Source organism: Enterobacter hormaechei ATCC 49162, assembly GCF_001875655.1.
Lineage (GTDB): Bacteria > Pseudomonadota > Gammaproteobacteria > Enterobacterales > Enterobacteriaceae > Enterobacter > Enterobacter hormaechei.
Genome location: NZ_MKEQ01000002.1, coordinates 568,794 through 684,136 on the forward strand (window position 1 = coordinate 568,794; position 115,343 = coordinate 684,136).

The window sequence follows — 115,343 nt, forward strand, 5'->3', positions numbered from 1 at the left end:
CACGAACTGGCGGAAGCGCTGCGTAAAATGCACGCCGCAACCAGCGACTCGCTGGAAGACGATGGCTTTCTTTTTCAGCTTTATCTGCCTGAAGGCGACGATGTCAGCGTCTTCGATCGCGCCGATGCGCTCGCGGGTTGGGTAAACCACTATCTGCTTGGCCTGGGCGTAACCCAGCCTAAACTGGATAAAGTGACCGGCGAAGCGGGTGAAGCGATCGACGATCTGCGTAACATCGCTCAGCTCGGCTACGACGAAGACGAAGATCAGGAAGAGCTGGAGATGTCTCTCGAAGAGATCATCGAGTACGTGCGCGTGGCGGCGCTGCTGTGCCACGACAACTTTACGCGCTCGCAGCCGACCGCGCCGGAAGTTCGCAAGCCAACATTACATTAAGAAAAATAACGCACAGGAGGGTGTCATGGTTATCTCCAGTCAAGAATATTCTCGCCGCCGTCAGGCTCTGTTGGCAAAAATGCAGCCGGGAAGCGCTGCCCTGATTTTTGCCGCGCCGGAAGTAACGCGCAGCGCCGACAGCGAATATCCCTATCGCCAGAACAGCGATTTCTGGTACTTCACCGGGTTTAACGAGCCGGAAGCAGTACTGGTGCTGATTAAAAGCAATGACACCCACAACCACAGCGTGATTTTCAACCGCGTGCGCGATCTGACGGCTGAAATCTGGTTTGGTCGCCGCTTAGGGCAAGAGGCCGCACCGGAAAAGCTGGGCGTGGACCGCGCGCTGGCCTTTAGCGAAATTAACCAGCAGCTTTATCAACTGCTGAACGGTCTGGACGTGCTCTACCACGCGCAGGGCGAATACGCGTATGCGGATGAGATTGTTTTCACCGCGCTGGATAAGCTGCGTAAAGGTTCGCGCCAGAATCTTTCTGCGCCCGCAACGCTCACGGACTGGCGTCCGGTGGTGCATGAGATGCGCCTGTTCAAGTCTGAAGAAGAACTCAACGTGCTGCGCCGCGCGGGCGAAATCAGCGCCCTGGCGCATACCCGCGCAATGGAAAAGTGCCGTCCCGGCATGTTCGAGTACCAGCTTGAAGGGGAAATCCATCACGAATTTAACCGTCACGGCGCGCGCTTCCCGTCCTACAACACGATTGTTGGTGGCGGGGAAAACGGCTGCATCCTGCACTACACCGAAAACGAATGTGAACTGCGCGATGGCGATCTGGTGCTGATTGACGCTGGCTGTGAGTATCAGGGTTACGCGGGTGACATCACCCGTACCTTCCCGGTGAACGGCAAATTCACGCCTGCTCAGCGAGAAATCTATGACATCGTGCTTGCGTCTCTGGAGACCGCGCTGACGCTGTTCCGCCCGGGCACCTCCATTCAGGAGGTTACGGGCGAGGTGGTGCGCATCATGATTACCGGGCTGGTGAAGCTCGGCATTCTGAAAGGCGATGTGGACACGCTGATTGCTGAAAACGCCCATCGTCCGTACTTTATGCACGGCCTGAGCCACTGGCTGGGGCTGGATGTGCATGACGTGGGCGCATACGGCCCGGAACGCTCGCGCGTGCTGGAGCCGGGCATGGTGCTCACCGTCGAGCCGGGGCTGTACATCGCGCCGGATGCCGACGTGCCGGAGCAGTACCGCGGGATCGGCATTCGTATCGAAGATGACATCGTCATCACCGAAACCGGTAACGAAAATCTGACCGCGACCGTGGTGAAAAAAGCCGACGACATCGAGGCGCTGATGGCGGCGGCACGCGTATGAGCGTGATCATCGTTGGCGGAGGCATGACCGGCGCTACTCTGGCGCTGGCTATTTCGCAGTTAACCCAGGGCCAGCTTCCGGTGCATCTGGTTGAGGCGATCGCGCCACTGACGACCGATCATCCCGGTTTCGACGCCCGCGCCATCGCGCTGGCGCAGGGAACCTGTCAGCAGCTTGCGCGCATTGGGATCTGGCAGGCGATAGCGGATTGCGCGACGGCGATCGACACCGTTCACGTCAGCGATCGCGGGCACGCCGGGTTTGTGACACTGGATGCCCACGACTACCGGATTAGGGCGCTGGGGCAGGTTGTTGAGCTGCATGACGTGGGGCTGCGGCTGTTCCGTCTGTTGCAGGATGCGCCTGGCGTCACGCTGCACTGTCCGGCGCGCGTCGCCAGCTTTAGCCGCCGTGATGAGGCCGTCAGCGTGACGCTGGATAACGGCACCACGCTGGAGGGGCAACTGCTGGTGGCGGCGGATGGTTCTCGCTCCACGATCGCCACGCAGTGCGGCGTCGAATGGCGTTCTGAATCCTATGGGCAGGTGGCGGTCATCGCTAACGTTTCCACGGCTGGCGCGCATAACGGCAGGGCATTTGAACGCTTCACGGAGCACGGCCCGCTGGCCATGCTGCCGATGTCGAACGGGCGCTGCTCGCTGGTGTGGTGCCATGCGCAGGATCGGGCTGATGAGGTTCTCTCCTGGTCCGACGAACGTTTTTGCTCCGGGCTGCAAAAGGCCTTCGGCTGGCGACTTGGGCGTATCACCCACGCCGGAAAACGCGTGGCCTATCCGCTCGCGCTGACCACCGCATCGCAGACAGTCTCCCACCGCGTCGCTCTGGTTGGCAATGCCGCGCAGACGCTGCATCCCATCGCCGGACAAGGTTTCAACCTTGGCCTGCGCGACGTGATGAGCCTGGCTGAGCTACTGGCGCAGACGTGGCGCGAGCAGCAGGATTGTGGTGCATACTCAGTGCTGAGTCATTACCAGAAACGACGCCAGGCGGACAAAGCGGCGACCATTGGCGTCACCGACGGTTTAGTCCACCTGTTTGCCAATCGCTGGGCACCGCTAGTTGCGGGTCGCAACCTCGGGCTGATGGCGATGGAACTGTTCATTCCGGCACGTGACGTGCTGGCGCAGCGGACCCTGGGTTGGGTCGCGCGTTAAGGAGTTATCACCGTGCAAAATGTTGATGTCGCCATTGTAGGCGGCGGAATGGTAGGACTGGCGCTGGCCTGTGGTTTACAGGGCAGTGGCCTGCGCGTGGCCGTGCTTGAGCAAAACGCGCCGCAGCCTGTGGCGCAGGATGCACCCCCAGCGCTGCGCGTCTCGGCGATCAACGCGGCCAGCGAAAAGTTACTGACGCACCTCGGCGTCTGGTCTGAGATCGTGGCGCAGCGTGCCAGTTGCTATCACGGGATGGAAGTGTGGGACAAAGACAGCTTTGGTCACATCGCGTTTGACGATGAAAGCATGGGCTACAGCCACCTCGGACACATCGTTGAAAACGCGGTGATCCACCACGCCCTGTGGCGCAAAGCGCAGCAGGGCAGCGACATCACGCTGATTGCCCCCGCGAAGCTTCAGCAGGTGGCGTGGGGCGAAAACGACGCGTTTATCACCCTTGAAAGCGGCGACATGCTGACCGCGCGTCTGGTGGTGGGCGCCGACGGCGCCAATTCCTGGCTGCGTAACAAAGCGGATATTCCGCTGACCTTCTGGGATTACCGCCATCACGCGTTGGTGGCCACAATCCGCACCGAAGAGCCGCACGGCGGCGTGGCGCGCCAGATTTTCCATAATGACGGCATTCTGGCCTTCCTGCCGCTTGCCGATCCGCATCTTTGCTCCATCGTCTGGTCCTTAGAGCCGGAGAAAGCGCAGCAGATGCAGGAGGCGACGCCGAATGCCTTCAGTCAGGCACTATGCGTGGCGTTTGATAACCGTCTGGGACTGTGCTCGCTTGAAAGCGAACGCCAGACGTTTCCGTTAACCGGTCGCTACGCGCGTCAGTTTGCGGCGCACCGTCTGGCGCTGGTGGGCGATGCGGCGCATACCATTCATCCGCTGGCCGGGCAGGGGGTGAACCTCGGCTTTATGGACGCGGCGGAGCTGGTTGAAGAGCTGCGTCGTCTGCATCGGGAAGGCAAAGACATTGGACAGCATCTGTATCTGCGTCGTTACGAGCGCAGCCGCAAACACAGCGCGGCGATGATGCTGGCGAGTATGCAGGGCTTCCGTGAGCTGTTTGCCGGAGCAAATCCGGCGAAAAAACTGCTGCGCGATATCGGCCTCAAGCTGGCCGATACCCTTCCCGGCGTAAAACCGCAGCTTCTCCGTCAGGCAATGGGCCTTAACGATCTTCCCGACTGGTTACGTTAATCTCGATCCCCGTCACACTTTATTTTCCCGGCCTCCGCGCCGGGGAAATTTCCTCGTTTGAAATAATCTAATTTCACGTCATTTTTCGCATTAGAAAATCTAATCTTACTGTTTTTATGTTACGGAAATTCGGCCCGTTTTTCCGCACGAAATATCACCATCTGCTAAATTATGTTAGATCATTGTTAATTTTATGCGGGTCTAATCGCATTTTCCCAGTGAATAATTCTGTAGGCTTTTCAGCGTTTTTTAGTCATAAGCTAATGTGATGACCCGTTTGACCTTATGGTTAACCGCCGGTTTCGGTGGTAAGTTCAGGTAAAAGAGAACGTTTGCGTCGGCCCCCGAACGCGAGGCCGACACCGGGTTTCACGGTGAATTTTTCAACGAGGAAAAGATGGCTCAACAGACTCCTTTGTACGAACAGCACGTGTTATGCGGCGCCCGCATGGTGGACTTCCACGGCTGGATGATGCCACTGCACTACGGCTCGCAGATTGATGAGCACCACGCGGTGCGCACCGATGCCGGTATGTTCGACGTGTCTCACATGACGATTGTCGACCTGCGTGGAAGCCGCACCCGGGAGTTTTTGCGTTATCTGCTGGCAAATGACGTCGCCAAACTCAAGACGCCGGGCAAAGCGCTCTACACCGGCATGCTCAATGCCTCGGGTGGCGTAATTGACGACCTCATCGTCTACTACTTCACCGAAGATTTCTTCCGCCTCGTTGTAAACTCCGCCACCCGCGAAAAAGACCTCTCCTGGATTTCCCAACACGCTGAACCTTACGCCATCGACATTACCGTCCGTGACGATCTGTCGCTGATTGCGGTGCAGGGGCCAAACGCCCAGGCGAAAGCCGCCTCTCTGTTCAGCGACGAGCAGCGCAACGCCACCGAAGGCATGAAGCCGTTCTTCGGCGTGCAGGCGGGCGATCTGTTTATTGCCACCACCGGCTACACCGGTGAAGCGGGCTATGAAATTGCCATGCCGAATGAGAAAGCGGCCGATTTCTGGCGTGCGCTGGTGGAAGCGGGCGTGAAGCCTGCGGGCCTGGGCGCGCGCGATACGCTGCGCCTGGAAGCGGGCATGAACCTGTACGGTCAGGAGATGGACGAAGGTGTCTCTCCGCTGGCCGCCAATATGGGCTGGACCATCGCGTGGGAACCGGCTGACCGTGACTTCATTGGTCGTGAAGCGCTGGAAATGCAGCGTGAGAAGGGCACTGAACAGCTGGTTGGTCTGGTGATGAAAGAAAAAGGCGTTCTGCGCGGCGAGCTGCCGGTGCGCTTCACCGATGCCGATGGCAATCATCGCGAAGGCGTGATCACCAGCGGAACCTTCTCCCCGACGCTCGGCTACAGTATTGCCCTGGCACGCGTGCCAGCGGGCATTGGCGAAACGGCGGTGGTGCAGATCCGCAACCGCGAAATGCCGGTCAACGTGACCAAACCGATTTTTGTTCGCGCCGGTAAGCCGGTCGCCTAACTATTTTTATCAGGAGAACTTCAATGAGCAATGTGCCAGCAGAACTGAAATACAGCAAAGAACACGAGTGGCTGCGCAAAGAGGCGGACGGCACTTACACCGTTGGGATCACCGAGCACGCGCAGGAGCTGCTGGGCGACATGGTGTTTGTTGATCTGCCGGAAGTGGGCGCAACCGTAAGCGCAGGCGACGACTGTGCGGTGGCGGAATCCGTGAAAGCGGCTTCTGACATCTACGCCCCGGTGAGCGGTGAAATTGTTGCCGTGAACGACGCGCTGAGCGACTCCCCGGAGCTGGTGAACAGCGAGCCGTATGAAGGTGGCTGGATCTTCAAGATCAAAGCCAGCGACGAAGCGCAGGTTGCCGCGCTGCTGGATGCGACCGCGTACGAAGCACTACTGGAAGACGAATAACGTTGTGCCGGATGGCGCTGCGCTTATCCGGCCTACAGGTCAACGTAGGCCCGGTAAGCGTTAGCGCCACCGGGCAACAGCGTTACAGATAACTACGATTCACTGCACGTTTCAGGAACCATCGCTCATGACACAGACTTTAAGCCAGCTTGAAAACCGTGGCGCCTTCATTGAACGTCACATTGGGCCGGATGCTCAGCAACAGCAGGAGATGCTAAAGACAGTTGGCGCGGATTCATTAAACGCACTGATCGGCCAGATCGTGCCAAAAGACATCCAGCTTGCCACGCCGCCGCAGGTAGGCGATTCCACCACGGAGTTCGCCGCGCTGGCGGAGCTGAAGGCTATCGCGGGCCTGAACAAGCGCTATAAGTCTTACATTGGCATGGGCTACACCAACGTGCAGTTACCGCCGGTGATCCTGCGCAACATGCTGGAAAACCCGGGCTGGTACACCGCTTACACCCCGTATCAGCCAGAAGTCTCCCAGGGCCGTCTGGAAGCGCTGCTGAACTTCCAGCAGGTGACGCTGGATCTGACCGGTATGGACATTGCTTCCGCCTCACTGCTGGATGAAGCCACCGCCGCCGCCGAAGCGATGGCAATGGCGAAGCGCGTGAGCAAGCTGAAAAACGCCAACCGCTTCTTCGTTGCGGCAGACGTGCATCCGCAGACGCTGGACGTGGTGCGCACCCGCGCGGAAACCTTCGGTTTTGAAGTGATTGTCGACGACGCTGATAAGGTGCTGGATCACCAGGACGTTTTCGGCGTGCTGTTACAGCAGGTGGGTACCACCGGGGAAGTGCACGACTACAGCGCGCTGATTGCCGAGCTGAAATCCCGCAAAGTGATCGTCAGCGTCGCCGCCGATTTTATGGCGCTGGTGCTGCTGACGGCACCGGGTAAGCAGGGCGCGGACATTGTCTTCGGCTCAGCCCAGCGTTTCGGCGTGCCGATGGGCTACGGCGGCCCGCACGCGGCGTTCTTTGGCGCGAAAGATGAATTTAAACGTTCCATGCCAGGCCGTATTATCGGTGTATCGAAAGATGCCGCCGGTAACACCGCGCTGCGCATGGCGATGCAGACCCGCGAGCAGCATATCCGCCGCGAGAAAGCGAACTCCAATATCTGTACCTCGCAGGTGCTGCTGGCTAACATTGCCAGCCTGTACGCGGTGTTCCACGGTCCGGCTGGCCTGAAGCGCATTGCCAGCCGCATTCACCGCCTGGCCGATATTCTGGCCTGCGGCCTCCAGCAGAAGGGCCTCAAGCTGCGTCATGCTCACTACTTCGATACCCTGTGCGTGGAAGTGGCAGACAAAGCGGCCGTGCTGGCGCGCGCCGAGGCAGCGCAAATTAACCTGCGCAGCGACATCCACAATGCGGTCGGCATTACGCTGGACGAAAGCACCACTCGTGACGATATCCTGACCCTGTTCAGCGTATTGCTGGGTGACGCCCACGGTCTGGACGTGGATACGCTCGACAAAGAGGTTGCGCTCGACAGCCGCTCCATTCAGGAAAGCATGCTGCGCGACGACGCGATCCTGACGCATCCGGTGTTTAACCGCTATCACAGCGAAACCGAGATGATGCGCTATATGCACTCTCTGGAGCGCAAAGATCTGGCGCTGAACCAGGCGATGATCCCGCTGGGCTCCTGCACCATGAAGCTGAACGCCGCAGCTGAGATGATCCCAATTACCTGGCCTGAATTCTCCGAGCTGCACCCGTTCTGCCCGGCTGAGCAGGCGGAAGGCTATCACATGATGATCAACCAGCTTTCCGAATGGCTGGTGAAGCTGACCGGGTACGACGCGCTCTGCATGCAGCCGAACTCCGGTGCGCAGGGTGAATACGCCGGTCTGCTGGCGATCCGTCACTATCACGAAAGCCGCAACGAAGGCCACCGCGATATCTGTCTGATCCCAAGCTCTGCCCACGGTACTAACCCGGCCTCTGCCCAGATGGCGGGGATGGAAGTGGTGGTCGTGGCCTGTGACAAAAACGGCAACATCGACCTGGCCGACCTGCGCGCTAAAGCCGAGCAGGCGGGCGACAAACTCTCCTGCATCATGGTGACCTACCCGTCCACCCACGGCGTGTACGAAGAAACTATCCGTGAAGTGTGTGAGGTGGTGCATCAGTTCGGCGGTCAGGTTTACCTCGACGGCGCAAACATGAACGCCCAGGTGGGCATCACCTCTCCGGGCTTTATTGGCGCGGACGTGTCGCACCTGAACCTGCACAAAACGTTCTGCATTCCGCACGGCGGTGGCGGCCCGGGTATGGGGCCAATCGGTGTTAAAGCGCACCTGGCGCCGTTTGTGCCGGGCCACAGCGTGGTGCAGATTGAAGGCATGCTGACCCGTCAGGGCGCGGTCTCTGCGGCACCGTTCGGTAGCGCCTCTATCCTGCCAATCAGCTGGATGTACATCCGCATGATGGGCGCGGAAGGGCTGAAGCAGGCCAGCCAGGTGGCGATCCTCAACGCTAACTACATCGCAACGCGTCTGAAGGATGCCTATCCGGTGCTCTACACCGGCCGCGACGGTCGCGTGGCGCACGAATGCATCCTCGATATTCGTCCACTGAAAGAAGAGACAGGCATCAGCGAGCTGGATATTGCCAAGCGCCTGATCGACTACGGTTTCCATGCGCCAACCATGTCCTTCCCGGTTGCGGGTACGCTGATGGTTGAGCCGACCGAGTCTGAAAGCAAGGTGGAGCTGGACCGCTTCATCGACGCGATGCTGGCGATCCGCAGCGAAATCGACCGCGTGAAAGGCGGGGAGTGGGCGCTGGAAGATAACCCGCTGGTTAACGCGCCGCATACCCAGAACGAACTGGTGGCAGAGTGGAACCACGGTTACACCCGCGAGCTGGCTGTCTTCCCGGCAGGTGTGGCAAACAAATACTGGCCAACCGTGAAACGTCTTGATGATGTTTACGGCGACCGTAACCTGTTCTGCTCCTGCGTGCCGATGAGCGAATACCAGTAACGGTGATCCTGTAGTAACGTAGGCCGGGTAAGGCGAAGCCGCTACCCGGCTTTTTTATTGGGAGAAAAGAATGGCAATTGCATTGGTCACCGGCGCCAGCCGGGGTATTGGTAAAGCCACCGCGCTACAGCTGGCAAGCGAAGGCTACACCGTTGCGGTAAATTTTCATCACAACATCAAGGCTGCGACGGATGTGATTAATCACATCGTTGAAGCAGGGGGAAAAGCCTTTGCCGTGCGCGCGGATATCAGCGATGAGGCACAGGTGATGGCGATGTTCGACAGCATCGATCGCGAAGGTGAACCGCTCACCGCGCTGGTAAATAACGCCGGGATTTTGTTTGAACAATCCACTATCGAAAACCTCTCCGCTGAACGTATCAACCGCGTGCTGACTACCAACGTCACCGGTTATTTTCTCTGCTGCCGTGAGGCGGTTAAGCGCATGTCGCATAAACACGGCGGCAAAGGGGGCGCGATTGTGAATGTCTCCTCGGCGGCATCACGGCTGGGCGCGCCGGGGGAATATGTGGATTATGCTGCCTCCAAAGGGGCGGTGGATTCCCTGACCACCGGCCTCGCGCTGGAGGTGGCGGCACAGGGCATTCGCGTTAACTGCGTGCGGCCAGGCCTGATTTATACCGATATTCACGCCTCCGGCGGCGAACCGGGGCGTGTGGATCGGGTGAAGTCGATGTTACCGATGCAGCGTGGCGGTCAGCCGGAGGAGGTCGCCCAGGCCATAACCTGGCTGCTGAGCGACAAAGCCTCCTATGTTACCGGGAGCTTCCTTGAGCTGGCTGGCGGGAAGTAACGCTACGACGCCAGCCACAGCCGCAGGCGCATTCCCCAGCTGCTGGTCCAGCCGGTGGTGATCGACTTCACTTCACCGTGAGAGATCACCACCAGCGTTGGCGTCACCTGAACGTCCCACTGACGCGCCAGTTCTCCGCTGGCGTCGTTGACCGTGGGCATCGTCACCTTCTTCTTCCTCAGCCACTTTTCGAGCATCGCGTTATCGCCCGAGCGCAGCGCAACCGACATCACGTTACCCCCGTCCGCGGCAAGCGCCGCCACCGATGGCGTGGTGTAGCGGCAGACGCCGCACCATGTCGCCCAGACGTAAACCAGCAGCGGACGCCCCTCGCTCATGGCAGCAAGATCGACGGTCTCGCCGTCGAGGGTGTGCAGACGCGTCGCGGAGAAATTCTGCGGCAGCGCGGGCTGGCGGTAATAGTCCACCGCCAGGCTCACGGCTACGCCAATCAGCAGCCACACGGTCAGCTCGCACAGCAGGCGCGGCAGCTTACTTGCCATGGGCGTTTGCCAGCTGTTCTTTGACCAGCCCCTCCAGGTCGTCATACGGGATTGCGCCCGCCACCATCTGGTCACCGATAATGGTCGCCGGGGTGCCCTGAATATTCAGCACCTGCGCCAGGATCAGGTTCATCTTTAAGCTGTCCATGGTTTTATCATCCGTTTTAATGCTGTCCGTTCCGGTTTTCACCTGCGCGGCGGTGATGCTGGCGTCATCGTGATAGCCCTTTTTCATCATCAGCCGCTGATGCAGCGCCCAGAATTTATCCGGCGCCTGCTGCCACGTTGAGAGCGCCACTTTAGCGGCATTCACCGAGCTTTGCCCCTTGAACGGCAGCAGTTTGACGATGAGCTGCACGTCGGGATTTTCCTGCACGATTTTCTCCAGCATCGGGTCGAACTGCTTGCAGTAAGGGCAGTTGTAGTCCGTGAAGGAGACGATGGTGAGCTTCGGCGATGTCGCGCCGGTTCGCGGGCTGGCCGGATCGTTGAACAGCAGTGCGGCCAGCTGGTCATCGGCATCGCCCTCTGTCGACGCAGCAAAACTGAAGGTCGTTAAAGAGAGCAGCAGTAAGGCGATAAACGTACGCATGTTAGTTTCCTTTCGCATCGGACAGGGTGCTCAGCACCGCTTCGCGGCTTAACAACGCAGGCAGCACGTGGCCCTGCGGTAATCCCGGTCCGTAGATCTGATTAAACGGCACGGCGGCGCTGCCGCGCGTGGTTAAAAACTGGCTGATGGTATCGGAGGGGCGACTCCAGTCGCCGCGCAGGGCGACCACGTCAGGGGCGGAGAGCGCATCCTGCACGTCGTCACGCAGCAGCACGTTGTATTTATTGGCTTTACAGGTCACGCACCAGTCGGCGGTTACGTCGACGAACACTCGTTTGTTCTCCGCCAGCGCGCGGGTAATGGCCTGCTCGCTGAGCGGCTGCCAGTGAATACGATCGCGGCGGGAACTCTCGCCACCGGAGCCGGAAACAAACGAGACCGCCCCGGCTACCACGACAGCGAATGCTCCGGCGCGCAGGGCCGTTTGCCAGCGGTAGCGCCAGGCGGTGGCCAGCAGCAGCGCGAGGATTAGCAGTACGCCCAGCGTGATAACGGGCAGGCTGCCAATGTGCACCGTCAGCAGGCTGAGCAGCCACAGCGAGGAGCCAAGCATCATCAGCCCCAGCACCAGGCGCACAACGTTCATCCAGCGTCCCGGTCGCGGCAGCTTTCGGGCCAGCCCCGGCCAGGCCGCCACCAGCAGCCACGGCAGGCTCATGCCGATACCCATCGCCAGGAAGATCCCCCACAGCAGGGGAAGCGGCGCCGCCAGCGCGACCGAGACCGCCGTCCCCAGGAATGGCGCGGTGCAGGGCGTCGCCAGCAGCGTGGCAAACGCGCCTTGCCAGAAATGGCCCGCCAGGCCGTTCCCCCCACGCGTGGCGAGGAAGGTGCTGGCGCCGGAAGGGAGGCGGATTTCAAATAACCCCAGCAGGCTGGCGCTGAAGAGCACCATCACCAGCGTCATCGCGCCAATAAACCACGGGTTCTGGAACTGGATCCCCCAGCCAAGCGCCTGATTGCCTAAACGTAATACCGTCATCATCAGCGCCAGCGCGAGGAACGAGATGACTATCCCGGCGACCGACGCAAGAAACTGTCGACGTACCTGACCGCGCGCCTGTAGCCCGGTTTGCATCAGCGTGCCCAGCTTCATGGCCAGCACGGGCAGTACGCAGGGCATGACGTTAAGGATCAGGCCGCCAGCCAGCGCCATCAGCAGCACCCAGCCTAACGAGAACGCGGGGGCGGCGCTGCCCGGCTGGATATCCACGCGGGACTCCTGCGCCTGACCGCTATCGGCCAGAACCAGCGACAGGGTTTTCCCGCTGAGGTTGGGCGCGGCTTCGCCCCAGCTGTCCGTCACGGGCACGGTGGCGACCAGTGAATCACCGCGTACGGCGAGGGTCGGCTTGCCGAAATCAACGTCGTCCATGCCGTCGATAAACAGCGACGGCGCCTGCCAGCCTGCGTCACGCTGTGCCGTCACGGTCAGCTTGCCGGGGGCATAGGTGGCGTTAAGCGTTGAGGTCAACCCGCCGCTGAGCGGAAGGGTGCCCATGGCCCGGCTGAAATCGTAATCAAAACCGGCGCCAGCGGATGCGGTCAGGTTCAGCGAAAACGGGTAGTCGGTGAGAATACAGACGTTGCTACAGGTGGAGAGCGTCAGCACGCCGCTCAGGATCTTCGGAACGTCGCCCCGCAGGGTGATGGGAAAGCTGACATCGCCGTGATAGCCCTGCGTGGTGATGCCCGCGACGTCGAAGCGCTGCGGCACAGGCCAGCGCCAGTTTGCCTCGACGGGCTGATGCCATTTAATCGCGGGTGCGACGCCGCCTTCGCCCGGCGAGCGCCAGTAGGTTTTCCAGCCTTTTTGCAGGGCGACGTCCAGCAGCAGGCGAGTTTCGCCGCTGCTCTCGGGTTGTGCACGCAGCCTGACGCTGGCGTGTTGATTATCGGCGGCGCGCAGCCAGCCGCTGTCGGCAGCCTGGCTAAGGGGCAGCCATAGCCAAAGCAGGCAGACCAGCAGTCGCCTGAATACAGTAAACATAAATTTTCTCCGTAAATGATGAATTAACCTGAAGTGACAGGCGAAGGCTCATTCACGGAAGACGCATAATCGCAGATGTACCCGTAACCGGGGCGGGGATATAACGCGGGGAGGCCACTGACGCTCGCGGCGCGGCGGACAGGCTGCCAGCAACGCCAGCAGCAGGGTGACGGCAATCAGGGCGCCTTCAAACAAAACAGGCGGGACCGACATCAGCGACTTGGCGCTTAGCTCACACGGGGTTACCGGGGCGTCGGCACTCTCCTGACCCTGCTGGACAGACTGGCTTGCGGCGGTGACGTTCATGACAAGCGCGTGCATCCCGGCCATCCGCTGGGCGGTGCATATCAGCACCACCAGGCAGGCCAGGGCTACAAGCAGGATAGCGTTGCGTTGTCGCTTGATCATGTTTGCCTCAAATATTCAGGACGCCTATATTATCGGGCGAACATATTTTGGCAACGCAAAAGCTGTAAAGAAGTGTCTGGAAGATAAGCGGTTTGCCCTCTCCGCTTGCAGAGAGGGCGAGCCATTACAGCGTTTCGCCGTTGCTGGCAATGACGGTTTTATACCACTCAAAGCTCTTCTTACGGGAGCGGGACATGTCACCGGTGCCGTCGTCGTGCTTGTTGACGTAGATAAAGCCGTAGCGCTTGCTGTACTGGCCGGTGGTGAAGGAGACGCAGTCGATGCAGCCCCACGGGGTGTAGCCCATCAGATCCACGCCGTCCCAGGTCACCGCCTTCATCATCTCTTCGACGTGGGCACGCAGGTAGTCGATGCGGTAGTCATCGTTGATGCTGCCGTCCTCTTCCACGTTGTCGTAGGCGCCGAAACCGTTTTCCACGATAAACAGCGGCTTCTGGTAACGCTCGTACAGTTCACACAGCGAATAGCGCAGTCCTACCGGATCAATCTGCCAGCCCCAGTCGGACGCTTTGACGTATGGGTTCGGCACGCTGCCCTCGAAGCCGGAAATGGCGTCGCCGGTGCCGCCTTCCGCTTTGACCGCGTTGGTCATGTAGTAGCTGAAACCTAAGTAGTCGCAGGTGCCTTCACGCAGGATCTGCTCGTCGCCTGCTTCCATTTTGATGGAGAAGCCACGGCGCTCCCACTCGTTCAGCACGTAGGACGGGTAGTAGCCGCGCAGCTGTACGTCGGTAAAGACGTAGCGCTCGCGCATGGATCCCTGAGCGAACATCACGTCCTCTGGTTTACAGGAGTACGGATAGAGCGCCACCATCGCCAGCATGCAGCCGACTTTCATCTCCGGGTTAATGCGGCGTGCGGCTTTCACCGCCAGCGCGCTGGCCACGAACTGGTGGTGCAGCACCTGGTACATGGTCTCTTCCGGGTTATCGTGCTCGGTATAGACCACGCCAGAGCAGCAGTAGCCGAACAGTGGCGCACGCCAGTTGCGCTGGTTGTTGATTTCGTTGAAGGTCATCCAGTATTTGACCTTATTTTTGTAGCGCTCAAATACGACTTCCGAGAAGCGCACAAAGAAATCGACCACTTTACGGTTGGTCCATCCGCCGTATTCCTGAACGAGGTACAGCGGCATTTCGAAGTGGGAGAGGGTGATCACCGGCTCGATGTTGTACTTCAGCAGTTCATCGAACATGTCGTCGTAAAACTTCAGCCCCTCTTCGTTTGGCTGAGTTTCGTCGCCTTTCGGGAAGATGCGCGTCCAGGCGATGGAGGTACGGAAACATTTGAAGCCCATCTCGGCAAACAGCTTGATGTCTTCTTTGTAATGACTATAGAAGTCGACGGCTTCGTGGTTCGGGTAATATTTGCCTTCAATCACTTCCTGCGTGATTTCACGCGGAACGCCGTGTGCACCGCCGGTGAGCACGTCGCAGATGCTTGGCCCTTTGCCGCCTTTGTTCCAGCCGCCTTCAACCTGGTGCGCCGCCACCGCGCCGCCCCATAAAAAATCTTTCGGTAAGGTGAGTTTTTTCATCTTTGCTATTCTCAATTCAGGATTTATTGATTTCGAGTCTAGCAAAGCGGAATTAAATGTCACGATATAACATTTTGCGGAAATTGTAATTTGTCACATCAAAAAAACAGGATGTTTTATTCTGTTAATTTCTTCGCCAGTTTCCGGCCTAATGATTCCAGAATATAGATGACGGGAATTTGCGTGGTGATATCGTATACGCCGCCAATGCGCGTTTGCGGGACATGCCAGGAGAGGTTAAAGTCTGCGAGCTTCGCGAGACGCGAATGTTCGTGGCTGGTGATGGAGAGCACCTTGCAGTGGTGCAGGCTGAACTGGCTGGCGAAGCGCAGGATCTCTTCGGTTTCACCGGAGACGGAGAGGACAATGGCCAGCGCATTTTTAGCCATATCATTCGTGACCGGGAAATAAGGGTCGTCGATATGGTTGCTGAACTTTCCGATATTTGAAAAGAAACGTGCGCCATATTTTGCCAGCGATCCGGAGGTGCCCGCACCGACAAAAATAATTCGTTCAGAAGATAAAATAATATCGACGGCTTTATCTAATAGCGCATCGAACTCTTCGTTATTTACGCTTTTGAAGAAGCTGATAATTTCACTGGCGCCAAAATTCGCCTGCTGCGGCTCGTTTTGTTCCAGATAGAGTTTAAAGCGCACCCGAAATTCCGAGTAGCCTTCGCAGTTGAGCTTACGGCAGAAGCGCAGGATAGTGGTGGTAGAGACCCCCGCCGCATCCGCCAGTTCGCGGATGGTCATGTACATCACTTTGTCGCGGTTCTTAATGACATAGTTATAGACCATCATTTCCAGATTGTTGAGGCTGGCAATGGCGGAATGGCTGAACATACTCACAATGGCTAAACTCGCTGTCGGACACTATTCATAAATCATACCATGTTGACGAAGGGCGGGAGACGGATTTATCTCCTTGATTACTCAGGTGTTAATGAAATTATTTACACCTGTGCGGTGGATTGTATCAACAGTTATCTGATTTATAAGGATAAACCTTGAATGTGGATTTATTTTAGCTAACAGGTGTTCACTGGAATCATTCTCAGTTAGCATAGACTGGCGATGAATAATCATCTTTTGTTTTCCCGGAGTTAAGTATGGTGAGCAGACCATTAATCGCACAGGGATATTCGCTGGCTGAGGAAGTAGCCAACAGTATAAGCCACGGCATTGGCCTGGTGTTTGGGATTGTCGGTTTAGTATTACTGCTGGTGCAGGCGGTGGATACCAATGCCAGCGCGATGGCGATCACCAGCTACAGCCTGTATGGCGGGAGTATGATCCTGCTTTTCCTGGCCTCAACGCTGTATCACGCTATTCCGCATCAACGGGCGAAGATATGGCTTAAGAAATTTGACCACTGCGCTATCTATCTTCTTATTGCAGGTACTTACACGCCGTTTTTGCTGGTGGGACTCAACTCACCGCTGTCGCGTGGCCTGATGATTGTGATCTGGAGCCTGGCGCTGCTGGGGATCCTGTTTAAGCTGACCATTGCGCACCGGTTTAAAGTGCTGTCGCTGGTTACCTATCTGACAATGGGCTGGCTGTCGCTGATCGTGGTATATCAGTTAGCCGTTAAGCTGTCGGTAGGCGGCGTAACGCTTCTGGCGGTGGGCGGTGTGGTCTACTCGCTGGGCGTGATTTTTTACGTCTGCAAGCGCATCCCGTACAACCATGCCATCTGGCACGGCTTTGTGCTGGGCGGCAGCGTGTGTCACTTCCTGGCAATTTATTTGTATGTGGGTCAGGTGTAGTTTGTTGTCGGGTGGCGGCTTCGGCTTACCCGACCTGCGGGATCTGTAGGCCCGGTAAGCGCAGCGCCACCGGGCGATACAGCATCAATCTTCCAGAGAATACGGCAGCGGCTCAATGCTGAGCGTGTTTGCATCATCCCGCACGCGGAACACGCTGTCGGGCTCCATGTCATTATTCATGACAACCTGCACCAGCAGACGGCCATCATCGAGCTGGACGGCGGCTAACACGGTGCCGGTACGGCGCCAGTTTTCGCCCATCTTCATCTCAAGATCTTCACCCGCTTCCGGCACGCGGCTGGCGTGACCTGCCAGCGTCCACAGGGCGCGTTTGTTCGCGCCGCGGAATTTCGCCCGCGCCACCATCTCCTGACCGGTGTAGCAGCCTTTCTTAAAGCTGATGCCGCCCAGCGCCTGGATGTTTGTCGCCTGCGGAATAAACTGCGCGCTGTTTGCCGCGTCAATGACCGGCAGGCCCGCTTCAATGTTCAGCGCCAGCCACTGCTGGCTGTTGTTGAGCTGTGCTTCACCGCGCAGGGCGTCGGTGACGCGTTCCGCCGTGGCCACGTCGGTTACCAGCAGGAAGCGTTCCGCCGGATGTTCGAACCACAGAATGGAAGTTGCGCCCTCGCTGACCAGCTGTTTTTCGGCATCCGGTAGCTCGGCAAACAGGTTTTTCAGCGCTGCACGCGCCTGGAAACCCGCAACCCCCAGCAGAACGTGTTCATCGTCCGGGGTGATGGTGACTTTAGAAAAGACCGCGTATTTTTTCAGCTCTTTAAGCTGGGCGTCACGCAGGCTGCGGCGCTCAATAAAGGCGAATCCGTCCTGACGGCGGAACAGACGCAGGTTGCTCCACATTTTGCCTTTTGGATCGCAATGCGCGGCCAGCAGATGCTGGTGCTCCGTCAACTGCGCCACGTCCGCCGTGACCTGGCCTTGCAGGTATTTTTCGCTGTCCGCACCGGTCAGTGTCGCCAGTGCCCAGTCATCAAGAGTAATCAGCGTCAGCGGCAGACGCGCAGAGGCGGCGGGCTGGCGAGGAGAAAATGGTGTAAATGCCATAGTGATGTCCTGAATTGCTTAACGCTTTGATAATACCTAATGGTAAAAGAGACTGTATTCAATGCAAGCGCTTTCAGCAGGCCATTCGTGCCATTACGCGGTTATGCGTGGCGCTACGCAAAATAGTGTAATCCGCTGTCTTTATAAGGATTATTCAGGAAGCCTGCTCGAGGTTCGCAATATTCCAGTAAAGAAACGGTCAAAAACACGTTACACTAGCAGGTGTTCCCGGAGAGCAATAATGAATACCGAACGGGATACCGACTGTGCCAAACGTAATGCAGGAAACAGAACATGGATATTAACAACAAGGCCCGTATTCACTGGGCGTGCCGTCGCGGCATGCGTGAGCTTGATATCTCCATCATGCCTTTCTTCGAGTATGAGTACGACAGCTTAAGCGATGACGATAAGCGCCTGTTTGTCCGTCTGCTTGAGTCTGACGATCCGGATTTATTCAACTGGCTGATGAATCACGGCAAGCCCGCCGACACCGAGTTGCAACGGATGGTGCAATTAATTCAAACACGGAATCAGGAACGTGGTCCTGTGGCAATCTGATCTTCGCGTCTCGTGGCGCTCACAGTGGATGTCCTTACTGCTCCACGGTCTGGTCGCGGCATTGGTGTTACTGGTGCCGTGGCCACTTAGCTATACCCCGCTGTGGTTGCTATTACTGTCGTTTGTGGTGTTTGACAGCGTGCGCAGCCAGCGTCGAATCAACGCCCGTCAGGGTGAAATTAAGCTGCTGATGGATTCTCGCCTGCGCTGGCAGGGAAAAGAGTGGGAGATGACAGGGACGCCGTGGATGCTTAACACGGGGATGATGCTACGGCTGCGACGGGTTGAGGACAATCGTCGCGAGCACCTGTGGCTGGCCGCAGACAGTATGGATCCCGCAGAGTGGCGTGATCTGCGCCGGTTGATTGTGCAACAGCCGACGCAGGAGTAAATCAGCTGAACTGCTCGGCCATCTCACCCAGGATCTGCTCGCACCAGGTTTGCAGGCGCTCGTCGCTGAGATCGTACTGGTTGGTTTCATCCAGCGCGAGCCCGACAAACAGCTGACCGTCGGCGATAATCGGTTTCTGGCTGGTGAACTCATAGCCTTCTGTTGGCCAGTAGCCGATAAACGTCGCACCCTTTGGCGCCAGTTTGTCATGCAGCATGCCGAGTGCGTCAAGGAACCACTCCCCGTAGCCCAGCTGATCGCCCATGCCGTACATCGCAATGATTTTGCCGTCAAAATTGACTGAATCGAGCTGATCCCAGATGGCTTCCCAGTCTTCCTGTATCTCACCGAAGTCCCAGGTCGGGATACCGAGGATCAGCACATCGTACTGCTCCATCAGCGCCACCGCGTCATCTTTCAGGTTATGCAACGTCACCAGTTCCGGACCAATGATGTCGCGAATTTTCTCCGCCGCCATTTCGGTGTAGCAGGTGCTGGAACCATAGAACAGACCAATATTCATCGCGTAACTATCTCAATTCTTGCTATGACTTTGCGCGTAGTGTACCAGAAACCGATGGCAATCAGGCATAATGGCCAGATTGCAGAACCAAAGGGGCTGATGTGGAAAAGGATCTCGCACTCATCGAACAGTTTCTCGACGCGCTGTGGCTGGAGAAAAACCTCGCTGAAAACACGCTTAGCGCCTATCGTCGGGATCTCACTCTGCTGGTGGAGTGGCTGGCGCACCGGGGGCTGACGCTCGAAAGCGCGCAAAGCGATGACCTGCAAGGGTTACTGGCTGAGCGGATGGAAGGAGGCTACAAAGCTACCAGCTCCGCGCGTCTGCTGAGCGCCATGCGCCGCCTGTTCCAGCATCTGTACCGCGAGAAGATCCGCGCGGATGATCCCAGCGCACTGCTGGCATCGCCGAAACTGCCTCAGCGGTTGCCAAAAGATCTCAGCGAAGCACAAGTTGAGAGATTATTACAGTCGCCCGCAGTTGACCTTCCGCTGGAGTTACGCGATAAAGCCATGCTTGAACTATTGTATGCCACGGGCTTGCGCGTTTCTGAGCTGGTTGGCCTGACGATGAGCGACATTAGCCTGCGTCAGGGCGTGGTGCGCGTCATCGGTAAAGGGAACAAAGAACGGCTGGTGCCGCTGGGTGAAGAGGCGGTCTACTGGCTGGAGACGTATCTCGAACACGGGCGTCCGTGGCTGCTGAACGGTGTCTCTATAGATGTCTTGTTCCCGAGCCAGCGTGCACAGCAGATGACGCGACAAACGTTCTGGCATCGCATTAAACATTACGCCACACTGGCGGGTATTGACAGTGAGAAGCTGTCGCCGCACGTTTTGCGTCACGCCTTCGCGACGCATCTGTTAAACCACGGCGCTGATTTACGCGTGGTCCAGATGCTGCTTGGACACAGCGATCTTTCAACGACGCAGATTTACACCCATGTCGCGACGGAACGCCTGCGGCAGCTACACCAACAGCACCACCCTCGCGCGTGAGTGCCGACGAATTGTTACAGGATCATATATGAAAAAGTCTTTAGCGCTGCTCACCCTGCTGGCAGCTTCGGTTTCCGGTTTTGCCCATGCGGACGATGCCGCCATTAAACAGTCTCTGACGAAACTCGGCGTCGCCAGCAGCGAGATCCAGCCAGCGCCGGTGGCTGGCATGAAAACCGTTTTAACCAACAGCGGCGTGCTGTACGTGACCGAAGACGGCAAGCACATCATTCAGGGACCCATGTACGACGTGAGCGGAGCGCAGCCGGTCAACGTGACTAACCAGCTGCTGATGAAAAACCTGAACGCGCTCGAAAAAGAGATGATTGTTTACAAAGCGGCGCAGGAAAAACACGTTATTACCGTCTTCACCGACATCACCTGCGGCTACTGCCACAAGCTGCATGAAGAGATGAAAGACTATAACGCGCTGGGCATTACCGTGCGTTATCTGGCCTTCCCTCGCGCCGGTGTGCAGAGCCAGCCTGAGCAGGATATGAAAGCGATCTGGTGTGCGAAAGACCGTAATAAGGCCTTTGATGACGCAATGAACGGCAAAGGCGTGAAGCCTGCGTCCTGCGATATCGACATCGCTAACCACTACGCGCTGGGCGTACAGTTTGGCGTGAGCGGTACGCCAGCCATTGTGCTGAGCAACGGCTACGTGGTGCCGGGCTATCAGGGTCCAAAAGAGATGAAAGCGTTCCTCGACGAGCACCAGAAACAGATGGGTGGTAAATAATTCGCGTGAAAGCTCCGATAAAACTGCGCCGCCGCGATGCGGGTGAAACCGCTGATTTACCAGACACGCTTCCGCTACTGTTAAAGCGGCTGTATGCCAGCCGTGGCGTGCGTACGGCAAGCGATCTTGAGCGCAGCGTCAAAGGCATGCTGCCCTGGCAAGCGCTGAGTGGCATCGAAAAAGCGACTGAAATGCTCTACGACGCGTTCCGTGAAGGGACGCGCATTGTGGTGGTGGGCGATTTCGATGCCGACGGCGCAACCAGTACCGCCCTGAGCGTGCTCAGTCTGCGTGCGCTGGGCTGCGATAACGTGGCTTACCTGGTGCCAAACCGGTTCGAAGACGGCTACGGCCTCAGCCCGGAAGTGGTCGATCAGGCCCATGCCCGTGGCGCACAGATGATCATGACCGTGGATAACGGGATCTCTTCTCATGCGGGGGTCGATCATGCCCATGCGCTGGGGATCCCGGTACTGGTCACCGATCACCACCTGCCAGGAGAAACCCTGCCTGCCGCCGAAGCCATCATTAACCCGAACCTGCGCGACTGCGATTTCCCGTCGAAATCACTGGCCGGAGTAGGGGTGGCGTTTTATCTGATGCTGGCGTTGCGCACGTTGCTGCGTGATAAGGGCTGGTTCGAATCACGCGGGATTGCCGTGCCGAACCTGGCGGAATATCTCGATCTGGTGGCGCTGGGAACCGTGGCGGACGTGGTGCCGCTCGATACCAATAACCGTATTCTCACCTGGCAGGGCTTAAGCCGCATTCGGGCAGGAAAATGCCGTCCGGGGATTAAGGCGCTGCTGGAGATCGCCAACCGCGATCCGCTGAAGCTCGCGGCAAGCGATTTAGGCTTTGCTCTCGGCCCGCGCCTGAACGCGGCGGGGCGGCTGGACGATATGTCGGTTGGCGTCGCGCTGCTGCTGTGCGACAACATCGGTGAAGCGCGCGTGCTGGCCAGTGAGCTGGACGCACTCAACCAGACCCGTAAAGAGATTGAGCAGGGCATGCAGGCCGAAGCGCTGACCCTGTGCGAAAAGCTGGAGCGAAGCGGCGAAACGCTGCCGGGCGGGCTGGCGATGTATCACCCCGAATGGCACCAGGGCGTGGTGGGCATTCTGGCGTCGCGCATTAAAGAGCGTTTCCACCGTCCGGTCATTGCCTTTGCGCCCGCCGGAGACGGCACGCTGAAAGGCTCCGGTCGTTCGATTCAGGGGCTGCATATGCGCGATGCGCTGGAGCGTCTCGACACGCTTCATCCGAACCTGATGATTAAGTTCGGCGGCCACGCGATGGCGGCGGGCCTGTCGCTGGAAGAGGCGAAGTTCGATGAGTTTCAGCGTCTGTTTGGCGAACTGGTCACCGAGTGGATCGATCCGGCTCTGTTGCAGGGAGAAGTGGTTTCTGACGGCGAGCTTTCCCCGGCTGAAATGACCATGGATGTGGCGCAGATGCTGCGCGATGCTGGCCCCTGGGGGCAGATGTTCCCGGAGCCGCTTTTTGACGGACGTTTTCGCCTGTTGCAACAGCGCATTGTGGGCGAGCGCCATCTCAAAGTGATGGTGGAACCGATCGGCGGCGGGCCGCTGCTCGACGGCATCGCCTTTAACGTTGATACCTCCATCTGGCCGGACAACGGCGTGCGCGAGGTTGAATTGGCCTACAAGCTGGATATTAACGAGTTCCGCGGTAACCGCTCCCTTCAGATCATCATCGACAATATCTGGCCAATTTAGCGTCAGTAATCTCTATAAAAAAGGGCGTGGATTCGGTACAATCCCGCTCTTATCACCGCATTTTGACAAGCTCATAAAAGAAAACAGACCATGTTTGAAATTAATCCGGTAAAAAACCGCATTCAGGACCTCACGGAGCGCTCTGACGCTCTTAGGGGGTATCTTTGACTACGATGCCAAGAAAGAGCGTCTCGAAGAAGTAAACGCCGAGCTGGAACAGCCGGACGTCTGGAACGAACCTGAACGCGCTCAGGCGCTGGGTAAAGAGCGTTCCTCCCTCGAAGCCATCGTAGATACGCTGGATCAAATGGCGCAGGGTCTGGAAGATGTTTCTGGGCTGCTGGAGCTGGCTGTCGAAGCCGACGACGAAGAAACCTTTAACGAAGCCGTGGCAGAACTCGACGTGCTGGAAGAGAAGCTGGCGCAGCTGGAATTCCGTCGCATGTTCTCCGGCGAATACGATAGCGCTGACTGCTATCTCGATATTCAGGCAGGTTCTGGCGGTACCGAAGCGCAGGACTGGGCCAGCATGCTGATGCGCATGTATCTGCGCTGGGCGGAAGCGCGCGGTTTCAAAACCGAGATTATCGAAGAATCCGAGGGTGAAGTGGCGGGGATCAAATCCGTCACCATCAAGATTATTGGCGATTACGCCTACGGCTGGCTGCGTACTGAAACCGGCGTTCACCGCCTGGTGCGTAAAAGCCCGTTTGACTCCGGCGGTCGTCGTCACACCTCCTTCAGCTCCGCGTTTGTCTACCCGGAAGTGGATGAAGATATTGATATCGACATCAACCCGGCAGACCTGCGTATCGACGTTTACCGCGCATCCGGCGCGGGTGGTCAGCACGTTAACCGTACGGAATCCGCGGTGCGTATTACCCACATTCCAACCGGGCTGGTAACACAGTGCCAGAACGACCGTTCCCAGCATAAGAACAAAGACCAGGCCATGAAGCAGATGAAAGCGAAGCTTTATGAGCTGGAGATGCAGAAGAAAAATGCTGAGAAGCAGGCGATGGAAGACAACAAGTCCGACATCGGCTGGGGCAGCCAGATCCGTTCTTACGTCCTTGATGACTCCCGCATCAAAGACCTGCGTACCGGGGTTGAAACCCGTAACACGCAGGCGGTGCTGGACGGCAGCCTGGACCAATTTATCGAAGCAAGTTTGAAAGCAGGGTTATGAGGAACCAACATGTCTGAACAACAAGCACAGGGCGCTGACGCGGTAGTCGATCTTAACAACGAACTGAAAACCCGCCGCGAGAAGCTGGCAGCGCTGCGCGAGCAGGGCGTGCCGTTCCCGAACGATTTTCGTCGTGACCACACCTCAGACCAACTGCACGCAGACTTCGACGGTAAAGAGAACGAAGAGCTGGAAGCGCTGAACGTTGAAGTGTCCGTTGCGGGCCGCATGATGACCCGTCGTATCATGGGTAAAGCGTCCTTCGTGACCTTACAGGACGTGGGCGGCCGCATTCAGCTGTACGTCTCTCGTGACGACCTGCCGGAAGGCATCTACAACGAGCAGTTCAAGAAATGGGACCTGGGCGATATCCTGGGCGCAAAAGGTAAGCTGTTTAAAACCAAAACCGGTGAACTGTCTATCCACTGCACCGAGCTGCGTCTGCTGACCAAAGCCCTGCGCCCGCTGCCGGACAAGTTCCACGGTTTGCAGGATCAGGAAGCGCGCTATCGTCAGCGCTACCTGGATCTCATCTCTAACGATGAATCCCGTAAGACCTTCAAAATTCGCTCCCAGATCATGGCCGGTATTCGCCAGTTCATGGTTAACCGCGACTTTATGGAAGTGGAAACCCCGATGATGCAGGTGATCCCAGGCGGTGCCTCTGCCCGTCCGTTCATCACCCATCACAACGCTCTGGATCTCGACATGTACCTGCGTATCGCGCCGGAACTGTACCTGAAGCGTCTGGTGGTCGGTGGTTTCGACCGCGTGTTTGAAATCAACCGTAACTTCCGTAACGAAGGTATCTCCGTACGTCATAACCCAGAGTTCACCATGATGGAACTCTATATGGCGTATGCGGATTACAAAGATCTGATCGAGCTGACCGAATCCCTGTTCCGCACCCTGGCGCAGGACATTCTGGGCACCACCGAAGTGCCTTACGGTGAAGAAGTGTTCGACTTCGGCAAGCCGTTCGAAAAACTGACCATGCGCGAAGCGATCAAGAAATACCGTCCGGAAACCGAAATGGCTGACCTGGATAACTTCGACTCTGCGAAAGCGATCGCGGAAAGCATCGGAATCAAAGTTGAGAAGAGCTGGGGTCTGGGCCGTATCGTGACCGAGATCTTCGAAGAAGTGGCCGAAGCGCATCTGATTCAGCCGACCTTCATCACCGAATACCCGGCGGAAGTGTCTCCGCTGGCGCGTCGTAATGACGAGAACCCGGAAATCACTGACCGCTTCGAATTCTTCATCGGTGGCCGCGAAATCGGTAACGGCTTTAGCGAGCTGAACGATGCAGAAGATCAGGCGCAGCGCTTCCAGGATCAGGTTAACGCGAAAGCGGCAGGCGACGACGAAGCGATGTTCTTCGACGAAGACTACGTGACCGCGCTGGAGCACGGTTTGCCGCCGACGGCTGGCCTGGGTATTGGTATCGACCGTATGGTAATGCTGTTCACCAACAGCCACACCATCCGCGACGTGATCCTGTTCCCGGCGATGCGTCCGGTGAAATAAGCCGTTAAGACGTAAAAAAAGCCCCGTGCGTTTATCGCCGGGGCTTTTTTATTGCGCCGCGAAGGCGCTGAGTTTTTCGCGCGCGGCGTTCGCTTCCTGCACCATCCACGGACTGAAAGCCCACGGCGTAGCGTCCAGCGCGCGAAATAGCGCGTCCAGCTTCACCCACTGATACTCCATCACTTCTTCGCTGTTGATTGCGAGGGTATTTGTTACGCGGGCGGCATAGACCGGGCAAATTTCGTTTTCAACGATCCCTGACGGGTCGGCTTCACGATAGCGGAACTCCGGGGCAATGGGGGTGATGTCCGTGATTTCGGCGCCGACTTCAAAGCGGCAGCGGCGGATAATCGCCTGCTCTGTCGCTTCATCGGCCTGTGGATGTCCGCAAACGGAGTTCGTCCATACGCCGGGCCAGGCTTTTTTACTTAAGGCGCGCCGGGTGATCAGACATTCTCCGTGAGCGTTAAACAGCCATGAAGAGAAAGCCAGGTGTAGCGGGGTGTGTGACGTGTGCGCGGCGTACTTCTCCTGAGTGCCAATCACCTTTCCCTGGTCATTTACCAAAATAACGTGTTCTTGAATACTCATTGATGCTCCAGTGCCAAAATGCTTAATGGTTCAGCACCATCAGCGGAATTATTATACTGCATTCTTATCCGAACGGTTTGGCCCACAGAGCGGAAAAGGGCATGACCCGCATCAGTTTGGGCTGCTATCATAGTGCGCCATTCACGCTGACCGAGGAGCTGTTTTGTTTGCAGGAAGCCTGACGAGAAACCCGATCATTGCCGTTTTCTGCCTGACGCTGACGCTACTTATAGCGGGATGCTCGGGGAGTAAATCTTCGGATATGGGCAGTTATTCTGGTGCAGTCTATACCGTTAAGCGCGGGGACACGCTCTACCGCATATCCCGTGCCACCGGAACCAGCGTGAAGGAGCTGGCGCGCCTGAATAATATCTCTCCACCGTATACCATTGAGGTTGGACAGAAGCTCAAGGTTAACGGCGGTTCCTCCTCAGGGAAAAAGTCCTCCACGCGTAAAACAGCCAAAGTCACGCCATCCTATCAGGTGCCTAAATCATCCTGGCCGCCGGTCGGTCAGCGCTGCTGGATTTGGCCTGCAAGCGGAAAAGTGGTGGCGCCGTATTCGCTCTCGGAAGGCGGAAACAAAGGTATTGATATCGCTGCCGCGCGCGGCACACCGGTTTACGCTTCCGGGGCCGGGAAGGTGGTCTATGTCGGTAACCAGCTACGTGGATACGGTAACCTGATCATGATTAAGCATGGTGAGGATTACATTACGGCGTATGCGCATAACGACACGATGCTGGTCAATAACGGCCAGAACGTGAAGGCGGGGCAGAAGATTGCGACCATGGGCAGTACCGGGACGGATACGGTGAAGCTGCACTTCCAGATCCGCTATAAGGCCACGGCCATCGATCCGCAGCGCTATCTTCCGGCGCAGGGCAGTAAACCAAAGTGCTAAGTGATTATTTAATCGCCACTTAGTGGGTTAAAGGCTTGTATGAAGAGGCGTAAGGTCTATAATGCCTTACGCACCTCAAAGCGGGCGTAGTTCAATGGTAGAACGAGAGCTTCCCAAGCTCTATACGAGGGTTCGATTCCCTTCGCCCGCTCCAGTTTCTTCTCTTGTGGATAAGCCTTAAAAGCCTTTTCTATCAGCAACTTAAATCGTTACCTATTTTAGTCGCCTATGGGTTCTACCATTGAGATCCACCCTTGGTAACTGTCACGCTAAGTTACATGGTGAGATGACAGTATAACTCAGCGTTATGATCACTCTGACAGTCTGTTGGAGTCGCTACGCTCCGTTTGTTGCTGTATTACCAACCAGGCTTTATGGCTTCTATTATCTGAAATTGGGGAAAAGGGGAAAGGCTGAATATCTCCAGCCTTTGGCTTCATCTTACTTTTTTGAAGATAAGCAGGATCAGAGGGACGCAGACTGCGAAACCGTAAATTGCCGCATCAAAAATACCGTTTGTAGCCTGAGCAAGCGAATCAACAGCTTGGTAATACTCTTTTAATGTAATGGGGTTTTATGTAAGTGTCTGATTTTGTAAGAAAATTTCGAATGCTTGCGAGGCTGCAAACAGTCCGAGAAAGTAACCCAGGCTGACAATACAAATCCCTCCCCAACGGAGAATGGTTTTAGTCCTATTCGTCAACGTCATAAGATCCACCTAATACGCCGCCAAAAGTACCGCTGGAATACTGCGATAATGAATCGCCAGTAGCAGCTGCTTCGGCTGCAATGTGCTGAACATAACCCTTTGGCGACCCTTGGTATCGCGATAAATTGTCCTTGTTGGGATACATTTTTTTAAACTCGCCTGTCATTTCAACAACTGTCATTGATGAGAAGTCAGAATTTTTTGACTCAAGATAACGCTGCAATGAGACAGGGATTGTGAAATCTTCTTCGGATTCGATAGGAATCTGCGTCGTAGTCAATGTGTAGTTGTGCTCGAATACCGTTGAACCAGCAAACTTAATCCCTTCAACAGAGTGAGTGGTACAGTTGTTTCCTGTTACGTCGTACTCATCAATTGTGCGGCCTCTGCGTTGGGTTGTTTCTTTCATTTCCAATGTGCGAATCGCTGTTTCACCCTTGTTCCAAAGATCTTCAAAGAATTGCCTCGTTTTCGTTGGATCAGCATCATCTATTCTAAACGCTCTTGCGCCCATTCGGTACAGCTCTGCTCTGTAGTAAACCCTCGCGTCTTCATCTTGCAGAAAGTTTAAAATTCCATCTCCAGTTAAATTCCCGGGGCCTGTTCTGCCGTAGCGACCATAGGTATAGAGATAAATCGAATTGTCTTGATGTACGGAAACGAAAGCATGTCCTGCGTCTGTGATTTCAGTCCAGAGGTAAACCCCGTTCAATAGCAGGTTATCTTCTGGCTTACAGGTGTCAGCGAAGCTATCATTTTCGGGATCGTCTATCGGGCCGGGGAGAATGGGAAATTCAACAACGTGAGATTGGGCTGTGTCGGCTTTCTCTGCCTCTGTAGAAAATTCGTAAGTGTCATCAATGGAAGGAATAAAACGTGAATTGCAGGGACATGAACTACGGCTGTGCAGTGTACCGGCTACTCTTTTACCATGTATGGTATCACTATCAAGACCGCCGTAGATGCGATAATACCCGGGATGTTTGCCACAGGTTACTTTATGGCTTTCACATGCCATATCTTTATTGAAAAAATGATGGTCGGGGCATCCTTCAATAATCCTACCACCGCAAGCTGTCTTATCACCTCTGAATAAAAAATGACCAATGGCCATTCGTCCTTTTCCTTATTTTGCTTATAAGTCCATGCGGAAAGTGTAGGTTTTTGATGCAGATGAGTAAATGAGCAAACGCAACAAAACCAAAATGTAACTATGGGGGCATTTGAGTTAAGTGATCCTAAAGAAAACTCTTTTGAGAAATCGTCCTGCACATCCTGATCATATCCGATGTAAGACATTGTTGAGAATGGATCTGTCTGTTTCAGAAAATGAGAGATTGTAGTCGTGTAAAAGGTTCTCTTGTCTCGTAACTCTCTTTATAAATCCATCTCATCGATCGCACGGCTAACGACTTACTGGTCTAAATCCAGTCCGTATCTGGTGTCGGTGGTGTTGCTGTGATTCAGCATGTTATTCAAGATATTATTCAACAAACGTTGTCATTTACCTTCCTCTGCTAAACAACCAATAACCCAAGGCGTAACACGCTGAGTTGCACATTTCCTGTACCCTGGATACCCTGAGATTAATCCTAATAACTCAAGGGTGAGTATGGCTACCGGGAAAAGAAGAAATCAAAAGGAATCACCTGAAGAAGAGTTAGATCGCTTGCTGGATGAGCTTGAACTCACACAGGAGCAACGGGAGTTTATTGAATCCATGCGAGAGGACAAGGGGGATCCCTGTGAGGAGTAACGCTTGCCATCCATGCTGATTTGCCAAAATAGTCAGAGGGGCTGATCCGCGCATAATTTAAAATTAAACCCTCTTCCTTTTTACCCCTACATTTTCTCCTGTTATATCTGTCGGCAAATTTTTTATTTCCCGGATCGCAGATGAAAACACGACTCCTCCTGTGTGCTGGCGCATTAGCCGCCTCCAGTGCCCATGCCAGCGCACTCTATTTTTATGAAGCTGGCACCGAAGACACCGCGCTTGCCGGAGCAGGGCAGGCGGCTCGAGCGCAGGATGCCTCTACAATCATGACCAACCCTGCTGGCATGACGCGTTTACCGGATCATATGATCACCGGTGGGTTACAGGTAATGGATGGCTCCATCGACAACCAGCTGGATAACGATGCCCATCAAAGCCCCGGCGACGTGATGAAAACCATCCCGAATGCCAGCGCCTTTTATAGTCAGAAAATAAACGATGATCTCTATGCAGGCGTGGGGCTTTACGGTAATTACGGTCTGGGGATCGATTACGGTAGCTGGGCAGGGGACAGGCTGATTAAAAAGAGCACTCTGGTCGCAATGACGCTCAGTCCGTCACTGGCTTATAAGCTCAACGACCGCCTCTCAATAGGGGCGTCCGCCAACGTTAATTACGGTTATTTCTCGCTGACCCGCAACGTTAATGATAACGACTACCGGCGGCACGATGAGGACTGGGCCATGAGCTATCGGCTTGGGTTACTCATGCAACTGACCGACCAGACGCGAGCCGGTATCACATGGAACAGCGAGACGAACTATCGCTACACTATTAACGGCAAAGTGCGCGTGCAGCATGGCACTTACGACCTGCCGGTGTCGGCACAAATCAGCGCGCCGCAGCAAATCATGCTCAGTCTTGTGCATGATATTAACCCGCGGTGGTCGGTGATGGGCGATCTCGGCTGGCAGGACTGGAGCCAGTTCGGTGCGCCGCAAATCGTCGTCGGAGATCAGCAACTGAACAACGTCAGCCGCCTGAAGGACACCTGGCACGGCGCGGTGGGCGTACAGTATCGTCCAACACCTCAGTGGCGACTGAATGCCGGTGTGGCGTTCGACAGCTCGCCGTATGAAAGCCAGAGTGATGTGGCCTTAACCTTACCCACCGGCGACGAGTGGCGATTTGGCACGGGAGCCCAGTATCAGATCACCCCGGCCAGCAATATTGGGTTTGCCGTTTCGTATCTGCATATGCAGTCGTCGCATGTGAAATCACCCGCGGTGTTTGCCGGAAGTTACGATCATCCTTATCTTTGGTTTGCCAGCGTCAACTACAGCTATCAGTTTTGATCGGCTAACCGCTTAAAATATATGGTCTATAATGGCTGATATTCATTGTCAGAAGGTTGTGCCATGCATATTTTACCGCCTGTTCGACCCGAAAAATCCATCGAAAGATTAACCGCTATCCTTGAGCCGATAGCGGAGAAAGTGCAAGTTGTCCCGCGTAAGCGACTCACCTGGTTACGCAAAGGGAAACAGCAGATGTACCTCTTTCTGGAGGGAGAGCTGTCCCTCCTGCGGGCCTCGGATGGGCTGGTGGTCGTGACCGTTTACGAGCCGCATTTGTTTGGTATTGCAGAGATGATCCAGCCTACGCAGGGACATTTTCTTCGTGCGGAAAGGGAGTCGACTATTTTACGACTCGATGCGGACAAGGCGGCGGCGTTATTTCGTGCCGAGGGCGTCTGGGAGGATGTCGCCGCGCTGCTTTCCTATCACACCGCCTATCTGGTATTCCGTGATGCGCAGGTACTTCAGCAGCGTACCTATTCCGTTATTCGTAATCACCTTCAGGAAATGATTTTACTCCCGGAGGAGACGCGTTTGCGTACTACGATTCTGGAATATATTCAGGACCGTACGCTGCTCTCTCGCAGCAGTATACTCAATGTATTATCCGCTCTTAAGCAGGGGGAGTATATTACCTTTAAGCGTGGTGGATATCTGCTTGAAGTCAGACATTTACCTGAATCATTCTAGGGAAAGTTTAAAATTAAACAGAAATGGAATTAACGACGACGTTAATTTTCTATATCGTTTGCTTTCTAAGTTTTATCTTTATCAAGTAAACGGTATATTTATGAAAAAGACAGTTATCGCTTTGATTATGGTTAACGCGTTTACCGCCACCTCAGCGTTTGCAGCCGCAGATGCGGGCACCTGGTATGGCGGAGCGAAATTCGGCTGGTCTCACTATTTTGATACCAATATGGGGTCGAAAGCGTTTGAGAACACCCATTCCGACCACTTCGACTTTGATCATGATAATGTCGGCGGGGGTGTGTATACGGGTTACCAGATCACCCCATGGCTTGCGGTAGAAGGCGGTTATGATTATTTAGGTAATATGCAGATCAAAGGTCAGCATGGCGCAGGGGCGCAAATGAAGACTCAGGGTCTGCAAATGTCGCTGAAGGCCAGCTACGCCCTGACCAATGACTGGGATATCTATGGCCGGGCTGGCGCAATGGGCTATCGCGCTGAATCCGATGTAAGTGGTCACAATCGCTTTGAAACGGGTGTGCGCCCGCTTGCCGCCGTGGGTACTGAATACGCCTTCAATAAAAACTGGGCGGGTCGCCTGGAGTATCAGTGGGTAAGCAACGTGGGCAATGCTAACCAGATCGGTGTGAGCAGCGACCTGAGTTCCGTCACCGCAGGGCTTAGCTATCGCTTTGGTCAGTACGACTGATGCCCGTGCTTTGTCCCTTAATAAAAACCCGGCTGCGATGTTGCCGGGTTTTTTGTTTTTAGCTGGCGAATAACGGTTCAAGAATAATATGAATATTTTGCAGGCCCGTAACATTATTATCTTTCAGGTATTGCTGATTAACCATATCTAACTGTTCCAGTTTGGTCAGCGAGGCATAGACGCGTTGAACAGCGCTGTCCGCAATAAATATTTCGTTTGCGGAGGTGTCCTGAAGATACTGTGATTTAACGCTGCGCGTTAAGTTATCGATCTGCTGTTTATTTTCCTGATAGAGAGAGGCAATATGTGATATCTGTGCCTGCGGTGGTTTTTCACCAGGCAATACCAGCGGAATTTGCAGATGATTAATCTTTTCAACGTTATCTGGTGGGGGGGAACTACAGGCTGTTAATGTGCTGAGGGTAAGTACAGCGAAAAAGAACGGCAGTCTCTTCATCGAATCACTCCAGGGAAATAATTGGACTCAGCATTATCCCTTAAGGCCGCTGCGACGAAAGAATAAACTTATTTATTTATAAACGTTATTTCCATCGATAAAAGAAAAGCCCGGTGATAGCCTCCTTTCCCCCCATGTACCGCCAGCGTGAATATGACTCCTCGAGGATATATGAAATTTAAAACTCTCGTTAGTGCAATAGTTGTGGCTGGTCTGGTAGTGGCCTCACTGGTCTCATTGCCTGTCCTGGCACAAAAGGAGGGGAAGGGAGCCACTGCCCATACCAAAGAAATGAATGAAGCACTTTACGGTCAACTGCCCTTCTTTGATAAAACCGATTTCCGAAATGCGCACAAAGGCTTTATTGCCCCGCTGCCATCTGAGGTGATTAAAGGCGAAAAAGGCGTCGTTATCTGGGACCCCCAGCAATACGCTTTTATCAAAGAAGGGCAAAAAGCACCGGATACCGTCAACCCGAGCCTGTGGCGTCAGGCACAGCTGAATAATATCGGTGGTCTGTTTGAGGTCACGGACGGGGTCTACCAGATCCGCAACCTCGATCTGTCGAATATGACGATCATAGAGGGCCAAAAGGGGATCACGGTTGTCGATCCGCTGGTGTCTGCGGAAACGGCCAAAGCGGGCATGGATCTTTACGTTAAGCATCGCGGCAAGCGCCCGGTTGTTGCCGTTATTTATACCCATAGCCACGTCGATCATTATGGCGGCGTGCGTGGCGTGGTGGATGACGCTGAGGTGACGTCCGGCAAAGTGAAAGTCTATGCCCCAGCAGGTTTTATGGAAGAGGCGGTATCGGAAAACATTATGGCCGGAAATGCCATGAGCCGCCGCGCCAGTTATATCTACGGAAACCTGTTGAAGCCCAATGCAACAGGTCAGGTAGGGGCGGGTCTGGGGACGACCACTTCAGCCGGAACGGTCACGCTCATCGCGCCGACTCATGCCATTACCAAAGACGGGCAGAAAGAGGTCATCGACGGTCTCACCTATGATTTTATGCTGGCGCCGGGGTCGGAAGCGCCGTCGGAAATGCTCTGGTATGTGGAGGAGAAAAAGCTGATTGAAGCCGCAGAGAACGTCACTCACACCCTGCACAATATTTACTCGCTGCGCGGCGCGAAAATCCACGATCCGCTGGCATGGTCAAAGTACATCAATAACGCCATCGATCGTTGGGGTGATAAAGCGGAAATTATCCTCGCGCAGCACCACTGGCCCACGTGGGGTAATAAGAAAGTGGTGAAACTGATGAAAGGCCAGCGTGATATTTACCGCTATATCAACGACCAGACGCTGAGACTGGCGAATAAAGGGCTGACGAGGGATGAAATAGCCGCTAATTTCGCCCTGCCTTACGGGCTGGCAAAATCCTGGGCAGGCCGTGGCTATTACGGCTCGGTAAGCAACAATGTCAAAGCCACCTATGTCTACTATCTTGGCTGGTTCGACGGCAATCCGGCGACGCTTGATGAACTCCCTCCGGTCGAGGCGGCGAAAAAGTATGTCGAATACATGGGCGGAGCCAGCGCGATCCTTGAAAAAGCCCGGGTTGATTATGCCCGTGGGAATTACCGCTGGGTGGCGCAGGTGGTCAGTAAAGTCGTCTTTGCCGATCCGAATAATAAGGCGGCGCGCGAACTCGAAGCGGACGCGTTTGAACAGCTGGGATACCGGGCGGAGTCAGGGCCGTGGCGTAACGCCTACCTCACCGGTGCGCAGGAGTTGCGTAACGGCGTGAAGAGAATGCCGACGCCCAATACGGCCAGCCCGGATGCGGTCCGTGCCATGTCGGCTGAGATGATTTTTGACTACTTCGGCGTGCACCTTAACGGCGTCAGCGCGGCGAATACCAGAGGCGTATTTAACGTTGATTTAGGCCGCGAGGGCGGAAAGTACAAGCTGGAGCTGGAGAATGGCGTGCTAAACCATAGCGCCAACAGCCAGGCTGAAAATCCGGATGCAACCATTACGCTCAGCCGCGACACGCTGAACAACATCATCCTTAAAGAGACCACGCTGAAAAAGGCGCAACAGGCAGGCGAGGTGACGATAGTCGGCAATGCCGCGAAGGTGAACGAAATGCTGCGCTGCATGGAGAGCTTCAGCTTCTGGTTTCCTGTCGTCACCCCTTAACCATAAAAAAGGCTGCTTTCGCAGCCCTTTAGCATTCGCCTGCAACAATTTGCCGGGTGGCGGCTTCGCCTTACCCGGCCTACACTCTGCGCGCCTTGATCGTTAGATAACGCCGTCGCCGCCGTCTGAACACCATACCTGCCCGGAGGTGTATGAACACTCATCCGAGGCCAGGGTTACATACAGCGGTGCGATCTCTACAGGCTGACCCGGGCGTCCCAGCGGGGTACTCTCGCCAAAATGTTTCACTTTTTCCTGTGGCTGCCCACCGCTGGGCTGAAGCACGGTCCAGTACGGTCCGGGCGCTACCGCGTTCACGCGTATCCCCTTCGGCCCCAGCTGTTTCGCCAGCGCTTTGGTAAACACCGCGAGACAGGCTTTGGTCTGCGCATAGTCAAGCAGTACGGCGCTTGGTTTTACCGCCTGTACGGAGGAGGTGTTAATGATGGAAGCGGGGGCTTTCATGTGGCGCAGCGCCGCCTTTGTGATCCAGAAAGGCGCATAGACGTTAGTCTTAAAGGTCGCGTCAAAATCTTCCGTAGTCAGTTCTTCCAGCGACTCACGGTACTGCTGGCGGCCAGCGTTATTCACCAGGATATCCAGCCCGCCCAGTTTCCCGACGGCCTGTTCCACCAGGTTCTGACAGAAGGTTTCGTCCCGCACATCGCCTGGAAGCGCGACGGCATTCCGTCCTTCCGCTTTAATCAGGGCGATCACTTCCGCTGCGTCCTCTTCCTCTTCCGGCAAATAGTTAATGGCGACATCTGCCCCTTCACGGGCATAGGCAATGGCGACCGCGCGACCGATGCCGGAGTCGCCCCCGGTAATCAGCGCCTTCTTACCGGCAAGACGGCCATGCCCTTTGTAACTTTTCTCGCCGTGGTCGGGTACGGGTTCCATTTCAGACGCCAGGCCCGGTGGCGTCTGGGGCTGCTCCGGGAAAGGAGGCGTTGGGTAAGCGTTCGTACGTTGTTCATTATCACTCATAGCTAACTCCTTGTTAGGGGTGAGATTTGATGGATAGGTACAGCGTTAACGCTTCGCTGAATTATTTTTGCAAGTGGCTGACCCGCACTACAGGGGGGGATGTCTTTTTATCGAGCGAGCCGCTAATACTGATCATGTTGTCAGGTTCCACGGTTCTGTCGTCAAATACCGCTTTCGGGATAATAACTTCGATTTTCCCGGTTTTATCCTGGAATACGTATTTATCGCCGTTGCCATCAATAAGATTGCCGCGCAGTGAAATAGAGGCACCATCATGCATCTCTTTCGCCTGAGTAATGGTCATAATGCGCGCATCATCGGTACCACGATAACCGCTGTCCAGCGCATGTGGTGGTGGGGGCGCTTCACCCTTTTGTAACCCGCCGTTATTATCTGCCCATGCGGAAGGGATAATTAATATTAACAAGGCTGAAATCACTGATAATTTCATCTGTTATCCTTCATTTTGGATGTCTTGACTTATTAAGTATTGTTGCTATTCCTTTATGTGGCAAATGTGATAAGTCTTAAAAGCATTTGCACAGTAAAATCATAAATTTCGGCTATTAAGCGAAACGGTGACGACAGCCATGGAACCAAAAAATGAAAAAGTGCCTGGGATAAAAGAGAGTTATCGTTTACTGACGTTTGAGTACGCATTTCGCCAGGTGGGTTTTATTGTGCTGTTAGCTATTATCCTGGCGGCGATTGCCGGGCTGTTTTCCAGCGGCCTGGTGAGTGACGAGGAAAAAACAAACTCAGCAAACTCTCTGACGTTGAACTATGAGCGGTTCGGCCGCCGCCAGACCGAATCGCGGATGGCGCTGACATTCCCGGTGACGTCTGAGGGGAAATATACCCTCAGTCTGACCAGCGAAACCAGCGACACGTATGAGCCAGGCAGCGTCTGGCCACAGCCGGACAGCATGTACAGCCGGGGGAATACCCTGTTTCTCGTCTACGATCGTTTAAAACAGACCGATAAATTTACCGTTTTGTTATTCATCACGCCGTCAAAAGCAGGGAAGTGGACAAACAGCATCCGCGTAAACAACGAGCCGGATATTCGTTTCTGGCAGTTTATTTACCCCTAGGAGTCAAATATGGACATGGTTTTTCGTGCCCTGGCAATTTACCTGTTTCTGGTCATTGTGTTTAAAGTCGCCGGGCGGCGCGCCCTGCTGCAAATGACCAGCTTTGACCTTATTTTGCTCTTAATTATCAGTGAGGCGACACAGCAGGCGCTGTTAGGCGAAGATTTTTCCGTCACCGGAGCAATGATTACAATAACAACGCTGGTGGTGGTAGATATTATTTTTGGCCTGCTGAAAAAATATTTTTCCACGGTTGAGAATATTCTTGATGGTACGCCGGTGATATTGGTGGAGAACGGTGTTCCCCTTGCCGATAAGCTAAAAAAAGTCGATGTGTCCTGTGATGATATATTGGTATCAGCCCGCCAGAACCACGGCATTACAGAATTGAAAGAGATTAAATACGCTATTCTTGAGCGTAATGGTCATATTTCTATTATTCCTGACGAAAATTAAGGGGCCACGGTATGAGCAATCTTATTCACGATAACAACAGCACCATCAGTGAACTGACGAAAAAGCTCGCCACTCAGCTCACGGACAGAGGTTTACGGTTAACCACCGCAGAGTCCTGTACCGGCGGTAATCTGGCGGTTGCGCTTTGTGCCGAAGAGAACACGGCGGAATTTTATGACGTTGGCATGGTGGTATTCAGCGATGCGGCGAAGGAGAGGATCCTCGGCGTGCTTCACGAAACCATTGAGCGCTTCACCGCCGTCAGTGAACAAACGGTAACCGAAATGGCCGCTAAAATTTGCGAAATTGCCGAGGCGGATATCGGTGTTGCCATCAGCGGTTATGCGGGGCCGGAAGGCGGAGACGATGGCACGGCTGCCGGTACGGTCTGCTTTGGCTGGAATATACGCGGAAAGACGGTCACCCGCACCGTGCTGTTTTCCGGTGAATGTCAGGATGTGGTGGATAAAGCGGTGCGTTATTCCCTGTCTGAACTGATCGAAATCCTCTCCGGCTGGGATAACGTCTGAAACAAGGAGAAAGGCTATGGCTGTTATCGTGATTACCGGCGGTACGGCGGGCGTGGGAAAAGCCACGGCGCTGCATTTTGCCAAAGCAGGCTACGATGTGGGCATCATTGCCCGCGATGAGCAGAGCCTGCGCTCCACAGAAGAGGAACTGCGCCGTTTCGGGATCAACGCCTGTGCCGTTCAGGCCGACGTGGCGGACAGCAAGGCGGTGACGGATGCTGCTAACGAGATTGAATATCGGCTGGGAGCCATCGATGTATGGGTGAATAACGCCATGGGCGGGATGCTGGCGCCGTTTCGCACCATGTCCCCTGAGGAGTTTCGCCGCGTCACCGAGGTGACCTATCTGGGCTATGTTAACGGCACCCGCGCCGCGCTGGAGTTAATGACCCCACGCGATCGCGGGACGATTATTCAGGTTGGCTCCGCGCTGGCCTACCGCTCCATTCCCTTGCAGTCTGCCTACTGCGGGGCGAAAGCTGCGATCCGCGGATTTACCGATGCCGTGCGCACCGAGCTGATGCATGAAAACAGCCGGGTGCAGATCGCAATGGTACAGATGCCGGGCCTCAACACGCCGCAGTTCGAGTGGGCGAGGAATAAATTTGCCTGGGCAATGCGCCCGGTTCCCCCAGTCTTTCAGCCGGAAGTGGCTGCCAGCGCCATTTTTAAGGTGGCGCAAAAACCGGTGCGGGAACTGTGGGTGGGCAGCAGCACTGTCCAGTCGATTGTCGGGCAGTTTCTTTTCCCCGGCTTTCTGGACCGGCTGATGGTCAAAAAAGCCTGGGAAGGGCAGATGACCGATACGCTAAATGCGGATGACCGTCAGGACTATCTGGACCAGCCGGTTAATGACCTGCATAAAATCCACGGGCACTTCACCAACGAAGCAAAAGCGCGCGCCACCAGCGTCACCTCCGGCATGCCGGGGAAAGTGTTGATCGGCTCCCTTGCCGTCACGGGCGCGATCGTGGTCCGTCTCCTGCTCGCGCGGAGACGATAATCAGCGCAGTGCGGTACGATCGGTCCAGAACCAGCGGTAGCCATAGCCGCTGAGGTTAAGCGCGACGGTTTTGCCGCACTCCAGCACGTCGCTGTAGTGTTTGTCCGCCAGGCAAGCAGTCCAGGTCGCATGTCGGATCCCTCTGGCGGTAAAATTAACGGGCTTATCGCTGAAGTTTACGAAGGTCAGAATGCTGCGCGTGTCAGTTTCGTAATAGATCCCCAGTACCGCATCGCTGTCGATATTAATAAGACGAAACGGCGCGATGCCGATTTCTGGAAACTCCGAGCGCGTGTTGGCGATGTCGATAATGCAGTGCAGAAGCGAGTTACGGTGCAGCAGCGAATCCGCCACGTTGATTTTTTGATAGCGGTACGGGCCGCGGTCAATCATCGGGGCGACATAGGTTTCCGGGTCGGCATCTGAGAAACCACCGCCTTGCGATCCGGCCCATTGCATTGGGGTGCGTACGGCGTAACGCTCCTCCAGCGCTAAATCATCCCCCATGCCAATCTCATCCCCGTAGCGCATAACCGGTACGCCCGGCAGCGAGAACAAGACCGCATGGCAAAAGGCCAGCCGCTTTCGATCGCCATTGAGCATCGGCGCCAGACGGCGGCGGATCCCGCGCTGATACACACTCATCTCTTCGTCAGGAGCAAAGGCATCGATGACGGTTTGTCTGTCTTTTTTACCTATCCCAGCCAGATCCAGTTCATCATGATTGCGTAGCCAGTTGGCGAAACAGCAGGAGTCCGGCGGCACAATCATCTTCTTCACCGCGTTGCGCAGCGGCCGAGCGCTCTTCTCTGCCAGGCTGACGTAAAAGTACTTATTGAGCCAGAAATTCAGCACCAGATTGAGCCGGTCGTTTTGACCGAAATAATCTTTGTAGGCCTCGACCTCCACGTCGACTTCGCCTAGCAGGATCGCATCCGGGTTACGCTGCTCGATAAGACGGCGCAGATGCTCAAGGATCCACAGCCCGCGTTTTTCATCCCCACGTCCGGCCTGTTTTGTCAGGTGCGATGCCGCATCCAGGCGAAAGCCCGACACCCCGAGCTTTAGCCAGAAGATGATGATGTTCTCCACCTCCTTCAGCACGGCGGGGCAGGCCAGGTTGAGATCCGGCTCGTGGTGATAAAACATATGCCGGTAGTATTGCCCCGCCTCGTCGTCCCATGTCCAGATGCTCTTCTCCACGCCGGGAAACATCGGCGGCGTATCGTCATCGTCCGTGTCGGACCACAGGTAATAGTCACGGTAGGGGGATTGCGGGTTGCGACGGGCCTGTTGAAACCAGGGATGCGCATCGGAAGTATGCTGGATCAGCAGCTCAATAATGACCTGCATCCCCAGCTCGCGCGCCAGTTCAATAAAAGCGATGATATCGTTGAGCTTGCCGAAGCGGGGATCGACCTGCAAATGGTCGCTCACGTCATACCCTTCATCGAGAAAAGGCGTGAGGTAAAACGGGGTGATCCAGATAACCGTCGCACCCATCCGGCGGATATAGCGCAGCTTCGCGGCGATTCCGGCGATGTCGCCACAGCCATCGCCGTTAAGATCGTAAAACAGGGCGGTATCAATCTGGTAAATAATGGCGCGTGTATGCCAGCCTGCCATAGCAATCCTTAATGATAACCTTCGGTATCAGACACTTTGCCCCGGAAGACGTAGTAGCTCCAGGCGGTATAAACCAGGATCACCGGGATGATCAACAGCGTGCCGATCAGCATAAACAGCTGGCTGGCAGGCGGCGCTGAGGCTTCCCACAGGGTGATATTCGGCGGAATAATGTGGGGCCACAGGCTGATGCCCAGCCCGCTAAAGCCGAGGAAGATCAGGCCCAGCGTTAACAGGAACGGGCGGGCATGGCTGTCGGGATTGCGCGTCAGCCGCCAGATCCACAGGCTGAACACGGCCACCAGAACCGGAACCGGCAGGAACCAGAAGAAGTTAGGCAGCGTAAACCAGCGCTCGGCGACAAACCGCCAGCCGAGCGGGGTCCAGATACTCACTACCGCAATGACGGCGATCAGCGCCAGCAGCACGTGGCGGGTCAGCTCACGCATCCGGTGTTGCAGCGCACCTTCGCTTTTCATGATCAGCCACGTGGTGGCCAGCAGGGTATAGGCGACAATTAAGCCCAGCCCGCAGAACAGGTTAAACGGGGTAAGCCAGTCCAGCGAGGAACCGACGAAGCGTCGCCCTTCCACGTCAAAGCCGTTGATCATCGCGCCAACCACGATCCCCTGGCTGAAGGTTGCGAGCAGAGAGCCGCCAGCAAAGGAGTAGTCCCAGAATTTGCGGTGTGAAGGGGTCGCCTTGAAGCGAAACTCAAACGCCACGCCGCGGAAAATCAGCCCGATCAGCATGGCCGTCAGCGGGATGGTCAGGGCATCGATAATAACCGCATAGGCCAGCGGGAACGCGCCGAACAACCCTGCACCGCCCAGAACCAGCCAGGTTTCATTTCCGTCCCAGACCGGGGCGACGCTGTTCACCATCACGTCGCGCTCTTTGGCATCGCCCACAAAGCTGAACAGCATGCCGATACCGAGATCGAAACCGTCCATGATGATGTACATCAGCGTGGCGAAGACAATAATGGCAAACCAGATGACCGGGATATCGACGCCCATCAGATCTTCTCCTCTTCCGGAACAGACTCGGCGGCGGACAGCGGACGGGCAGGGGTGCCCGAGGTAGTAGACGTTAGCGTGCCCACAGGCTGCGGCCCTTTCTTAATCAACCGGGCGAGATACACATAGCCCACGCCAAACACCGAACAGTAGACCACGATAAACGCCAGCAGGCTGATGCTCATCTGCAACGTGCTGTGCAGAGACACCGCATCTATCGTGCGCAGATAGCCGTAAACGACCCACGGCTGGCGGCCCACTTCGGTGGTGACCCATCCGGCGAGCAGCGCGAGCAGTCCGGCAGGCCCCATACAGAGGGCAAACCAGTGGAATGGCCGCGAGTGATAGAGTCGACGGCGATATCGCAGCCAGACGCTCAGTACGCCAAGGGTAATCATCATCAGCCCCATGCCGACCATAATGCGGAAGGACCAGAAGACGATGAGCGAGTTAGGGCGGTCCTCTTTCGGGAAATCTTTCAGCGCCGGAACCTGTTTATCCAGGCTGTGCGTCAGGATCAGGCTGCCGAGCGCGGGAATTTCAAGCCCGTATTTGGTGCGTTCCTCTTCCATATCCGGTACGCCAAACAGCAGCAGCGGGGTGGCTTCGCCGGGCGGGTTTTCCCAATGGCCTTCAATCGCGGCGATTTTGGCAGGCTGGTGCTCAAGCGTATTCAGGCCGTGCATATCCCCGACGACGGCCTGAATGGGTGCAACCAGCAGCGCCATCCACATGGCCATTGAGAACATTTTGCGAATCGCGGGCGTATCGTTACCGCGCAGCAGATGCCATGCCCCGGACGCGCCCACAAACAAGGCGCTGCACAGGAAGGCGGCGATGGACATATGGATCAGGCGGTAAGGGAAAGAGGGGTTAAAGATGATGGCAAGCCAGTCTTCGGGAATGACCTGGCCGTTCTGAATACTGAAGCCCTGCGGAGTATGCATCCAGCTGTTGGAGGCGAGGATCCAGAAGGTGGACATCAACGTGCCCAGCGCCACCATGCAGGTGGCAAAGAAGTGCAGGCCGGGGCCGACCTTGTTCCAGCCGAACAGCATCACGCCTAAGAAACCGGCTTCCAGGAAGAAGGCGGTCAGAACTTCATAAGTGAGAAGCGGGCCGGTAATGCTGCCCGCGAACTGAGAAAAGCCGCTCCAGTTAGTGCCAAACTGGTAAGCCATTACCAGCCCGGAAACCACGCCCATACCAAAGTTGACGGCGAAAATTTTCAGCCAGAAATGGTATAGCGAGCGCCAGACATCATTTTTGGTGCGAAGCCACATGCCTTCGAGCACCACCAGATAGCTCGCAAGCCCGATGGTGATCGCCGGGAAGAGAATATGAAAAGAGACGGTAAAGGCGAACTGTATCCTGGCAAGATGAAACGCATCAAGCTCGAACATGCTCCGTACCTCTGGAACTGATAGCGCACAAGGCATTGCCAGACAGCCTCAGGCTGCCTGGCAAAACCGGTTACGGTTTTTTCTTACCCGCGCCCAGCTCGGCACCGGTAAGCGGATCGGCATTAGGATCGGATTTCGTGCGTGCGCACATTGCTTTGACCAGCGTGGCCTGCTCTGTTGTGAGCGTTACGCTTGCGCCACCGTCACCGCCATCAACCGCTGGCTGAGGAGATTCCACGTAGTCGAAGTGCTTATCGCTGTTCCAGCTGCCGCGAACTTCTCCCCCCTCAGACATATTGTAGTACTTGTTGGTGTACTCTTCGATTGGCGGCAGTTTACCCGGTGGGAAATTGTTGCGGATCGACTGGAGCGCCTTCTCAAACGAGAGCTGGTGTGCTGCCTCACGCGTCATTAAAAACGCCAGCGCATCTTTAACACCCGGATCGTCCGTTACGTTAATCAGCCGTTCGTAGATGATTTTGGCGCGCGCCTCGGCCGCTATGTTAGAGCGCAGATCGGCGGTAGGCTCGCCAATGGTATCCACGTATGCCGCCGTCCACGGGACGCCTGCGGAGTTAGTAAGCGGCGTACCGCCGCCGTAAAGCAGGGAGGTGATATGACTGTCGTTGCCGTTCTCGGTCATGGACCGGTACAGCTCCGCTTCATTCTCAACGCCTTCCGCCAGTTCACCCTTGGCACCCTTGTTCAGCATACCCACCAGGGTGCCGATAATTTCCAGGTGACTTAACTCCTCGGTCGCGATATCCATCAGCATATCTTTACGACCGGGATCGTCGTCGCTCAATCCTTGCGTAAAGTAACGACATGCCGCGGCAAGTTCGCCCTGTGGCCCGCCAAACTGCTCAAGCAGGAGATTGGCCAGGCCCGGATTCGGTTCGGCAACGCGGACCGTGTATTGCAGCTGTTTTACGTGTCGAAACATACATTCTCCCTCTTTCGTTATTTTTTCGCTTCAACGCCGTCCGCGTCGGAGCGCAGCAGGAACTGTTCCGTCGTCTGTGGAATATGTTGAATCAACCAGTCAGCCATCTGGCGCTCTTCTTCCAGAATGGACTCAATGGCAGGAATGGAAGCGGTATCGCCCGCTTTTTGGGCCGCAGCCAGCAGAGAGGTGTAGCAGGCAATTTCAAACTGCTCAAAAACATAGCCGCTGATGGAGCCTTTAACAATTTCATCGGAAGGGAACATGCCGCCAATGGACTGGCCGAGCGCCGCCATTTTGCTCATGGAATCTTTTATGACCGAACGGGAAATATCATTGCGGTCGAGAATTTCTTCCAGCACGGTAATTTGGTGTTTAGTCTCATTAACGTGTTGTTCAATTCGTGCACGTAAGTCGGGATAATTATCAATACGGCTGGCCATTGATTCCAGCATTGATTCGGCTTGCTTTTCCATCGCATGGGCATCGCGTAGCCAATCATGGTAGTGTTCTACATGATTCATAATTAACTCCTGTGATTTATTTTCTGGTTAATTTTTGGTGCTGATGCTCATCAAATTATTATTTATCCTTTCTGGGCTTTTTGATTAATATTGCCGACAGCCAGATCGGTTAATTTGAGATCGGTCTCTTTTTCTTCTTCCAGTGTTTCGGCAAGAAGTTTAACGGCTTTTTTATAGCCTAATTGTTCGGCCAGGGTGGCCAGGGTGCCGTAGCTGGCAATTTCGTAGTGTTCGACTTTTTGTGCAGCGGCAATTAATGCAGCGTCACGCACTTCATTTTTCTCAGTGCTCTCAATAACTTCGTTTGCCTCTTCAATGAGGCCTTCCATCGCAACACATTTCATTCGCTTGAGCTTAATGCCGGATTCCTGCTCAATAATCTGATCGATACGTTCGATCTGTCCCTGCGTCTCTTCGAGGTGGGCCGTGAACGCGGCGCTCAGCTTCTCGCTGGAGGCGGCGCGGGCGAGTTTGCCTAGCGCACGGGTCAGCTGCTTCTCAGCGCTGTAGGTATCGGACAGAAGGTGAATAAACACATCTTCGACACTTTTCATATTCATATTTCTACGCTCCAGTAAAATAAAGTAAGGGTACTGCGAGCCGCCAGGCCCGCAGCATGCTCTTGGTATATTTATAAGAGCTTTAAATAAGATCAGGAGTTATCAGATTTACGGCCTCCGCCGTGACTGTTCTGTCCCCCTTTCTTACCCGCTTCAGATGCGCGTTGTGGGTCGTTTTTGAAATTACCACCGCTGTGCTGGCCACCTTTACGTCCAGCTTCTGATGCTTTATCACGGTCTTCAGCGAAATTACCGGAACCACCACGATGTTGCTCTGCCATATATCAACCCTCATGTTGCGTTTATGTCAGGAGATACGATAAGTAATTCGTATCATTTGTCGTTCAGGAATTAACATTAGTCGTTATGTGAGAAGAGTCAAATTTCTTGTCTCGGTTGTTTTGCGGTATTTGTGCAGGGAGCGATGAAATACCGCTTCGTTATGAATTTTAAAAATGGACGCTAAATCCATCGGTTAGGAGAAAATAAAGCAGGAAGTTAAGATTGCGCTTAGCTAATAATCCTAATGTGAACGTGGCGGGAATAATTACAAGAATTGACGCAGCGCAAAAATATATCTTCGCAACGGGTGGCTCTGTATTCGGAATAATCTTATGAGCGTGACAAAATAACGCGTTGAAAAGCGTGTGAACGAACCTCGTTTTTGACGTGGTAAGGCGGATCGGGTGAGGGTATGCTTCTTTTGTCACCACAATAATTACAGAGGCAATGTCATGGATCAGGAGCTACTGGATGCGGGCTACCGGGCCTATACCGGTGAGAAAATCGATGTTTACTTCAACACCGGGATCTGCAAACACTCAGGCAACTGCGTGCGCGGCAGCGCGGCGCTGTTCGACCTGAAGCGTAAACCGTGGATCGCCCCGGATGAAGTGGATACAGAAACGGTTATACGCGTAATTGATACCTGCCCGAGCGGTGCGCTGAAGTACCGTCAAAAATAAGCGAGGAACCATGGATATTCTTGAAGGCCATAACAAGTTTTACGTGAATGACGCCGAAGGCAATCAGGTCGCGGAGATCGTCTTTGTCCCGACCGGCGAGCATCTGAGCATCATCGAGCACACCGATGTGGATCCGAGCCTGAAAGGGCAGGGTGTGGGTAAACAGCTGGTGGCGAAGGTGGTAGAGAAGATGCGCGGGGAGAACCGTAAAATTATCCCGCTGTGTCCGTTTGCGAAGCATGAGTTTGATAATACGCGGGAGTATGACGATATTCGGGCGTAAAACAGATGCCCGGCATTGCGCCGGGCAGCACACTCAACCCACAAACATCACCGACACACACAGCACACCCACAATCAGCGTCAGCAGGTTACCGATGGAGCGGTACGGTTTTAACGACGGGATCAGGTACGTTGACAGCGTCGGCATGATGAACAGGATCATGGCGATAAGCGGACCGCTGATGGCGTAAATCATCGAGATGGCATTCGGGTTGATGCAGCAGACCGCAAAGGTAATCAGCGACACGCCAAGAATCGAAACCGCACGGTTAAAGGCGCGGCTTTTCTTCACCCCCACCTGATTCAGCGACGACTTCACAATCTCCGTCGCCCCTTCAATCACGCCAAAATAGGTGCCGAGGAACGATTTCGACATGGCAATAATCGCCACGATAATGCCGGAAATCCCCAGCCATGCCGGGGACGAAGGCATCATCGACAGCGCGGACAGGATCGTCACCCCTTCCTCTTTTGCCGCCACGATATAGGACGGTGGAATCGAAAGCAGGCAGCTGAACACAAAGAACAGCACGCTGAGGCAGATGATCAGGTATGCCACTTTCATGATTTTTTTGCATTTACCCATCGCCTCTTCACCGTATTTCTCGCGACGGTCTACGGCGAAGGTCGAGATGATCGGAGTATGGCTAAAAGCGAAAACCATCACCGGGATCGAAATCCACACCTGGTGCAGCGTATGCTGGTTGAAGGCCATCTGGCTGGTCAGCAGCGAGGGTTGCCAGCTACCCGTCAGATACAGCGAGACAAACAGGAAATAGGCGATCAGCGGAAAGACCAGGAATCCCATTACCTTAATGGTGATGTGCCGCCCCATCAGGAAGATCAGATTCAAAATCAACACCACGCCAAAGCTCACCAGCATCCGCATGCCGGTATCCACCGTCATCCGTTTCGCCAGTTGTTCAGTGAGTGAGTTGATTATCGCCACCGCGTAAATCAGGACCACCACAAAGAAGGCCACGAAATAGAGCGTGGTGATCAGGTTGCCGATCTTTTTGCCGTAGTAATGGGAAACGGCTCCGGTAATGCCTTCGTTGCCTTTCGTCTTTGACGACAGAATAAATTGCGCCAGCGCTTTATGCGGCCAGTAGGTTAGGGGATACGCCACAAGGGCGGTGATCAGCAGGACAATCGCGCCAGCAGAGCCGAGCTGAATGGGCAAGAACAGGGTTCCTGCGCCCACGGCAGTGCCGTAGAGGGCGAAACTCCAGAGAGTCTCTTCTTTTGACCAAATTTTCGACATTAGAGCAACGTATCAACTATAAAACGAACAAAAAGGAGTGCAATTTACCATAATTATGCGTTGAGGTCGCCGTTGCTTCGAAGGGGTTGGGCCGGAGCAGGTCTCCGGCCAGAAGGTCATTCGCTTGCCAGGGCGCGTCGTTGCTGGCGGCGCTTGATGATTTTCTCCCGCAGAGCATCGTACGCCCAGTTGTAGAACATGGTGTACGGCAGGAAGAACAGGAAGAAACCCAACTCCAGCGTGAAGGCCTGAAGCAGCGTCACGCCCAGCACGGCGGCAACGAGGGTTACGCCAATCACAATAAAGCCGCATTCAAAACCCAGGGCATGCAGGGCACGTACCTTCGCCGTGCGCTTCACCCGCTGGACGGGCCAGAAACGGTCGAAGCCAAAGTTATAGATAATGTTCCAGAGCATTGCCGTGGTCGCCAGAATTATGGTGAGACCTCCCATTTCCACTACCGAGCGCTGCATTAGCCACGCGGCCGTTGGGGCGAGGATCGCCGTAGCAATACCTTCAAAACAGACGGCGTGGAAGATCCGCTCCGGCAATTTACGTTGGAGTGCATCCTGATGTTGCATAGTTACCTCATGTAGACGCCAGTATGGGCGTTGATGCGGCCTATTCTTATCGCTTAAGCTGATATATAAAAGATACTGTCCATCGATAAAGTAGATACATCATGCGTTATTCCCCCGAAGCCCTCACCGCATTTGTGGAAACGGTCGCCGCAGGTTCGTTTTCTGCTGCGGCAAGACGACTGCGTAAAAGCCAGTCCACCATCAGCACCTCCATCGCTAACTTTGAAGCTGATCTCGGGTTTGAGTTATTCGACCGTTCGGCGCGTCACCCGGTATTAACTGCCCAGGGTGAACAGGTGCTGGGCTATGTCCAGTCGATCCTCGCCGCCAGCGCGCGCCTGGATGAGCTGGCCGTATCCTTAACGGCGCAAACGGAGGCGCGTTTTACCTTTGTCCTCTCCGATACGCTTAACCCGGCCGTGCTGGAAGAGATGATGAGCCAGTTCGACCAGCGATTTCCGCACACCGAATTCGAGTGTCTGATTGGGGAAGAGGAGGACGTGATCGATCTGCTGCAAAAGGAGCGGGCGCAAATTGGCCTGACGGAAGCGCGCGACAGCTACCCGACCGATATAGGCGCGACCCGTCTGCCCATGCAGACGCGGATGGCTATCTACGTGTCTGCCGGACATCCTCTGGCAGGACAACATGAGACACAGGCGGACGAGCTGCATGGCTGGCGCGAACTGCGGCTGAGTACCTATCTCGAACGGGAAGCGACCGTTGCGCGCGGGCCGGTCTGGTCTGCGCCGAATTACCTGCTGCTGTTGAGCATGGCGGTACAGGGCTTTGGCTGGTGCGCGCTCCCCTGTGCGCTGGTCGACGAATTTGCCGCGTCGAAATCGCTGGTGCAACTGAACGTGCCGGGCTGGCCGAGGTCGATTGCCATCGATCTGGTATGGAACAAACGAACCCCGCCCGGCGTCGCCGGAAGCTGGCTGCGCCAGTACTTGCAGGACGCACGATAATCCTGTGACTAAACTCACTAATTTTAAACATTTGCGTCAATTGTTGATAACAATCCTCTACTATCGTCATGTCATTTTGCACAGAGGTCGTGATGAAAGATGTCGTTATAGTGGGTGCGTTACGTACGGCTATCGGCTGTTTTCAGGGAGCGCTTGCGCGTCATTCTGCGGTTGATCTTGGCAGCGTGGTGGTAAGAGCGCTGGTGGAACGCAGCGGGATTGCCGCACATGAAATTGATGAGGTGATCCTGGGCCAGGTACTGACTGCTGGCGCGGGACAAAACCCTGCACGCCAGGCGGCGCTGAAGGGCGGCCTGCCTAACACCGTATCGGCGATCACCATCAACGACGTCTGTGGTTCAGGTCTGAAAGCGCTTCATCTTGCGACGCAGGCCATCCAGTGCGGTGAAGCGGACGTGGTCATTGCCGGTGGACAGGAGAATATGAGCCGCGCCCCGCATGTCCTGACCGACAGCCGGACCGGCGCGCAGCTCGGGAACAGTCAGCTGCTTGACAGCCTGGTTCACGACGGGCTGTGGGACGCCTTCAACGACTACCATATGGGCGTAACGGCGGAGAACCTGGCGCGGGAATACGGCATCAGCCGCGAGCTTCAGGATGCGTATGCCCTTAGCTCGCAGCAAAAAGCGCGTGCGGCGATCGACTCCGGCCGTTTTCGCGACGAAATTGTCCCGGTCAGTATTCTGCGCCATAACGGAGAAGCGCTTATCGTCGATACCGACGAGCAGCCGCGTACCGATGCCAGTGCAGAAGGGCTGGCAAAACTCGATCCGGCTTTCGAAACACTGGGCTCTGTGACGGCAGGCAACGCTTCATCGATTAACGACGGTGCGGCGGCGGTGATGATGATGAGTGAAAGCAAAGCCCAGGAGCTGGCGCTGCCGGTGCTGGCGCGGATCAAAGCGTTTGCCAGCGTGGGCGTTGATCCCGCGTTAATGGGGATCGCTCCGGTCTATGCCACGCGCCGCTGTCTGGAGCGGGCGGGTTGGCAGCTGAACGATGTGGATCTGATTGAAGTCAACGAAGCTTTTGCTGCGCAGGCAATCTCGGTCGGAAAAATGCTGGAATGGGATCCGCTGCGGGTCAACGTCAACGGCGGTGCAATCGCGCTGGGTCATCCCATTGGCGCCTCTGGCTGCCGCATTCTGGTGTCGTTAGTCCACGAAATGAAAAAGCGTAACGCCCGAAAAGGGATCGCAACGCTCTGCATTGGCGGAGGGCAGGGGGTGGCCCTGGCGATCGAACGGTAGTTTTCCCCTCTCTGTGCAAAGAAAACCTCCCTCGGGAGGTTTTTTTGTGTCCGCTGAATCCTTTTTTAACACTTGTGCGTTCTTTCTTAAGTCCGCAATAATTATTGCGCGGTTAATTATTCGCTTTGTTAAGTGCTTAATGTGATCTGACGCCTGAAATTTCCGCTTAAAACGCTTTTTTTGTTGATGAGGCTCACGTCGATCTTTGCCAAAAAAAATGAAACAAATAATTTCGATCCTTGTCACTAAAATAACGATGCATAAAAAATAAACTCAAGTTTCATAAAAACGAAACGTTATTTTAATTGAGGGTTTTTTCATGTTTAAGAAATCTCTGCTCCTTGCTTCCCTTATTAGTGCCTCTTTTGCGGCTAGCGCCGTCACTGTCGATCTGCGTCACGAATATATCGACAGCGGCTCGAATGCCGACCGTGTTGCCGTCTCACACCGCTTTGATAATGGCTTTGGTTTTTCAGTCGAGGCGAAGTGGAAATCAGGCGGGGACAAGGCTGATCAGCCATTCGCGGATGTGGTAGGGAACGGTCATGAAGATCAGATCAGCTGGCGCTGGAAAGCGACAGACAATATCGCCCTGACGCCCGCGTTTACGATTGAAAGCACAGACAGTCGCACCATTTATAAACCGAATCTGCATGTGCAATATAGTTTCGATAATGGCTTCTACGTAGCCGCGCGTTACCGTTACGAATATACCCGCTACCCGTCAAGCTCAAATAAGGACGATGATAAAGTTAACCGTGGCGATGCATGGGTCGGTTGGGTATTAGGCGACTGGCGTACCGAGCTGAACTATGTTTACGCGAAAAGCTCTGAAGGCGTGGCCCGAAATAACAATAAAGATTATTCCAACGAATATAATGCCAAGCTGGCCTACAAATGGGATAAAAACTGGGCACCGTATGTTGAGGTGGGCAACGTGGGGGTTAAAGACACTGACGAACGCCAGACCCGTTTCCGTTTAGGCGTGGCGTACTCCTTCTGATAATTCATCTTCTTCGCTAAAACCGCCGGGTGGCACTTCGCTTACCCGGCCTGCACCTCCCTTCCACGCCGTCGTTTCGTATGTCGCGCAATTACCCAAAAAAAAGCCCTCCGAATCGGAGGGCAAGGCCAGTTACAGAAACACTAACTCAAGTCAGGCATGCAACATTTCAGGTTGCTCGGGGAGTTTCGCGATATAGAGGGCCGGTTTGCCGTCTTTATCGGAACTGTACAGCACCGCTTTTTCGTCCGGCGTGAAGGACGGATGCGGGTGGGTGACCTGGCGGCTGTTCGCCACCGTAGCCCAGGACGTGTCATGACGGGCGATGCGGAAATAGGCTTTCTTCGCCACGTCAAAGGCATACAGATAAGGATCGTTATCAATGGTGTAGCCGCCCGTGTCTTTCACATCCACAGGCGTGCCGGAACCGTCGCCGACCAGCATGGTGCCGTCAACGTTGCTCATCAGGTGCGAACAGGCGGGCATGTTCATTACCGCTTCATTCACGCCGGTGTCCGGGTTGAAGCGGGAGATGGTGCGCCCCTGCTGACCTTTCAGATACGAGACGTACACCAGCGCGGAGCCGTCCGGCACCCAAAATTCATGTGTACAGCTTTCACCTTCTGCGTGCGCTTTGACTTTCCGCACGTTGCTGCCGTCTTCATTGACCAGCCACATGCGGGCGTCAACCAGGTCGTGCGGCCCTTCATGGCAGAAGGCAACGGTATTGTCATCGAACGGGCGATAAATCGGATGTCCCAGCCAGATCTTCTCTTCATGGATGGTGGTGCTTTCACCCGTTTTCAGATCAACGCGCAGCAGGCGGCAGTGCGGCCCTTTGTGGAAGAAGTCGTGGAAAATTTTCCAGTCGTTGAGCGGCGTCCAGTCACGTCTGGCAATCTCAATGCCCACCAGTTTGGTGCAGTCGCTGTTTGCCACCCAGGTACCGTAGCCGATCCACTCTTCCGGGACGCGGTACACTTCGCGCTCCGCCAGCGTCTGTAAATCCACCTCCAGCAGGGTGCGATCGTTCTTCACATAGTAGAGGGATTTATCGTCCGGGGAGAGGAAGCCGCCAAAGGTGTTATCCCCCACGCCTTCGGTCAGCTGCACCGCTTCAGCGTTTTTCAGATCCAACAGGTAATAGTTCCAGTGCCCGTCGAACTCCCCGGCGAACAGCAGGTGGCTGCCATCGTTAAAGAAGCACTTCTGGTAAAAGTAGTTGCGATGACAGGTTACTTCCGGTGGGGTCAGGCGGGTGACTTCCACGCCTGTATCCGGATCGCGGCTGACCTCGTAGTTCAGCTTGACCCGCATACCTTTAGCCATAATGCACTCCTTTGAACGCGTAAAGTGGGTTGAAAACCGGGTGTTAAATTATCAAAACGATGTTTCATTATGTGTGACTGACAGCGCAATTTCTCAGTTTCATTGCCCAGCGTGAGGGTTTAAAAGAGTTATCGTGATCGGAACACCATTTCTGACATAAACACACAGAAAAAATGAAACGTTGTTTTAAATGTAATTGAAAACCCTTTTATCAGGGGATAATATGTGTTCATCGCGAAAACGGAACGTTGTTTCGTTAATTATCTTTGCCTTCGGGCACGATCCATTCTGGAGGTTTACGTGGACGTCAGACAAAGCATCCACAGTGCGCACGCTAAAACGCTGGATACTCAGGGGCTGCGCAGTGAGTTTTTAGTTGAGCAAGTGTTCGAAGCCGATAAATACACCATGGTATACAGCCATATTGACCGCATTATTGTGGGCGGGATTATGCCGGTGGCGAAAACCGTCTCTGTAGGCGGTGAAGTGGGCAAACAGCTGGGCGTGAGCTACTTCCTCGAACGCCGTGAACTGGGCGTAATTAATATCGGCGGGCCGGGCACCCTTACCGTCGACGGTCAGTGCTACGAAATTGGCCACCGCGACGCGCTGTACGTGGGTAAAGGGGCGAAGGAAGTGGTCTTTGCCAGCGTTGACGGCAGCAAACCGGCGAAGTTTTACTACAACTGCGCGCCAGCACATACCACTTATCCCACCAAAAAAGTGACCCCTGCGGACGTTTCCCCGGTGACGCTGGGCGATAACCTCACCAGCAACCGTCGCACCATCAACAAATACTTCGTTCCGGATGTGCTGGAAACCTGCCAGCTCAGCATGGGGCTGACCGAGCTTGCGCCGGGTAACCTGTGGAACACCATGCCGTGCCACACCCACGAGCGCCGCATGGAGGTCTACTTCTATTTCAACATGGATGAAGATGCCTGCGTGTTCCACATGATGGGACAGCCGCAGGAGACGCGCCATATCGTCATGCATAACGAGCAGGCGGTCATTTCCCCGAGCTGGTCTATTCACTCTGGCGTGGGAACGAAAGCCTATACCTTCATCTGGGGGATGGTCGGTGAAAACCAGGTCTTCGATGACATGGACCACGTCGCTGTTAAGGATCTGCGCTAGTCGCAGGCAGTTAAGCATAAATCTGCCTGTTGGTGACAGGCGCTGAACGATTAAGGAACAAACATGATTCTGGATGCATTTTCTCTGCAAGGTAAAGTGGCTGTGGTTTCCGGTTGTGACACCGGGCTGGGGCAAGGTATGGCGTTAGGTCTGGCGGAAGCGGGCTGTGATATCGTCGGCATTAACATTGTTGAGCCAACGGAAACCATCGAGCGCGTCACCGCGCTGGGCCGTCGTTTCCTGAGCCTGACTGCTGACCTGCGCAAAATCGATGCGATCCCTGAGCTGCTAGATCGCGCGGTGGCGGAGTTCGGTCATATTGACATTCTGGTTAACAACGCAGGCCTGATCCGTCGTGAAGACGCGATTAACTTCAGCGAAACGGACTGGGACGATGTGATGAACCTGAACATCAAGAGCGTGTTCTTCATGTCTCAGGCGGCAGCGAAGCACTTCATCGCGCAGGGGAAAGGCGGCAAGATCATCAACATTGCCTCCATGCTCTCTTTCCAGGGCGGCATCCGTGTACCGTCTTACACCGCATCGAAGAGCGCCGTGATGGGCGTGACCCGTCTGCTGGCGAACGAGTGGGCGCAGCACAACATTAACGTCAACGCGATTGCGCCGGGCTACATGGCCACCAACAATACCCAGCAGCTGCGTGCGGATGAAGAGCGCAGTGCGGCTATCCTGGAGCGTATCCCTGCGGGGCGCTGGGGGCTACCGAGCGATCTGATGGGCCCGATTGTCTTCCTGGCATCCCCGGCGTCGGATTACATTAACGGCTACACCGTTGCCGTAGACGGCGGCTGGCTGGCACGTTAATTCAGCCCGAATAAAGAACCTCTGCCCTCGGGTGGAGGTTTTTTTTGCGCCAAAATTGGCTTTATCCATATCCTTAAAGATGAAAAATCCATACCAAAATGGAATGAATGACGGGTATCACATATTTATTGCTTAAAAATTAACTGATTAATAAAAAATAAGGATAATCCACCTTGATTTGAAATTGTAATGTCCATCACAGATCGGTATGTCGTAGCGAAAAAATCCATATCTTCACCAGTTCCGACCTGACACTTTCTTCCGGTATCTCGTAATTTCACTTAACGAATTTCGCTGTTGAGGCAGGAAACTATGACATCTATAAATGACTCTACCCTTATGCCCGCTGCGCTGCGCGATACCCGACGCATGAACCAGTTTGTTTCTGTCGCGGCTGCCGTGGCCGGTTTACTGTTTGGTCTGGATATCGGCGTTATCGCTGGCGCACTGCCCTTTATTACCGACCACTTTACGTTAAGCAACCGCCTGCAAGAGTGGGTGGTGAGCAGCATGATGCTGGGCGCGGCCATTGGCGCGCTCTTTAACGGCTGGCTGTCGTTCCGTCTCGGGCGCAAATACAGCCTGATGGTCGGGGCGATCCTGTTTGTTGCCGGATCCATTGGCTCGGCGTTTGCCACCAACGTTGAAGTGCTGCTGCTCTCCCGGGTGCTGCTGGGCGTGGCGGTGGGTATCGCCTCCTACACCGCGCCGCTTTACCTCTCCGAAATGGCGAGCGAAAACGTGCGCGGGAAGATGATCAGCATGTACCAGCTGATGGTGACGCTCGGTATCGTGCTGGCGTTCCTGTCGGATACGTACTTCAGCTACAGCGGCAACTGGCGGGCAATGCTTGGCGTACTGGCGCTTCCCGCGGTACTGCTGATTGTGTTAGTCATTTTCCTGCCGAACAGTCCGCGCTGGCTGGCGCAAAAAGGGCGTCACGTGGAGGCGGAAGAGGTGCTGCGCATGCTGCGCGACACGTCTGAAAAAGCGCGTGAAGAGCTGAACGAAATCCGCGAAAGCCTGAAGCTGAAGCAGGGTGGCTGGTCCCTGTTTAAGGCGAACCGCAACGTGCGCCGCGCGGTGTTCCTCGGCATGCTTTTACAGGCGATGCAGCAGTTTACGGGGATGAACATCATCATGTATTACGCCCCTCGCATCTTTAAAATGGCCGGTTTTACCACCACCGAACAGCAGATGATCGCCACGCTGGTGGTGGGGCTGACCTTTATGTTCGCCACCTTTATCGCAGTGTTTACCGTGGATAAAGCCGGACGCAAACCGGCCCTGAAAATTGGCTTTAGCGTAATGGCGCTCGGCACCTTGATCCTCGGCTACTGCCTGATGCAGTTCGATAACGGCACCGCATCCAGCGGGCTATCCTGGCTCTCCGTCGGCATGACCATGATGTGCATCGCCGGTTACGCAATGAGTGCCGCGCCGGTGGTGTGGATCCTCTGCTCTGAAATTCAGCCGCTGAAATGCCGCGACTTTGGTATTACCTGTTCCACCACCACCAACTGGGTGTCGAACATGATCATTGGCGCGACCTTCCTGACGCTGCTGGACGCAATTGGTGCGGCGGGAACCTTCTGGCTTTATACGGTGCTTAACGTGGCGTTTATCGGCGTGACTTTCTGGCTGATCCCGGAAACCAAAGGCGTGACCCTGGAGCATATTGAACGCAAGCTGATGAGTGGGGAGAAATTGCGTAATATCGGCGTGTAATGTCATTGCCCGGTGGCGCTTCGCTTACCGGGCCTACGATACCGTGTAGGCCGGGTAAGGCGTAGCCGCCACCCGGCTTTGTTTTTACCGCATCGCACGTCTCAAAATACGCTCCGCCTGACGCTGGAAGTCAGCGGCGGTCTCTTCCACCGTTTTCTGCCCGTAGTCGATATACTGCAAAGAGGTACCGAACTGCGCCACAATCTGTGGGTCGTCAAAGTATGGCGAGACGGTGAGTTTCGCTGGCAGCGACTGCGCCAGGCGCAGGCCCGCCACGGAAGGATCGTCCTCTTTAATGGTGCCGTCTTCGGTCAGATACTGCACCGCCACTTTGCTCAGCGGCACGCCGCGCTCCAGGCCCAGCGTATCAACCCCTTCTTTGCTGTTGAGGAGGAAGTTAATCAGCTTCGCTGCTGCTTCCGGGTTTTTGGTCGTCTTACCAATCGACAGCATTTGCGCCGGTTTGAAGAACAGCCCCGCGTCGGTAGCGCCCGGCAGCATCGGGTAGCTGCCCAGCTCCAGTTTCGCCGGTGGCTTCAGGTTGTCGGAATACTTGTTGATGGTAGAGTTCCACATGTAGGTGCCGCCCCATTCGCCCTGGATCCACGGCTTCATCTCATACATGTTGCTCTTACCGAACGAGGCATAGTATTTGGTGTCCGGCATCACGTGGCTGTCGATCAGCTTTTTGTAGGTCTGGAAGAACTCTACCCACTGCTCTTTCGTGTAGCTGAACTTTTTGGTTTTCTCGTCCACCGCAGGAATGTTGTACTTCTGGATCATGTACGAGTTCAGCAGCGCCAGCGTATCCTGGTGCTCCAGTATGACCGGGTAGTATTGCTTGCCGAGCTTGCTCTCGAAGGTTTTACCGGCCGCCATCAACTCGTCCCAGGTTTTCGGGTATGCAATGCCCGCTTTTTTCCAGGTCTCGTCATTGAAGTAGAACACGCGCGCCGTCACCGAGACTGGAATGCCGTTCAGCTTGCCGTTCACGGTGGTGGTTTGCAGCTCTTTCGGATCGAACTGGGACAGGTCGATCACGTCCTTCATCTTGTTAAGATCGTAGAAGCCGTCACCGGTTTTGGAGAAGATTGGCAGCCAGTTCCAGTTCGTCTGCATCACGTCCGGCTCAGTGCCGCCCGCAATCTGGGTGGTCAGACGGGAGAGGTGCCCGTCCCAGCCGGTGTATTCCGCTTTCACGTTGATGTCCGGGTTCTGCTTATGGAACTCTTCCAGCGCTTTCAGGGTGACCTGGTGACGGCCATTGCCGCCCCACCAGGACATCCGTAAATCCACATTCTGCGCCATCGATGGCAAAGCGGTAAGGCCCAGGGTCGCGGAGATTGCTGCGCTTAAAAGCACTTTTTTCATTTTTATTACTCCATCAGAGAGAGAGGTTCTGTTCAGTTTTTGCGTCAAAAATATGACACTTGTTCATCTCAAACGTGAAATACACCTTACGATGAAGACCCTTATCAATCATTGGCTTAGCTTCATCGGACGGGATTCGGGCGGTCAGTTCGTAGTCCGCGACCTTCAGGTACACGAAGAATTCGTGGCCCATGTTCTCAACGCGCACCATCTCCCCGCTACAGCCGCCGTTCGGGAACGGCTGATCAGAGAGCGACACAAATTCCGGGCGCACGCCGTAGAAGATCTCCTGACCCGCATAAGCCGCGACTTTCTCCTGCTTCTCCGCGTTCAGCGGCATGGTTTCACCGCCAATGGCGATGTGCAGCTGGCCCGCTTTTTCCACCAGTACGCTCCTGCGAATATTCATCTCCGGCGCGCCGATAAAGCCCGCCACGAACATGTTTTTCGGCTTGTGGTAGAGGTTGTCCGGCGTGTCCACCTGCATGATGTGACCGAGCTTCATCACGCAGATGCGGTCGCCCATGGTCATCGCTTCGGTCTGGTCGTGGGTCACGTAAACGGTGGTGGCCGGTTTTCCGGACTTCTTCAGCTGCTTGTGCAGGTCAGAAATACGGATACGCATTGAGGCGCGCAGTTTGGCGTCGAGGTTTGAAAGCGGCTCATCGAACAGGAAGACGTCCGGCTTTTTCACAATCGCTCGGCCTACCGCCACGCGCTGTGCCTGGCCGCCGGAAAGCTGGCGCGGCAGGCGGTCGAGCAGTTCTTCCAGCTCAAGAATTTTGGCGGCTTCATTCACCTGAGACTCAATCTGATCTTTCGGCAGCTTGCTTAACTTGAGACCAAAAGCCAGATTCTCGCGCACCGTCATGTGCGGATAGAGGGCGTAGTTCTGGAACACCATTGCAATACCGCGCTCTTTCGGCGCGAGGTTGTTCACGATCTTGTCGCCGATGCGCACCTCGCCGCCGCTGATGGTTTCCAGCCCCGCCAGCATGCGCAGGGTAGTGGATTTAGCGCAGCCGGATGGGCCGACAATCACCATGAATTCCCCTTCGGCGATTTTAAGATCGATCGCGTGTACCGCTTTAAAGCCGTTGGAGTAGACCTTTTCCAGCTTGTTGAAAATAACTTCAGCCATGGTATTTCCCTCTTAACCTTTAATTCCGCTGCTGGTGACGCCCTGTACGAAGTAGCGCTGTGCCAGGAAGAAGACAATGATGGATGGCAGAATGGAGATGCTCGCCATTGCCAGAATTTCGTTCCACGGCGCCCCTTCGGTGACGTCGATGGACATTTTCAGCGCCAGCGCGATGGGGTATTTATCCACGCTGTAGACATAAATCAGCGGCCCGATAAAGTCGTTCATGGACCACATGAACTGGAACAGGGCGACGGAGATAATGGCCGGTTTCAGGATCGGCACGACCACGTACCACAGCACCTGGAAGGAGTTACAGCCGTCGATCTGCGCCGCCTCTTCCATGTCACGCGGGACGCCGCGCAGGAACTGGATCAGCATGAAGACGAAGAATCCCTGGGTGGCGAAGGCCAGCGGCAGGTACAGCGGCATGTAGCTGTTGAGCATGCCCATTTCACGGAACATCAGGTACTGCGGGATCAGCAGCACGGTGCTGGGCAGCAGCATGGTGGTGATGAGCGTGGCGAACCAGAACTTCTTCCACGGGATTTCGAAGCGGGCAAAGCCGTACGCCACGATGGTGGAGGAGATAATGGTCAGGATCACTTTCGGGATCACATACTTGAAGGTGTTCAGCATGTAATGGCCGAAGGTGTATTCGGTGCCGGTTTTCCAGCCGTTGACGAAGCCATCCCAGGTGGCGTGGGCAGGCCACAGGCTCAGGGTGGTGAAGATCTCGTGGTTCGGTTTGAACGACGCCGAGAACATCCACACCAGCGGGTAAAGCATCAGCAGGCCGACAACCAGCAGGATCACATAGCGAACGGTGGCGTTGATTTTCTCTCTGCGCAGCGTGCGGGCCACTTCGCGCTCGGCGACGCTGCGTGCCGTGGAGAGTTGTTGGATATCAGCCATTTTTGCCTCCTTTATCGGCGGAGTAGAACACCCAGTATTTCGACGACTTAAAGGCGATACCGGCGAAGACGGCCACCACCAGGAACAGGACCCACGCCAGCGCCGCGCCATAGCCCATATCGAAATACTTAAACGCGGTGTCGTAGATGTAGAGCGAGAACAGGTAAGTCGAATAGGTTGGCCCGCCGCCGGTAATCACGTACGGCCCGGTAAATTCCTGGAACGCCTGCGTGGTCTGCATGATGAAGTTGAAGAAGATCACCGGCGTAATCAGCGGCACGGTCACCTTCATGAACATCTGCCATTTCGATGCGCCATCGATCATCGCCGCTTCATACTGGGATTGCGGTACGTTTTGCAGCGCGGCCAGGAAGATGACCATCGCGGAACCGAACTGCCAGACGCGCAGCAGGGTAACGGACATCAGCGCCAGCGACGGTTCACCCAGCCAGTTCACCGGGTCAAAGCCAAATACGCCGATAAAGCTGTTCAGCAGACCATCGATGGCAAATAAGGCGCGCCACAGGACGGCAATGGCGACGGAGCTGCCGAGGATCGACGGAATATAGTAGGCAGTTCGGAAAAAGCCGATGCCGCGTAATTTAAAGTTCAGGACAAAGGCAATGCCTAATGCAAAGGCGAGCTTTAACGGGATGGTTAAAAATACATAGGCAAAGGTCACGCCCATGGATTTCCAGAAGAGCGTGTCTTCGGTAAACATGTAGCGATAGTTTTCGATGCCGTTAAACACCGGCGGACTCATCAAATCGTAATCCGTAAAGCTGAGGAAAAACGATGAGACGAAGGGGAATGCCGTAAAGAGTATCAGCCCGATAATGTAGGGTGATATCCATGCGAGCCCCAGCAGCTTGTTTTCATTCATACATACCTACCTGGCAATCAATGGTTTAATACGAAATCTGCTTTGTTACATTTTCCCAGGCCTGCAATACGCGGCATGAGAGCTGAAATTCAGGGTGCAACGTCTGGCAACGGCAAAAACCTGCGTTTGTTTTTTAACGCTTTTTTGTCTTTCTTCCTGCTATAAGTGCTTTTGATTTCAAAAGAGATGAACCGGCGTTCTTGGATACTAAAACATCGTTTTATTTTATATTATTGCGATTTATTTCTGCGTCATTCGCTTAATGGTGGAAATGTGATCAGCGTCGAAACGCTGTTTCAATATAGTGAGGGAGGTGGCATTTTTGACTTTTCACGAACGTTCGCCGCGGGCCATGAGGAAGAGATAACGAAGCAAAAGGGGAGCGGGAATAAGAATAGTCACGCAGCGTGGCTAACTACCAGATCTGATAGCAGGTCTACAGATGTACCAATTCGCCATTCAGATAATTCTTACATTCTTGTATGATTTGTTACACCGGAACCAGTCAGGCAGAATTTCACTGCATCCTTAAAAGAAGAACAGTTATGTCAGCGATGGATTTCAAAAAACATACGGATCTCAACTTTCCTCACTATGCTCCCCCGGCGGTCAGCGCTAAAGAAATAGATCTTCTGGGTCTGCTGGACGTCCTGCTGGCAGCCAAAAAACGCATCATCACCATTGTCTTTGCCTTTGCACTGGTCGGCCTGGCAATCGCCTTCCTGATACCGCAAAAATGGACCAGTAAAGCCGTCATTACGCCCGCGGAACAGACGCAGTGGAGTTCGCTGCGCCAGATGATGGTGGCGCTACAGGTGCTTGACGTCGACGTGAAAATTACACGGGCGGATGTGTTTAATCTGTTTATCAAAAAGTTTCAGTCCCAGTCCCTGCTTGAAGAGTACATGAAGAGTTCACCTTACGTGATGGCTCAGCTCGATGGCGCCGAGGTTGACCCGCTGGAGCTGCATCGCGCGGTAGTCAATATTGCCGAAAAGATGAAGGCTATTGATAACACGCAGGAAAAAAATGCTGATAAAGCGCCGTATCTCTCCTGGACATTAAGCTTCACTGCCCCAACGGCAGAGGACGCGCAGAAAGTGTTGAACGGTTACATTCAGTACATCTCCCGCATCGTTGAGCAGGAGACCATGCAGAACATTCGTGACCAGCTGATCCTGAGAACCAAAACGGTACAGCAGCAGCTGGAGCTGGATCGGGTTCGTCTGACCAATATCCACAATACCAACCTGCAACGCCTGAACTACTCGCTGGAAGTGGCGAACGCGGCGGGGATCAAAAAGCCGGTCTACAGCAATGGACAGGCGGTGAAAGACGATCCGGATTATTCCGTTGCCCTCGGTGCGGACGGGATTGCGCAGAAATTGCAGATTGAAAAAAATCTCAAGGACGTTTCTGAGCTGAACGCCGATTTCCAGAACCGCGAATACTATCTGGCACAGCTGCAAAAACTCTCCTTCGAAGATGTGAGCCTGGAGCCGTTCAAATACCAGCTCTCGCCTTCCATGCCGGTGAAAAAAGATGGCCCGGGCAAAGCCCTGATCGTGCTGCTGGCGTGTATTTTGGGTGGACTGTTTGCCTGCGGCAGCGTGCTGCTGCGCGAGGCAATGAGCACCCGCAACCCGCTGCCGGAACAACTTCCTGAGCCGGTTACGGAATAACAGCAAATAAAGGCGCTCAGATGAGCGCCTTTTTTTATTTCAGGAAGTCTTCGCGTATCGGCGTAAAGGTATCCAGCAGGGTACCGGGTTTCAGGCAAACGCAGCCGTGCATCACGTGTGGCGCTTTGTAGAGGGTGTCGCCCGCCGTCACCACATGCTTCTCCTCGCCAATGGTGAACTCAAATTCCCCCGAGAGAACGTAGGTAAGCTGCTCATGCGGATGGTTATGCATCGGGCCAATCGCGCCTTGCTCAAAATTCACTTCAACCGCCATCATCCTGCCGTCGTGCGCCAGAATACGACGCGTCACGCCATTGCCCAGATCCTCAAGCGTGGTCTCTTTATGGAAAATAAACATATTTTCGCCCTGTTATGTAATGAAACATTGTTTCAATTAACTTATCTCACCCGCAGCGAAAAGGAAACGTCTGGCCAAATAACTGGAAAGGCGATCACAAGTTTGCTTCACTGGGTGAAACGCACAGGAGGAAAGATGAAAACGATCGGTCTGTTAGGGGGCATGAGCTGGGAATCAACGATCCCGTACTACCGCCTGATTAATGAAGGCGTCAAACAGCGTCTGGGCGGTCTGCATTCGGCCAGCCTGCTGCTGCACAGCGTGGATTTCCATGAGATAGAAGCCTGCCAGTCGGGCGGGGAGTGGGACAAAGCCGGGCAGATGCTGGCGGACGCCGCGCTTGGGCTGGAGCGCGCGGGCGCGCAGGGAATTTTGCTGTGTACCAACACCATGCATAAGGTGGCGTCACACATTGAAGACCGCTGTTCGCTGCCGTTTTTACATATCGCGGATGCCACCGGGCGTGCCATTCGTGCCACCGGCATGACGCGCGTGGCGCTGCTGGGGACGCGCTACACCATGGAGCAGGATTTTTACCGTGGACGGCTGAGCAGTCAGTTTGGTATTGAAAGCCTGATCCCGGATGAGGCTGACCGGGCGCGCATTAATCAGATTATTTTTGATGAACTGTGCCTGGGCACCTTCAGCGAAACGTCGCGCGCCTGGTACGTCAGTGTGATTGAGAAACTGGCGCAGCAGGGGGCGGAAGGGGTCATCTTCGGCTGTACCGAAATTGGCCTACTGGTGCCGACAGACCAAAGCCCGATACCGGTCTTCGATACCGCCGCCATCCATGCCGCGGATGCGGTGGAGTTTATGCTGTCATAGGGGTTTTTGCAGGTCAGGTAAGCGAAGCGCCACCTGACGCGCGTGCGCAATCAGGTGTTCGCTAAACGCATCAACCAGCGCTGAGGCGGGCCGGTGCAGGGGGCGGATCAGGCTCACGGTAAAAGGAACGGAAACGCTGAAACGGCGCAGGACCACGCCGCTGCTGGCGTAGTCCATGGCCGTGAGCGGGTTCACCACCGAAATCCCCACGCCCGCGCGCACCATCGCGCAGATTGACGCCGCACTGTGCGTTTCCACCACCATCCGCCGCTTCACCTGATGTTCGGCAAACAGGCCATCCAGAAGCTGTCTGTAGCTGTCGGTCTGCGACAGGCTGATATAGTTCTCACCGTGAAAATCCGCCGGGGTCAGCACCGCTTTGTGGGCAAGCGGGTGGCTGGCAGGCAGCACGCAGACCTCATCCAGCGACAGCAGCTCCGTGCGTTCCGTCCCCGCTGGCGTGACGAGGGTTTCGGTCAGACCCAGATCGTGGCGCTGAGCCGAAAGCCACTCCTCCAGCAGCGGCGACTCCTGCGGCACGATGGTCAGGCTGACCTCCGGATAGCGGGCCAGAAACGGCTGTAGCAGCACCGGCAGGAATGACTGGGAAAAGACCGGCAGGCAGACAATGGACAGCTCGCCCTGGCGAAACTCCCTCAGGCTCTCCGCCGCGCTCACGATCCTGTCCAGCCCGTACCAGGAGCGCTGAACCTCCTCAAACAGACGTAGACCCTGCACCGTCGGATGCAGCCTGCCGCGGGTGCGTTCAAACAGCTTCAGCCCCAGCACTTTCTCAAAGCGTGCCAGCTCGCGGCTGACCGTCGGCTGCGAGGTGTGCAGCATGTGCGCGGCTTCTGTGAGATTGCCGGTGGTCATCACCGCATGAAAAATCTCGATATGGCGTAGGTTAACGGCGGGCATAGGGCACCTGGTGGCTGAGCGTTATCCATATCATTTTTGCATAGACTCACGATAAAACGATATTTTTTATTCTCTTCAGGCTATGGCGTAATGATAAAAAAACAGCTTTCCGGAGATGACCATGCCACGCCCACTCAACCAGACCGAGACCGATTTGAACGCCGATAACCTGCTGCGCCTGCCTGCCGAATTTGGCTGCCCGGTGTGGGTCTACGATGCGCAGATTGTCCGCGAGAAGATCGCCGCGCTGCATCAGTTTGACGTGGTGCGTTTTGCGCAAAAGGCCTGTTCCAATATTCATATCCTGCGCCTGATGCGCGAGCAGGGCGTGAAGGTTGACTCGGTATCGCTGGGGGAAATCGAACGTGCGCTGGCGGCCGGGTTTGATCCTAAAGCCGACAGCGACGCGATTGTTTTCACCGCTGACCTGATAGACGACGCCACGCTGGCGCGCGTGCACGAGCTGCAAATCCCGGTCAATGCCGGTTCGGTGGATATGCTGGAGCAGCTTGGTCAGGTTTCCCCGGGCCATCGCGTCTGGCTGCGCATCAACCCGGGCTTTGGTCACGGCCACAGTCAAAAAACCAACACCGGCGGCGAAAACAGCAAGCACGGGATCTGGTATGCCGATATGCCTGCGGCGCTGGAGGTTTTACAACGCTACAACCTCAAGCTGGTGGGCATTCACATGCATATCGGTTCCGGCGTGGATTATGGCCATCTTGAGCAGGTCTGTGGCGCAATGGTGCGTCAGGTTATCGATTTTGGTCAGGATCTGGAGGCGATCTCCGCCGGGGGAGGGCTATCGATCCCCTACCGCGAAGGGGAAGAGGCGATCGACACGGATCACTACTATGGCCTGTGGAGCGCCGCGCGTGACAGCATCGCCGCCCATCTGGGCCATGCGGTGAAGCTGGAAATTGAGCCGGGTCGTTTCCTGGTCGCCGAAGCTGGCGTGCTGGTGGCGCAGGTGCGGAGCGTGAAGGAGATGGGAAGCCGTCACTTTGTGCTGATTGATGCTGGCTTCAACGACCTGATGCGTCCGTCCATGTATGGCAGCTATCATCACATCACCGCGCTTGCCGCCGATGGCCGCGATCTGCTCAACGCCCCACGCATCGAGACCGTCGTTGCCGGGCCGCTGTGTGAATCCGGGGACGTCTTTACTCAACAGGAAGGCGGGAAAGTCGAAACCCGTTCGCTGCCAGAGGTAAAACCGGGAGATTATCTGATGCTGCATGATACCGGTGCGTACGGGGCGTCGATGTCTTCGAACTACAATAGCCGCCCGCTGCTGCCGGAAGTGCTGTTTGATAACGGCGTGGCGCGGCTGATTCGCCGTCGCCAGACCATTCAGGAGCTGCTGGCGTTAGAGCTGGTCTGATTAAACCACGGGCCTGTTGTCACCGAATCGCGTAACACCAGCGTGCCGGTGAACGGCGGGATCGCCTCAACCGGCTGGTTTTTTGCCAGCCGGATCGCCTGGTCGATCGCCGTGACGATCATGCTGTCGATCGGCAGATACACCGACGACAGGGCAGGCTCCAGCCACTTTGCGCTGGGGGCATCGTCAAAACCAAACAGCGAAATATCCTGCGGGATCTTCAGCCCGGCCTGGTGTAATGCTTTGGAGGCGCCCAGGGCCATATCATCGTTACAGGCAAACAGGGCGCTGAACGGCGTCTTTTCCGCAATCAGCTCCTTGCACAGCTCGTAACCCCGCGTCATGCCCGCATCGCCGTACTTAATCCGCCGCTCATCGAGACGAATGCCGTGCTTCTCCAGCGCCTTACGGTAGCCCATCAGCCGCGCTTTGCCCGTCGGCGTGTGGATCGGGACGGTGATACAGGCGATCTCCCGGTGGCCCTGGCTTATCAGGTAATCCACCGCTTTGAAGGCCGCGTCCTGCTGTTCAAAGAAGACGCAGCGATCCGCCGCCTGACTCACTTCACGGTTAATGATCACCAGCGGCGTCTGCACGCTGTTAATAAGCTTCAGGATCGTCTTTTCGCTCATGTAACGCGTGTACAGCACGATGGCGTCACACTTGCGGTCAGCAAGCATCTGCACCGCCTGTTCTTCCTGCTCAGGGGCATCGTGACCGTCGGTAACAATCAGTTGTTTACCGTGCGTTTCGGTCTGCCGCGACGCCTGCTGAAGCAAACGGCCAAAGTAAAAACCGTCGAACGTCGAGACGACCAGACCAATGCTGTTGCTGGTCTGGTTAGCCAGCGAACGCGCGAGAAAATTCGGACGATAGCCCAGCTCCTCCATCGCACGAAATACCTGCTGACGCGTGCTCTCTTTAACCTGACCTGTGCCGTTCAGCACGCGCGAAACGGTGGCCTTCGACACGCCCGCACGCAGTGAGACATCCAGCATTGTTGCCATTCGAAATTCCTGTTTCCACGTAATGGTTCGCAGTTTAACACAGACCATCCGGCGCATAAGCGGCGTGGGAAGGGCAAAACCCCATAACGATCACGCTTTTCGGTAACGATCCTCGTCCGCGGGATAAATGGCTGTTATTGGCATGCCAAAATAGTGATAAATCACAATCTGGAATACCTCTTACCTCGCTGAGAGCTTAATCACAGAATAAAACGCCTGCGGACGCTATTTTTGGCATACCAATAGTATCCGGCTGTCCATCTTATTCAATAAAAGCCCTTTTACTGAGGTATTACCCTATGGCATTTCAGGAAAAACTGATCGACGCTCTGGGCAGTTTTGCCACCACCTTCAACAGCTATCGCTATATCCAGGCGATCAAGTCTGCGTTTATTACCTTAATGCCGGTCATCATTGTGGGGGCGTTCTCGGTACTGATCTCCAATATGGTGCTGGATCCAAAGAACGGTCTGGCGAGCTTTCAGTCCCTGTCGTTTCTCGCGGCGTTAAAGCCGATCACCAGCGCGCTCAACTATGCCACGCTGAACTTTCTCAACATCGGCGCGGTGTTTTTGATCGGTATTGAGCTGGGGCGTATAAACGGTATCAAGTCCCTGTTCCCCGGCCTGCTGGCGGTGATCTGCTTTATCTGCGTGACGCCGACCACGGTGGAAATGCTGGTGGACGGCGAGATGCACGTGGTGAAAGACGTGCTGCTGCGCCAGTTCTCGGATACCCGCAGCCTGTTCCTCGGTATGTTTATCGCTATCCTGTCGGTGGAGATCTACTGCTGGCTGGAAAACCGTAAAGGACTGAAAATCAGGATGCCGGACACGGTGCCGCCGAACGTCGCCGCGTCGTTCTCTGCACTGATCCCGGCCATTATCACCACTACCGCCATCGCCACCTTTGGCTTCGTGTTTCATCAGGTGACCGGTATGTATCTTTACGACGCGGTTTACCAGGTGGTGCAACAGCCGCTGGAGCGCGTGGTGCAAAGCCTGCCGGGGATCCTGCTGCTGATGTTTGTCGCCCAGCTGTTCTGGGTGATTGGTATTCACGGCAACCAGATGATCAAGCCGATCCGCGAGCCGCTGCTGCTGGGGGCGATCACCGTTAACATGAGCGCCTTCGAGCAGGGCAAAGAGGTGCCAAACATCATCACCATGCCGTTCTGGGACGTCTATATGAGCATCGGCGGCTCCGGCCTGACCATCGGCCTGCTGATAGCCGTCATGATTGCCACCAAACGTAAAGAGATGAAGGAGATCGCCAAACTCTCCATTGGCCCTGGCATTTTTAACATCAACGAGCCGGTGATCTTCGGCATGCCAATCATGCTCAACCCGATCCTGGCTATCCCGTTCATCATCACGCCGCTGGTGACAGGCTCCATAGGCTACTTTGCCACCGTGACCGGATTTGCCGGGAAAGCCGTGGTGATGGTGCCCTGGACCACGCCGCCGCTGATTAACGCCTGGCTGTCAACCGCGGGCTCCATGGGGGCGGTGATCACCCAGTTTATCTGCATCGTGACCGCGGTGATTATCTATCTGCCGTTTGTGAAGATCGCTTCACGCCGCGCAGAGCAGGCCGCACTGCAACAAGCCACCGATAACGCATGAGGACAGGATGAGCACAAAACAGATAGCCATACCGCAAGATTTTATGCTGGGCGCGGCGGCATCGGCCTGGCAGACCGAGGGCTGGAGCGGCAAAAAGCCGGGGCAGGATTCGTGGATCGATCTCTGGTACAAGAACGATCGTCACGTCTGGCACAACGGCTATGGTCCTGCGGTGGCAACCGACTTTATCAACCGCTTCCGCGAAGACGTGGCGCTGATGAAGCAGGCGGGACTGACGCACTATCGCACCTCGATCAACTGGTCGCGCTTTTTGACCGACTATGAAAACGCCACCGTAGATGAAGAGTACGCCGCCTATTACGACGCGCTGTTTGATGAAATGCACCGTCAGGGCATTGAGCCGATGATCTGCCTGGAACACTACGAATTGCCGGGTGTGCTGCTGGAGACCTACGGCGGCTGGGCGTCGAAGCACGTCGTCGAGCTGTTCGTTCGCTATGCGGAAAAGGTGTTTGAGCGCTTTCACGGCAACGTCACCCGCTGGTTTACCTTCAACGAGCCGATTGTGGTCCAGACGCGCGTCTACCTTGACGCACTGCGCTGGCCGTATGAGCAGAACACCAGCACCTGGATGCAGTGGAACCACCATAAGGTGCTGGCGACGGCGAAAGTGGTGAAGCTGTTTCGTGAGAAAGGGTATAACGGCTCGGTGGGCTGTATCCTGAACCCGGAAGTGACCTATCCGCGCTCGCGCGCGCCGCATGACGTGCGGGCGGCAGAGATGTACGATCTGTTCTACAACCGTGTCTTTCTCGACCCGCTGGTGCACGGGCGCTATCCGCAGGCGCTTTTTACCCTGCTGGCGCAGCATCAGGTGCAGTGGGACTACACGGCTGACGAACTGGCGCTGATTGCCGACAACACCGTCGACGAACTGGGCATTAACCTCTATTACCCGCATCGCGTCAAAGCCCCGTCCCGCGCCTGGCACCCGGAGACGCCGTTCCATCCGGCATACTACTACGAGCCGTTTGAGCTGCCAGGACGGCGGATGAACACCTCCCGCGGCTGGGAGATCTTCCCGCGCATTATTTACGACATGGCGATGCGGATTAAAAACGACTATCGCAACATTGACTGGTTTGTAGCGGAAAGCGGGATGGGCGTGGAGAACGAAGCTCAGTTTCGCAATCGCGACGGTGTTATCGACGATACCTACCGCATCGACTTTATCAGCGAGCACCTTTACTACACGCTGCTGGCGCGTGAAGAAGGGGCTAACTGCCACGGCTATATGCTGTGGGCGTTCACCGACAACATTTCTCCGATGAACGCGTTTAAAAACCGCTACGGGCTTATTGAGATCGACCTTGAAAACCATCGCGCACGGCGGGCAAAGAAATCGGCATCCTGGTTCCGCCAGCTGCGCGATGAGCGTGTGCTGACGCTCAGGGTTGACGATGAATGGAAGTAAGCCTTCTGGTAAAATAGCGCACAAACTGGCCGGGAGGACGTCCGGCCCGCGCATTAACTGAAAAACACAGGTGAAAACGTGGATAAGGCTGTCATCCTGCCGGAAAAAAAACAGTACCAGGAGATTGGCGAGGATTTACGGGCGCAGATTATCCAGGGACATTATCCCGTGGGATCGCGTCTGCCGCCGGAGCGCAACATCGCCGAGACGTATGGCGTGAGCCGCACTATTGTGCGAGAGGCGCTGCTGATGCTTGAGCTACAGGGGACGGTGGATATTCGTCAGGGATCGGGCGTGTACGTGATGCGCATTCCGGAGGAGCATGAAAACGAGGAAGAGCGTTTTCTGAACAGTGACGTGGGTCCGTTTGAAATTCTTCAGGCCCGTCAGCTGCTTGAAAGCAACATTGCTGCCTTTGCCGCAAAAATGGCGACGCGGGCGGATATCGATAACCTGCGCCGCATCATCGAGCAGGAGCAACGGGCGATTGCCGCCGACGACCGCAGCCAGGACAACAACAAAATGTTCCACCTGGTGCTGGCGGGGGCCACACAAAACCAGATGCTGCTGGCGACCGTTGAGAGCGTCTGGCATCACATGGACAGCAGCCCGCTGTGGCAGCAGTTCAACGGCCACATCGCCAGCCGCGCCTGGCGTCTGAAGTGGCTCGGCGACAGGCAAACCATTCTCGCTGCGCTCCGCCGCCGCGACGTGATGGGCGCATGGCAGGCGATGTTCCAGCATCTTGAGAACGTCAAAAAGAGCCTGCTTGAACTGTCAGACGAAGACGCACCGGATTTTGACGGCTATCTCTTCGAATCGGTTCCCCTTTTCCAGGGGAAGCTGGTGTGAATATTCTGCCGCTTCACGCTGCGCCGCAGTTTACACAGCAGGTAATCGACTGGATCTGGGAAGCGTTTGGTGAAGGATTGCCGCGCGCCTTTTTCCAGAGCATCGTCGAGCACAGCCTGACGCCGGGCGCGTTACCGCTCACCTTTATTGCCGTTGAGAATGACCAGCTGCTGGGCACCGTTGGGTTATGGCGTTGTGATTTGATTTCCCGGCAGGATCTCCACCCGTGGCTGGCTGCGCTGTATGTCGATGAAGCGGCCCGGGGAAACGGGCTGGCGGGAAAACTTCAGGAGCATGTGAAGGGCTATGCGCGACGCGCCGGGTATCACGAGCTTCATCTCTGGTCTGCCTGCCGCGACTTCTACGAACGTTACGGCTGGCACTATATCGGCGATGCGCTGGAATACCCGGATAAAACCGTCCATCTCTATCGCTGTTCGCTTGCGGCTTCCGCAGGCGAGACCACCGAGTGACGGCGCACTAAGGTTGGGCTGAACAGGTGAGTAATTTCCGGTGGCGGGCGACGCTCGGCCAGCGCTAACGCCAGTTCTGCCGCCTGCGTGGCCATGGTTACAATCGGGTAGCGCACGGTGGTCAGGCGAGGGCGCACGTAGCGCGACACCAGCACATCATCAAAACCAATCAGCGAAATTTCGGCCGGAACGTCAATCCCGTTGTCATTTAACACGCCCATTGCGCCTGCGGCCATGGAGTCGTTATAGCTGGCCACGGCGGTGAAATTTCGCCCGCGGCCCAGTAGCTCCGTCATCGCCTGCTCGCCGCCACTCTCATCCGGTTCACCGTATGCCACAAGACGATCGTTGCACGGCAGACCGGCTTCGCGCAGCGCGTCGTAATAGCCCTGAAGGCGATCTTCCGCATCGGAAATTGGGTGGTTGGAGCACAGATAACCGATTCGGGTATGGCCCTGCTGGATGAGATGACGGGTTGCGAGCCATGCGCCGTAACGGTCGTCGAGCGCCACACAGCGGGTTTCAAAACCGGGAATAATACGGTTGATAATCACCATCCCCGGCATCTGTTTCATCAGATGGATCAGCTCGGCATCGGGGATCATTTTGGCATGGACCACCAGCGCCGCACAGCGATGACGGATCAGTTGCTCAATGGCCTGGCGCTCTTTCTGTTCATTGTGGTAGCCATTACCAATCAGCAGGAAATTACCGGTGTGATAAGAGACTTGCTCTACGGCTTTGACCATCGCACCAAAAAACGGATCGGACACATCCCCGACCACCAGCCCGATGGTTTCTGTCGACTGTTGGGCAAGGGCACGCGCGTTGGCGTTTGGGTGATAATTCAGGTTTTCCATGGCGTCCTGCACGGCCTGGCGCGATGCATCACTGGCTTTAGGGGAGTTGTTGATCACGCGGGAGACGGTCGCGACGGAAACACCCGCCAGACGAGCCACATCCTTAATTGTCGCCATTCAATACCTTCTTATAGGGGTAAGCGTTTACACACTAACTAGTGTTGCGGAAAAGCGGCGCGCATTCAAGGGGAGCGGGTGAGCGTCCTCTGCAAACGTGATGCAGAACATCCCTCGCGGTGTAAGCGTTACACGGCCAGTCATGTCTGAATAATGTCATTCCGAACCTTTAGTTACACTTTGCCTCAGGCTGTTGCGATTGTCCGTTAGCAACGACCCACCGTGAATTGCTAGAGTCGAGATCCCAGAGGTATTGATAGGTGGAATCAACTTCGGTTGATTAACACGATTTACACCAACCTGCGTTTTACGCAGGTTTTTTTTTGCCTGTAAGTTCAACCTGTAACAGCAACAGAGAATATTCACACCTGGTTGCATTTCGGCTCATTCCCTTGCGTTTTCCCGCTGGCGAAGCCCGTCGCCGGAGGCCACAATCAAGATCCCAGAGGTATTGATTGGTGAGAATTTCTGGTACGTTTTCGTACTCTTCTCTTGCACCAACCTGCGCGGATGCGCAGGTTTTTTTTGCCTCTGTTTTTGCTATCGCCCCCTCACGACTTCTCGTGTAATCTGCCACCATTTATACCTTTCACACTGGCTGGCAAAGGGAGTTGAAATGCTTTTTGGGTTCTTCCGCACACTGTTCCGTCTCCTGTTTCGCATCCGCGTAACTGGCGATACGCAGGCACTCTATGGCGAGCGTGTTCTAATCACACCGAATCACGTCTCTTTTATTGATGGCGTATTGCTGGCGCTGTTTTTGCCCGTGCGGCCCGTCTTCGCGGTGTACAGCTCCATCAGTGAACAATGGTACATGCGCTGGCTCAGGCCGCTGATTGATTTTGTGCCGCTCGACCCAACCAAACCGATGATGATTAAACATCTGGTGCGTCTGATTGGACAGGGGCGTCCGGTGGTTATTTTCCCGGAAGGGCGGATTTCGGTGACGGGCTCCCTGATGAAAATTTATGACGGAGCCGGTTTTGTCGCGGCGAAGTCTCAGGCCACCGTCGTGCCGATACGCATTGATGGGGCCGAGCTGACCTTTTTCAGCCGCCTGAAAGGGCTGGTGAAGCAGCGTCTGTTCCCGAAAATCACGCTGCATATTTTACCGCCGACGTCACTGCCGATGCCCGAGGCGCCGCGCGCGCGTGACCGCCGTAAAATTGCCGGAGAAATGCTGCACCAGATTATGATGGAAGCGCGTATGGCCGTTCGCCCGCGCGAAACGCTGTATGAATCGTTGCTGTCGGCGCAGTATCGCTACGGCGCGAAGAAAAACTGCATTGAAGACATCAACTTCACGCCGGATACCTACCGTAAGCTGTTGACCAAAACGCTGTTTGTCGGGCGTATCCTCGAGAAGTACAGCAAACAGGGCGAAAAGATCGGCCTGATGCTGCCGAACGCGGGGATCAGCGCGGCGGTGATCTTTGGTGCCGTCTCCCGGGGCCGCATTCCGGCGATGATGAACTACACGGCAGGTGTGAAAGGGCTCTCCAGCGCGATTACCGCAGCACAAATCAACACCGTCTTTACCTCCCGCCAGTTCCTGGAAAAAGGCAAGCTGTGGCACCTGCCGGAACAGCTGACTCAGGTGCGCTGGGTGTTCCTGGAAGATCTGAAAGCAGACGTCACGGCCGCCGACAAGCTGTGGATTTTCGCGCACCTGCTGATGCCACGTCTGGCGCAGGTCAGGCAGCAGCCGGAAGACGATGCCATTATCCTCTTTACCTCCGGCTCTGAAGGTCATCCGAAAGGTGTGGTTCACAGTCATAAAAGCATTCTGGCGAACGTCGAACAGATTAAAACTATCGCTGATTTTACCGCCAACGATCGCTTTATGTCGGCGCTGCCGCTGTTCCACTCATTTGGTCTGACCGTGGGGCTCTTTACGCCGCTGCTGACCGGGGCCGAAGTGTTCCTCTACCCAAGCCCGCTGCACTACCGCATTGTGCCGGAACTGGTCTATGACCGTAACTGTACCGTGCTGTTCGGGACATCCACCTTCCTCGGTAACTACGCCCGCTTCGCCAACCCGTATGATTTCTTCCGCGTACGCTACGTGGTGGCGGGGGCGGAAAAACTCCAGGACAGCACGCGCCAGATCTGGCAGGACAAGTTTGGCCTGCGCATTCTGGAAGGCTATGGCGTGACGGAGTGCGCCCCGGTGGTCTCTATCAACGTACCGATGGCGGCAAAACCGGGCACGGTTGGCCGCATTCTGCCTGGGCTGGACGCGCGTCTGCTGGCGGTGCCGGGCATTGAAGATGGCGGACGCCTTCAGCTGAAAGGGCCGAACGTCATGAATGGCTATCTGCGTGTGGAAAATCCGGGCGTGCTTGAGGCGCCGACGGCTGAAAACGTCAACGGCGAGGTTGAAACGGGCTGGTACGACACGGGCGATATCGTGCGCTTCGACGATCAGGGCTTCGTGCAGATCCAGGGACGTGCAAAACGCTTCGCCAAAATCGCCGGGGAAATGGTCTCTCTTGAAATGGTCGAGACGCTGGCAACCGCCGTCTCAGCGGAGAAAATGCATGCGACCGTGGTGAAAAGTGATGCCAGTAAAGGCGAGGCGCTGGTGCTGTTTACCACCGACGGTGAACTGAAGCGTGACGCGCTGCTCAGGTATGCGCGCGAACACGGTATCCCCGAGCTGGCGGTGCCCCGCGATATTCGCTACCTCAAACAGTTACCGGTGCTGGGCAGCGGTAAACCCGATTTCGTGACCCTGAAGGGCATGGTTGAAGAGGCGGAACAGCAAAATGCGTGAGTCAGTGCACACTAACACTTCAATCTGGTCGAAAGGCATGATGGCAGTTATTGCTGCCCAGTTTCTTTCCGCGTTCGGCGATAACGCGTTGCTGTTTGCCACGCTGGCGTTGCTGAAAGCGGAGTTTTATCCCGACTGGAGCCAGCCGATCCTACAGATGGTGTTTGTGGGTGCTTACATTGTATTTGCACCCTTTGTCGGGCAGGTGGCGGACAGCTTCCCGAAAGGTCGGGTCATGATGTTTGCCAACAGCCTTAAGCTTCTGGGCGCGGCAAGCATTTGCTTTGGTATCAACCCGTTTGTCGGCTACACGCTGGTAGGCATTGGCGCGGCAGCCTACTCCCCGGCGAAATACGGCATTCTGGGGGAACTGACCACCGGTGATAAGCTGGTGAAGGCCAACGGCCTGATGGAGTCCTCCACCATTGCGGCTATTCTGCTGGGTTCGGTGGCGGGAGGCGTACTGGCAGACTGGCATGTGCTGGCCGCGCTTGGCATCTGCGCCCTGATGTACGGCGGCGCGGTGATCGCCAACCTGTTTATCCCCAAACTGGCCGTGGCGCGTCCGGGGCAATCCTGGCGCTTCGGGCCCATGACCGGCAGCTTCTTCAACGCCTGCCGCGTACTGTGGCGTAACGGTGAAACGCGCTTCTCGCTGATGGGCACCAGTATGTTCTGGGGGGCCGGTGTTACGCTGCGTTTCCTGCTGGTGCTGTGGGTGCCGGTGGCGCTGGGTATAACTGACAACGCCACGCCGACTTACCTGAATGCCATGGTCGCCGTCGGGATTGTTGTCGGGGCCGGGGCTGCGGCAAAACTGGTGACGCTGGAAACCGTCGCGCGCTGCATGCCTGCGGGGATCCTGATCGGCGTCGGTGTTCTGTTCTTCTCCCTGCAACATGCCCTATTGCCGGCCTATGCCCTGCTGTTGCTGATTGGCATGTTAGGCGGTTTCTTTGTGGTGCCGCTAAACGCGCTGTTACAGGAGCGCGGCAAGCAGACCGTTGGGGCGGGCAACGCCATTGCAGTGCAAAACCTTGGTGAAAACATGGCGATGTTACTGATGCTGGGGATTTACTCGCTGGCGGTAAAAGCAGGTGCGCCGGTTGTGGCAATCGGTGTGGGATTCGGCGCGCTGTTCGCGCTGGCGATTACCGGGCTGTGGGTCTGGCAGCGTCGGCGGTGAATTGTGCGGCCTGATGCCCTCACCCCGCCCCTCTACCACGGGGAGAGGGTGAAAACCCTAAAAACGGCAACGTGCGTTGCCGTTTTGCTTTTATTACGGTGCCGGGTAGGTATAAACCTGATGCACCGCTTCAATCTCCGCTAACACCTCTTCACTCAGGTTCAGATGGAAACTCTCAATATTCGTTTTCAACTGATCCATCGTCGTTGCGCCGAGCAGGGTACTCGCCACAAACGGCTGACGACGTACAAAGGCCAGCGCCATCTGCGCCGGATCCAGCCCGTGACGCTTCGCGATATCCACATAGGCCGCAACGGCTTTTTGCGTCTGCTCACCGCTATAGCGGGTGAAGCGGCTGAAAAGCGTGTTACGCGCGCCAGCCGGTTTCGCGCCGTTCAGATATTTGCCCGTCAGGGTACCGAAGCCCAGACATGAGTAGGCGAGCAGTTCCACCTCTTCGTACTGCGTTACTTCCGCCAGACCCACTTCATAACTGCGGTTCAGCAGGCTGTACGGGTTCTGAATGGTCACGATGCGCGGCAGGTCGTGTTTATCGGCCAGATGCAGATAGCGCATCACGCCAAACGCCGTCTCGTTGGACACACCAATGTAGCGGATCTTACCCGCGCGCTGGCACTCCGTAAGCGCTTCCAGCGTTTCCAGCAGGCTAACGGCCGGGGCACTCTCGTTCCAGGTGTAGCCAAGCTTACCGAAGCAGTTCGTCTGACGCTGCGGCCAGTGCACCTGATAAAGATCGAGATAGTCGGTTTGTAGGCGCTTGAGGCTGGCATCCAGCGCGGCACGGATATTCTTGCGATCGAGGATCTGGTTAGGGCGGATCCCGGCATCGTTATTACGGGAGGGGCCGCTAACCTTAGAGGCGATGACCAGCTTCTCGCGATTGCCGCGTTTCGCCAACCAGTTGCCGACATACGTTTCGGTAAGACCCTGTGTTTCCGGGCGTGGAGGAACAGGGTACATCTCTGCCACGTCAATCAGGTTAATGCCCTGGCTGACGGCGTAATCGAGTTGTGCATGGGCATCGGCTTCGCTGTTTTGTTCACCAAATGTCATGGTGCCCAACCCCAGTTGGCTGATCTCCAGAGCGCTGTGGGGGATACGGTGATAATGCATAGCCGCTTTCCTTTTTTAGACATACAGACCGCGTCAGGAACCTCCCGACAAAGGAATATAAACATGGCAGAGGGAAGACAAAAGGGGAAGGAAAAAATCAAAAAGGCCAGCAAGCTACTGACCTTTATCTGTTTAACGCTCGATGATCTGGGAGACTTCGTCGCGATTAATCTGCATTTGATTGCCTTCGCGATCGCGGTAGCTCACCAGACCGGTATCGTCGTCGACTTCGGGTTTGCCATCGGTCAGGATCATACGACCATCTTTCGTTGACATGACATAGTCGCTGCTACAACCCGATACCGCAAACGCTAAACCGACTGCTGAGATAATTACTGCCCATTTTTTCATCGTTCTCATCCTCACCTAGCTCGTATCAAATCATAGTGTAGTAATAACCTGATATTACGACAGGTGAAAGGGGGGAAATCTTAAAAAGGAGGAGATTCTGTTAGCCGGAGCGCAAAATTAGTAAAAAACTATGTTTTCAACAGGAAGTGGCGTGCCAGCAGCGCCCCGGTGAAATTCTTTTTGAGATAGAAACCGCGCGGCAACGTCAGGATCGGTTCCCCCTTGGCACCTACCGCTTCAGTGAGCGCTTTACTGTTGGCGGCTTTGGGACGAAGTTGCAGTACTTCGCCATGCCGGGCGGTGATCCTCTCAACCTGTCCCAGCACAATCATATCCATCAACTCCTCCCAGTCCTGGGAAAGCTGTCTCTCCTCTTCTTCGTTCGGGCTCCAGAGCAGCGGCGCCCCAACGCGACGCGCTGCCAGCGGGATCTGCCTGTCGCCCTCAACGGGTACCCACAACACCCGCTTCAGCTTATGCCTGACGTGACTGGTTTCCCATGTCACTCCGCTGTTCCCCGTTAGTGGCGCAACGCAGACAAAGGTCGTTTCCAGCGGCCGCCCCTGGCTATCGATGGGGATCGTCTTTAGCTCAACGCCCAGCGCCGCAAAATCTTGCTCGGGTTTACTGCCCGCGCTTGCGCCCAGCCAGCGCTCCAGCAACACGCCAATCCAGCCCTTATCACGCTTCAGATCGTTGGGTATCGTCAACCCCGCCATCACGGCCAGCTCACCCAGTGAATAGCCTGCCAGACGTTGTGCCTGCTGGAGCAATTGCACTTCACTGACGGGAGGGGAGAGCAGGGGGGCGAGAGAATGCATGCTAACAACCTTCTGGTTAAAAAATGAGCTGATATTTTATCCCTTGTGGATAGAGTTTACCTTTTTCTGAGTACATATTCCATGTGGATGATTTATATCATCTTTTTCAGGATTTATTCCGTCATGGCGCCGCAAAAAAACAGGTTGTGCAATTCTGGTCACTGACAATAAACAGGATCTTACACCATGTTATCCACAGAAAAATGGGATAACTGGGAATAACCGCCACTACTGTTTCAATTTACAGCCTTGACGTGCGATGAAAATCGAATTTTCACACAAATTGTGCCTAACTTATTGGCACAATCTGTGGATAAAACCGACGCTGTTCGATCTTTCATCAGCAGGAGGATCTTTGATGTGACAATCGTCACGTTAATCGCCTTTAGCACCCTGGGTTTCAGTTTAACCAATTGAATATAGATGTTTTATTTTAATATGGATAAACTGATGACTCATCGGGCTACAAGGTTGTTCATCGGTAATTCCGTACTTCTTCACAACTCTATCCACAGAAAAAGTGAATAAAAATGGTCTCGATTGCCTGCATCTGTTCATAACTCCTGGCAAAATTGTGAGTTATTCAAATGTTATTAGGTTGCAGGCCTGTAAGAGAGTGGTTTACCGCCTCCCTGTAGTGTGAAACAATCATTCATATATCAGATTTAGTTTGGGGTAGTCCGGTGATTGATGACGATGGCTACCGCCCAAACGTAGGAATAGTAATTTGTAATCGTCAGGGCCAGGTGATGTGGGCCCGGCGATATGGTCAGCACTCCTGGCAGTTCCCGCAAGGCGGGATCAATCCTGGAGAGTCCCCAGAACAAGCGATGTACCGGGAGCTGTTTGAAGAGGTTGGTTTAAGCCGAAAAGATGTTCGCATCCTGGCTTCGACCCGCAACTGGTTGCGTTACAAGTTACCGAAACGTTTGGTGCGTTGGGACACAAAGCCGGTTTGTATCGGCCAGAAACAGAAGTGGTTTCTTTTGCAGTTGGTAGGCAACGATTCAGATATCAATATGCAAACCAGCAGTACGCCAGAGTTTGATGGCTGGCGCTGGGTAAGTTACTGGTATCCGGTTCGTCAGGTCGTGTCATTTAAGCGCGATGTATACCGTAGGGTGATGAAAGAGTTCGCAAGTGTCGTTATGCAGCTTCAGGAGACCCCTCCGAAGCCACAGAGCGCACCTGCCTGGCGACGTAAAAGAGGTTAAGCTACGCAAATCATGCTCACCCGCTTGCGAGAAATAGTTGAAAAGGTTGCCAGTGCGCCTCGCCTCAACGAGGCGCTGAATATTCTGGTGACGGACATCTGTCTTGCGATGGAAACCGAGGTCTGTTCGGTCTATCTGGCCGACCATGACCGACGTTGCTACTACCTGATGGCAACCCGCGGTTTAAAAAAACCACGGGGACGCACCGTCACGCTCGCGTTTGATGAAGGTATTGTTGGCCTGGTCGGGCGACTGGCGGAGCCCATCAACCTTGCCGATGCGCAAAAACACCCCAGCTTCAAATATATCCCTTCCGTTAAAGAGGAGCGTTTCCGCGCGTTTCTTGGCGTGCCAATTATTCAGCGCCGTCAACTGCTCGGCGTGCTTGTTGTCCAGCAGCGAGAGTTGCGCCAGTACGACGAAAGTGAGGAGTCTTTCCTCGTCACGCTGGCAACGCAGATGGCTGCGATCCTCTCTCAGTCCCAGCTGGCAGCCCTTTTTGGTCAGTATCGTCATACGCGTATCCGCGCGCTTCCGGCTTCGCCGGGCGTCGCTATCGCCGAAGGCTGGATGGATGCCACGCTGCCGCTGATGGAGCAGGTCTACGAAGCCTCTACGCTCGATGAAGCGCTTGAGCGCGAGCGGCTTACCGCGGCGCTGGAAGAGGCGGCGAATGAGTTTCGTCGCTACAGCAAACGCTTTGCCGCTGGCGCGCAAAAAGAGACGGCGGCTATTTTCGATCTCTACTCTCACCTGCTTTCCGATGCGCGTTTGCGCCGGGAGCTGTTTGCCGAGGTCGATAAAGGTTCGGTGGCAGAGTGGGCGGTTAAAAAGGTCATAGAAAAATTTGCCGAGCAGTTTGCGGTGCTGACTGACGGTTATCTGAAAGAGCGCGCTGGCGATTTACGCGCGCTTGGGCAACGTCTGCTGTTCCACCTCGATGATACTATTCAGGGGGCGAATGCCTGGCCGAACCGGTTTGTGCTGGTCGCCGACGAGCTCTCGGCAACAACGCTGGCGGAGTTACCGCAGGACAGGCTGGCGGGCGTGGTGGTGCGTGATGGCGCTGCGAACTCGCATGCCGCCATTATGGTGCGCGCGCTCGGTATTCCGACCGTGATGGGGGCGGATATTCAGCCTTCCGTACTGCATCGCCGCACGCTGGTGGTGGATGGATATCGCGGTGAGTTGCTGGTGGATCCTGAGCCGGTTCTCCTCCAGGAGTACCAGCGTCTTATCAGCGAAGAAAATGAATTAAGCAAGCTGGCGGAAGACGACGTCAACCTGCCCGCGCATCTGAAAAGCGGTGAGCGGGTGAAGGTGATGCTCAACGCTGGCTTAAGCCCCGAGCACGAAGAAAAGCTCGGCAGCCGCATTGATGGCATTGGTCTCTACCGCACCGAAATACCGTTCATGCTGCAAAGCGGCTTCCCTTCAGAAGAGGAGCAGGTTGCGCAGTATCAGGGCATGTTGCAGATGTTTAACGATAAACCCGTCACGTTGCGCACCCTGGACGTCGGCGCAGATAAGCAACTGCCTTATATGCCCATCAGTGAAGAGAACCCCTGCCTCGGCTGGCGTGGGATCCGCATTACCCTCGATCAGCCTGAAATCTTCCTTATCCAGGTTCGTGCGATGCTGCGCGCCAACGCTGCCACGGGGAATCTCAGTATTCTGCTGCCGATGGTCACCAGTATTGACGAGATCGACGAAGCGCGGCGGTTGATAGAACGTGCAGGGCGCGAAGTGGAAGAGATGATCGGCTATGCGATCCCTAAACCCCGTATCGGCGTGATGCTTGAAGTGCCTTCGATGGTCTTTATGCTGCCGCAGCTGGCGACCCGCGTTGATTTTATCTCCGTTGGCACCAACGACTTAACGCAATACATTCTGGCGGTCGATCGCAACAATACGCGCGTTGCCAGCATCTATGACAGCCTGCACCCGGCGATGCTTCGTGCCCTGGCGATGATCGCCCGCGAAGCCGAGCAGCATAATATCGACCTGCGCCTGTGCGGTGAAATGGCTGGCGATCCGATGTGCGTGGCGATCCTGATTGGCCTCGGTTTCCGTCACCTGTCAATGAACGGACGTACCGTCGCGCGGGTGAAATACCTGTTACGTCATATCGAACAAGATGAGGCGCGTGAACTGGCCGCGCGTAGCCTGGAAGCACAGCTGGCAGCCGAAGTGCGCCATCAGGTGGCAGCGTTTATGGAACGACGCGGTATGGGCGGTTTGATCCGCGGTGGTCGCTAAAGCCTTTCCCCCCTCTCCCCTTTGGGGAGAGGGCCAGGGTGAGGGGAGACCTGCACGCATAAAACCCTATACACATCTTTTACATCTCAGGCGCATCCTCCGCGCCTGCCTTATGCTATGATTCGCAACTTTGGAGCACCTGCCAACGGCGGGAATGCAATTCACCCGCTGTCCACTTTCAGCGGAATAACAACATCTTGTGGTGACAGATGAACAGTGGTTATCTGCATTTTCCGGAATTCGATCCGGTAATTTTCTCTATAGGACCCGTCGCGCTTCACTGGTACGGTCTGATGTACCTGGTGGGCTTCGTCTTTGCCATGTGGCTGGCTGGCCGTCGCGCCAGTCGTCCGGGCAGCGGCTGGACGAAGAACGAAGTGGAAAACCTGCTGTATGCTGGCTTCCTCGGCGTCTTCCTGGGCGGCCGCATCGGTTATGTCCTGTTCTATAACTTCCCGGTATTCCTGAACGACCCTCTCTATCTGTTCCGCGTCTGGGACGGCGGCATGTCCTTCCACGGCGGGCTGATTGGTGTGATCCTGGTTATGGTGATCTTCGCCAGACGCACCAAACGGAACTTCTTCCAGGTGGCTGACTTTATTGCGCCGCTAATTCCGTTTGGGCTGGGCGCAGGGCGTCTGGGCAACTTCATCAACGGTGAACTGTGGGGGCGTGTCGATCCGAGCGTGCCGTTTACCATGCTGTTCCCGGGCTCTCGCGCAGAGGATATCGCGCTGCTGCCTTCGCATCCTGAGTGGCAGTCTATTTTCGATACTTACGGCGTTCTGCCGCGCCATATGTCTCAGCTTTATGAGCTGGCGCTGGAAGGCGTGGTGCTGTTTATCATCCTGAATCTGTATATCCGCAAACCGCGCCCAATGGGGGCCGTCTCTGGTCTGTTCCTGATTGGCTACGGCGCGTTTCGTATCATCGTCGAGTTCTTCCGCCAGCCGGATGCGCAGTTTACCGGCGAATGGGTACAGTACATCAGCATGGGGCAAATCCTCTCCATCCCGATGATTGTCGCGGGTGCCATTATGATGATTTGGGCGTATCGTCGTCGTCCACAGCAACAACTTTCCTGAGGAATCATGAAACAGTATCTTGAATTGATGAAAAAAGTGCTCGACGAGGGCACGCCGAAAAACGACCGCACCGGTACCGGGACGCTCTCCATTTTTGGCCACCAGATGCGCTTCAATCTGCAAGAAGGCTTTCCTCTGGTGACAACGAAGCGCTGCCATCTGCGCTCAATCATTCATGAACTGCTCTGGTTCCTGCAAGGCGATACCAACGTTGCTTATCTGCATGAAAACAATGTCTCCATCTGGGACGAGTGGGCAGATGAAAACGGCGACCTTGGGCCGGTTTACGGCAAGCAATGGCGCGCGTGGCCTACTCCGGACGGTCGCCATATCGACCAGATCACAACCGTCATGAATCAGCTGAAAAATGACCCGGACTCGCGCCGTATCATTGTTTCTGCCTGGAACGTGGGTGAACTGGATAAAATGGCGCTGGCACCTTGCCATGCCTTCTTCCAGTTTTACGTGGCGGATGGCAAACTCTCCTGCCAGCTCTATCAGCGTTCCTGCGATGTGTTCCTCGGCCTGCCGTTTAACATCGCCAGCTACGCGCTGTTAGTGCACATGATGGCGCAGCAGTGCGATCTCGAAGTCGGCGATTTTGTCTGGACGGGCGGTGATACCCACCTTTACAGCAACCATATGGAACAGACGCACCTCCAGCTGACGCGCGAACCGCGTGCATTGCCGAAGCTGGTGATCAAACGTAAACCGGACTCGATCTTCGATTACCGTTTTGATGATTTCGAGATTGAGGGCTACGACCCGCATCCCGGCATTAAAGCTCCTGTCGCCATCTGATACGGCAAATCCTGACACAACCGGTGCTCTTTAGCGCCGGTTTTTTTTCACGCCCGTTTTATTTTTCGAGCCTGTTTCCAGAGATGATGCAACGCGTTGCAAGGGGTGAAAATCTCTGGAAACAGGCTCGTAATGTTCTGGTTTGACGCTCGCACCGTTTCTGCTATTCCGCCACACTCCTGCCATGAAAAACGAACATGGCTTCACGCTTATCGAAACCCTTATCGCCATCTCGCTGGTCGTGATCCTTAGCGCCACAGGGCTCTATGGCTGGGACAGCTGGCAACAGCGGCAGCGGCTTTGGCAAACCGCCTGCCAGGTGCGGGATTACCTGGTGTTTTTGCGCAATGACGCTAACCGTCACAACAGCGAGCACAAGATTGCGCTGCATAACGACGGTGAAAAGGACTGTCTGGTGAGTTCTGCGGCTTCCGGTTGTGACAGCGGCGGCCCGTTCGTGATGAAGCCGCTGTGGCCCGGCGTCACGATAAGCGACATTACACCGGCGCTGGGATTTTACGGCTTAAGGGATACCGCGTGGGCCGGACATATCCGCGTGCAGAGCCGCGCTGGTGCGTGGTGGGTTATTGTCTCAAATGGCGGACGTATCAGGCTCTGTAATGCTGCGGGAGAGGGTGTATGCCAGTAAATCGAAAAGGGTTCTCCCTCCTGGAAGTGCTGATTGCGATGACAATAAGCAGCATTCTGTTACTCAGCACGTCACGTTTTTTACCGGGGCTACAGCGGGGTGTTTTACTGCAATCCGGGCAACAGACGCTGGAGGATGAGGTCTGGCAACGTCTGTTCGCGATCGGTAAACAGCTTCAGAGAGCAGGATACTGTGCAGGGCATTGCCAGGGGCAGGGGATACTCATCGGCAGGCAAGGACGATGTGTAATTGTGCAATGGGATGCAAACAGCAACGGCCAGTGGGATAGCTCCGCGTCAGAAAATGACAGAACGGGATTCCGGCTTGAGTCAGGGGCGCTCGAAACGCTGCGGGGCGCCACCTCCTGTGAAGGTAAGGGGTGGAATAAGCTCACTGACCCCGATCGGATCCTGATAGAGCAGTTTATGGTCACTAAAACCGATCATGCTGGCTTCGCCCCGGTAGTCAGTATTGAGCTACGTGCCCGCCTCAAAGGTGAACTGACCTCACCTTTTTCGGCCCGCCACACCGTAACAGGGTTTAATCTGTGAATCGTCAACGGGGTATGTCATCGCTGGCGCTGGTTCTGCTGTTACTGGTGCTCGGCACGCTGATCCTCACCGGATTAAATCAGCAGCTGCAAACCTTTAGTACGCTGGTGAGTGGGGAGAGTCAGTCTGTTCGACAGCAGGCTGCCGTGCAATCTGCACTGGAGTGGGGACGCGTTCAGGGCTGGGCTTTACAGCCAGAGGTTCAGTGCAAACAGACACAACGTTTGCGGGTCTGTGTGAGGCTGTCTGGAGAGCGTGTTTTGCTTATTGCCGGAAATGACGATCTGTTGCTATGGCGAGGTGGGGACATCGCGGAAGGGCAGATACGCTTTTCAGCCCACGGCTGGAGTGATTTCTGTCCCCTTAAGGAAAGTGCGCTATGTCAGTTACCCTGAGCAGGCAAAAAGGATTTAGCATGGTTGAGGTTTTGCTGGCAATGATGTTGCTGGTTATGGTTGTGACGGCGTTATCCGGCTATCATCGCGCGCTGGCATCACGGTTTGCGGCGCTTAGCCAGTATCGTCAGCTATGGCATCATGCGTGGAATCAGTCGCAGATCTCAACAGTGACGCTCCCGCCGGGCTGGCAGGTCAGTCGGGGGCAGACAACACAGTCCGGATGTGTCAGCATCACGGTCACACTTATTTCTCCTATGGGGCGGCAGAGTGCGTTGACGCGTCTGCATTGCCCGGTTAGCCGGTAGTCGGGAGCGTTTATGCTAAGGGTTTACCACTCAAATCGTCTGGATGTGCTGGAAGCACTGATGGAGTATATCGTTGAGCAAGAGCGTCTTGACGATCCGTTTGAGCCAGAAATGGTGCTGGTGCAAAGCACCGGTATGGCGCAGTGGCTGCAAATGTCCCTTTCGCAGAAATTTGGTATTGCGGCGAACATTGATTTTCCGCTTCCCGCGAGCTTTATCTGGGAGATGTTTGTTCGCGTTCTGCCGGATATCCCTGAGCAGAGCGCTTTCAACAAACAAAGCATGGCCTGGAAACTGATGACGCTGCTGCCGGACATGCTGGCGCATGATGAGTTCGCCATGCTGCGCCACTACCTGAATGACGACACCGACAAGCGTAAACTCTTTCAGCTGGCCTCACGCACCGCCGACCTCTACGACCAGTATCTGGTTTATCGTGCAGAATGGCTGATTCGCTGGGAAGCGGGAGAATTAGTCGAAGGGTTGCCGGAAGCGCAAATCTGGCAGGCGCCGCTCTGGAAAGCGCTGGTCGAGCATACCGGGAAACTCGGTCAGCCGAAGTGGCATCGTGCTAACTTGTACGATCGCTTTATCTCGATACTTGAAAACAGCGCAGAACGGCCAGCCCGTTTGCCGTCACGCGTGTTCATTTGCGGGATCTCCGCGCTGCCGCCTGTCTACCTGAATGCGCTAAAAGCGCTCGGTAAGCACACTGATATCCATATCCTTTTTACCAACCCGTGTCGGCACTATTGGGGAGATATTCAGGATCCGCGCTGGCTTTCACGTCTGGTCACCCGCCAGAGAAAACGCCTCTTTGAGGAACGCGCCGTGCCGCTGTTTAAAGACAGTGAAAACGCGGCGCAGCTTTTTGATGAAGAGGGGATTCAGAACCTGCCGAACCCGCTGCTTGCCTCGTGGGGCAAGCTGGGACGCGACTATATTTATCTGCTTTCAGATATCACCTCCTCGGGAGAAGGGGATGTGGATGCGTTTGCAGATATTACGCCGGACAGCCTGCTACACAATATTCAGCTCGATATTCTGGATTTAGAAAACCGTGCCGTTGCCGGGATCACCGCCGAGGAGTTTGCGCGAAGCGATAAGAAGCGAAAACTAGATCCTGACGATCGCAGTATCGCGATCCACGTCTGCCACAGCCCACAGCGTGAAGTTGAAATTCTTCATGACCGTCTGCTGGCCATGTTGCAGGATGACCCAACCCTGACACCGCGCGATATCGTGGTGATGGTGGCGGATATCGACAGCTATAGCCCGTTCATTCAGGCGGTATTTGGCAGCGCAACGGGCGACCGCTATCTTCCCTACGCGATCTCTGACCGCCGCGCTCGTCAGTCACACCCGGCGCTACAGGCCTTTATTAGCCTGCTTTCGCTGCCCGATAGCCGGTTTATCTCTGAGGATGTGCTGGCATTGCTGGATGTGCCTGTTCTGGCCGCACGTTTCAACATTAACGAAGAGGGGCTGCGCTACCTGCGCCAGTGGGTCAACGAATCCGGTGTCCGCTGGGGTATTGACGATGATAACGTCCAGGAGTTCGAGCTGCCTGCGACCGGGCAGCATACCTGGCAGTTTGGCCTGACGCGTATGCTGCTGGGGTATGCGATGGAAAGCATCCACGGCGAATGGAATGACGTGCTGCCCTACGATGAGTCCAGTGGGTTAATCGCGGAACTGGTGGGGCACCTGGCCTCGCTGCTGATGCAGCTTAACCGCTGGCGCCGTGCGTTGATGCAGCCTCGCCCGCTCGAAGAGTGGCTGCCAGTTTGCCGCGAAATGCTGAATGATTTCTTCCTGCCGGACAGCGAAACGGAAGCCGCCATGGCGCTTATCGAGAAGCAGTGGCAGGCCATCGTTGATGAGGGGGTTAATTCGCACTATCACGAGGCGGTTCCCCTTTCACTTCTGCGTGATGAGCTGACGCAACGTCTCGATCAGGAGCGCATCAGCCAGCGCTTCCTGGCAGGGCCGGTGAATATTTGTACCCTGATGCCCATGCGTTCAATCCCGTTCAAAGTGGTCTGTCTGCTTGGCATGAACGACGGTATTTACCCGCGTGCGCTGCCGCCGCTGGGCTTTGATCTCATGAGCGCACAACCGAAGCGTGGCGACCGCAGCCGCCGCGATGATGATCGATATCTTTTCCTTGAGGCGCTGATTTCTGCGCAAAGCAGGCTGTATATCAGCTATATCGGTCGTTCAATTCAGGACAACAGCGAGCGTTTCCCGTCTGTGCTGGTGCAGGAGCTGGTGGACTACATCGGACAGAGCCACTATCTGCCGGGCGATGAAGCCTGTAACTGCGACGAAAGCGAACGTCGGGTCAAAGCGCATATCACCTGTCACCACAGCCGTATGCCGTTTGATCCTGTCAACTACGTTCCTGATGAACTGCAAAGCTACGCCCGCGAGTGGCTTCCCGCCGCGAAGAAAGCGGGGACGCCGCAAACCGATTTCATTCAGGCGCTCGAACCGCGCGCCATGGACACCCTTACGTTTGAGCAGCTACAGCGCTTCTGGACGCACCCGGTTCGGGCTTTTTTCCAGCAACGCTTGCAGGTGAATTTCCGCTCGGAAGAGAGCGAAATCCCCGATGCGGAACCGTTTATTCTTGATGGCCTGGAGCGTTTTAAGCTTAATTCCCAGCTTCTGAATGCGCTGGTTGACGAAGAAGATGCCAGCAAACTGTTCAGACGTTACAGGGCGTCGGGATTACTTCCGTATGGTGCATTCGGCGAAATCGTCTGGGATGCCCAGTGCGAAGAGATGCGAGCGCTTGCTGACCGCGTTATCGCGTGTCGGCAGCCAGCGAGCAGCATTGAAATTGATCTCGATTGTAACGGTGTGCACCTCAGCGGCTGGCTCACGCACGTGCAGTCCGACGGGCTGTTGCGCTGGCGCCCATCCATGCTCAGCGTTGCACATGGCCTGCAACTCTGGCTCGAACATCTTGTCTACAGTGCGAGTGGTTACGAAGGTGAAAGCCGGTTGTTTGTACGCAAGGACGGCGAGTGGCGCTTCCCGCCGATGGAGCCTGAGCAGGCGTTGACGTATTTGTCGCTTTATATTGAAGGTTACCGTCAGGGCATGAACAAACCTCTGCTTGTGCTGCCTGAAAGTGGGGGGGCATGGATAAAAGCCTGTTATGACGCGAAGAATGATGCCATGTTAACGGATGAGGCTTCGCTTCAGAAAGCGCGCAGCAAGTTTTTGCAGGCCTACGAAGGGAACATGATGGTACGTGGGGAAGGCGACGATGTCTGGTATCAACGTTTATGGCGAACGCTGGAGCCAGAATACTTCGACACTATCACGGAAGAGGCGCAACGCTACCTGTTACCGTTGTTCAAATTTAATCAGTCCTGAGTGCTGTATAAAAATTGCGCAGCATGAGGTGTTCATTTATGATGCACCTCTTATCACGGACTGATGTACCCAAAGAAAGAGATGCTGGCGTGTCCAGCACGCACGTTGTTAATGATGTAGCCGTGATAAAGAGGTCGTAATGCCAGGCAGCACCTTGTTCAAAGCGTTTGTTTTGTTTATCGCCCTTTGGGCTCCCGTCACTCAGGCTGATTCCGGTTGGCAATCTGTCCAGGAAACAATCCGTAAAAGCGAAAAGGACACCCGTCAGTATCAGGCAATTCGTCTTGATAACGGGATGACCGTGCTGCTGGTTTCCGATCCTCAGGCGGTGAAATCGCTCTCCGCACTGGTTGTGCCGGTCGGTTCGCTGGAAGATCCTGACGCCCATCCGGGGCTGGCGCACTACCTCGAACACATGACGCTGATGGGTTCTAAAAAATATCCGCAGCCGGACAGTCTGTCTGAATTCCTCAAAATGCATGGCGGCAGCCACAACGCCAGTACCGCGCCGTATCGCACCGCGTTTTACCTGGAAGTGGAAAATGATGCGCTTGACGGGGCGGTCGACCGTCTGGCGGATGCTATCGCCGCACCGCTGCTGGATAAAAAATACGCTGACCGGGAACGCAACGCCGTGAACGCCGAACTGACGATGGCGCGCACGCGAGACGGGATGCGCATGGCGCAGGTTAGCGCTGAAACCATCAACCCGGCGCACCCGGGTTCGCGCTTCTCTGGCGGCAACCTTGAAACGCTGAGCGACAAGCCGGGTAGCCCGGTGCTCGATGCGCTGCATGCGTTTCGCGAAAAATACTATTCCGCCAATCTGATGAAAGCGGTTATCTACAGCAACAAACCGTTGCCGACGCTGGCAAACCTGGCCGCGCAAACCTTTGGCAGGGTGCCAAATAAGAATATCGAACTGCCTCAGATTAACGTGCCGGTTGTTACGGACGCGCAAAAAGGCATTGTTATTCACTACGTTCCGGCACTGCCGCGCAAGGTGTTACGCGTTGAATTCCGTATTGATAACAACACGGCGCAGTTCCGCAGTAAAACCGACGAGCTGGTGACCTATCTTATTGGCAACCGAAGCCCGGGTACGCTCTCCGACTGGCTGCAAAAGCAGGGGCTGGTGGAAGGTATTCGCGCTGACTCCGATCCGGTCGTAAACGGTAACAGCGGCGTGCTGGCCATTTCCGCGACGCTGACCGATAAAGGGCAGGCTCACCGTGACGACGTTGTTGCGGCCATTTTCAGTTATCTCTCTCTGCTGCGTGAGAAAGGCGTCGATAAACGCTACTTTGACGAGCTGGCGCACGTGCTGGATCTCGATTTCCGCTACCCCTCTATCACGCGCGACATGGACTACGTTGAGTGGCTGGCAGATACCATGATCCGCGTGCCGGTGGAACATACGCTGGATGCGGTAAATATTGCCGACCAGTATGACGCCGGGGCCGTTAAAGCGCGTCTGGCGATGATGACCCCGCAGAATGCCCGGGTCTGGTACATCAGTCCGAACGAACCGCATAACAAAACGGCCTACTTCGTTGATGCCCCGTATCAGGTTGAAAAAATCAGCGAACAAACCTTCGCGGACTGGCAGAAAAAGGCGGGGGAGATTGCGCTGACGTTACCGCAGCTTAACCCCTACATCCCGGACGATTTCTCGCTGATCAAACCTGCAAAGGCGTATCCGCATCCGGAACTGATTGTCGATGAGCCGACGCTGCGCGTGGTCTACACCCCAAGCCGCTATTTCACCGACGAGCCAAAAGCCGATGTCAGCGTGGTGCTGCGCAACCCTAAAGCAATGGACAGCGCCAGAAACCAGGTGCTGTTTGCGCTGAACGATTATCTGGCCGGGATTGCCCTCGATCAGCTCAGCAACCAGGCTGCCGTTGGCGGCATCAGCTTCTCCACCAACGCCAATAACGGCCTGATGGTGAATGCCAACGGCTATACCCAGCGTTTGCCGCAGCTTTTCCAGGCGCTGCTGGAAGGTTATTTCAGCTATACGCCTATGGAAGAACAGCTCGAGCAGGCTAAGTCCTGGTATGCCCAGATGATGGATTCTGCCGAAAAGGGTAAAGCTTACGATCAGGCGATTATGCCAGCGCAAATGCTGTCGCAAATTCCGTACTTCCAGCGCGAAGATCGCCGTGCGTTACTGCCCTCTATCACCTTAAAAGAGGTGCTGGCTTACCGTGATGCGCTGAAAACCAATACCCGTCCGGAGTTCCTGGTCGTGGGGAATATGAGCGAAGATCAGGCTAAAACGCTGGCGCAAAACGTCCGTGCGCAGCTGGGTTCAAAAGGGGATGAGTGGTGCCGTAACCAGGATGTGCTGGTAGAGAAAAAGCAGAACGTGATCTTCGAAAAAGCGGGGAGCAGCACGGACTCAGCGCTGGCCGCGGTGTTTGTCCCTGTCGGTTACGACGAATTTACCAGCTCTGCCCGGAGTGCCGTGCTCGGTCAAATTATTCAGCCGTGGTTCTACAACCAGTTGCGCACCGAAGAGCAGCTGGGCTACGCGGTGTTCGCCTTCTCCATGAATGTGGGCCGTCAGTGGGGGCTGGGCTTCCTTCTGCAAAGCAGCGACAAGCAACCCGCTTACCTGTGGCAACGTTATCAGGCGTTCTTCCCGCAGGCGGAAGCAAAACTGCGCGCCATGAAGCCGGAAGAGTTTGCCCAGATCCAGCAGGCGGTTATCGCTCAGGTGATGCAGCCACCGCAAACGCTGGGCGAAGAAGCCTCGCAACTGAGCAAAGATTTTGATCGCGGTAATATGAAATTTGATTCGCGTGATAAAATAGTGGCCGAAATAAAACAGCTGACGCCACAAAAGGTTGCCGATTTCTTCCATCAGGCGGTGGTAAAACCGCAAGGTATGGCCATCCTGTCCCAGGTTTCTGGCAGCCAGAACGGGAAAACGGACTACGTAAAATCGAAAGAGTGGACCGTCTGGAAGAGCGTCAGCGCACTGCAACAAACTTTGCCCTGGAGTAAGAAAGAATGACCCATACCGCTGAGCCGCTTGATCCCCTCAGATTACCTCTACAGGGTGAGCGACTGATTGAAGCCTCAGCGGGAACGGGAAAAACCTATACCATCGCCGCGCTCTATCTGCGCCTGCTGTTAGGGCTGGGCGGCAACGCCGCTTTTTCGCGCCCGTTAAGCGTGGAGGAGCTGCTGGTGGTAACCTTCACCGAAGCGGCCACTGCCGAGCTGCGTGGCCGTATTCGCAGCAACATTCATGAACTGCGCATCGCCTGTCTGCGCCAGACGACGGATAACCCCCTCTACGCGAGCCTGCTGGACGAGATTGCGGATAAGCAACAGGCTGCGCAATGGCTGCTGCTGGCCGAACGGCAAATGGACGAGGCATCCGTTTTCACCATTCACGGTTTTTGTCAGCGCATGCTGAGCCTGAATGCGTTTGAATCCGGCATGCTCTTTGAACAGCAGCTTATTGAAGATGAATCCGAGCTTCGCTATCAGGCCTGCGCGGATTTCTGGCGTCGTCACTGTTATCCCTTGCAGCGCGACATTGCCGAAGCGGTTCACGCCCTGTGGAAAGGACCGGAAGAGCTGCTTCGCGCCATCGACCGTTACCTGCAAGGCGAAGCGCCGGTCATTAAATCTCCGCCACCTGCCGATGAAACGCTGGCCTCGCGCCATGAAAAGATCGTCGCCAAAATTGCCGCGCTGAAGCAGAAGTGGAATGAATCGGTTGGAGAAATCGATGCGATCATCGAAAACTCAGGCATCGACAGACGCAAGTTCAACCGTGGGAACCAGGGGAAATGGATTGAAAAGATCAGCGCCTGGGCCGAGGAGGAGACGCGGGGCTACCAGCTCCCGGACGCGCTGGAAAAATTTTCGCAGCGCTTTTTGGCCGAGCGAACCAAAGCCGACGGCATTGTGCCTGAGCATCCCCTGTTTGTGGCGATTGAAGCGCTGCTTGCGGAGCCATTATCGCTCAATGATCTGATGATCACCCGCGCCATGACCGAGATCCGCCAGGCCGTCGCGCGCGAAAAACGTCGCCGGGGTGAGTTGGGGTTTGATGACATGTTGAGCCGCCTGGACGAGGCCCTGTCCAGTGAGAATGGTGAAGCGCTCGCCAGCGCAATCCGTACCCGTTTTCCGGTGGCGATGATAGACGAATTTCAGGACACCGATCCCCAGCAGTACCGCATTTTTCGCCGTATCTGGCGACAGCAGCCCGATACAGCCCTGCTGTTGATAGGCGACCCAAAACAGGCGATTTACGCCTTCCGTGGGGCAGATATCTTCACCTACATGAAAGCCCGTAGTGAGGTTGTCGCGCATTACACGTTAGACACGAACTGGCGCTCCGCTCCGGGGATGGTTGAGAGCGTCAATGCGCTGTTCAGCCGTATGGAGACGGCATTCATGTTCAATGAAATCCCTTTCCTGCCGGTGAAATCCGCGCCAAAAAACGCGACCCTGCGCTTTGAAGTCAGTGGAAAGGTGCAACCCGCCATGACCTTCTGGCTGCTTGAAGGGGAAGGCTATGGCGTTGCTGACTATCAGGCGGCGATGGCCCAGCACTGCGCCGCGCAAATCCGTGACTGGCTGAGCGCAGGCGCGCGCGGTGAGGCGCTGCTGTGGAAGGGGGAGCAGGCAAATCCTGTTAAGGCCTCTGATATTACCGTGCTGGTGCGCAGTCGTCAGGAAGCGGCGTTAATCCGCGATGCGCTAACGTTGCTGGATATTCCGTCAGTGTATCTCTCTAACCGCGACAGCGTTTTCGACACGCTGGAAGCCCAGGAAATGCTCTGGCTGCTTCAGGCGGTGCTGGCGCCGGAGCGCGAAAATACGCTTCGAAGCGCACTGGCCAGCTCTATGCTGGGGTTGAACGCGCGGGATATTGACGCGCTCAACCATGATGAAGAGGCCTGGGATGCGGTGGTGGAAGAGTTTGTCCATTACCGTGAACGCTGGCAAAAACGGGGCGTTATGGCGATGCTTCGCGAATTGATGACGCGGCGTCAGATTGCTGAAAATATGCTGGCGTCATCCGGCGGTGAAAGGCGTCTGACCGATATTTTACACATCAGCGAACTGTTGCAGGAAGCCGGTACTCAGCTTGAAAGTGAACATGCCCTCGTGCGTTGGCTGGCGCAGCAAATCGCAGATCCAAACAGTAACGCCTCAAGCCAGCAGATGCGTCTGGAGAGCGATAAGCATCTGGTGCAAATTGTCACCATTCATAAATCGAAAGGCCTCGAATATCCGCTGGTCTGGCTGCCCTTTATCGCGAACTACCGCGTTCAGGATCAGGCCTTTTACCATGACCGGGAAACTTTCGATGCGGTGCTCGATCTCAGCAAAGCGGAAACCAGCGTTGAACTGGCAGAAGCGGAGCGTCTGGCGGAGGATTTGCGCCTGCTTTACGTGGCGCTAACCCGTTCTGTCTGGCATTGCAGCCTGGGGGTCGCGCCGGTATTCCGCCGTCGCGGGGAGAAAACAGGGGAGAGCGATTTCCATTTAAGCGCGTTAGGGCGGCTTATCCAGCGTGGTGAGCCGAAAGATGCGGCGGGGTTGCGCCTCTGTATTGAGTCGCTTTGCGGTGATGATATCGCCCTGCATCTCCCCTCTCTGCCAGATAACAGCCGCTGGCAAATGGCAGAAGCGCCCGCGACCGATCTTAATGCGCGCCAGATCACCCGGGTGCTTGCCGACGACTGGCGCGTCACCAGCTATTCTGGTCTGCAACAGCACGGGCAAAGTATTGCGCAGGATCTTATGCCAAAGCTGGATATTGATGCCGCAGGCGTGGGCGATGTTCTGGCTGAACCGACGTTAACCCCCCATCAGTTTCCGCGCGGCGCCTCACCGGGAACGTTTTTACATGGCCTGTTTGAAGAACTGGATTTCACCCGGCCCGTCAGCGAGGAGTGGGTGTCGAAAATGTTGCAGAGCGGGGGCTACGACGCGCACTGGCAGCCCGTGCTTACAGGCTGGATCAACGCCATTTTGCAGGCGCCGCTGTCGGAGCAGGGCTTCTCACTTAGCCAGTTAACGGCCAAAAATAAGCAGGTTGAGATGGAGTTTTATCTTCCTGTCGCTGGCCCTCTTAAGGCCGAGGCGCTCGATGCGTTGATCCGTCAGCACGATCCGCTGTCAGCCGGTTGCCCGCCGCTGAACTTCCGTCAGGTGCAGGGCATGCTGAAAGGATTTATCGACCTGGTTTTCCGCCACGACGGGCGTTATTACCTGCTGGATTACAAATCAAACTGGTTAGGCGAGAACAGCGAAGCCTATACCCAGCAGGCGATGGCGGCAGCCATGCAGATGCATCGCTACGATCTCCAGTATCAGCTCTATACCCTGGCGCTGCACCGCTATCTGCGCCACCGTATTGCGGACTACCGCTACGACGACCATTTTGGTGGCGTCATCTACCTGTTCCTGCGCGGGGTCGACGCTGCCGATCCGCGCTCTGGTATCTTCAGCACCCGTCCGGATGCGGAATTGATTGATAAAATGGATAACCTGTTTGCAGCAAACACGGAGGAGATGGCATGACGATGCAGGAATTATTGCTGGATGCGGTAGAGCAACGCGTGCTGCGCCAGCTGGACGTGCAGTTTGCCATGATGATTGCCGCTGACCAGCCCGCCGTGATGCTTGCCGCAGCCCTTTTAAGTAAAGACGCCGGGGAGGGACATGTCTGTCTGCCGCTCTCGCGTCTGGTGGTTGACGAGAAAACGCCGCCTGTTATCCAGTCCTGCTTTGCGCTGCTGGGTGATACGGTGGACTGGCAGAACGTTTTGCGAGAATCTTCAGCCGTCGGGCCGGGAGAAAACCAGGCACCGCTGATCCTGACGGGGGAGCGCTTATACCTGAACCGCCTGTGGCGAAACGAACTGACGGTAGCGCGTTTCTTTAGTGAGACCAATGCGCCGCTTCCCTGCGACGAGGTGCAGCTTCGCCAGACGCTGGACAGGCTGTTTGGCTCCGGTGAGGCCACAGACTGGCAGAAAGTGGCGGCGGCTGTCGCCCTGACGCGGCGGATCTCGGTGATCTCCGGCGGCCCGGGGACCGGGAAAACAACCACCGTCGCAAAGTTGCTGGCAGCCCTGATACAGCTTTCAGGCGAGCAGCGATGCCGTATTCGTCTGGCGGCGCCTACCGGGAAGGCCGCGGCGCGTCTGACCGAATCACTGGGCGGCGCGATGCAACAGCTACCGCTCACGCAGGAGCAGCTGGCGCTTTTCCCGGGTGAAGCGAGCACCCTGCACCGTCTGCTCGGTGCTCAGCCGGGTAGCCAGCGGCTGCGCTACCATGCGGGTAATCCGCTGCATCTGGACGTGCTGGTGGTGGATGAAGCCTCCATGATCGACCTGACCATGATGTCTCGCCTGATCGATGCTCTGCCGCCCCATGCGCGCGTGGTTTTCCTGGGCGATCGCGATCAGCTCGCCTCCGTTGAGGCCGGGGCAGTGCTGGGGGATATCTGTACCTACGCCAGTTACGGTTATACCGCCGCGCGGGCGCAGGAGCTTGCCCGTCTGACCGGTTGCTCGCTTGAACCCGATCACACGCCGGTTGCGGGCGCATTGCGTGACAGCCTGTGCCTGCTGCAAAAAAGCTACCGTTTCGGTAGCGATTCCGGCATCGGCCAGCTGGCTGCGGCGGTCAACCGTGGCGACAGCCATGCCACGCGCACGGTGTTTGACGGTTCCTTCACTGACATTGAAAAGAAATCGCTGCAAAGCGGGGAAGAGTATCAGGCAATGCTTGAGGAGGCTCTCCAGGGATACCAGCGTTTTCTGAGCTGCGTGCAACAGCGCAGTCAGCCCGAGCAGGTTATCGCCGCATTTGGCGAATACCAGCTTCTGTGCGCCTTGCGGGAAGGGCCGTTTGGCGTCACGGGCCTGAACGACAGGCTGGAGCAGTTGCTGGTGCAGAAACGCAAAATTAACCGTCCACCGCATTCGCGATGGTATGAAGGCCGACCCGTAATGATCTCCCGCAACGACAGTGCGCTGGGGCTATTCAACGGGGATATCGGCATTGCGCTCGATCGCGGTAACGGCCTGCGCGTCTGGTTCCAGCTGCCGGACGGCAGCGTGAAGTCCGTTCAGCCCAGCCGCCTGCCAGAGCATGAAACGGCATGGGCGATGACGGTACATAAATCTCAGGGTTCCGAGTTCAACCATGCGGCGCTGATCCTGCCGACACAGCTGTCGCCGGTAGTGACCCGTGAACTGGTCTACACCGCCATTACCCGCGCACGCCAGCGTCTGTCGCTGTATGCGGATGAGCGCGTGCTGGGACAGGCGATTGCCACCCGTACCGAGCGCAGAAGCGGATTAAGCGCAATATTTGAATCTGTCTGAGTGAACGCCCTCTCCGACAGGAGAGGGTGACTGTTATCCCAGGTCCGCCATTAACACCTTCGAGCGGCGCTGATAGTTGTACATCTCTTTCTTACTTTCCGGCAGGGAATCAATATCTACCGGTGTGAAGCCGCGCTCCTGGAACCAGTGAATGCTGCGCGTGGTGAGCACGAACAACTTGCTTAGCCCCATCTGGCGCGCCTGTGCCGCCACGCGTTCAAGCAGCAGTTCGCCCCGCGAGGAGCTGCGGTAATCAGGGTGTACGGCGACGCACGCCATTTCGCCAATCTGCTCTTCCGGGAACGGATAAAGCGCCGCACAGGCAATGGTCAGGTTATCGCGCTGAATGATGGTGAATTTGTCGATCTCCATCTCCAGCTGCTCGCGGGAGCGGCGAACCAGGATCCCCTGTTGCTCCAGTGGACGGATCAGCTCCAGAATGCCGCCGATATCGTTGATAGTGGCACGGCGGATCTGCTCGGCGCTCTCCATCACGATCTGCGTACCAATACCATCCCGGGAGAACAGCTCCTGCAACAGCGCGCCGTCTTCCTGATAGCTGATCAGGTGGCTGCGGCGCACCCCGCTGCGGCAGGCTTTAACGGCACCGCGCAAAAAACGCACGGTACCGGAATAGTAATCGCCTTGTGCTTCCAGCGCTTCGACGCGCGCCTGGGCTTCATTCGGAAAAAGTTCTGGCACAATCACGCCCTCATCATTCACGACGCCCTGCGAGGAGCAAAACCCGATCATTTTTTCCGCTTTCAGCTTGATGGCCAGCTGGGTGGCAATCTCTTCCGAGGTCAGATTAAAACTTTCACCCGTTACGGAGACGGCAACGGGTCCCATCAGGACGATCGCGCCATTGTCTAACTGGCGGTGAATGGCTTCTTCATCAATACGCCGGATGCGGCCGCTGTGGCAGTAATCTACGCCATCGTCCACGCCGAGCGGCTGAGCGATGATGAAGTTGCCGCTCACCACGTTGATGTGCGCACCCTGCAACGGCGTGTTATTCAGGCTCATCGACAGGCGGGCGGTGATATCCAGCTGCAACAGACCCGCCGCCTGCTTGACCAGTTCGAGGGTTTTCGCATCCGTCACGCGGGTATGTTTGTGGTAGATCGGCTCATGGTGATGAGCGGCCAGGTTGGCTTCGATTTGCGGACGTGCGCCATATACCACCACCAGACGGATACCGAGGCTGTGCAGCAGGCCGATGTCATTGACGATGCTGGAAAAGTTTTCATGCTCAATGGCTTCGCCGCCAAGCATGATGACAAACGTTTTTCCCCGATGGGTGTTGATATAGGGAACAGAATGGCGGAATCCCTGGACCAGTTCGGTTCTGCGTTCCTTAACCATGACACAACCCTTAATGAATGTTTATTCGTAATTTCTGTATTTTTATTCGATTGTGACCACGTGTGCAAGCCTAAATTTTCTGCGACCCACAGAAAATAATAAGTAATCCGTGCGTTAACGTATGATTGTTTACCCTTTTATGGATGACAGTTTATGCGTCATTCGTTAAAGTTTTCGGTCAATTTGGGCGTTTTGTTCATCAATCAGATTTCTTGCTCGGGAGAAGCATGTCGGGATCCAATTCAGCAATAAGCCGCCGCCGCCTGTTAAAAGGGGCCGGGGCGATGTGGTTGCTTAGCGTCAGCCAGGTGGGTCTTGCCGCCACAAGCCAGGTAGTCGCGGTGCGCGTCTGGCCGTCGTCGACCTATACGCGCGTGACGGTCGAGTCCAACCGCGTGCTGAAATACAAGCAATTTGCCCTCAGCAATCCTGAACGTGTGGTGGTTGATCTCGAAGGTGTGAACCTCAACTCCGTGCTTAAGGGCATGGCGGCTCAGATCCGGGGCGACGATCCGTTTATCAAATCGGCGCGCGTCGGGCAGTTCGATCCGCAAACCGTGCGCATGGTGTTTGAGCTGAAGCAGAACGTGAAACCGCAGCTCTTTGCCCTTGCGCCTGTTGCCGCCTTTAAGGAGCGCCTGGTGATGGATCTCTATCCGGCGAATGCAACGGATATTCAGGATCCGCTCCTGGCATTACTTGAGGATTACAACAAAGGCGATCTCGACAGCCAGGTCCCGCCAGCGCAAAGCGGTCCAAAGCCGGGCAAAGCGGGGCGCGATCGCCCGATTGTGATCATGCTCGATCCTGGTCATGGCGGAGAAGATTCCGGCGCCGTCGGGAAATATCGCACCCGCGAAAAAGATGTGGTGCTGCAAATTGCTCGTCGTCTGAAAGCGTTGATCGACAAAGAAGGCAATATGCGCGCCTACATGACGCGCAACGAAGATGTTTTTATCCCGCTTAAAGTTCGCGTCGCGAAAGCGCAGAAGCAGCGCGCGGATCTGTTTGTCTCTATCCACGCAGATGCCTTCACCAGTCGCCAGCCGAGCGGATCATCGGTGTTTGCCCTGTCAACGAAGGGGGCGACCAGTACCGCCGCGAGATATCTGGCGGACACGCAGAACGCCTCGGATTTAATCGGTGGCGTGAGCAAAAGCGGCGACCGTTACGTCGACCACACAATGTTTGATATGGTGCAGTCGCTGACCATTACCGACAGCCTGAAGTTTGGTAAAGCAGTGCTGGGCAAACTGGGCCGGGTCAACAAGCTGCACAAAAACAGCGTCGAGCAGGCCGGATTTGCGGTACTGAAAGCGCCGGATATTCCATCCATTCTGGTCGAAACCGCGTTTATCAGTAACGTGGAAGAGGAACGCAAGCTCAAGACGGCTAAATTCCAGCAGGAAGTGGCGGAGTCCATTCTGGCGGGGATCCGGGCCTATTTCTCAGACGGGGAAACGCTGGCGCGGCGGGGGTAGGGCAGTAAGCCGGGTCTCATGCCCGGCCTTTTCACAAACGCCAGATACAAAAAAACACCCTTCAGGGTGTTTATTGTTTAAGAAGTGTTGGTTGCGGGGGCCGGATTTGAACCGACGACCTTCGGGTTATGAGCCCGACGAGCTACCAGGCTGCTCCACCCCGCGTCCGTCTTTCTACACTTGTAGAAACTTACTTCTTCAAATTTGATTGGTTGCGGGGGCCGGATTTGAACCGACGACCTTCGGGTTATGAGCCCGACGAGCTACCAGGCTGCTCCACCCCGCGTCCGTCTTTTTGCTTCGTATTTCAAACCACATCTGCGTTGACTTTCCTCGTTCACCTCAGTCACTTACTGGAGCAAGTTCCTAAGGATTCACTGCGTCGTCGCCTTGCTGTGATTCGAACTACTTCGCAAAAACTTCTACTGTCGTAGAAGATACTTCATCAAATTTTAATTGGTTGCGGGGGCCGGATTTGAACCGACGACCTTCGGGTTATGAGCCCGACGAGCTACCAGGCTGCTCCACCCCGCGTCCGTGGAAGCGCACTATACTCGGATAGGTTTGTGATGCAACCCCTTTTTCGCATAATTCATTATTTTGTATGCAAAATGAACGGGAATAGCCTCCTTAGGCTATTTTTTGTGCAGAATTTGCCAAAGGGAAGGCGATTGCATTTCATTAACACGGTGGGTTTGTTATCTTCATCACGCGGAATTGGGCAACTAAAAGACGAGATATAATGAAAGGACGTTGGGCGAAGTATCTGATGACAGGCGCAATGGTAGCAATTCTTGCGGCCTGCTCTTCCAAACCGACCGATCGCGGTCAACAGTATAAAGACGGGAAGTTATCCCAGCCTTTCTCTTTAGTTAACCAGCCAGATGCCGTGGGTGCTCCGATCAATGCCGGTGATTTCTCCGAGCAGGTCTACCAGATCCGCAATGCTTCTCCGCGTTTATACAGTTCGCAGAACAATGTCTATAGCGCCGTACAGGACTGGCTGCGCGCAGGCGGTGATACCCGCAATATGCGCCAGTTTGGTATCGATGCCTGGCAGATGGAAGGGGCGGATAACTACGGTAACGTCCAGTTTACCGGTTACTACACCCCGGTAGTCCAGGCACGACACACGCGCCAGGGCGAGTTCCAGTATCCCATTTACCGTATGCCGCCGAAACGCGGTCGTCTGCCGTCCCGCGCAGAGATCTACGCCGGTGCGCTTAGCGAAAATTATGTTCTGGCCTACAGCAACTCGCTGATGGATAACTTCATTATGGACGTGCAGGGCAGCGGCTATATTGATTTTGGCGACGGCTCGCCGCTGAACTTCTTTAGCTATGCCGGGAAAAATGGCCATGCCTATCGCAGCATCGGTAAGGTGCTCATCGACCGTGGTGAAGTGAAACGAGAAGACATGTCGATGCAGGCGATCCGCGAGTGGGGCGAAAAACACAGCGAAGCGGAAGTGCGTGAGCTGCTTGAGCAGAATCCATCGTTTGTCTTCTTTAAACCGCAGAACTTTGCGCCAGTGAAAGGGGCGAGCGCCGTACCGCTGATTGGCCGCGCTTCTGTGGCATCGGATCGTTCGATTATCCCGGCGGGTACTACGCTGCTGGCGGAAGTTCCTCTCCTCGACAACAACGGCAAATTCAACGGCAAGTATGAATTGCGCCTGATGGTGGCGCTGGATGTGGGCGGGGCGATCAAAGGCCAGCACTTCGACATTTATCAGGGCATCGGCCCGGATGCCGGTCACCGTGCAGGCTGGTATAACCACTACGGACGCGTTTGGGTACTGAAGGCGGCACCGGGTACCGGAAACGTATTCAGCGGCTGATTGTGGTATTCTGAGGGCAAGACGGATTACGGTTCAGGGTGAGGAATACCTCACCCTTTTTACATCTGAGGTTTTATGTCTGTGGTAATCAGCGATGCCTGGCGCCAGCGTTTCGGCGGCACGGCACGGTTATATGGTGAAAAAGCCCTGCAACTGTTCGCGGATGCGCATGTCTGCGTGGTGGGCATTGGCGGTGTGGGGTCGTGGGCGGCAGAAGCGCTGGCGAGAACCGGTATTGGCGCAATTACGTTGATTGATATGGATGACGTCTGCGTTACTAACACTAACCGTCAGATCCATGCCCTGCGTGATAACGTCGGTCTGGCAAAATCTGAAGTGATGGCAGAGCGTATTCGTCTCATCAACCCGGAGTGCCGGGTGACGGTGATCGACGACTTTGTGACGGCAGATAACGTCGCGGAGTACATGAGCAAAGGCTACAGCTATGTGATTGACGCCATCGACAGCGTGCGGCCTAAAGCGGCGCTAATCGCTTACTGCCGTCGTTACAAGGTGCCGCTGGTGACAACGGGCGGCGCGGGCGGACAAATTGATCCGACGCAGATCCAGGTAGCGGATCTGGCCAAAACCATTCAGGATCCGCTGGCCGCTAAGCTGCGCGAGCGCTTAAAAAGCGACTTCAACGTGGTGAAAAACAGTAAAGGCAAGCTGGGCGTGGACTGTGTGTTCTCGACAGAAGCGCTGGTTTATCCGCAGGCGGATGGTTCGGTCTGTGCAATGAAAAGCACGGCGGAAGGGCCAAAGCGGATGGATTGTGCCTCTGGGTTTGGGGCGGCCACCATGGTGACCGCCTCTTTCGGCTTTGTGGCGGTCTCTCACGCCCTGAAGAAGATGATGGCGAAGGCGGAACGTCAGGCCTGAGCCTGACGGGCGGCATCCAGCACCGCGTCGTTGAGCGCGATTAAGCCCTGACCGCGCGAGGCGCTAAGCTGCGCGCGAAGTCCCAGTTCATCGAACAGCGCCAGCGGAGAATGCGCCAGCAGCTCTGCGGCGCTTTTCCCTTCGACTGCGGTCAACAGCACCGCCAGCAGACCGCGAACAATGCGTCCCTCGCTGTCGCCAAAGAAATGCAGTTTCTCACCGGATACGCTAACCCCAAGCCAGACGCGGTTCTCGCAGCCTGCGATCTCTTTCGCCTGTGATTTCAGTTCGTCTGACAGCGTGGGCAACTGTTTGCCCAGCAGGATCAGCTGACGGTATTTATCTTCCCACTGCGTGAGCGGGACAAAGGTCTGTTTTAACGTCTCTTCAGTAATAACGGTGCCGAACGGGTGCCCGGCCAGAGCTGAACTTGTCATTAATCCACCAGTAATTCCAGGGCGCGGTCGACGGCGGAAACCAGCGCGTCGACGTCACTTTTTGTATTGTACGGGGCAAACGAGGCGCGCAGCGTACCGCTCACGCCGATAGCCGCCAGCAGCGGCTGGGCGCAGTGCTGTCCGGCACGCAGGGCAATGCCATACCCGGCCAGCAGCGTCACCATGTCGCTATGGTGTACGCCCGCGAAATCAAAGGCGAGCAGGCTGGAATCCTGAACGCGAAACGAGCGGAAACCCGGACGCTTTTTCAGTTCTTCTTCCGCCAGCGTCGCCAGCCCCCGGCTCCAGCTTTCAGCCTGAGCCACATCCGTTTCTGCCAGCCATTCGAGCGCCGCGCTCAGGCCGATAACCCCGGCCACGTTCGGTGTACCGGCTTCCAGGCGGTAAGGTACATCCTGCGTTTTAAAGCCGTCGAAGGTCACTTCGGTAATCATCTTTCCGCCGCCGAGCCACGGCGTCATCCGGGCCAGCAGTTCAGGTTTGCCGTACAGCGCACCGATACCGGTTGGCCCGTACAATTTGTGCCCTGAGAAGGCGTAGAAGTCGATATCCAGCGCCTGAACGTCAGCCGGAAAATGCACCACCCCCTGCGCACCGTCGACCATCACCACCACGCCGCTGGCATGGGCAATTTTAATGGCGCGTGCCAGGTCCGGACAGCCGCCGGTGACGTTGGACATCTGCCCCAGCGCCAGAATTCGGCTGCGGGACGTAATCAGTTCAGGCAGACGCGCCACGTCAGGCAGGAAGTCAGCACCCAACGGGAGCTTCACAACGCGTGCCCCGGTTTGTTCGGCTACCATCAGCCAGGGTACCAGGTTGGCGTGGTGTTCCGCCTCGCTGACGATGATCTCATCTCCGGGCTGCAATAACGGACGCGCGTAGCATTGCGCCACCATGTTAATGGCCTCGGTGGTGCCCCGTGTCCAGACGATGTTCTTACCGCTGTCAGCGTTGATCAGGCGCGCCACTTGATCCCGTGCGGCTTCGTATTGTGCCGTTAAGCGCTGCGCGTCGGCATACTGGCTGCGGTGCACGTTCCCGGCGCTCAGGCTGTAAAACTGACGAGTTGCCCCAATCACCGCCTGCGGCTTAAGGGCCGTGGCGGCGCTATCAAGGTAAATGCCGGCATCGGCCAGCGCCGGAAACTGTGCGCGAAACTGCGCAGGGCTGAAAGCGTTCATGGAATTCCTCATATCGATTCTACGATCGTCGCGCAAATTCATCGACAGGGCAAGGAAGTTGATATCTATCAGATTTGTCTGCTTATCCTGGCGAGTCTGAAAAAGCAGGTTATGCTAAATAGTGTTAGGCGGATGTTTTAGCCTGTTATAAATCGAGGTTTGAATAGCATTAATTGCTAAAGGAGAATAATCATGAAAAAGACAGCTGCAATCATTTCTGCCTGTGCGTTGACCTTTGCCCTGAGCGCCTGTTCTGGTAATAACTACGTAATGCATACCAACGATGGTCGATCTATCGTCTCTGAAGGGAAACCGACAACCGATAATGATACCGGGATGATTTCATACAAAGATGCTAACGGGAACAAACAGCAGATCAATCGCACTGACGTGAAAGAGATGAAAGAAATCGAGCATTAACAGGTAGACAAGCGAAAAAAAAGCACCGCAAGTTGGCGGTGCTACATTAATCACTATGGACAGACAGGGTAAATGTACAGGAAGTGAAAAATTGGTAGCGTTGCTACCGTGGTCTGAATCGCAGACCAATTGCAAACACAACAACACAACATCACAACCGTAAGCCAAAAGCCCTTCAGAACACGCATTCCAAAAAAAGCTTTTCGTTCCGGCTCAGGAAGTGCCGCCACTATAGGTATTTGCTGGTAGTTCCTCAACGGACAAATTATAATGGCTCAGATAAAAAAAACTAATAGGTTAAACGTTGTTTCCTATATGTTAAATCTCGTTAACATCTAAGCCAGATAACCATGTCCAAGCGATTGCCACCCCTAAATGCATTACGTGTTTTTGATGCAGCAGCACGCCACCTCAGCTTCACCCGCGCAGCCGATGAGCTTTTTGTGACACAGGCCGCAGTAAGTCATCAAATCAAGTCTCTGGAGGATTTTCTGGGGCTTAAGCTGTTTCGTCGACGCAACCGTTCGCTGCTGCTGACTGAAGAGGGGCAGAGCTATTTTCAGGATATTAAAGAGATTTTTTCCCAGCTGACGGAAGCCACTCGCAAACTTCAGGCCCGGAGTGCAAAAGGTGCCCTGACTGTCAGTTTATTGCCCAGTTTTGCCATTCAGTGGCTGGTGCCGAGACTCTCAAGCTTTAACTCAACTTATCCGGGAATCGATGTCCGAATCCAGGCGGTGGACCGTCAGGAAGACAAGCTGGCGGATGATGTGGACGTGGCGATTTTTTATGGTCGTGGTAACTGGCCAGGCTTGCGTGTTGAGAAATTATACGCAGAATATCTGTTGCCGGTCTGTTCACCGCTGCTGCTGACGGGGGATAAAGCGCTCAAAACGCCCGCCGATCTGGCGCAACATACGCTTTTACACGATGCCTCGCGTCGCGACTGGCAAACTTATACCCGCCAGCTAGGTCTTAATCATATAAACGTGCAGCAGGGGCCGATTTTTAGCCACAGCGCGATGGTGCTACAGGCCGCCATTCACGGGCAGGGCGTGGCGTTGGCAAACAACGTGATGGCGCAGTCCGAAATTGAGGCAGGCCGTCTGGTTTGCCCATTTAACGATGTACTGGTCAGCAAGAATGCATTTTATCTGGTTTGTCATGACAGTCAGGCAGAACTGGGTAAAATAGCCGCTTTCCGGCAGTGGATACTGGCAAAAGCGGCAAGCGAGCAAGAAAAATTCCGCTTCAGGTATGAACAATAACGTTTGTGTGCCGGGCACGCATCAATTCAGGACTTAAACATGACCAGCCGATTCATGCTGATTTTCGCCGCGGTGAGTGGCTTTATTTTTGTAGCTCTGGGCGCGTTTGGCGCGCATGTCTTAAGCAAGTCTTTGGGCGTTGTGGAGATGGGCTGGATCCAGACCGGCCTTGAATATCAGGCGTTCCACACGCTGGCTATTTTTGGGCTGGCGGTAGCGATGCAGCGCCGCATCAGTATCTGGTTTTACTGGAGCAGCGTCTTTCTGGCGCTGGGTACCGTACTGTTCAGCGGCAGCCTCTACTGTCTGGCGCTGTCGCATTTACGCCTGTGGGCGTTTGTTACACCCGTCGGCGGCGTCAGCTTCCTGGCGGGTTGGGTTTTAATGTTTATCGGAGCTATCCGTCTGAAACGCAAGGGCGTTGTTCATGAATAAGGTTGTTTTATATTGTCGCCCGGGGTTTGAGAAAGAGTGCGCCGCGGAAATCACCGATAAAGCGGCGAAGCGTGAGGTCTTCGGATTTGCTCGCGTCAAAGAGAACGCGGGCTATGTGGTATTTGAATGCTATCAGCCTGATGATGCCGACAAGCTGGCGCGCGAGTTGCCGTTCAGCTCATTGATTTTCGCTCGCCAGATGTTTGTCGCGGGCGAACTGCTGAAAGATCTCCCGCCGGAAGATCGCATCACGCCGATTGTGGGCATGCTGCAAGGCGTGGTGGAGAAGGGCGGCGATTTGCGCGTGGAAGTGGCCGACACCAACGAAAGCAAAGAGCTGATGAAGTTCTGCCGTAAGTTCACCGTGCCGCTGCGCGCGGCGCTACGTGATGCGGGTGTACTGACAAACTACGAAACGCCAAAGCGCCCGGTCGTGCATATCTTCTTTATTGCGCCAGGATGCTGCTACGCAGGCTACTCGTATACCACCAATAACTCGCCGTTCTTTATGGGGATCCCGCGTCTGCGCTTCCCGGCAGATGCGCCGAGCCGTTCAACCCTCAAGCTGGAAGAGGCGTTCCACGTCTTTATCCCGGCGGACGAGTGGGACGAACGTCTGGCAAACGGCATGTATGCCGTCGACCTTGGCGCGTGCCCGGGCGGCTGGACCTATCAGCTGGTGAAACGCAACATGTGGGTTTCGTCCGTGGATAACGGCCCGATGGCGCAAAGCCTGATGGACACCGGGCAGGTCACCTGGCTGCGTGAGGATGGCTTCCGCTATCGCCCGAACCGCAACAACATCTCCTGGATGGTGTGCGACATGGTAGAGAAACCGGCGAAAGTCGCGGCGCTGATGGCCTCCTGGCTGGTGAACGGCTGGTGCCGTGAGACGATTTTCAACCTCAAGCTGCCGATGAAAAAGCGCTACGAAGAGGTGTCGCAGAACCTGGCCTATATTCAGCAGCAGCTGGACGAACACGGGATTAACGCGGAAATCCAGGCGCGTCAGCTGTATCACGACCGTGAAGAAGTGACGGTGCATATCCGTCGCTGGTGGGCGGCTGTGGGTGGACGTCGCGACGAGCGATAGTCCCCTCACCCTAACCCCCAATGGGAGAGGGGACTGCTCCGTGCGGTCTTTTCCCCCTCGCCCCTTTGGGGTGAGGGGGATCTTAACGCTCTAACCTTAACTGCTGCAAATTCCCGTCCAGCTGTAAATCCGTCTGTAGCGTCGCCACCTCGCGGCAGATAAACGCCATCTCTTTATGCGCCTCCAGCTTCTTGCGCCATTTTTCCGGCACTTCATCAAGCCTGGCGTAAATGCCTTCCAGATCCTGAAACTCCGTCAGCAACTGAGCGGCACTTTTGGGGCCAATACCGGCGACTCCCGGTACTTTAGAGCTGCTGATCCCTGCCAGCCCCCAGTAATCGGGCAGTTGCTCAGGCGATACGCCAAACTCGCTGGCAATAAATGGCGCGTCCAGCCAGCGTTTTTGAAAGTAGTCGCGGATGCGGATCGTTGGAGAGAGCAGCTGGCAGTAGCCTTTGTCGGTTGAAACGATAGTCGCCTGATGCCCGGCGCCCGCGACTTTCACCGCCAGCGTTGCGGCTAAATCGTCAGCTTCATTACCGTGCGCGCCCCAGCACGGAACGCCGCGCTGCTCAAAGGCCGCGCGGATAACGGGCATTTCGGCGTGCAGATCGTCCGGCATTGGCGCACGTCCGGCTTTGTAGTCGGGCAGGCGCTGGTGCCGCCAGCCGGTATTGCGTGCTTCATCGTCGAATACGGCAACAGCGTGGGTGGGTTCGCTATGGCGAATGAGCTGTTCCAGCGCGTGTAAACAGGTGTCCTTGCAGGGGGTGCCCTGTACCGCATGAATACGGCGAATCAGGTTAAGTGCATCGACGATAAGCAAATGAACGGCCACAGATAATCTCCCTTCTGTTTAATGGGGGAAGGGTAACACTGAGCCCAGCATGAAACTATCAATGGTGGGGAAAACAGGAAGAAGCCTCGCAAAACGAGGCTTCCTGAAAGGCTCAATCGCAGGTGACGATCTTCATCGCCAGACCACCGCGGGAGGTTTCGCGGTATTTGGCGTTCATGTCTTTACCTGTTTCGTACATGGTTTCGATAACCTTGTCGAGGCAGACGCGCGGTTCACTGGTACGACGCAGCGCCATACGTGCCGCGTTCACCGCTTTCACAGAGGCGATGGCGTTACGCTCGATGCAGGGCACCTGGACCTGTCCGCCGACCGGATCGCAGGTCAGCCCCAGGTTATGTTCCATGCCGATTTCCGCCGCAATACAGACCTGAGCAGGGCTTGCGCCCAGCAGTTCGGCGAGACCCGCCGCCGCCATTGAACAGGCTACGCCCACTTCACCCTGGCAGCCCACTTCCGCGCCGGAAATCGAGGCGTTCATCTTGTACAGTGAGCCAATCGCACTGGCGACCAGCAGATAGCGTGCCAGTGAGTTTGCGTTCACTTCACGGATAAACTTGTCGTAATACGCCAGGACCGCCGGAACAATCCCGCACGCCCCGTTGGTTGGCGCGGTGACGACACGGCCACCCGCGGCGTTCTCTTCGTTCACCGCCAGCGCGAACATGTTGATCCAGTCCACTACCGCCATCGGGTCGGTGGTCGTTTTATCGGTACTCACCAACATACGGCGCAGCGCCGCTGCACGACGCGGTACGCGCAGTTTACCCGGCAGCACCCCTTCGGTGGTGATCCCGCGCTCAATGCCGCTGCGCATCACTTCCCAGACGTTAGCAAAGTGCTGTTCCAGCTCCTCTTTGCTGTGCAGGGCCAGCTCGTTTTTCATCATCAGGCCGGAGAGAGAAAGGCCTGTCTCGTGGCAGTGTCGCTGTAAGTCGGCCGCGTTTTTGTACGGGTACGGCACATCAACGGTGGAATTGCTGCTTTGACCAAAATGGTCCTCGTCGACGATAAACCCGCCGCCGATGGAGTAATACGTCTGGCTGTAAACCGCTTTATCGCCAGCCAGCGCGGTAATGCGCATGCCATTCTCGTGCAGCGACAGGTTATCCGCATGGAAATTCATGCAGTGGTCAACCGGGAATTCAACCTCATGCTCGCCGTTCGCCAGCAGCAAACGACCGTGGGTGTTTACGTCCTGGATAAAGGCAGGAATTGCATCAATATCAACGGTATCTGGCAGATTCCCCGCCAGCCCCATGATAATGGCAATATCGGTATGGTGGCCTTTACCGGTCAGGGAAAGGGAACCGTATACATCGACAACCACGCGGGTGATGTCGTGCAAAATGCCGCGTGCAATCAAGTCATCCGTGAATTGTTTACCGGCTTTCATTGGTCCGACGGTGTGAGAGCTGGAAGGACCAATACCGATTTTGAAGATATCGAATACGCTAATCATGATGCGTCCATTGCTTCAGTCAGAGGGGAGAAGTGCGCCGTCCGCAGACGGCGCAGGAGGTATTAGCTGAACAGCGAGTAGAAAATAGCGGAGATGGCAATCAGACCCATCACAACAACAAACACGTTGCTGACATGGCCACTGTATTTACGCATCGCAGGCACTTTCTGAATCGCGTACATCGGCATCAGGAACAGGATCATCGCGATAATCGGGCCGCCCAGGGTTTCAATCATACCCAGAATGCTTGGGTTCAGAGTCGCTACCGCCCAGGTGGTCACCAGCATGAACAGCGCAGTGATTTTGTTCAGACGATTGATTTCAATGCTCTTGCCTTTACCGCGCAGAGATTTAATCACCATACCGTTGAAGCCTTCACGCGCGCCCAGGTAGTGGCCCAGGAAGGATTTGGTGATAGCGATAATCGCGATGATCGGTGCCATCCACGCAATCAGCGGTGCGTTAAAGTGGTTGGCCAGGTAAGACAGAATCGAGATGTTCTGCTCTTTCGCCGCCGCCAGATCCGCCGGGGAGAGGCTCAGCACGCAGCTGAACACGAAGAACATTACGGTCAGGACCATCATGATGTGCGCGCGAGCCAGGATGCTGGAGCACTTCTTCTCTGCGCCATTGCCGTACTCTTCACGCTTCGCCACCGCGAAGGAAGAGATGATTGGCGAGTGGTTGAAGGAGAACACCATTACCGGGATCGCCAGCCACAGGGTCAGCAGCAGGCCGTTGCCGGTCGCGGATGCGCTGCTCAGAGACAGGGTTTCCAGCGCTGCGCCGTTCCACTGTGGGATCAGGTACAGAGCCAGCACCATCAGAGCCGCCACAAACGGGAACACCAGCACGCTCATCGCTTTCACAATCATCTGCTCGCCGAAGCGCACGATGGTCATCATACCGACGATCAGGATCAGAGACAGAATCGCACGCGGCGGCGGGGTCATCTGAAGCTGGTGCATCATGAAGCTTTCAACGGTGTTAGTGATAGCGACGCTATAAACCAGCAGAATCGGGTAAATCGCGAAGAAGTAGAGCAGGGTAATCAGCTTACCTGCGCCGACGCCGAAGTGTTCTTCAACGACTTCAGTGATGTCTTCGCCCGGATTTTTACCGGACAGCACGAAGCGGGTCAGACCGCGGTGTGCAAAGAAGGTCATCGGGAAGGCGATGATGGCCATGATGATCAGCGGGATCAGACCGCCGACACCTGCGTTGATAGGAAGGAACAGTACACCAGCGCCGATTGCTGTGCCGTACAGGCCAAGCATCCACATGGTATCCGTTTTGCGCCAACCGCTTCGGGATTCAATCGAAGCAACGGTGCTGGTTTGAGTGGTTTCCATCTGTATCTCCTGGAGGAAGCAAATTGTCAGGTTTTTAGTCAAATCCGATGAAAAAGTGCCTGACGGTAATATGAAATTCGTTCAGTGACGGTTTTTTAATAATTTTTGCCCGTAACTATTGGCGGGCGGAAAGATACATTCTAGTTATGAATCTATCAGTGATCGCGATCCCAAATGCAATAATCCACTTATGATGTGGGTATCTTTAGACCATTTATCTGTTAAAAAAACATCAAAGAGAATTTACGGGCGCGAAGGCTACCATTAACGACATGTTTTAGAAAAGGTGGCCCCGCGAGATAGGTGTCTTTCGCTGTAAAGAAATGGGATTTTAGGATTTTCTGGCGGGTAATTTCGATTAAGGCTGATTATTTATGGTTTCAAAAACGAGGTAATCGTTTGCGCTGGCGTCAGATTTGTTAATACCATTGAAGAACGCTATGAATTGCATCACGAATAAAAAAGCCGGATAACGATCCGGCCTGGGAGGAGGGAAAGGACCCGTTACTTGATGATTTCGTAACACGGAATATAGGCAGAGCCAGGAAGCTTCATGCGGTGCTGGGCGACAAAGCCCTGCAACATGTCATCCATGCGGCGCATCATCTCCGGGTCACCGTGGATCTTATACGGCCCGAACTCCTCAATTGCACGGATCCCTACCTCTTTCACGTTCCCCGCCACGATGCCAGAGAAGGCGCGACGCAGGTCGGCTGCCAGCACTTCTACCGGCTGATCCGGATAGAGTTTGAGGTTCGCCATGTTCTCATGCGACGGTTCGAAGGGGATCTGGAGGTCCGGTGCGATACGGATGGACCAGTTAAAGCTGTAGGCATCCCCGGTATCACGACGGTTCTCTTTCACCAGCGGCATCGCTTTTTTCATCTGACGGGCCACTTCTGCGGCATCGTCAATGATAATGCGGTAGTGACGGCGCGCGTCTTCGCCCAGCGTATGCACGATAAACTCGTCCAGCACGCGGAAGTAGTCGGCGCTCTCTTTCGGGCCGGTCAGGATCAACGGCAGAACCTGATCTTTGTTGGCCGGGTTCATCAGGATCCCCAGCAGATAAAGCAGCTCTTCCGCCGTCCCCACGCCGCCCGGGAAGATGATGATGCCGTGCGCGATACGGACAAACGCCTCAAGACGTTTTTCGATATCCGGCATAATAATCAGTTCGTTAACCAGCGGGTTAGGCGGCTCAGCGGCGATGATCGACGGCTCGGTCATGCCAATAAAACGGCCTTCTTTATAGCGTTGCTGCGCGTGTCCTACTGCCGCGCCTTTCATTGGCGCTTCCATCGCGCCAGGACCGCAACCGGTACAGATATTCAGTTCGCGCAGGCCAAGCTGCGTCCCCACGCGGCGGGCATACAGGTATTCGGTTTCGTTAATGGAGTGACCACCCCAGCAGACGACCATGTTCGGCGCTTCGCCCACGTGCAGGGCGCGGGCGTTACGCAGAATGGAGAAGACCAGGTTGGTGATATGAACGGAACTTTCCAGGTCAAGATGTTGAAAACGACCGGCGTTGCTGATCTGCCCGTTAACGAACAGGATGTCGCGCAGCACGGCAAACAGGTTGGCCTGAAGTGAGCGGATAATACGCCCGTCGACAAACGCCTCTTCCGGCGGGTTGATCACTTCCAGCTTCACCCCGCGCTCGCGGCGCAGCACGTTGATATCAAAACTTTCGAAGCGGGACAGCAGCTCTTTACTGTTGTCGGTCAGGCTTCCGGAGTTCAGTACGGCAAGTGAACAGTTACGAAACAGTTGATAAAGGTCACTACTGGCAGTGCGTTTAAGCATGTCCACTTCCAGCTGCGACAACATATCCATAGAGCCAAGCGGGCTAATATGTGTAATCAAGTGAGCTCCTTACGGGACGATTATCGTCTTTCCCTGTTGATTACAATAGCCCTGGCTTATGACGTTTCACAACACTTCGGGCGGAATACCGCCCGCATATTGTGAAAATATTTATCTTACTGGCGCACCAGCCGTCCGGTGGCAGGCACAAAATCGGTATTGGTGCGCCACGGGTTAATGTCCAGGCCGCCGCGACGGGTATAGCGGGCGTAAACGCTCAGCTTTTCGGGCTGGCAGAAACGCTGGATGTCATTGAAGATGCGTTCCACGCACTGCTCGTGGAATTCGTTGTGATGACGGAAAGACACCAGGTAACGCAGCAGCTTTTCACGGTCAATTTTTGGGCCGCGATACTGAATTTGCACCGAGCCCCAGTCCGGCTGATGAGTGATAAGGCAGTTGGATTTCAGCAGATGGCTGACCAGCGTCTCGTCGACCACTTTTCCGCCCGCCGCGTTTTCCAGGCAGTCAGTGCTAAATTCATAGCTCTCCACTTCGATGTCCTGATCGTCGATGCAGGTGCCGTGGAAATGGGCGATGGGCTGTCCTTCCAGCTCATGCAGACGGTATAACGAGACGGTCACGTTCCCCTGCGCGCACGCGCTTAAATCACGCTCAAGCGTCTGTTGTACCTCGTCCCAGCTGTTAAATTTGGTCTGGTTAAAGCTGTTGAGATAGAGCTTAAAGCTCTTGGATTCGACCAGATTTACGCTGGCGTAATCCAGCTCGACGTGGCCCACGGCCACCTGCGGCAGACCGCGCGCATTCAGCCAGGAGAGTTCGTACAGCGTCCAGATGTCGCCGCCGACAAACGGCAGCGCGTCAGCGTGCAGGCCGAGCGGATCGCGGTTCAGACTGCGCGGCACGCCCTGCAACAGGCTTGCATCGTAGGTGTCGCGGTAATCGGTCGATTTACCCAGCGTTAAGCCCGTTAACGCCTGATGATTTTCGTAAGACATGTTTCATAGCCACTTTACAGGTACACTTATGGGCTGAGTTTATCCTGTCTTACAAGAAGAGAGAAATCGGTGGATATCGAAACTGCAAATGCCCTGACGTCCTTCACGACCCGCTACTGCGATGCCTGGCATGAAAAGCGGGGGACGTGGCCACAAAGTACTGATTTATATGGCGTGCCGTCACCGTGCATTATCGCTTCGCAGGATGATTACGTAATCTGGCAACCGAAACCGTTCACGGGCGAGCAGAATGTAAATGCGGTTGAACGCGCAATGGACATTGTGGTACAACCTGCGCTTCATGCATTTTATACCACGCAGTTTGCCGGGGATATGACGGCATGTTTTGCACGACAGCCGCTGACGCTGCTGCAAACCTGGAGCGAAGACGATCTTCAACGCGTTCAGGAAAACCTCATTGGTCACCTGGTCACGCAAAAACGCCTTAAGCTCTCTCCGACTCTCTTTATTGCGACGCTCGACAGTGAACTGGACGTCATTTCTGTCTGCAACCTGTCTGGTGAGGTCATTAAAGAGACGCTCGGCACCCGCAATCGCGACGTTCTCGCACCTTCACTTGCGGATTTCCTTACCCAACTTGAGCCGCTTCTGTAATCCATTATGCTACAGAGCGTGTGAGAGATCTCTTACACGCTCTGTGAGACATCACTGAAACAATTAGCATTGTCTTAGGAATTTCAGATTAATATTAACTTCTCTTTCAATGGGTTAGTGTTTTTCTGAAAGAAGATCTCCCGTTTCGCCTGGCTTACATTGCTCACAAGGTGGGTTGTAAGACGAGGCAGAATAGCGGATTCTATCTGTGTCGACAGGATGCCGACACGAGAAACGAACATCAGGATGATGACGTTTCTTACCAGGAACACGTCAGGACGACGCCGCAGGAAGGCTTCAGGATGAGGCAAAGAGGATCACGCAGGATGCGTAAGGGACACCTCCAGGAAGGAGAACGAGAGCCGGTCAGGATGGTCGGTGGGTCAGGATGGCCAGGACGTTTCAGGATGAAACCTACACATCAGGATGATGTGA

The 115,343-nt window shown here is 55.5% G+C and carries 105 protein-coding genes and 4 tRNA genes (1 of these 109 only partly in view); 64 read left to right on the top strand and 45 right to left on the bottom strand.

All coding sequences use genetic code 11. From position 1 onward, the window contains the following. The 8 genes from BH712_RS21830 to BH712_RS21865 form a co-directional block, all read left to right on the top strand. Window positions 1–396: the 3' portion of a YecA/YgfB family protein gene (locus BH712_RS21830; RefSeq protein WP_072265689.1), read on the top strand. The gene continues 183 nt to the left of window position 1, outside the view; only the last 396 of its 579 coding nucleotides appear in the window; its start codon lies beyond the left edge, outside the window; it ends in the stop codon at window positions 394–396. Window positions 397–427: 31 nt separating this feature from the next. Next, the gene (pepP, locus tag BH712_RS21835) at window positions 428–1,741 is read left to right on the top strand and encodes a Xaa-Pro aminopeptidase (RefSeq protein ID WP_125358975.1); all 1,314 of its coding nucleotides are present in this window, start codon (window positions 428–430) and stop codon (window positions 1,739–1,741) included. Then, complete coding sequence (gene ubiH / locus BH712_RS21840) at window positions 1,738–2,916, top strand: 2-octaprenyl-6-methoxyphenyl hydroxylase (protein WP_006811888.1); 1,179 nt, start codon at window positions 1,738–1,740, stop codon at window positions 2,914–2,916. The genes pepP and ubiH overlap by 4 nt, the downstream gene beginning before the upstream one ends. Before the next feature lie 12 nt (window positions 2,917–2,928). Next, on the top strand, window positions 2,929–4,131 hold the full coding sequence (gene ubiI, locus BH712_RS21845; RefSeq protein WP_006811887.1) for an FAD-dependent 2-octaprenylphenol hydroxylase: 1,203 nt from the start codon (window positions 2,929–2,931) through the stop codon (window positions 4,129–4,131). 397 nt (window positions 4,132–4,528) lie between these two features. After that, the gene (gcvT, locus tag BH712_RS21850; RefSeq protein ID WP_006811886.1) at window positions 4,529–5,623 is read left to right on the top strand and encodes a glycine cleavage system aminomethyltransferase GcvT; all 1,095 of its coding nucleotides are present in this window, start codon (window positions 4,529–4,531) and stop codon (window positions 5,621–5,623) included. Between the two features lie 23 nt (window positions 5,624–5,646). Beyond that, entirely contained in the window at window positions 5,647–6,036 is a 390-nt protein-coding gene (gene gcvH / locus BH712_RS21855; RefSeq protein WP_006811885.1) for a glycine cleavage system protein GcvH, read from the top strand. Window positions 6,037–6,163: 127 nt separating this feature from the next. After that, on the top strand, window positions 6,164–9,037 hold the full coding sequence (gcvP, locus tag BH712_RS21860; RefSeq protein ID WP_006811884.1) for an aminomethyl-transferring glycine dehydrogenase: 2,874 nt from the start codon (window positions 6,164–6,166) through the stop codon (window positions 9,035–9,037). A gap of 70 nt (window positions 9,038–9,107) precedes the next feature. Then, a complete protein-coding gene (locus BH712_RS21865) occupies window positions 9,108–9,851 on the top strand; it encodes an SDR family oxidoreductase (RefSeq protein WP_006811883.1) in 744 nt (247 codons plus the stop codon). Window positions 9,852–9,853: 2 nt separating this feature from the next. Here BH712_RS21865 and BH712_RS21870 read toward each other — a convergent pair whose 3' ends face one another. The 6 genes from BH712_RS21870 to BH712_RS21895 all read right to left on the bottom strand — a co-directional run bounded on the left by BH712_RS21870 (window position 9,854) and on the right by BH712_RS21895 (window position 15,771). After that, window positions 9,854–10,354: a protein disulfide oxidoreductase gene (locus tag BH712_RS21870; RefSeq protein ID WP_006811882.1), complete on the bottom strand. Its 501-nt coding sequence runs from the start codon at window positions 10,352–10,354 to the stop codon at window positions 9,854–9,856. Then, window positions 10,344–10,946, bottom strand: coding sequence for a DsbA family protein (locus BH712_RS21875; RefSeq protein WP_032674038.1), 603 nt, complete (start codon window positions 10,944–10,946; stop codon window positions 10,344–10,346). The genes BH712_RS21870 and BH712_RS21875 overlap by 11 nt, the downstream gene beginning before the upstream one ends. Before the next feature lies 1 nt (window position 10,947). Next, window positions 10,948–12,957, bottom strand: a complete 2,010-nt coding sequence (locus BH712_RS21880) for a protein-disulfide reductase DsbD family protein (protein WP_006811880.1) — start codon at window positions 12,955–12,957, stop codon at window positions 10,948–10,950. 48 nt (window positions 12,958–13,005) lie between these two features. Next, window positions 13,006–13,365 (bottom strand): hypothetical protein, encoded by a 360-nt coding sequence (locus BH712_RS21885; RefSeq protein WP_006811879.1) that lies wholly within the window; start codon window positions 13,363–13,365, stop codon window positions 13,006–13,008. 124 nt (window positions 13,366–13,489) lie between these two features. Next, entirely contained in the window at window positions 13,490–14,923 is a 1,434-nt protein-coding gene (locus BH712_RS21890) for a 6-phospho-beta-glucosidase (protein ID WP_006811878.1), read from the bottom strand. Window positions 14,924–15,039: 116 nt separating this feature from the next. After that, window positions 15,040–15,771: a MurR/RpiR family transcriptional regulator gene (locus BH712_RS21895; protein ID WP_006811877.1), complete on the bottom strand. Its 732-nt coding sequence runs from the start codon at window positions 15,769–15,771 to the stop codon at window positions 15,040–15,042. 266 nt (window positions 15,772–16,037) lie between these two features. Between BH712_RS21895 and trhA the strand changes: the two genes are divergently transcribed. Next, window positions 16,038–16,697 (top strand): PAQR family membrane homeostasis protein TrhA, encoded by a 660-nt coding sequence (gene trhA / locus BH712_RS21900; protein ID WP_006811875.1) that lies wholly within the window; start codon window positions 16,038–16,040, stop codon window positions 16,695–16,697. A gap of 84 nt (window positions 16,698–16,781) precedes the next feature. Here the strand turns inward: trhA and ygfZ are convergent, their stop codons facing one another. Next, window positions 16,782–17,762, bottom strand: a complete 981-nt coding sequence (gene ygfZ, locus BH712_RS21905; RefSeq protein ID WP_006811874.1) for a tRNA-modifying protein YgfZ — start codon at window positions 17,760–17,762, stop codon at window positions 16,782–16,784. Between the two features lie 294 nt (window positions 17,763–18,056). Here ygfZ and sdhE point away from each other — a divergent pair, with 294 nt between their 5' ends. Beyond that, entirely contained in the window at window positions 18,057–18,323 is a 267-nt protein-coding gene (gene sdhE, locus BH712_RS21910; RefSeq protein ID WP_003863437.1) for an FAD assembly factor SdhE, read from the top strand. Next, window positions 18,304–18,714 (top strand): protein YgfX, encoded by a 411-nt coding sequence (locus BH712_RS21915; protein ID WP_032674037.1) that lies wholly within the window; start codon window positions 18,304–18,306, stop codon window positions 18,712–18,714. Before sdhE ends, BH712_RS21915 begins: the two co-directional genes overlap by 20 nt. A gap of 1 nt (window position 18,715) precedes the next feature. Here BH712_RS21915 and fldB read toward each other — a convergent pair whose 3' ends face one another. Next, window positions 18,716–19,237 (bottom strand): flavodoxin FldB, encoded by a 522-nt coding sequence (gene fldB, locus BH712_RS21920; RefSeq protein WP_006811872.1) that lies wholly within the window; start codon window positions 19,235–19,237, stop codon window positions 18,716–18,718. Between the two features lie 101 nt (window positions 19,238–19,338). Between fldB and xerD the strand changes: the two genes are divergently transcribed. The 5 genes from xerD (at window position 19,339) to lysS (ending at window position 25,432) form a co-directional block, all read left to right on the top strand. Next, a complete protein-coding gene (gene xerD, locus BH712_RS21925) occupies window positions 19,339–20,235 on the top strand; it encodes a site-specific tyrosine recombinase XerD (protein ID WP_003863442.1) in 897 nt (298 codons plus the stop codon). Between the two features lie 28 nt (window positions 20,236–20,263). Then, window positions 20,264–20,977 (top strand): bifunctional protein-disulfide isomerase/oxidoreductase DsbC, encoded by a 714-nt coding sequence (gene dsbC / locus BH712_RS21930; RefSeq protein WP_006811871.1) that lies wholly within the window; start codon window positions 20,264–20,266, stop codon window positions 20,975–20,977. Between the two features lie 5 nt (window positions 20,978–20,982). Next, window positions 20,983–22,716, top strand: coding sequence for a single-stranded-DNA-specific exonuclease RecJ (recJ, locus tag BH712_RS21935; RefSeq protein WP_006811870.1), 1,734 nt, complete (start codon window positions 20,983–20,985; stop codon window positions 22,714–22,716). A gap of 90 nt (window positions 22,717–22,806) precedes the next feature. Continuing rightward, a protein-coding gene (gene prfB, locus BH712_RS21940; RefSeq protein ID WP_139237278.1) for a peptide chain release factor 2 occupies window positions 22,807–23,905 on the top strand; the annotation gives its coding sequence in 2 pieces (ribosomal slippage) (window positions 22,807–22,881 and window positions 22,883–23,905; 1,098 coding nt in all). A gap of 9 nt (window positions 23,906–23,914) precedes the next feature. Beyond that, the gene (lysS, locus tag BH712_RS21945; protein WP_006811868.1) at window positions 23,915–25,432 is read left to right on the top strand and encodes a lysine--tRNA ligase; all 1,518 of its coding nucleotides are present in this window, start codon (window positions 23,915–23,917) and stop codon (window positions 25,430–25,432) included. Window positions 25,433–25,480: 48 nt separating this feature from the next. Here lysS and idi read toward each other — a convergent pair whose 3' ends face one another. Then, window positions 25,481–26,023, bottom strand: a complete 543-nt coding sequence (gene idi / locus BH712_RS21950) for an isopentenyl-diphosphate Delta-isomerase (RefSeq protein ID WP_006811867.1) — start codon at window positions 26,021–26,023, stop codon at window positions 25,481–25,483. Window positions 26,024–26,186: 163 nt separating this feature from the next. Between idi and actS the strand changes: the two genes are divergently transcribed. Further along, window positions 26,187–26,927: an amidase activator ActS gene (gene actS / locus BH712_RS21955; RefSeq protein WP_006811866.1), complete on the top strand. Its 741-nt coding sequence runs from the start codon at window positions 26,187–26,189 to the stop codon at window positions 26,925–26,927. A gap of 80 nt (window positions 26,928–27,007) precedes the next feature. Then, a tRNA-Gly gene (locus BH712_RS21960) sits at window positions 27,008–27,081 on the top strand. A 538-nt stretch (window positions 27,082–27,619) separates the two neighbouring features. Here the strand turns inward: BH712_RS21960 and BH712_RS21970 are convergent. Beyond that, window positions 27,620–28,750, bottom strand: a complete 1,131-nt coding sequence (locus tag BH712_RS21970) for a PAAR domain-containing protein (RefSeq protein WP_006811864.1) — start codon at window positions 28,748–28,750, stop codon at window positions 27,620–27,622. Window positions 28,751–29,248: 498 nt separating this feature from the next. Here BH712_RS21970 and BH712_RS24950 point away from each other — a divergent pair, with 498 nt between their 5' ends. The 4 genes from BH712_RS24950 to BH712_RS21995 all read left to right on the top strand — a co-directional run bounded on the left by BH712_RS24950 (window position 29,249) and on the right by BH712_RS21995 (window position 32,113). Further along, a complete protein-coding gene (locus BH712_RS24950; protein WP_006811863.1) occupies window positions 29,249–29,392 on the top strand; it encodes a hypothetical protein in 144 nt (47 codons plus the stop codon). Window positions 29,393–29,532: 140 nt separating this feature from the next. Then, window positions 29,533–30,708, top strand: a complete 1,176-nt coding sequence (locus tag BH712_RS21985; protein WP_006811862.1) for an OmpP1/FadL family transporter — start codon at window positions 29,533–29,535, stop codon at window positions 30,706–30,708. Window positions 30,709–30,771: 63 nt separating this feature from the next. Continuing rightward, entirely contained in the window at window positions 30,772–31,401 is a 630-nt protein-coding gene (locus BH712_RS21990; RefSeq protein WP_006811861.1) for a winged helix-turn-helix transcriptional regulator, read from the top strand. 100 nt (window positions 31,402–31,501) lie between these two features. Next, a complete protein-coding gene (locus BH712_RS21995; RefSeq protein ID WP_006811860.1) occupies window positions 31,502–32,113 on the top strand; it encodes an outer membrane beta-barrel protein in 612 nt (203 codons plus the stop codon). 58 nt (window positions 32,114–32,171) lie between these two features. Here the strand turns inward: BH712_RS21995 and BH712_RS22000 are convergent, their stop codons facing one another. Beyond that, the gene (locus BH712_RS22000) at window positions 32,172–32,570 is read right to left on the bottom strand and encodes a hypothetical protein (protein ID WP_006811859.1); all 399 of its coding nucleotides are present in this window, start codon (window positions 32,568–32,570) and stop codon (window positions 32,172–32,174) included. A 171-nt stretch (window positions 32,571–32,741) separates the two neighbouring features. Here BH712_RS22000 and BH712_RS22005 point away from each other — a divergent pair, with 171 nt between their 5' ends. Continuing rightward, window positions 32,742–34,724: an alkyl/aryl-sulfatase gene (locus BH712_RS22005; RefSeq protein WP_006811858.1), complete on the top strand. Its 1,983-nt coding sequence runs from the start codon at window positions 32,742–32,744 to the stop codon at window positions 34,722–34,724. Window positions 34,725–34,826: 102 nt separating this feature from the next. On the opposite strand, the gene BH712_RS22010 is transcribed toward BH712_RS22005, so the two are convergent. Next, window positions 34,827–35,711, bottom strand: coding sequence for an SDR family oxidoreductase (locus BH712_RS22010; RefSeq protein WP_006811857.1), 885 nt, complete (start codon window positions 35,709–35,711; stop codon window positions 34,827–34,829). A gap of 61 nt (window positions 35,712–35,772) precedes the next feature. Further along, complete coding sequence (locus BH712_RS22015; RefSeq protein ID WP_006811856.1) at window positions 35,773–36,162, bottom strand: YdeI family stress tolerance OB fold protein; 390 nt, start codon at window positions 36,160–36,162, stop codon at window positions 35,773–35,775. A 139-nt stretch (window positions 36,163–36,301) separates the two neighbouring features. On the opposite strand from BH712_RS22015, the gene BH712_RS22020 reads away from it, so the two are divergent. From BH712_RS22020 to BH712_RS22035, 4 genes are read left to right on the top strand one after another with little or no spacing between them, the layout of a single operon-like run. Beyond that, window positions 36,302–36,805: a hypothetical protein gene (locus BH712_RS22020; RefSeq protein WP_006811855.1), complete on the top strand. Its 504-nt coding sequence runs from the start codon at window positions 36,302–36,304 to the stop codon at window positions 36,803–36,805. Window positions 36,806–36,814: 9 nt separating this feature from the next. Then, a complete protein-coding gene (locus BH712_RS22025) occupies window positions 36,815–37,261 on the top strand; it encodes a DUF421 domain-containing protein (RefSeq protein ID WP_006811854.1) in 447 nt (148 codons plus the stop codon). A gap of 11 nt (window positions 37,262–37,272) precedes the next feature. Further along, on the top strand, window positions 37,273–37,791 hold the full coding sequence (locus tag BH712_RS22030; protein WP_006811853.1) for a 2-oxo-tetronate isomerase: 519 nt from the start codon (window positions 37,273–37,275) through the stop codon (window positions 37,789–37,791). A gap of 16 nt (window positions 37,792–37,807) precedes the next feature. Then, window positions 37,808–38,794, top strand: coding sequence for an SDR family oxidoreductase (locus tag BH712_RS22035; RefSeq protein WP_006811852.1), 987 nt, complete (start codon window positions 37,808–37,810; stop codon window positions 38,792–38,794). On the opposite strand, the gene BH712_RS22040 is transcribed toward BH712_RS22035, so the two are convergent. The 7 genes from BH712_RS22040 to BH712_RS22070 form a co-directional block, all read right to left on the bottom strand. Continuing rightward, window positions 38,795–40,420 carry an alpha-amylase family protein gene (locus tag BH712_RS22040; RefSeq protein WP_006811851.1) on the bottom strand — a complete coding sequence of 542 codons (1,626 nt, stop codon included), beginning with the start codon at window positions 40,418–40,420 and terminating at the stop codon, window positions 38,795–38,797. It abuts the gene before it with no gap. 8 nt (window positions 40,421–40,428) lie between these two features. After that, a complete protein-coding gene (cydB, locus tag BH712_RS22045) occupies window positions 40,429–41,439 on the bottom strand; it encodes a cytochrome d ubiquinol oxidase subunit II (RefSeq protein ID WP_006811850.1) in 1,011 nt (336 codons plus the stop codon). Next, window positions 41,439–42,842, bottom strand: coding sequence for a cytochrome ubiquinol oxidase subunit I (locus tag BH712_RS22050; RefSeq protein WP_006811849.1), 1,404 nt, complete (start codon window positions 42,840–42,842; stop codon window positions 41,439–41,441). Before BH712_RS22050 ends, cydB begins: the two co-directional genes overlap by 1 nt. Before the next feature lie 70 nt (window positions 42,843–42,912). Further along, on the bottom strand, window positions 42,913–43,785 hold the full coding sequence (locus BH712_RS22055) for a manganese catalase family protein (protein ID WP_006811848.1): 873 nt from the start codon (window positions 43,783–43,785) through the stop codon (window positions 42,913–42,915). 17 nt (window positions 43,786–43,802) lie between these two features. After that, window positions 43,803–44,309, bottom strand: a complete 507-nt coding sequence (locus BH712_RS22060; RefSeq protein ID WP_001017015.1) for a ferritin-like domain-containing protein — start codon at window positions 44,307–44,309, stop codon at window positions 43,803–43,805. Between the two features lie 62 nt (window positions 44,310–44,371). Beyond that, a complete protein-coding gene (locus tag BH712_RS22065) occupies window positions 44,372–44,869 on the bottom strand; it encodes a YciE/YciF ferroxidase family protein (protein ID WP_001056449.1) in 498 nt (165 codons plus the stop codon). A 92-nt stretch (window positions 44,870–44,961) separates the two neighbouring features. Next, window positions 44,962–45,150: a con-10 family general stress protein gene (locus tag BH712_RS22070; RefSeq protein WP_000840442.1), complete on the bottom strand. Its 189-nt coding sequence runs from the start codon at window positions 45,148–45,150 to the stop codon at window positions 44,962–44,964. Window positions 45,151–45,603: 453 nt separating this feature from the next. Between BH712_RS22070 and yjdI the strand changes: the two genes are divergently transcribed. Next, the gene (gene yjdI, locus BH712_RS22075) at window positions 45,604–45,834 is read left to right on the top strand and encodes a 4Fe-4S mono-cluster protein YjdI (protein ID WP_006811847.1); all 231 of its coding nucleotides are present in this window, start codon (window positions 45,604–45,606) and stop codon (window positions 45,832–45,834) included. Between the two features lie 10 nt (window positions 45,835–45,844). After that, window positions 45,845–46,117 (top strand): GNAT family N-acetyltransferase, encoded by a 273-nt coding sequence (locus tag BH712_RS22080; protein WP_006811846.1) that lies wholly within the window; start codon window positions 45,845–45,847, stop codon window positions 46,115–46,117. 33 nt (window positions 46,118–46,150) lie between these two features. On the opposite strand, the gene BH712_RS22085 is transcribed toward BH712_RS22080, so the two are convergent. Together BH712_RS22085 and BH712_RS22090 are read right to left on the bottom strand one after the other, a co-directional pair. Beyond that, a complete protein-coding gene (locus BH712_RS22085; RefSeq protein ID WP_006811845.1) occupies window positions 46,151–47,380 on the bottom strand; it encodes an amino acid permease in 1,230 nt (409 codons plus the stop codon). A 116-nt stretch (window positions 47,381–47,496) separates the two neighbouring features. Continuing rightward, window positions 47,497–47,961, bottom strand: a complete 465-nt coding sequence (locus BH712_RS22090) for a multidrug/biocide efflux PACE transporter (protein ID WP_006811844.1) — start codon at window positions 47,959–47,961, stop codon at window positions 47,497–47,499. A 101-nt stretch (window positions 47,962–48,062) separates the two neighbouring features. Between BH712_RS22090 and BH712_RS22095 the strand changes: the two genes are divergently transcribed. The 3 genes from BH712_RS22095 to BH712_RS22105 all read left to right on the top strand — a co-directional run bounded on the left by BH712_RS22095 (window position 48,063) and on the right by BH712_RS22105 (window position 51,203). Beyond that, the gene (locus BH712_RS22095; RefSeq protein ID WP_006811843.1) at window positions 48,063–48,929 is read left to right on the top strand and encodes a LysR family transcriptional regulator; all 867 of its coding nucleotides are present in this window, start codon (window positions 48,063–48,065) and stop codon (window positions 48,927–48,929) included. A 92-nt stretch (window positions 48,930–49,021) separates the two neighbouring features. Continuing rightward, entirely contained in the window at window positions 49,022–50,200 is a 1,179-nt protein-coding gene (locus BH712_RS22100) for an acetyl-CoA C-acetyltransferase (protein ID WP_032674036.1), read from the top strand. Between the two features lie 319 nt (window positions 50,201–50,519). Then, a complete protein-coding gene (locus BH712_RS22105) occupies window positions 50,520–51,203 on the top strand; it encodes an oligogalacturonate-specific porin KdgM family protein (protein ID WP_003862842.1) in 684 nt (227 codons plus the stop codon). Window positions 51,204–51,356: 153 nt separating this feature from the next. Here BH712_RS22105 and BH712_RS22110 read toward each other — a convergent pair whose 3' ends face one another. Beyond that, the gene (locus tag BH712_RS22110; RefSeq protein ID WP_006811841.1) at window positions 51,357–52,532 is read right to left on the bottom strand and encodes an oligogalacturonate lyase family protein; all 1,176 of its coding nucleotides are present in this window, start codon (window positions 52,530–52,532) and stop codon (window positions 51,357–51,359) included. Window positions 52,533–52,832: 300 nt separating this feature from the next. On the opposite strand from BH712_RS22110, the gene kduI reads away from it, so the two are divergent. The 3 genes from kduI (at window position 52,833) to araE (ending at window position 56,222) form a co-directional block, all read left to right on the top strand. Further along, entirely contained in the window at window positions 52,833–53,669 is an 837-nt protein-coding gene (gene kduI / locus BH712_RS22115) for a 5-dehydro-4-deoxy-D-glucuronate isomerase (protein ID WP_032674035.1), read from the top strand. Between the two features lie 63 nt (window positions 53,670–53,732). Then, complete coding sequence (gene kduD, locus BH712_RS22120) at window positions 53,733–54,494, top strand: 2-dehydro-3-deoxy-D-gluconate 5-dehydrogenase KduD (protein WP_006811839.1); 762 nt, start codon at window positions 53,733–53,735, stop codon at window positions 54,492–54,494. Window positions 54,495–54,806: 312 nt separating this feature from the next. Beyond that, window positions 54,807–56,222 (top strand): arabinose-proton symporter AraE, encoded by a 1,416-nt coding sequence (gene araE, locus BH712_RS22125; RefSeq protein ID WP_006811838.1) that lies wholly within the window; start codon window positions 54,807–54,809, stop codon window positions 56,220–56,222. Between the two features lie 84 nt (window positions 56,223–56,306). Here the strand turns inward: araE and BH712_RS22130 are convergent, their stop codons facing one another. The 4 genes from BH712_RS22130 to BH712_RS22145 are packed head-to-tail and all read right to left on the bottom strand — an operon-like array spanning window position 56,307 to window position 60,532. Then, window positions 56,307–57,593 (bottom strand): ABC transporter substrate-binding protein, encoded by a 1,287-nt coding sequence (locus BH712_RS22130; RefSeq protein WP_006811837.1) that lies wholly within the window; start codon window positions 57,591–57,593, stop codon window positions 56,307–56,309. 13 nt (window positions 57,594–57,606) lie between these two features. Beyond that, window positions 57,607–58,734, bottom strand: a complete 1,128-nt coding sequence (locus BH712_RS22135; RefSeq protein WP_006811836.1) for an ABC transporter ATP-binding protein — start codon at window positions 58,732–58,734, stop codon at window positions 57,607–57,609. Window positions 58,735–58,746: 12 nt separating this feature from the next. Beyond that, the gene (locus BH712_RS22140; RefSeq protein WP_006811835.1) at window positions 58,747–59,649 is read right to left on the bottom strand and encodes a carbohydrate ABC transporter permease; all 903 of its coding nucleotides are present in this window, start codon (window positions 59,647–59,649) and stop codon (window positions 58,747–58,749) included. After that, the gene (locus tag BH712_RS22145; RefSeq protein ID WP_006811834.1) at window positions 59,642–60,532 is read right to left on the bottom strand and encodes a carbohydrate ABC transporter permease; all 891 of its coding nucleotides are present in this window, start codon (window positions 60,530–60,532) and stop codon (window positions 59,642–59,644) included. The genes BH712_RS22140 and BH712_RS22145 overlap by 8 nt, the downstream gene beginning before the upstream one ends. 545 nt (window positions 60,533–61,077) lie before the next feature. Between BH712_RS22145 and wzz(fepE) the strand changes: the two genes are divergently transcribed. After that, the gene (wzz(fepE), locus tag BH712_RS22150) at window positions 61,078–62,214 is read left to right on the top strand and encodes an LPS O-antigen length regulator Wzz(fepE) (RefSeq protein ID WP_032674034.1); all 1,137 of its coding nucleotides are present in this window, start codon (window positions 61,078–61,080) and stop codon (window positions 62,212–62,214) included. Window positions 62,215–62,248: 34 nt separating this feature from the next. On the opposite strand, the gene BH712_RS22155 is transcribed toward wzz(fepE), so the two are convergent. After that, window positions 62,249–62,572 (bottom strand): cupin domain-containing protein, encoded by a 324-nt coding sequence (locus tag BH712_RS22155; protein WP_000469517.1) that lies wholly within the window; start codon window positions 62,570–62,572, stop codon window positions 62,249–62,251. 135 nt (window positions 62,573–62,707) lie between these two features. On the opposite strand from BH712_RS22155, the gene BH712_RS22160 reads away from it, so the two are divergent. After that, a complete protein-coding gene (locus BH712_RS22160) occupies window positions 62,708–63,400 on the top strand; it encodes an aspartate/glutamate racemase (protein ID WP_006811832.1) in 693 nt (230 codons plus the stop codon). On the opposite strand, the gene BH712_RS22165 is transcribed toward BH712_RS22160, so the two are convergent. Next, complete coding sequence (locus tag BH712_RS22165) at window positions 63,395–64,321, bottom strand: LysR family transcriptional regulator (RefSeq protein WP_006811831.1); 927 nt, start codon at window positions 64,319–64,321, stop codon at window positions 63,395–63,397. The two genes, BH712_RS22160 and BH712_RS22165, sit on opposite strands and share 6 nt — an antisense overlap. A 121-nt stretch (window positions 64,322–64,442) precedes the next feature. Between BH712_RS22165 and lysA the strand changes: the two genes are divergently transcribed. After that, the gene (gene lysA / locus BH712_RS22170) at window positions 64,443–65,705 is read left to right on the top strand and encodes a diaminopimelate decarboxylase (protein ID WP_032674032.1); all 1,263 of its coding nucleotides are present in this window, start codon (window positions 64,443–64,445) and stop codon (window positions 65,703–65,705) included. Here lysA and BH712_RS22175 read toward each other — a convergent pair. Then, entirely contained in the window at window positions 65,675–66,712 is a 1,038-nt protein-coding gene (locus BH712_RS22175; RefSeq protein WP_032674031.1) for a LacI family DNA-binding transcriptional regulator, read from the bottom strand. The two genes, lysA and BH712_RS22175, sit on opposite strands and share 31 nt — an antisense overlap. A gap of 299 nt (window positions 66,713–67,011) precedes the next feature. On the opposite strand from BH712_RS22175, the gene BH712_RS22180 reads away from it, so the two are divergent. From BH712_RS22180 to BH712_RS22195, 4 genes are all read left to right on the top strand, one after another. Continuing rightward, window positions 67,012–68,337: a PTS sugar transporter subunit IIC gene (locus tag BH712_RS22180; protein ID WP_006811828.1), complete on the top strand. Its 1,326-nt coding sequence runs from the start codon at window positions 67,012–67,014 to the stop codon at window positions 68,335–68,337. A gap of 7 nt (window positions 68,338–68,344) precedes the next feature. Continuing rightward, on the top strand, window positions 68,345–69,772 hold the full coding sequence (locus BH712_RS22185) for a glycoside hydrolase family 1 protein (protein WP_006811827.1): 1,428 nt from the start codon (window positions 68,345–68,347) through the stop codon (window positions 69,770–69,772). A gap of 78 nt (window positions 69,773–69,850) precedes the next feature. Continuing rightward, window positions 69,851–70,624 carry a GntR family transcriptional regulator gene (locus BH712_RS22190; RefSeq protein WP_003862809.1) on the top strand — a complete coding sequence of 258 codons (774 nt, stop codon included), beginning with the start codon at window positions 69,851–69,853 and terminating at the stop codon, window positions 70,622–70,624. Further along, a complete protein-coding gene (locus tag BH712_RS22195; protein ID WP_006811825.1) occupies window positions 70,621–71,097 on the top strand; it encodes a GNAT family N-acetyltransferase in 477 nt (158 codons plus the stop codon). The genes BH712_RS22190 and BH712_RS22195 overlap by 4 nt, the downstream gene beginning before the upstream one ends. Here the strand turns inward: BH712_RS22195 and galR are convergent. After that, window positions 71,052–72,074, bottom strand: a complete 1,023-nt coding sequence (galR, locus tag BH712_RS22200) for an HTH-type transcriptional regulator GalR (RefSeq protein WP_006811824.1) — start codon at window positions 72,072–72,074, stop codon at window positions 71,052–71,054. The two genes, BH712_RS22195 and galR, sit on opposite strands and share 46 nt — an antisense overlap. 616 nt (window positions 72,075–72,690) lie before the next feature. On the opposite strand from galR, the gene aas reads away from it, so the two are divergent. Further along, window positions 72,691–74,850 carry a bifunctional acyl-ACP--phospholipid O-acyltransferase/long-chain-fatty-acid--ACP ligase gene (aas, locus tag BH712_RS22205; RefSeq protein WP_006811823.1) on the top strand — a complete coding sequence of 720 codons (2,160 nt, stop codon included), beginning with the start codon at window positions 72,691–72,693 and terminating at the stop codon, window positions 74,848–74,850. After that, complete coding sequence (lplT, locus tag BH712_RS22210; RefSeq protein WP_006811822.1) at window positions 74,843–76,036, top strand: lysophospholipid transporter LplT; 1,194 nt, start codon at window positions 74,843–74,845, stop codon at window positions 76,034–76,036. Before aas ends, lplT begins: the two co-directional genes overlap by 8 nt. Window positions 76,037–76,129: 93 nt before the next feature. On the opposite strand, the gene BH712_RS22215 is transcribed toward lplT, so the two are convergent. The 3 genes from BH712_RS22215 to mutH all read right to left on the bottom strand — a co-directional run bounded on the left by BH712_RS22215 (window position 76,130) and on the right by mutH (window position 78,342). Continuing rightward, window positions 76,130–77,170, bottom strand: a complete 1,041-nt coding sequence (locus BH712_RS22215; RefSeq protein WP_006811821.1) for an NADP(H)-dependent aldo-keto reductase — start codon at window positions 77,168–77,170, stop codon at window positions 76,130–76,132. 132 nt (window positions 77,171–77,302) lie between these two features. Next, the gene (locus BH712_RS22220; protein ID WP_003862794.1) at window positions 77,303–77,521 is read right to left on the bottom strand and encodes a YgdI/YgdR family lipoprotein; all 219 of its coding nucleotides are present in this window, start codon (window positions 77,519–77,521) and stop codon (window positions 77,303–77,305) included. Window positions 77,522–77,649: 128 nt separating this feature from the next. Continuing rightward, a complete protein-coding gene (gene mutH / locus BH712_RS22225; protein WP_006811820.1) occupies window positions 77,650–78,342 on the bottom strand; it encodes a DNA mismatch repair endonuclease MutH in 693 nt (230 codons plus the stop codon). A gap of 683 nt (window positions 78,343–79,025) precedes the next feature. On the opposite strand from mutH, the gene rppH reads away from it, so the two are divergent. The 12 genes from rppH to recD all read left to right on the top strand — a co-directional run bounded on the left by rppH (window position 79,026) and on the right by recD (window position 97,369). After that, window positions 79,026–79,556, top strand: a complete 531-nt coding sequence (gene rppH / locus BH712_RS22230) for an RNA pyrophosphohydrolase (RefSeq protein WP_003862791.1) — start codon at window positions 79,026–79,028, stop codon at window positions 79,554–79,556. Window positions 79,557–79,568: 12 nt separating this feature from the next. Then, window positions 79,569–81,815 (top strand): phosphoenolpyruvate--protein phosphotransferase, encoded by a 2,247-nt coding sequence (gene ptsP / locus BH712_RS22235; protein WP_006811818.1) that lies wholly within the window; start codon window positions 79,569–79,571, stop codon window positions 81,813–81,815. A gap of 209 nt (window positions 81,816–82,024) precedes the next feature. Further along, window positions 82,025–82,900 carry a prolipoprotein diacylglyceryl transferase gene (gene lgt, locus BH712_RS22240; RefSeq protein ID WP_003862787.1) on the top strand — a complete coding sequence of 292 codons (876 nt, stop codon included), beginning with the start codon at window positions 82,025–82,027 and terminating at the stop codon, window positions 82,898–82,900. Between the two features lie 6 nt (window positions 82,901–82,906). After that, complete coding sequence (thyA, locus tag BH712_RS22245; protein ID WP_006811817.1) at window positions 82,907–83,701, top strand: thymidylate synthase; 795 nt, start codon at window positions 82,907–82,909, stop codon at window positions 83,699–83,701. Window positions 83,702–83,885: 184 nt separating this feature from the next. Continuing rightward, entirely contained in the window at window positions 83,886–84,350 is a 465-nt protein-coding gene (locus BH712_RS22250; protein ID WP_006811815.1) for a prepilin peptidase-dependent protein, read from the top strand. Beyond that, a complete protein-coding gene (locus tag BH712_RS22255; protein ID WP_006811814.1) occupies window positions 84,341–84,901 on the top strand; it encodes a prepilin peptidase-dependent protein in 561 nt (186 codons plus the stop codon). The genes BH712_RS22250 and BH712_RS22255 overlap by 10 nt, the downstream gene beginning before the upstream one ends. Beyond that, complete coding sequence (locus tag BH712_RS22260) at window positions 84,898–85,296, top strand: DUF2509 family protein (protein ID WP_032674030.1); 399 nt, start codon at window positions 84,898–84,900, stop codon at window positions 85,294–85,296. The genes BH712_RS22255 and BH712_RS22260 overlap by 4 nt, the downstream gene beginning before the upstream one ends. Beyond that, window positions 85,281–85,604 (top strand): prepilin-type N-terminal cleavage/methylation domain-containing protein, encoded by a 324-nt coding sequence (locus BH712_RS22265; protein WP_032674029.1) that lies wholly within the window; start codon window positions 85,281–85,283, stop codon window positions 85,602–85,604. The genes BH712_RS22260 and BH712_RS22265 overlap by 16 nt, the downstream gene beginning before the upstream one ends. 12 nt (window positions 85,605–85,616) lie before the next feature. Continuing rightward, on the top strand, window positions 85,617–88,991 hold the full coding sequence (gene recC, locus BH712_RS22270; RefSeq protein ID WP_006811811.1) for an exodeoxyribonuclease V subunit gamma: 3,375 nt from the start codon (window positions 85,617–85,619) through the stop codon (window positions 88,989–88,991). 139 nt (window positions 88,992–89,130) lie between these two features. Next, window positions 89,131–92,013 (top strand): pitrilysin, encoded by a 2,883-nt coding sequence (ptrA, locus tag BH712_RS22275; RefSeq protein ID WP_006811810.1) that lies wholly within the window; start codon window positions 89,131–89,133, stop codon window positions 92,011–92,013. After that, window positions 92,010–95,552 (top strand): exodeoxyribonuclease V subunit beta, encoded by a 3,543-nt coding sequence (gene recB, locus BH712_RS22280; RefSeq protein ID WP_006811809.1) that lies wholly within the window; start codon window positions 92,010–92,012, stop codon window positions 95,550–95,552. Before ptrA ends, recB begins: the two co-directional genes overlap by 4 nt. Next, complete coding sequence (recD, locus tag BH712_RS22285) at window positions 95,549–97,369, top strand: exodeoxyribonuclease V subunit alpha (protein ID WP_006811808.1); 1,821 nt, start codon at window positions 95,549–95,551, stop codon at window positions 97,367–97,369. Before recB ends, recD begins: the two co-directional genes overlap by 4 nt. 33 nt (window positions 97,370–97,402) lie before the next feature. Here the strand turns inward: recD and argA are convergent, their stop codons facing one another. Beyond that, on the bottom strand, window positions 97,403–98,734 hold the full coding sequence (gene argA / locus BH712_RS22290; RefSeq protein ID WP_006811807.1) for an amino-acid N-acetyltransferase: 1,332 nt from the start codon (window positions 98,732–98,734) through the stop codon (window positions 97,403–97,405). A 227-nt stretch (window positions 98,735–98,961) separates the two neighbouring features. Between argA and amiC the strand changes: the two genes are divergently transcribed. Continuing rightward, entirely contained in the window at window positions 98,962–100,215 is a 1,254-nt protein-coding gene (amiC, locus tag BH712_RS22295) for an N-acetylmuramoyl-L-alanine amidase AmiC (RefSeq protein WP_003862766.1), read from the top strand. An 88-nt stretch (window positions 100,216–100,303) separates the two neighbouring features. On the opposite strand, the gene BH712_RS22300 is transcribed toward amiC, so the two are convergent. The 3 genes from BH712_RS22300 to BH712_RS22310 form a co-directional block, all read right to left on the bottom strand. After that, window positions 100,304–100,380 (bottom strand) — tRNA-Met (locus BH712_RS22300). Window positions 100,381–100,424: 44 nt separating this feature from the next. Then, window positions 100,425–100,501, bottom strand: a tRNA-Met gene (locus BH712_RS22305). A 171-nt stretch (window positions 100,502–100,672) separates the two neighbouring features. Beyond that, a tRNA-Met gene (locus BH712_RS22310) sits at window positions 100,673–100,749 on the bottom strand. A gap of 208 nt (window positions 100,750–100,957) precedes the next feature. On the opposite strand from BH712_RS22310, the gene mltA reads away from it, so the two are divergent. After that, window positions 100,958–102,055 carry a murein transglycosylase A gene (gene mltA, locus BH712_RS22315; protein ID WP_006811805.1) on the top strand — a complete coding sequence of 366 codons (1,098 nt, stop codon included), beginning with the start codon at window positions 100,958–100,960 and terminating at the stop codon, window positions 102,053–102,055. Window positions 102,056–102,130: 75 nt separating this feature from the next. Then, window positions 102,131–102,937, top strand: coding sequence for a tRNA cyclic N6-threonylcarbamoyladenosine(37) synthase TcdA (gene tcdA / locus BH712_RS22320; RefSeq protein ID WP_006811804.1), 807 nt, complete (start codon window positions 102,131–102,133; stop codon window positions 102,935–102,937). Here tcdA and csdE read toward each other — a convergent pair. Together csdE and csdA are read right to left on the bottom strand one after the other, a co-directional pair. Beyond that, window positions 102,928–103,374, bottom strand: coding sequence for a cysteine desulfurase sulfur acceptor subunit CsdE (gene csdE / locus BH712_RS22325; protein WP_006811803.1), 447 nt, complete (start codon window positions 103,372–103,374; stop codon window positions 102,928–102,930). The genes tcdA and csdE overlap by 10 nt on opposite strands. Next, a complete protein-coding gene (gene csdA, locus BH712_RS22330) occupies window positions 103,374–104,579 on the bottom strand; it encodes a cysteine desulfurase CsdA (protein WP_032674028.1) in 1,206 nt (401 codons plus the stop codon). The genes csdE and csdA overlap by 1 nt, the downstream gene beginning before the upstream one ends. Before the next feature lie 192 nt (window positions 104,580–104,771). Between csdA and BH712_RS22335 the strand changes: the two genes are divergently transcribed. The 4 genes from BH712_RS22335 (at window position 104,772) to rlmM (ending at window position 107,795) form a co-directional block, all read left to right on the top strand. Beyond that, window positions 104,772–104,999: a YgdI/YgdR family lipoprotein gene (locus BH712_RS22335; RefSeq protein WP_003862759.1), complete on the top strand. Its 228-nt coding sequence runs from the start codon at window positions 104,772–104,774 to the stop codon at window positions 104,997–104,999. 350 nt (window positions 105,000–105,349) lie between these two features. After that, entirely contained in the window at window positions 105,350–106,267 is a 918-nt protein-coding gene (gene gcvA / locus BH712_RS22340; RefSeq protein ID WP_003862758.1) for a glycine cleavage system transcriptional regulator GcvA, read from the top strand. Between the two features lie 39 nt (window positions 106,268–106,306). Next, the gene (locus BH712_RS22345) at window positions 106,307–106,702 is read left to right on the top strand and encodes a DUF423 domain-containing protein (protein ID WP_003862756.1); all 396 of its coding nucleotides are present in this window, start codon (window positions 106,307–106,309) and stop codon (window positions 106,700–106,702) included. Then, on the top strand, window positions 106,695–107,795 hold the full coding sequence (gene rlmM / locus BH712_RS22350) for a 23S rRNA (cytidine(2498)-2'-O)-methyltransferase RlmM (RefSeq protein ID WP_006811801.1): 1,101 nt from the start codon (window positions 106,695–106,697) through the stop codon (window positions 107,793–107,795). The genes BH712_RS22345 and rlmM overlap by 8 nt, the downstream gene beginning before the upstream one ends. An 82-nt stretch (window positions 107,796–107,877) precedes the next feature. Here the strand turns inward: rlmM and xni are convergent, their stop codons facing one another. The 5 genes from xni to queF form a co-directional block, all read right to left on the bottom strand. Continuing rightward, a complete protein-coding gene (xni, locus tag BH712_RS22355; RefSeq protein ID WP_006811800.1) occupies window positions 107,878–108,633 on the bottom strand; it encodes a flap endonuclease Xni in 756 nt (251 codons plus the stop codon). Window positions 108,634–108,745: 112 nt separating this feature from the next. Further along, entirely contained in the window at window positions 108,746–110,113 is a 1,368-nt protein-coding gene (locus tag BH712_RS22360) for an L-serine ammonia-lyase (protein WP_006811799.1), read from the bottom strand. Between the two features lie 62 nt (window positions 110,114–110,175). After that, window positions 110,176–111,465 (bottom strand): HAAAP family serine/threonine permease, encoded by a 1,290-nt coding sequence (locus BH712_RS22365; RefSeq protein WP_032674027.1) that lies wholly within the window; start codon window positions 111,463–111,465, stop codon window positions 110,176–110,178. 504 nt (window positions 111,466–111,969) lie between these two features. Beyond that, window positions 111,970–113,334 (bottom strand): nucleotide 5'-monophosphate nucleosidase PpnN, encoded by a 1,365-nt coding sequence (gene ppnN / locus BH712_RS22370; protein WP_006811797.1) that lies wholly within the window; start codon window positions 113,332–113,334, stop codon window positions 111,970–111,972. A 116-nt stretch (window positions 113,335–113,450) separates the two neighbouring features. Then, window positions 113,451–114,293: an NADPH-dependent 7-cyano-7-deazaguanine reductase QueF gene (gene queF, locus BH712_RS22375; protein ID WP_006811796.1), complete on the bottom strand. Its 843-nt coding sequence runs from the start codon at window positions 114,291–114,293 to the stop codon at window positions 113,451–113,453. A 69-nt stretch (window positions 114,294–114,362) separates the two neighbouring features. Here queF and syd point away from each other — a divergent pair, with 69 nt between their 5' ends. Then, window positions 114,363–114,908 (top strand): SecY-interacting protein, encoded by a 546-nt coding sequence (syd, locus tag BH712_RS22380; protein ID WP_006811795.1) that lies wholly within the window; start codon window positions 114,363–114,365, stop codon window positions 114,906–114,908. Window positions 114,909–115,343 lie beyond the last annotated feature (435 nt).

What these genes read in the sequence shown, in the direction of transcription:
- BH712_RS22050 (WP_006811849.1), bottom strand. Translation starts at nt 42,842, where the DNA reads ATGTTCGAGCTTGATGCGTTTCATCTTGCCAGGATACAGTTCGCCTTT.
- lysA (WP_032674032.1), top strand. Translation starts at nt 64,443, where the DNA reads ATGCCACGCCCACTCAACCAGACCGAGACCGATTTGAACGCCGATAAC.
- BH712_RS22040 (WP_006811851.1), bottom strand. Translation starts at nt 40,420, where the DNA reads ATGGCAGGCTGGCATACACGCGCCATTATTTACCAGATTGATACCGCC.
- queF (WP_006811796.1), bottom strand. Translation starts at nt 114,293, where the DNA reads ATGTCTTACGAAAATCATCAGGCGTTAACGGGCTTAACGCTGGGTAAA.
- lplT (WP_006811822.1), top strand. Translation starts at nt 74,843, where the DNA reads ATGCGTGAGTCAGTGCACACTAACACTTCAATCTGGTCGAAAGGCATG.
- BH712_RS22255 (WP_006811814.1), top strand. Translation starts at nt 84,341, where the DNA reads ATGCCAGTAAATCGAAAAGGGTTCTCCCTCCTGGAAGTGCTGATTGCG.
- BH712_RS22060 (WP_001017015.1), bottom strand. Translation starts at nt 44,309, where the DNA reads ATGAATCATGTAGAACACTACCATGATTGGCTACGCGATGCCCATGCG.
- idi (WP_006811867.1), bottom strand. Translation starts at nt 26,023, where the DNA reads ATGAGTATTCAAGAACACGTTATTTTGGTAAATGACCAGGGAAAGGTG.
- recC (WP_006811811.1), top strand. Translation starts at nt 85,617, where the DNA reads ATGCTAAGGGTTTACCACTCAAATCGTCTGGATGTGCTGGAAGCACTG.
- araE (WP_006811838.1), top strand. Translation starts at nt 54,807, where the DNA reads ATGACATCTATAAATGACTCTACCCTTATGCCCGCTGCGCTGCGCGAT.
- BH712_RS21970 (WP_006811864.1), bottom strand. Translation starts at nt 28,750, where the DNA reads ATGGCCATTGGTCATTTTTTATTCAGAGGTGATAAGACAGCTTGCGGT.
- BH712_RS22145 (WP_006811834.1), bottom strand. Translation starts at nt 60,532, where the DNA reads ATGAATGAAAACAAGCTGCTGGGGCTCGCATGGATATCACCCTACATT.
- BH712_RS22140 (WP_006811835.1), bottom strand. Translation starts at nt 59,649, where the DNA reads ATGGCTGATATCCAACAACTCTCCACGGCACGCAGCGTCGCCGAGCGC.
- thyA (WP_006811817.1), top strand. Translation starts at nt 82,907, where the DNA reads ATGAAACAGTATCTTGAATTGATGAAAAAAGTGCTCGACGAGGGCACG.
- BH712_RS22015 (WP_006811856.1), bottom strand. Translation starts at nt 36,162, where the DNA reads ATGAAATTATCAGTGATTTCAGCCTTGTTAATATTAATTATCCCTTCC.
- BH712_RS21985 (WP_006811862.1), top strand. Translation starts at nt 29,533, where the DNA reads ATGAAAACACGACTCCTCCTGTGTGCTGGCGCATTAGCCGCCTCCAGT.
- BH712_RS22035 (WP_006811852.1), top strand. Translation starts at nt 37,808, where the DNA reads ATGGCTGTTATCGTGATTACCGGCGGTACGGCGGGCGTGGGAAAAGCC.
- BH712_RS21890 (WP_006811878.1), bottom strand. Translation starts at nt 14,923, where the DNA reads ATGAAAAAACTCACCTTACCGAAAGATTTTTTATGGGGCGGCGCGGTG.
- trhA (WP_006811875.1), top strand. Translation starts at nt 16,038, where the DNA reads ATGGTGAGCAGACCATTAATCGCACAGGGATATTCGCTGGCTGAGGAA.
- csdE (WP_006811803.1), bottom strand. Translation starts at nt 103,374, where the DNA reads ATGACAAGTTCAGCTCTGGCCGGGCACCCGTTCGGCACCGTTATTACT.
- BH712_RS22085 (WP_006811845.1), bottom strand. Translation starts at nt 47,380, where the DNA reads ATGTCGAAAATTTGGTCAAAAGAAGAGACTCTCTGGAGTTTCGCCCTC.
- BH712_RS22160 (WP_006811832.1), top strand. Translation starts at nt 62,708, where the DNA reads ATGAAAACGATCGGTCTGTTAGGGGGCATGAGCTGGGAATCAACGATC.
- BH712_RS21895 (WP_006811877.1), bottom strand. Translation starts at nt 15,771, where the DNA reads ATGTTCAGCCATTCCGCCATTGCCAGCCTCAACAATCTGGAAATGATG.
- ygfZ (WP_006811874.1), bottom strand. Translation starts at nt 17,762, where the DNA reads ATGGCATTTACACCATTTTCTCCTCGCCAGCCCGCCGCCTCTGCGCGT.
- ptsP (WP_006811818.1), top strand. Translation starts at nt 79,569, where the DNA reads ATGCTCACCCGCTTGCGAGAAATAGTTGAAAAGGTTGCCAGTGCGCCT.
- lysS (WP_006811868.1), top strand. Translation starts at nt 23,915, where the DNA reads ATGTCTGAACAACAAGCACAGGGCGCTGACGCGGTAGTCGATCTTAAC.
- BH712_RS22030 (WP_006811853.1), top strand. Translation starts at nt 37,273, where the DNA reads ATGAGCAATCTTATTCACGATAACAACAGCACCATCAGTGAACTGACG.
- BH712_RS22155 (WP_000469517.1), bottom strand. Translation starts at nt 62,572, where the DNA reads ATGTTTATTTTCCATAAAGAGACCACGCTTGAGGATCTGGGCAATGGC.
- ptrA (WP_006811810.1), top strand. Translation starts at nt 89,131, where the DNA reads ATGCCAGGCAGCACCTTGTTCAAAGCGTTTGTTTTGTTTATCGCCCTT.
- ubiH (WP_006811888.1), top strand. Translation starts at nt 1,738, where the DNA reads ATGAGCGTGATCATCGTTGGCGGAGGCATGACCGGCGCTACTCTGGCG.
- kduD (WP_006811839.1), top strand. Translation starts at nt 53,733, where the DNA reads ATGATTCTGGATGCATTTTCTCTGCAAGGTAAAGTGGCTGTGGTTTCC.
- BH712_RS21880 (WP_006811880.1), bottom strand. Translation starts at nt 12,957, where the DNA reads ATGTTTACTGTATTCAGGCGACTGCTGGTCTGCCTGCTTTGGCTATGG.
- BH712_RS22070 (WP_000840442.1), bottom strand. Translation starts at nt 45,150, where the DNA reads ATGGCAGAGCAACATCGTGGTGGTTCCGGTAATTTCGCTGAAGACCGT.
- BH712_RS22165 (WP_006811831.1), bottom strand. Translation starts at nt 64,321, where the DNA reads ATGCCCGCCGTTAACCTACGCCATATCGAGATTTTTCATGCGGTGATG.
- BH712_RS22000 (WP_006811859.1), bottom strand. Translation starts at nt 32,570, where the DNA reads ATGAAGAGACTGCCGTTCTTTTTCGCTGTACTTACCCTCAGCACATTA.
- tcdA (WP_006811804.1), top strand. Translation starts at nt 102,131, where the DNA reads ATGTCTGTGGTAATCAGCGATGCCTGGCGCCAGCGTTTCGGCGGCACG.
- dsbC (WP_006811871.1), top strand. Translation starts at nt 20,264, where the DNA reads ATGAAAAAGTCTTTAGCGCTGCTCACCCTGCTGGCAGCTTCGGTTTCC.
- BH712_RS22365 (WP_032674027.1), bottom strand. Translation starts at nt 111,465, where the DNA reads ATGGAAACCACTCAAACCAGCACCGTTGCTTCGATTGAATCCCGAAGC.
- BH712_RS22105 (WP_003862842.1), top strand. Translation starts at nt 50,520, where the DNA reads ATGTTTAAGAAATCTCTGCTCCTTGCTTCCCTTATTAGTGCCTCTTTT.
- BH712_RS21875 (WP_032674038.1), bottom strand. Translation starts at nt 10,946, where the DNA reads ATGCGTACGTTTATCGCCTTACTGCTGCTCTCTTTAACGACCTTCAGT.
- BH712_RS22065 (WP_001056449.1), bottom strand. Translation starts at nt 44,869, where the DNA reads ATGAATATGAAAAGTGTCGAAGATGTGTTTATTCACCTTCTGTCCGAT.
- BH712_RS21870 (WP_006811882.1), bottom strand. Translation starts at nt 10,354, where the DNA reads ATGGCAAGTAAGCTGCCGCGCCTGCTGTGCGAGCTGACCGTGTGGCTG.
- fldB (WP_006811872.1), bottom strand. Translation starts at nt 19,237, where the DNA reads ATGAATATTGGTCTGTTCTATGGTTCCAGCACCTGCTACACCGAAATG.
- BH712_RS22095 (WP_006811843.1), top strand. Translation starts at nt 48,063, where the DNA reads ATGCGTTATTCCCCCGAAGCCCTCACCGCATTTGTGGAAACGGTCGCC.
- BH712_RS21865 (WP_006811883.1), top strand. Translation starts at nt 9,108, where the DNA reads ATGGCAATTGCATTGGTCACCGGCGCCAGCCGGGGTATTGGTAAAGCC.
- yjdI (WP_006811847.1), top strand. Translation starts at nt 45,604, where the DNA reads ATGGATCAGGAGCTACTGGATGCGGGCTACCGGGCCTATACCGGTGAG.
- mutH (WP_006811820.1), bottom strand. Translation starts at nt 78,342, where the DNA reads ATGCATTCTCTCGCCCCCCTGCTCTCCCCTCCCGTCAGTGAAGTGCAA.
- gcvT (WP_006811886.1), top strand. Translation starts at nt 4,529, where the DNA reads ATGGCTCAACAGACTCCTTTGTACGAACAGCACGTGTTATGCGGCGCC.
- galR (WP_006811824.1), bottom strand. Translation starts at nt 72,074, where the DNA reads ATGGCGACAATTAAGGATGTGGCTCGTCTGGCGGGTGTTTCCGTCGCG.
- BH712_RS22345 (WP_003862756.1), top strand. Translation starts at nt 106,307, where the DNA reads ATGACCAGCCGATTCATGCTGATTTTCGCCGCGGTGAGTGGCTTTATT.
- lgt (WP_003862787.1), top strand. Translation starts at nt 82,025, where the DNA reads ATGAACAGTGGTTATCTGCATTTTCCGGAATTCGATCCGGTAATTTTC.
- BH712_RS21885 (WP_006811879.1), bottom strand. Translation starts at nt 13,365, where the DNA reads ATGATCAAGCGACAACGCAACGCTATCCTGCTTGTAGCCCTGGCCTGC.
- gcvH (WP_006811885.1), top strand. Translation starts at nt 5,647, where the DNA reads ATGAGCAATGTGCCAGCAGAACTGAAATACAGCAAAGAACACGAGTGG.
- gcvP (WP_006811884.1), top strand. Translation starts at nt 6,164, where the DNA reads ATGACACAGACTTTAAGCCAGCTTGAAAACCGTGGCGCCTTCATTGAA.
- recB (WP_006811809.1), top strand. Translation starts at nt 92,010, where the DNA reads ATGACCCATACCGCTGAGCCGCTTGATCCCCTCAGATTACCTCTACAG.
- BH712_RS21990 (WP_006811861.1), top strand. Translation starts at nt 30,772, where the DNA reads ATGCATATTTTACCGCCTGTTCGACCCGAAAAATCCATCGAAAGATTA.
- csdA (WP_032674028.1), bottom strand. Translation starts at nt 104,579, where the DNA reads ATGAACGCTTTCAGCCCTGCGCAGTTTCGCGCACAGTTTCCGGCGCTG.
- BH712_RS22110 (WP_006811841.1), bottom strand. Translation starts at nt 52,532, where the DNA reads ATGGCTAAAGGTATGCGGGTCAAGCTGAACTACGAGGTCAGCCGCGAT.
- BH712_RS22175 (WP_032674031.1), bottom strand. Translation starts at nt 66,712, where the DNA reads ATGGCAACAATGCTGGATGTCTCACTGCGTGCGGGCGTGTCGAAGGCC.
- argA (WP_006811807.1), bottom strand. Translation starts at nt 98,734, where the DNA reads ATGGTTAAGGAACGCAGAACCGAACTGGTCCAGGGATTCCGCCATTCT.
- amiC (WP_003862766.1), top strand. Translation starts at nt 98,962, where the DNA reads ATGTCGGGATCCAATTCAGCAATAAGCCGCCGCCGCCTGTTAAAAGGG.
- BH712_RS22090 (WP_006811844.1), bottom strand. Translation starts at nt 47,961, where the DNA reads ATGCAACATCAGGATGCACTCCAACGTAAATTGCCGGAGCGGATCTTC.
- BH712_RS22335 (WP_003862759.1), top strand. Translation starts at nt 104,772, where the DNA reads ATGAAAAAGACAGCTGCAATCATTTCTGCCTGTGCGTTGACCTTTGCC.
- sdhE (WP_003863437.1), top strand. Translation starts at nt 18,057, where the DNA reads ATGGATATTAACAACAAGGCCCGTATTCACTGGGCGTGCCGTCGCGGC.
- BH712_RS22250 (WP_006811815.1), top strand. Translation starts at nt 83,886, where the DNA reads ATGAAAAACGAACATGGCTTCACGCTTATCGAAACCCTTATCGCCATC.
- BH712_RS22055 (WP_006811848.1), bottom strand. Translation starts at nt 43,785, where the DNA reads ATGTTTCGACACGTAAAACAGCTGCAATACACGGTCCGCGTTGCCGAA.
- BH712_RS22215 (WP_006811821.1), bottom strand. Translation starts at nt 77,170, where the DNA reads ATGCATTATCACCGTATCCCCCACAGCGCTCTGGAGATCAGCCAACTG.
- BH712_RS22010 (WP_006811857.1), bottom strand. Translation starts at nt 35,711, where the DNA reads ATGAGTGATAATGAACAACGTACGAACGCTTACCCAACGCCTCCTTTC.
- BH712_RS22005 (WP_006811858.1), top strand. Translation starts at nt 32,742, where the DNA reads ATGAAATTTAAAACTCTCGTTAGTGCAATAGTTGTGGCTGGTCTGGTA.
- rlmM (WP_006811801.1), top strand. Translation starts at nt 106,695, where the DNA reads ATGAATAAGGTTGTTTTATATTGTCGCCCGGGGTTTGAGAAAGAGTGC.
- BH712_RS22180 (WP_006811828.1), top strand. Translation starts at nt 67,012, where the DNA reads ATGGCATTTCAGGAAAAACTGATCGACGCTCTGGGCAGTTTTGCCACC.
- BH712_RS22020 (WP_006811855.1), top strand. Translation starts at nt 36,302, where the DNA reads ATGGAACCAAAAAATGAAAAAGTGCCTGGGATAAAAGAGAGTTATCGT.
- recD (WP_006811808.1), top strand. Translation starts at nt 95,549, where the DNA reads ATGACGATGCAGGAATTATTGCTGGATGCGGTAGAGCAACGCGTGCTG.
- BH712_RS22135 (WP_006811836.1), bottom strand. Translation starts at nt 58,734, where the DNA reads ATGGCTGAAGTTATTTTCAACAAGCTGGAAAAGGTCTACTCCAACGGC.
- BH712_RS22100 (WP_032674036.1), top strand. Translation starts at nt 49,022, where the DNA reads ATGAAAGATGTCGTTATAGTGGGTGCGTTACGTACGGCTATCGGCTGT.
- BH712_RS22360 (WP_006811799.1), bottom strand. Translation starts at nt 110,113, where the DNA reads ATGATTAGCGTATTCGATATCTTCAAAATCGGTATTGGTCCTTCCAGC.
- BH712_RS22220 (WP_003862794.1), bottom strand. Translation starts at nt 77,521, where the DNA reads ATGAAAAAATGGGCAGTAATTATCTCAGCAGTCGGTTTAGCGTTTGCG.
- BH712_RS22025 (WP_006811854.1), top strand. Translation starts at nt 36,815, where the DNA reads ATGGACATGGTTTTTCGTGCCCTGGCAATTTACCTGTTTCTGGTCATT.
- BH712_RS22185 (WP_006811827.1), top strand. Translation starts at nt 68,345, where the DNA reads ATGAGCACAAAACAGATAGCCATACCGCAAGATTTTATGCTGGGCGCG.
- BH712_RS21995 (WP_006811860.1), top strand. Translation starts at nt 31,502, where the DNA reads ATGAAAAAGACAGTTATCGCTTTGATTATGGTTAACGCGTTTACCGCC.
- mltA (WP_006811805.1), top strand. Translation starts at nt 100,958, where the DNA reads ATGAAAGGACGTTGGGCGAAGTATCTGATGACAGGCGCAATGGTAGCA.
- aas (WP_006811823.1), top strand. Translation starts at nt 72,691, where the DNA reads ATGCTTTTTGGGTTCTTCCGCACACTGTTCCGTCTCCTGTTTCGCATC.
- cydB (WP_006811850.1), bottom strand. Translation starts at nt 41,439, where the DNA reads ATGGGCGTCGATATCCCGGTCATCTGGTTTGCCATTATTGTCTTCGCC.
- BH712_RS22265 (WP_032674029.1), top strand. Translation starts at nt 85,281, where the DNA reads ATGTCAGTTACCCTGAGCAGGCAAAAAGGATTTAGCATGGTTGAGGTT.
- gcvA (WP_003862758.1), top strand. Translation starts at nt 105,350, where the DNA reads ATGTCCAAGCGATTGCCACCCCTAAATGCATTACGTGTTTTTGATGCA.
- BH712_RS22080 (WP_006811846.1), top strand. Translation starts at nt 45,845, where the DNA reads ATGGATATTCTTGAAGGCCATAACAAGTTTTACGTGAATGACGCCGAA.
- BH712_RS22130 (WP_006811837.1), bottom strand. Translation starts at nt 57,593, where the DNA reads ATGAAAAAAGTGCTTTTAAGCGCAGCAATCTCCGCGACCCTGGGCCTT.
- BH712_RS24950 (WP_006811863.1), top strand. Translation starts at nt 29,249, where the DNA reads ATGGCTACCGGGAAAAGAAGAAATCAAAAGGAATCACCTGAAGAAGAG.